The organism is Serratia sp. TSA_7 (genome assembly GCF_052692135.1).
The window spans coordinates 797,826-910,532 of the sequence record NZ_JBQZFU010000001.1; the positions used below are offsets into that span (position 1 = coordinate 797,826).

The 112,707-nt window shown below is 55.6% G+C and carries 111 protein-coding genes and 3 tRNA genes (2 of these 114 running past the window's edge); 49 read left to right on the forward strand and 65 right to left on the reverse strand.

What is annotated here, in order from left to right; translation table 11 throughout:
• Positions 1 to 1,297: the end of a D-2-hydroxyglutarate dehydrogenase YdiJ gene (gene ydiJ / locus ACUTQW_RS03905; protein WP_445654803.1), read on the forward strand. The gene continues 1,760 nt to the left of window position 1, outside the view; only the last 1,297 of its 3,057 coding nucleotides appear in the window; the start codon falls outside the window, past its left edge; its stop codon occupies positions 1,295 to 1,297.
• The gene (menI, locus tag ACUTQW_RS03910) at positions 1,294 to 1,710 is read left to right on the forward strand and encodes a 1,4-dihydroxy-2-naphthoyl-CoA hydrolase (protein WP_004943689.1); all 417 of its coding nucleotides are present in this window, start codon (positions 1,294 to 1,296) and stop codon (positions 1,708 to 1,710) included. Before ydiJ ends, menI begins: the two co-directional genes overlap by 4 nt.
• 57 nt (positions 1,711 to 1,767) lie before the next feature.
• Here menI and ACUTQW_RS03915 read toward each other — a convergent pair whose 3' ends face one another.
• The gene (locus ACUTQW_RS03915) at positions 1,768 to 2,172 is read right to left on the reverse strand and encodes a hypothetical protein (protein WP_004943694.1); all 405 of its coding nucleotides are present in this window, start codon (positions 2,170 to 2,172) and stop codon (positions 1,768 to 1,770) included.
• 555 nt (positions 2,173 to 2,727) lie between these two features.
• Here ACUTQW_RS03915 and sufA point away from each other — a divergent pair.
• The 7 genes from sufA to ACUTQW_RS03950 all read left to right on the forward strand — a co-directional run bounded on the left by sufA (position 2,728) and on the right by ACUTQW_RS03950 (position 9,709).
• Complete coding sequence (gene sufA, locus ACUTQW_RS03920) at positions 2,728 to 3,099, forward strand: Fe-S cluster assembly scaffold SufA (protein WP_004943698.1); 372 nt, start codon at positions 2,728 to 2,730, stop codon at positions 3,097 to 3,099.
• A gap of 14 nt (positions 3,100 to 3,113) precedes the next feature.
• Positions 3,114 to 4,610 carry a Fe-S cluster assembly protein SufB gene (gene sufB / locus ACUTQW_RS03925; protein WP_004943701.1) on the forward strand — a complete coding sequence of 499 codons (1,497 nt, stop codon included), beginning with the start codon at positions 3,114 to 3,116 and terminating at the stop codon, positions 4,608 to 4,610.
• 42 nt (positions 4,611 to 4,652) lie between these two features.
• Positions 4,653 to 5,399, forward strand: coding sequence for a Fe-S cluster assembly ATPase SufC (gene sufC / locus ACUTQW_RS03930; protein ID WP_004943704.1), 747 nt, complete (start codon positions 4,653 to 4,655; stop codon positions 5,397 to 5,399).
• The gene (gene sufD, locus ACUTQW_RS03935) at positions 5,374 to 6,660 is read left to right on the forward strand and encodes a Fe-S cluster assembly protein SufD (RefSeq protein ID WP_004943708.1); all 1,287 of its coding nucleotides are present in this window, start codon (positions 5,374 to 5,376) and stop codon (positions 6,658 to 6,660) included. The genes sufC and sufD overlap by 26 nt, the downstream gene beginning before the upstream one ends.
• On the forward strand, positions 6,657 to 7,877 hold the full coding sequence (sufS, locus tag ACUTQW_RS03940; RefSeq protein WP_006324931.1) for a cysteine desulfurase SufS: 1,221 nt from the start codon (positions 6,657 to 6,659) through the stop codon (positions 7,875 to 7,877). Before sufD ends, sufS begins: the two co-directional genes overlap by 4 nt.
• Before the next feature lie 98 nt (positions 7,878 to 7,975).
• A complete protein-coding gene (gene sufE / locus ACUTQW_RS03945; RefSeq protein WP_006324932.1) occupies positions 7,976 to 8,392 on the forward strand; it encodes a cysteine desulfuration protein SufE in 417 nt (138 codons plus the stop codon).
• A gap of 303 nt (positions 8,393 to 8,695) precedes the next feature.
• A complete protein-coding gene (locus ACUTQW_RS03950; RefSeq protein WP_004943715.1) occupies positions 8,696 to 9,709 on the forward strand; it encodes a L,D-transpeptidase family protein in 1,014 nt (337 codons plus the stop codon).
• Positions 9,710 to 9,845: 136 nt separating this feature from the next.
• On the opposite strand, the gene ACUTQW_RS03955 is transcribed toward ACUTQW_RS03950, so the two are convergent.
• The 8 genes from ACUTQW_RS03955 to ACUTQW_RS03990 form a co-directional block, all read right to left on the reverse strand.
• Positions 9,846 to 10,082: a major outer membrane lipoprotein gene (locus ACUTQW_RS03955; protein ID WP_004943717.1), complete on the reverse strand. Its 237-nt coding sequence runs from the start codon at positions 10,080 to 10,082 to the stop codon at positions 9,846 to 9,848.
• Positions 10,083 to 10,390: 308 nt separating this feature from the next.
• Positions 10,391 to 11,803 (reverse strand): pyruvate kinase PykF, encoded by a 1,413-nt coding sequence (pykF, locus tag ACUTQW_RS03960; RefSeq protein WP_004943718.1) that lies wholly within the window; start codon positions 11,801 to 11,803, stop codon positions 10,391 to 10,393.
• Positions 11,804 to 11,814: 11 nt separating this feature from the next.
• Positions 11,815 to 12,174 carry a hypothetical protein gene (locus ACUTQW_RS03965; RefSeq protein WP_139281225.1) on the reverse strand — a complete coding sequence of 120 codons (360 nt, stop codon included), beginning with the start codon at positions 12,172 to 12,174 and terminating at the stop codon, positions 11,815 to 11,817.
• Positions 12,175 to 12,207: 33 nt separating this feature from the next.
• Positions 12,208 to 12,513: a hypothetical protein gene (locus ACUTQW_RS03970; protein ID WP_004943720.1), complete on the reverse strand. Its 306-nt coding sequence runs from the start codon at positions 12,511 to 12,513 to the stop codon at positions 12,208 to 12,210.
• Positions 12,514 to 12,656: 143 nt separating this feature from the next.
• Positions 12,657 to 12,733, reverse strand: a tRNA-Val gene (locus ACUTQW_RS03975).
• Between the two features lie 20 nt (positions 12,734 to 12,753).
• Positions 12,754 to 12,830: transfer RNA gene (locus ACUTQW_RS03980), tRNA-Val, on the reverse strand.
• A gap of 20 nt (positions 12,831 to 12,850) precedes the next feature.
• A tRNA-Val gene (locus ACUTQW_RS03985) sits at positions 12,851 to 12,927 on the reverse strand.
• 192 nt (positions 12,928 to 13,119) lie between these two features.
• Positions 13,120 to 14,496 (reverse strand): MATE family efflux transporter, encoded by a 1,377-nt coding sequence (locus tag ACUTQW_RS03990; protein WP_004943723.1) that lies wholly within the window; start codon positions 14,494 to 14,496, stop codon positions 13,120 to 13,122.
• Between the two features lie 242 nt (positions 14,497 to 14,738).
• Here ACUTQW_RS03990 and ACUTQW_RS03995 point away from each other — a divergent pair, with 242 nt between their 5' ends.
• Positions 14,739 to 15,389 (forward strand): riboflavin synthase, encoded by a 651-nt coding sequence (locus tag ACUTQW_RS03995; protein ID WP_006324934.1) that lies wholly within the window; start codon positions 14,739 to 14,741, stop codon positions 15,387 to 15,389.
• 28 nt (positions 15,390 to 15,417) lie between these two features.
• Positions 15,418 to 15,714, forward strand: coding sequence for an I78 family peptidase inhibitor (locus ACUTQW_RS04000; RefSeq protein ID WP_193378404.1), 297 nt, complete (start codon positions 15,418 to 15,420; stop codon positions 15,712 to 15,714).
• Between the two features lie 75 nt (positions 15,715 to 15,789).
• On the opposite strand, the gene cfa is transcribed toward ACUTQW_RS04000, so the two are convergent.
• Positions 15,790 to 16,941: a cyclopropane fatty acyl phospholipid synthase gene (cfa, locus tag ACUTQW_RS04005; RefSeq protein WP_006324936.1), complete on the reverse strand. Its 1,152-nt coding sequence runs from the start codon at positions 16,939 to 16,941 to the stop codon at positions 15,790 to 15,792.
• 341 nt (positions 16,942 to 17,282) lie between these two features.
• Positions 17,283 to 18,491, reverse strand: coding sequence for a purine nucleoside transporter PunC (punC, locus tag ACUTQW_RS04010; protein ID WP_006324937.1), 1,209 nt, complete (start codon positions 18,489 to 18,491; stop codon positions 17,283 to 17,285).
• Between the two features lie 124 nt (positions 18,492 to 18,615).
• On the opposite strand from punC, the gene punR reads away from it, so the two are divergent.
• Positions 18,616 to 19,560, forward strand: coding sequence for a DNA-binding transcriptional activator PunR (gene punR / locus ACUTQW_RS04015; protein WP_020438922.1), 945 nt, complete (start codon positions 18,616 to 18,618; stop codon positions 19,558 to 19,560).
• On the opposite strand, the gene purR is transcribed toward punR, so the two are convergent.
• The gene (gene purR / locus ACUTQW_RS04020) at positions 19,557 to 20,582 is read right to left on the reverse strand and encodes an HTH-type transcriptional repressor PurR (protein WP_004943736.1); all 1,026 of its coding nucleotides are present in this window, start codon (positions 20,580 to 20,582) and stop codon (positions 19,557 to 19,559) included. The two genes, punR and purR, sit on opposite strands and share 4 nt — an antisense overlap.
• Positions 20,583 to 20,906: 324 nt before the next feature.
• Between purR and cydH the strand changes: the two genes are divergently transcribed.
• Positions 20,907 to 20,996 (forward strand): cytochrome bd-I oxidase subunit CydH, encoded by a 90-nt coding sequence (gene cydH, locus ACUTQW_RS04025; RefSeq protein WP_004943739.1) that lies wholly within the window; start codon positions 20,907 to 20,909, stop codon positions 20,994 to 20,996.
• A gap of 213 nt (positions 20,997 to 21,209) precedes the next feature.
• Here the strand turns inward: cydH and ACUTQW_RS04030 are convergent, their stop codons facing one another.
• On the reverse strand, positions 21,210 to 22,028 hold the full coding sequence (locus ACUTQW_RS04030) for a C40 family peptidase (RefSeq protein WP_006324939.1): 819 nt from the start codon (positions 22,026 to 22,028) through the stop codon (positions 21,210 to 21,212).
• Positions 22,029 to 22,442: 414 nt separating this feature from the next.
• Between ACUTQW_RS04030 and ACUTQW_RS04035 the strand changes: the two genes are divergently transcribed.
• The gene (locus ACUTQW_RS04035) at positions 22,443 to 22,787 is read left to right on the forward strand and encodes a Grx4 family monothiol glutaredoxin (protein WP_004943744.1); all 345 of its coding nucleotides are present in this window, start codon (positions 22,443 to 22,445) and stop codon (positions 22,785 to 22,787) included.
• A gap of 71 nt (positions 22,788 to 22,858) precedes the next feature.
• Here ACUTQW_RS04035 and rnt read toward each other — a convergent pair whose 3' ends face one another.
• Positions 22,859 to 23,539 carry a ribonuclease T gene (rnt, locus tag ACUTQW_RS04040; RefSeq protein ID WP_004943747.1) on the reverse strand — a complete coding sequence of 227 codons (681 nt, stop codon included), beginning with the start codon at positions 23,537 to 23,539 and terminating at the stop codon, positions 22,859 to 22,861.
• A 78-nt stretch (positions 23,540 to 23,617) separates the two neighbouring features.
• Positions 23,618 to 24,025, reverse strand: a complete 408-nt coding sequence (gene gloA, locus ACUTQW_RS04045; protein ID WP_004943750.1) for a lactoylglutathione lyase — start codon at positions 24,023 to 24,025, stop codon at positions 23,618 to 23,620.
• Positions 24,026 to 24,348: 323 nt separating this feature from the next.
• Here gloA and idi point away from each other — a divergent pair, with 323 nt between their 5' ends.
• Positions 24,349 to 24,888 (forward strand): isopentenyl-diphosphate Delta-isomerase, encoded by a 540-nt coding sequence (idi, locus tag ACUTQW_RS04050; protein WP_004943754.1) that lies wholly within the window; start codon positions 24,349 to 24,351, stop codon positions 24,886 to 24,888.
• A 118-nt stretch (positions 24,889 to 25,006) separates the two neighbouring features.
• Here idi and ACUTQW_RS04055 read toward each other — a convergent pair whose 3' ends face one another.
• The 4 genes from ACUTQW_RS04055 to ACUTQW_RS04070 form a co-directional block, all read right to left on the reverse strand.
• Positions 25,007 to 26,104: an alkene reductase gene (locus tag ACUTQW_RS04055; RefSeq protein WP_445654804.1), complete on the reverse strand. Its 1,098-nt coding sequence runs from the start codon at positions 26,102 to 26,104 to the stop codon at positions 25,007 to 25,009.
• 90 nt (positions 26,105 to 26,194) lie between these two features.
• The gene (locus ACUTQW_RS04060) at positions 26,195 to 26,815 is read right to left on the reverse strand and encodes a TetR/AcrR family transcriptional regulator (RefSeq protein ID WP_037430813.1); all 621 of its coding nucleotides are present in this window, start codon (positions 26,813 to 26,815) and stop codon (positions 26,195 to 26,197) included.
• A 103-nt stretch (positions 26,816 to 26,918) separates the two neighbouring features.
• A complete protein-coding gene (eptA, locus tag ACUTQW_RS04065; RefSeq protein ID WP_006324943.1) occupies positions 26,919 to 28,556 on the reverse strand; it encodes a phosphoethanolamine transferase EptA in 1,638 nt (545 codons plus the stop codon).
• A 152-nt stretch (positions 28,557 to 28,708) separates the two neighbouring features.
• Positions 28,709 to 29,350 (reverse strand): NAD(P)-dependent oxidoreductase, encoded by a 642-nt coding sequence (locus tag ACUTQW_RS04070; protein ID WP_006324944.1) that lies wholly within the window; start codon positions 29,348 to 29,350, stop codon positions 28,709 to 28,711.
• Between the two features lie 140 nt (positions 29,351 to 29,490).
• Here ACUTQW_RS04070 and ACUTQW_RS04075 point away from each other — a divergent pair, with 140 nt between their 5' ends.
• The 3 genes from ACUTQW_RS04075 to ACUTQW_RS04085 all read left to right on the forward strand — a co-directional run bounded on the left by ACUTQW_RS04075 (position 29,491) and on the right by ACUTQW_RS04085 (position 31,677).
• The gene (locus tag ACUTQW_RS04075) at positions 29,491 to 30,420 is read left to right on the forward strand and encodes a LysR substrate-binding domain-containing protein (RefSeq protein WP_020438924.1); all 930 of its coding nucleotides are present in this window, start codon (positions 29,491 to 29,493) and stop codon (positions 30,418 to 30,420) included.
• 21 nt (positions 30,421 to 30,441) lie between these two features.
• Positions 30,442 to 30,681, forward strand: coding sequence for a DUF1289 domain-containing protein (locus tag ACUTQW_RS04080; RefSeq protein WP_004943770.1), 240 nt, complete (start codon positions 30,442 to 30,444; stop codon positions 30,679 to 30,681).
• A 99-nt stretch (positions 30,682 to 30,780) separates the two neighbouring features.
• Entirely contained in the window at positions 30,781 to 31,677 is an 897-nt protein-coding gene (locus ACUTQW_RS04085; RefSeq protein ID WP_004943773.1) for an aldo/keto reductase, read from the forward strand.
• Between the two features lie 59 nt (positions 31,678 to 31,736).
• Here the strand turns inward: ACUTQW_RS04085 and ACUTQW_RS04090 are convergent, their stop codons facing one another.
• The gene (locus ACUTQW_RS04090) at positions 31,737 to 33,581 is read right to left on the reverse strand and encodes a polyurethane esterase (protein ID WP_006324946.1); all 1,845 of its coding nucleotides are present in this window, start codon (positions 33,579 to 33,581) and stop codon (positions 31,737 to 31,739) included.
• Between the two features lie 241 nt (positions 33,582 to 33,822).
• Here ACUTQW_RS04090 and sodC (ACUTQW_RS04095) point away from each other — a divergent pair, with 241 nt between their 5' ends.
• Positions 33,823 to 34,347 (forward strand): superoxide dismutase family protein, encoded by a 525-nt coding sequence (sodC, locus tag ACUTQW_RS04095; RefSeq protein WP_006324947.1) that lies wholly within the window; start codon positions 33,823 to 33,825, stop codon positions 34,345 to 34,347.
• Between the two features lie 6 nt (positions 34,348 to 34,353).
• Here the strand turns inward: sodC (ACUTQW_RS04095) and ACUTQW_RS04100 are convergent, their stop codons facing one another.
• Genes ACUTQW_RS04100 through ACUTQW_RS04110 form a run of 3 tightly spaced genes read right to left on the reverse strand, consistent with a single transcriptional unit; the run spans position 34,354 to position 37,494 of the window.
• A complete protein-coding gene (locus ACUTQW_RS04100; protein WP_006324948.1) occupies positions 34,354 to 36,387 on the reverse strand; it encodes an FUSC family protein in 2,034 nt (677 codons plus the stop codon).
• Between the two features lie 9 nt (positions 36,388 to 36,396).
• Positions 36,397 to 37,254 carry an efflux RND transporter periplasmic adaptor subunit gene (locus ACUTQW_RS04105; RefSeq protein ID WP_006324949.1) on the reverse strand — a complete coding sequence of 286 codons (858 nt, stop codon included), beginning with the start codon at positions 37,252 to 37,254 and terminating at the stop codon, positions 36,397 to 36,399.
• Between the two features lie 3 nt (positions 37,255 to 37,257).
• The gene (locus tag ACUTQW_RS04110) at positions 37,258 to 37,494 is read right to left on the reverse strand and encodes a DUF1656 domain-containing protein (RefSeq protein ID WP_004943785.1); all 237 of its coding nucleotides are present in this window, start codon (positions 37,492 to 37,494) and stop codon (positions 37,258 to 37,260) included.
• 180 nt (positions 37,495 to 37,674) lie between these two features.
• Between ACUTQW_RS04110 and slyA the strand changes: the two genes are divergently transcribed.
• The gene (gene slyA / locus ACUTQW_RS04115) at positions 37,675 to 38,109 is read left to right on the forward strand and encodes a transcriptional regulator SlyA (RefSeq protein WP_004943789.1); all 435 of its coding nucleotides are present in this window, start codon (positions 37,675 to 37,677) and stop codon (positions 38,107 to 38,109) included.
• 92 nt (positions 38,110 to 38,201) lie between these two features.
• On the opposite strand, the gene ACUTQW_RS04120 is transcribed toward slyA, so the two are convergent.
• Positions 38,202 to 38,666, reverse strand: coding sequence for an outer membrane lipoprotein (locus ACUTQW_RS04120; RefSeq protein ID WP_004943793.1), 465 nt, complete (start codon positions 38,664 to 38,666; stop codon positions 38,202 to 38,204).
• Between the two features lie 365 nt (positions 38,667 to 39,031).
• Between ACUTQW_RS04120 and anmK the strand changes: the two genes are divergently transcribed.
• The 5 genes from anmK (at position 39,032) to pdxY (ending at position 43,581) form a co-directional block, all read left to right on the forward strand.
• Positions 39,032 to 40,153 (forward strand): anhydro-N-acetylmuramic acid kinase, encoded by a 1,122-nt coding sequence (anmK, locus tag ACUTQW_RS04125; RefSeq protein ID WP_006324951.1) that lies wholly within the window; start codon positions 39,032 to 39,034, stop codon positions 40,151 to 40,153.
• 45 nt (positions 40,154 to 40,198) lie between these two features.
• Entirely contained in the window at positions 40,199 to 40,501 is a 303-nt protein-coding gene (locus ACUTQW_RS04130; protein ID WP_004943799.1) for an MliC family protein, read from the forward strand.
• Between the two features lie 86 nt (positions 40,502 to 40,587).
• The gene (gene pdxH / locus ACUTQW_RS04135; RefSeq protein WP_004943802.1) at positions 40,588 to 41,241 is read left to right on the forward strand and encodes a pyridoxamine 5'-phosphate oxidase; all 654 of its coding nucleotides are present in this window, start codon (positions 40,588 to 40,590) and stop codon (positions 41,239 to 41,241) included.
• Between the two features lie 138 nt (positions 41,242 to 41,379).
• Positions 41,380 to 42,654, forward strand: coding sequence for a tyrosine--tRNA ligase (gene tyrS, locus ACUTQW_RS04140; RefSeq protein WP_004943805.1), 1,275 nt, complete (start codon positions 41,380 to 41,382; stop codon positions 42,652 to 42,654).
• 66 nt (positions 42,655 to 42,720) lie between these two features.
• Complete coding sequence (gene pdxY / locus ACUTQW_RS04145; protein ID WP_006324953.1) at positions 42,721 to 43,581, forward strand: pyridoxal kinase PdxY; 861 nt, start codon at positions 42,721 to 42,723, stop codon at positions 43,579 to 43,581.
• Positions 43,582 to 43,617: 36 nt separating this feature from the next.
• Here the strand turns inward: pdxY and gstA are convergent, their stop codons facing one another.
• The 4 genes from gstA to ACUTQW_RS04165 form a co-directional block, all read right to left on the reverse strand.
• Positions 43,618 to 44,223, reverse strand: a complete 606-nt coding sequence (gene gstA, locus ACUTQW_RS04150) for a glutathione transferase GstA (protein ID WP_445654805.1) — start codon at positions 44,221 to 44,223, stop codon at positions 43,618 to 43,620.
• Positions 44,224 to 44,316: 93 nt separating this feature from the next.
• Positions 44,317 to 45,201 (reverse strand): 4-hydroxy-tetrahydrodipicolinate synthase, encoded by an 885-nt coding sequence (gene dapA / locus ACUTQW_RS04155; RefSeq protein WP_006324954.1) that lies wholly within the window; start codon positions 45,199 to 45,201, stop codon positions 44,317 to 44,319.
• Between the two features lie 203 nt (positions 45,202 to 45,404).
• Positions 45,405 to 45,668, reverse strand: a complete 264-nt coding sequence (locus ACUTQW_RS04160; protein WP_006324956.1) for a DUF3811 domain-containing protein — start codon at positions 45,666 to 45,668, stop codon at positions 45,405 to 45,407.
• A gap of 107 nt (positions 45,669 to 45,775) precedes the next feature.
• Positions 45,776 to 46,441, reverse strand: a complete 666-nt coding sequence (locus ACUTQW_RS04165; RefSeq protein WP_004943827.1) for an HD domain-containing protein — start codon at positions 46,439 to 46,441, stop codon at positions 45,776 to 45,778.
• Between the two features lie 236 nt (positions 46,442 to 46,677).
• Between ACUTQW_RS04165 and ACUTQW_RS04170 the strand changes: the two genes are divergently transcribed.
• Positions 46,678 to 47,073, forward strand: a complete 396-nt coding sequence (locus tag ACUTQW_RS04170) for a nuclear transport factor 2 family protein (RefSeq protein WP_004943831.1) — start codon at positions 46,678 to 46,680, stop codon at positions 47,071 to 47,073.
• Here ACUTQW_RS04170 and ACUTQW_RS04175 read toward each other — a convergent pair.
• Positions 47,070 to 47,339 (reverse strand): hypothetical protein, encoded by a 270-nt coding sequence (locus ACUTQW_RS04175; RefSeq protein WP_004943833.1) that lies wholly within the window; start codon positions 47,337 to 47,339, stop codon positions 47,070 to 47,072. The two genes, ACUTQW_RS04170 and ACUTQW_RS04175, sit on opposite strands and share 4 nt — an antisense overlap.
• Positions 47,340 to 47,540: 201 nt before the next feature.
• Here ACUTQW_RS04175 and ACUTQW_RS04180 point away from each other — a divergent pair, with 201 nt between their 5' ends.
• Both ACUTQW_RS04180 and ACUTQW_RS04185 read left to right on the forward strand, forming a co-directional pair.
• Positions 47,541 to 47,852, forward strand: coding sequence for a hypothetical protein (locus tag ACUTQW_RS04180; RefSeq protein ID WP_037430818.1), 312 nt, complete (start codon positions 47,541 to 47,543; stop codon positions 47,850 to 47,852).
• A gap of 30 nt (positions 47,853 to 47,882) precedes the next feature.
• Positions 47,883 to 48,263 carry a nuclear transport factor 2 family protein gene (locus tag ACUTQW_RS04185; RefSeq protein ID WP_006324958.1) on the forward strand — a complete coding sequence of 127 codons (381 nt, stop codon included), beginning with the start codon at positions 47,883 to 47,885 and terminating at the stop codon, positions 48,261 to 48,263.
• 9 nt (positions 48,264 to 48,272) lie between these two features.
• Here the strand turns inward: ACUTQW_RS04185 and ACUTQW_RS04190 are convergent, their stop codons facing one another.
• Entirely contained in the window at positions 48,273 to 48,650 is a 378-nt protein-coding gene (locus ACUTQW_RS04190; protein WP_004943839.1) for a RidA family protein, read from the reverse strand.
• 155 nt (positions 48,651 to 48,805) lie between these two features.
• On the opposite strand from ACUTQW_RS04190, the gene ACUTQW_RS04195 reads away from it, so the two are divergent.
• Positions 48,806 to 49,660 (forward strand): aminoglycoside phosphotransferase family protein, encoded by an 855-nt coding sequence (locus ACUTQW_RS04195; RefSeq protein WP_004943842.1) that lies wholly within the window; start codon positions 48,806 to 48,808, stop codon positions 49,658 to 49,660.
• Here ACUTQW_RS04195 and ACUTQW_RS04200 read toward each other — a convergent pair.
• The 3 genes from ACUTQW_RS04200 to ACUTQW_RS04210 form a co-directional block, all read right to left on the reverse strand.
• Positions 49,625 to 50,128 (reverse strand): cupin domain-containing protein, encoded by a 504-nt coding sequence (locus ACUTQW_RS04200; protein WP_004943844.1) that lies wholly within the window; start codon positions 50,126 to 50,128, stop codon positions 49,625 to 49,627. The genes ACUTQW_RS04195 and ACUTQW_RS04200 overlap by 36 nt on opposite strands.
• 83 nt (positions 50,129 to 50,211) lie before the next feature.
• Entirely contained in the window at positions 50,212 to 50,709 is a 498-nt protein-coding gene (locus tag ACUTQW_RS04205) for an MEKHLA domain-containing protein (protein WP_445654806.1), read from the reverse strand.
• 93 nt (positions 50,710 to 50,802) lie between these two features.
• On the reverse strand, positions 50,803 to 51,987 hold the full coding sequence (locus tag ACUTQW_RS04210) for a benzoate/H(+) symporter BenE family transporter (protein ID WP_006324961.1): 1,185 nt from the start codon (positions 51,985 to 51,987) through the stop codon (positions 50,803 to 50,805).
• 113 nt (positions 51,988 to 52,100) lie between these two features.
• On the opposite strand from ACUTQW_RS04210, the gene ACUTQW_RS04215 reads away from it, so the two are divergent.
• Both ACUTQW_RS04215 and ACUTQW_RS04220 read left to right on the forward strand, forming a co-directional pair.
• Positions 52,101 to 52,664, forward strand: a complete 564-nt coding sequence (locus ACUTQW_RS04215; protein ID WP_004943852.1) for a helix-turn-helix domain-containing protein — start codon at positions 52,101 to 52,103, stop codon at positions 52,662 to 52,664.
• Positions 52,665 to 52,823: 159 nt separating this feature from the next.
• Complete coding sequence (locus tag ACUTQW_RS04220; protein ID WP_445654807.1) at positions 52,824 to 54,914, forward strand: prolyl oligopeptidase family serine peptidase; 2,091 nt, start codon at positions 52,824 to 52,826, stop codon at positions 54,912 to 54,914.
• 78 nt (positions 54,915 to 54,992) lie between these two features.
• Here ACUTQW_RS04220 and dtpA read toward each other — a convergent pair whose 3' ends face one another.
• The 3 genes from dtpA to ACUTQW_RS04235 form a co-directional block, all read right to left on the reverse strand.
• Positions 54,993 to 56,513, reverse strand: coding sequence for a dipeptide/tripeptide permease DtpA (gene dtpA, locus ACUTQW_RS04225; RefSeq protein WP_325986464.1), 1,521 nt, complete (start codon positions 56,511 to 56,513; stop codon positions 54,993 to 54,995).
• Between the two features lie 923 nt (positions 56,514 to 57,436).
• Entirely contained in the window at positions 57,437 to 58,762 is a 1,326-nt protein-coding gene (locus ACUTQW_RS04230; protein WP_006324967.1) for a glycoside hydrolase family 30 protein, read from the reverse strand.
• Positions 58,759 to 60,147, reverse strand: coding sequence for a glycoside-pentoside-hexuronide (GPH):cation symporter (locus tag ACUTQW_RS04235; protein WP_064799963.1), 1,389 nt, complete (start codon positions 60,145 to 60,147; stop codon positions 58,759 to 58,761). Before ACUTQW_RS04235 ends, ACUTQW_RS04230 begins: the two co-directional genes overlap by 4 nt.
• A 142-nt stretch (positions 60,148 to 60,289) precedes the next feature.
• On the opposite strand from ACUTQW_RS04235, the gene ACUTQW_RS04240 reads away from it, so the two are divergent.
• The 4 genes from ACUTQW_RS04240 to ACUTQW_RS04255 all read left to right on the forward strand — a co-directional run bounded on the left by ACUTQW_RS04240 (position 60,290) and on the right by ACUTQW_RS04255 (position 65,450).
• Complete coding sequence (locus ACUTQW_RS04240) at positions 60,290 to 61,141, forward strand: helix-turn-helix transcriptional regulator (protein ID WP_064798800.1); 852 nt, start codon at positions 60,290 to 60,292, stop codon at positions 61,139 to 61,141.
• A 179-nt stretch (positions 61,142 to 61,320) separates the two neighbouring features.
• The gene (locus tag ACUTQW_RS04245; RefSeq protein ID WP_037432790.1) at positions 61,321 to 62,223 is read left to right on the forward strand and encodes a helix-turn-helix transcriptional regulator; all 903 of its coding nucleotides are present in this window, start codon (positions 61,321 to 61,323) and stop codon (positions 62,221 to 62,223) included.
• Positions 62,224 to 62,469: 246 nt separating this feature from the next.
• A complete protein-coding gene (locus tag ACUTQW_RS04250) occupies positions 62,470 to 63,846 on the forward strand; it encodes a glycoside-pentoside-hexuronide (GPH):cation symporter (protein ID WP_004943868.1) in 1,377 nt (458 codons plus the stop codon).
• Positions 63,843 to 65,450, forward strand: a complete 1,608-nt coding sequence (locus ACUTQW_RS04255) for a glycoside hydrolase family 43 protein (RefSeq protein ID WP_006324971.1) — start codon at positions 63,843 to 63,845, stop codon at positions 65,448 to 65,450. Before ACUTQW_RS04250 ends, ACUTQW_RS04255 begins: the two co-directional genes overlap by 4 nt.
• Positions 65,451 to 65,817: 367 nt before the next feature.
• Here ACUTQW_RS04255 and nth read toward each other — a convergent pair whose 3' ends face one another.
• From nth to rsxD, 4 genes are read right to left on the reverse strand one after another with little or no spacing between them, the layout of a single operon-like run.
• Positions 65,818 to 66,453 (reverse strand): endonuclease III, encoded by a 636-nt coding sequence (gene nth / locus ACUTQW_RS04260; RefSeq protein ID WP_004943873.1) that lies wholly within the window; start codon positions 66,451 to 66,453, stop codon positions 65,818 to 65,820.
• Positions 66,453 to 67,151, reverse strand: a complete 699-nt coding sequence (locus ACUTQW_RS04265) for an electron transport complex subunit E (protein WP_037432793.1) — start codon at positions 67,149 to 67,151, stop codon at positions 66,453 to 66,455. The genes nth and ACUTQW_RS04265 overlap by 1 nt, the downstream gene beginning before the upstream one ends.
• On the reverse strand, positions 67,148 to 67,777 hold the full coding sequence (gene rsxG, locus ACUTQW_RS04270; RefSeq protein WP_004943879.1) for an electron transport complex subunit RsxG: 630 nt from the start codon (positions 67,775 to 67,777) through the stop codon (positions 67,148 to 67,150). Before rsxG ends, ACUTQW_RS04265 begins: the two co-directional genes overlap by 4 nt.
• Positions 67,778 to 67,786: 9 nt before the next feature.
• Entirely contained in the window at positions 67,787 to 68,872 is a 1,086-nt protein-coding gene (gene rsxD, locus ACUTQW_RS04275) for an electron transport complex subunit RsxD (RefSeq protein WP_020438948.1), read from the reverse strand.
• Between the two features lie 379 nt (positions 68,873 to 69,251).
• Between rsxD and ACUTQW_RS04280 the strand changes: the two genes are divergently transcribed.
• A complete protein-coding gene (locus ACUTQW_RS04280) occupies positions 69,252 to 70,145 on the forward strand; it encodes a helix-turn-helix domain-containing protein (RefSeq protein ID WP_004943883.1) in 894 nt (297 codons plus the stop codon).
• 92 nt (positions 70,146 to 70,237) lie between these two features.
• Here the strand turns inward: ACUTQW_RS04280 and rsxC are convergent, their stop codons facing one another.
• From rsxC to ACUTQW_RS04310, 6 genes are all read right to left on the reverse strand, one after another.
• Positions 70,238 to 72,643, reverse strand: a complete 2,406-nt coding sequence (gene rsxC / locus ACUTQW_RS04285; RefSeq protein ID WP_064799962.1) for an electron transport complex subunit RsxC — start codon at positions 72,641 to 72,643, stop codon at positions 70,238 to 70,240.
• On the reverse strand, positions 72,636 to 73,208 hold the full coding sequence (gene rsxB, locus ACUTQW_RS04290; protein WP_004943888.1) for an electron transport complex subunit RsxB: 573 nt from the start codon (positions 73,206 to 73,208) through the stop codon (positions 72,636 to 72,638). The genes rsxC and rsxB overlap by 8 nt, the downstream gene beginning before the upstream one ends.
• Positions 73,208 to 73,789 (reverse strand): electron transport complex subunit RsxA, encoded by a 582-nt coding sequence (gene rsxA / locus ACUTQW_RS04295; RefSeq protein ID WP_004938443.1) that lies wholly within the window; start codon positions 73,787 to 73,789, stop codon positions 73,208 to 73,210. The genes rsxB and rsxA overlap by 1 nt, the downstream gene beginning before the upstream one ends.
• A 145-nt stretch (positions 73,790 to 73,934) precedes the next feature.
• Positions 73,935 to 74,375: a DUF2569 domain-containing protein gene (locus ACUTQW_RS04300; protein ID WP_004943890.1), complete on the reverse strand. Its 441-nt coding sequence runs from the start codon at positions 74,373 to 74,375 to the stop codon at positions 73,935 to 73,937.
• Positions 74,376 to 74,522: 147 nt separating this feature from the next.
• Entirely contained in the window at positions 74,523 to 76,028 is a 1,506-nt protein-coding gene (gene araA / locus ACUTQW_RS04305; RefSeq protein WP_020438950.1) for an L-arabinose isomerase, read from the reverse strand.
• A gap of 36 nt (positions 76,029 to 76,064) precedes the next feature.
• Positions 76,065 to 77,750 (reverse strand): ribulokinase, encoded by a 1,686-nt coding sequence (locus tag ACUTQW_RS04310; RefSeq protein WP_006324975.1) that lies wholly within the window; start codon positions 77,748 to 77,750, stop codon positions 76,065 to 76,067.
• A gap of 362 nt (positions 77,751 to 78,112) precedes the next feature.
• Here ACUTQW_RS04310 and ACUTQW_RS04315 point away from each other — a divergent pair, with 362 nt between their 5' ends.
• The 4 genes from ACUTQW_RS04315 to araC all read left to right on the forward strand — a co-directional run bounded on the left by ACUTQW_RS04315 (position 78,113) and on the right by araC (position 82,915).
• Positions 78,113 to 79,096, forward strand: coding sequence for an arabinose ABC transporter substrate-binding protein (locus tag ACUTQW_RS04315; RefSeq protein ID WP_037433948.1), 984 nt, complete (start codon positions 78,113 to 78,115; stop codon positions 79,094 to 79,096).
• 60 nt (positions 79,097 to 79,156) lie between these two features.
• Entirely contained in the window at positions 79,157 to 80,692 is a 1,536-nt protein-coding gene (araG, locus tag ACUTQW_RS04320) for an L-arabinose ABC transporter ATP-binding protein AraG (RefSeq protein ID WP_020438952.1), read from the forward strand.
• Positions 80,693 to 80,709: 17 nt separating this feature from the next.
• Positions 80,710 to 81,693 (forward strand): L-arabinose ABC transporter permease AraH, encoded by a 984-nt coding sequence (gene araH / locus ACUTQW_RS04325; RefSeq protein ID WP_004943906.1) that lies wholly within the window; start codon positions 80,710 to 80,712, stop codon positions 81,691 to 81,693.
• A gap of 304 nt (positions 81,694 to 81,997) precedes the next feature.
• A complete protein-coding gene (gene araC / locus ACUTQW_RS04330; protein ID WP_006324976.1) occupies positions 81,998 to 82,915 on the forward strand; it encodes an arabinose operon transcriptional regulator AraC in 918 nt (305 codons plus the stop codon).
• A 139-nt stretch (positions 82,916 to 83,054) separates the two neighbouring features.
• Here the strand turns inward: araC and sodD are convergent, their stop codons facing one another.
• Genes sodD through sodA form a run of 4 tightly spaced genes read right to left on the reverse strand, consistent with a single transcriptional unit; the run spans position 83,055 to position 87,629 of the window.
• Positions 83,055 to 84,209 carry a sodorifen biosynthesis terpene cyclase SodD gene (sodD, locus tag ACUTQW_RS04335; protein WP_445654808.1) on the reverse strand — a complete coding sequence of 385 codons (1,155 nt, stop codon included), beginning with the start codon at positions 84,207 to 84,209 and terminating at the stop codon, positions 83,055 to 83,057.
• A 41-nt stretch (positions 84,210 to 84,250) separates the two neighbouring features.
• A complete protein-coding gene (gene sodC, locus ACUTQW_RS04340; RefSeq protein ID WP_202292014.1) occupies positions 84,251 to 85,222 on the reverse strand; it encodes a sodorifen biosynthesis class I SAM-dependent methyltransferase SodC in 972 nt (323 codons plus the stop codon).
• Entirely contained in the window at positions 85,219 to 87,063 is a 1,845-nt protein-coding gene (gene sodB, locus ACUTQW_RS04345) for a sodorifen biosynthesis 1-deoxy-D-xylulose-5-phosphate synthase SodB (protein ID WP_202292015.1), read from the reverse strand. Before sodB ends, sodC (ACUTQW_RS04340) begins: the two co-directional genes overlap by 4 nt.
• A gap of 26 nt (positions 87,064 to 87,089) precedes the next feature.
• Positions 87,090 to 87,629 (reverse strand): sodorifen biosynthesis isopentenyl-diphosphate Delta-isomerase SodA, encoded by a 540-nt coding sequence (sodA, locus tag ACUTQW_RS04350; RefSeq protein ID WP_202292016.1) that lies wholly within the window; start codon positions 87,627 to 87,629, stop codon positions 87,090 to 87,092.
• 468 nt (positions 87,630 to 88,097) lie between these two features.
• Here sodA and ACUTQW_RS04355 point away from each other — a divergent pair, with 468 nt between their 5' ends.
• Both ACUTQW_RS04355 and ACUTQW_RS04360 read left to right on the forward strand, forming a co-directional pair.
• Positions 88,098 to 89,138, forward strand: coding sequence for an oxidoreductase (locus ACUTQW_RS04355; protein ID WP_004943923.1), 1,041 nt, complete (start codon positions 88,098 to 88,100; stop codon positions 89,136 to 89,138).
• A 75-nt stretch (positions 89,139 to 89,213) separates the two neighbouring features.
• Positions 89,214 to 90,209 (forward strand): bile acid:sodium symporter family protein, encoded by a 996-nt coding sequence (locus ACUTQW_RS04360; protein ID WP_006324982.1) that lies wholly within the window; start codon positions 89,214 to 89,216, stop codon positions 90,207 to 90,209.
• Positions 90,210 to 90,241: 32 nt separating this feature from the next.
• Here ACUTQW_RS04360 and add read toward each other — a convergent pair whose 3' ends face one another.
• Positions 90,242 to 91,240, reverse strand: coding sequence for an adenosine deaminase (add, locus tag ACUTQW_RS04365; RefSeq protein WP_004943928.1), 999 nt, complete (start codon positions 91,238 to 91,240; stop codon positions 90,242 to 90,244).
• Positions 91,241 to 91,297: 57 nt separating this feature from the next.
• On the opposite strand from add, the gene ACUTQW_RS04370 reads away from it, so the two are divergent.
• Positions 91,298 to 91,429 carry a hypothetical protein gene (locus tag ACUTQW_RS04370; RefSeq protein WP_272929582.1) on the forward strand — a complete coding sequence of 44 codons (132 nt, stop codon included), beginning with the start codon at positions 91,298 to 91,300 and terminating at the stop codon, positions 91,427 to 91,429.
• On the opposite strand, the gene ACUTQW_RS04375 is transcribed toward ACUTQW_RS04370, so the two are convergent.
• The 8 genes from ACUTQW_RS04375 to ACUTQW_RS04410 all read right to left on the reverse strand — a co-directional run bounded on the left by ACUTQW_RS04375 (position 91,426) and on the right by ACUTQW_RS04410 (position 97,738).
• Positions 91,426 to 92,004 (reverse strand): AAA family ATPase, encoded by a 579-nt coding sequence (locus ACUTQW_RS04375; protein ID WP_202290749.1) that lies wholly within the window; start codon positions 92,002 to 92,004, stop codon positions 91,426 to 91,428. The genes ACUTQW_RS04370 and ACUTQW_RS04375 overlap by 4 nt on opposite strands.
• A complete protein-coding gene (locus tag ACUTQW_RS04380) occupies positions 92,001 to 92,438 on the reverse strand; it encodes a PTS sugar transporter subunit IIA (RefSeq protein WP_063198603.1) in 438 nt (145 codons plus the stop codon). Before ACUTQW_RS04380 ends, ACUTQW_RS04375 begins: the two co-directional genes overlap by 4 nt.
• A gap of 9 nt (positions 92,439 to 92,447) precedes the next feature.
• Entirely contained in the window at positions 92,448 to 92,717 is a 270-nt protein-coding gene (locus ACUTQW_RS04385; protein ID WP_202290750.1) for a hypothetical protein, read from the reverse strand.
• 203 nt (positions 92,718 to 92,920) lie between these two features.
• On the reverse strand, positions 92,921 to 93,763 hold the full coding sequence (locus ACUTQW_RS04390; protein WP_006324985.1) for a class II fructose-bisphosphate aldolase: 843 nt from the start codon (positions 93,761 to 93,763) through the stop codon (positions 92,921 to 92,923).
• A complete protein-coding gene (locus ACUTQW_RS04395) occupies positions 93,750 to 95,117 on the reverse strand; it encodes a PTS sugar transporter subunit IIC (RefSeq protein WP_004943944.1) in 1,368 nt (455 codons plus the stop codon). Before ACUTQW_RS04395 ends, ACUTQW_RS04390 begins: the two co-directional genes overlap by 14 nt.
• On the reverse strand, positions 95,110 to 95,424 hold the full coding sequence (locus tag ACUTQW_RS04400) for a PTS sugar transporter subunit IIB (RefSeq protein WP_037432810.1): 315 nt from the start codon (positions 95,422 to 95,424) through the stop codon (positions 95,110 to 95,112). Before ACUTQW_RS04400 ends, ACUTQW_RS04395 begins: the two co-directional genes overlap by 8 nt.
• Before the next feature lie 10 nt (positions 95,425 to 95,434).
• Positions 95,435 to 96,415 carry a 6-phosphofructokinase gene (locus ACUTQW_RS04405; protein ID WP_006324988.1) on the reverse strand — a complete coding sequence of 327 codons (981 nt, stop codon included), beginning with the start codon at positions 96,413 to 96,415 and terminating at the stop codon, positions 95,435 to 95,437.
• A gap of 567 nt (positions 96,416 to 96,982) precedes the next feature.
• Entirely contained in the window at positions 96,983 to 97,738 is a 756-nt protein-coding gene (locus tag ACUTQW_RS04410; RefSeq protein WP_006324989.1) for a DeoR/GlpR family DNA-binding transcription regulator, read from the reverse strand.
• A gap of 102 nt (positions 97,739 to 97,840) precedes the next feature.
• Between ACUTQW_RS04410 and ACUTQW_RS04415 the strand changes: the two genes are divergently transcribed.
• Together ACUTQW_RS04415 and ACUTQW_RS04420 are read left to right on the forward strand one after the other, a co-directional pair.
• The gene (locus ACUTQW_RS04415) at positions 97,841 to 98,437 is read left to right on the forward strand and encodes an NUDIX domain-containing protein (protein WP_004943960.1); all 597 of its coding nucleotides are present in this window, start codon (positions 97,841 to 97,843) and stop codon (positions 98,435 to 98,437) included.
• A complete protein-coding gene (locus ACUTQW_RS04420; RefSeq protein ID WP_004943963.1) occupies positions 98,434 to 98,799 on the forward strand; it encodes a hypothetical protein in 366 nt (121 codons plus the stop codon). The genes ACUTQW_RS04415 and ACUTQW_RS04420 overlap by 4 nt, the downstream gene beginning before the upstream one ends.
• Before the next feature lie 95 nt (positions 98,800 to 98,894).
• Here ACUTQW_RS04420 and ACUTQW_RS04425 read toward each other — a convergent pair whose 3' ends face one another.
• Complete coding sequence (locus tag ACUTQW_RS04425) at positions 98,895 to 100,076, reverse strand: MalY/PatB family protein (RefSeq protein ID WP_445654809.1); 1,182 nt, start codon at positions 100,074 to 100,076, stop codon at positions 98,895 to 98,897.
• Entirely contained in the window at positions 100,069 to 101,688 is a 1,620-nt protein-coding gene (malX, locus tag ACUTQW_RS04430; protein WP_235196167.1) for a maltose/glucose-specific PTS transporter subunit IIBC, read from the reverse strand. The genes ACUTQW_RS04425 and malX overlap by 8 nt, the downstream gene beginning before the upstream one ends.
• Before the next feature lie 257 nt (positions 101,689 to 101,945).
• Here malX and ACUTQW_RS04435 point away from each other — a divergent pair, with 257 nt between their 5' ends.
• Positions 101,946 to 102,977, forward strand: coding sequence for a Mal regulon transcriptional regulator MalI (locus tag ACUTQW_RS04435; RefSeq protein ID WP_006324997.1), 1,032 nt, complete (start codon positions 101,946 to 101,948; stop codon positions 102,975 to 102,977).
• Here ACUTQW_RS04435 and ACUTQW_RS04440 read toward each other — a convergent pair.
• Positions 102,974 to 103,849 (reverse strand): LysR family transcriptional regulator, encoded by an 876-nt coding sequence (locus tag ACUTQW_RS04440; protein ID WP_006324998.1) that lies wholly within the window; start codon positions 103,847 to 103,849, stop codon positions 102,974 to 102,976. The genes ACUTQW_RS04435 and ACUTQW_RS04440 overlap by 4 nt on opposite strands.
• 257 nt (positions 103,850 to 104,106) lie before the next feature.
• Between ACUTQW_RS04440 and ampC the strand changes: the two genes are divergently transcribed.
• Complete coding sequence (gene ampC / locus ACUTQW_RS04445; protein ID WP_006324999.1) at positions 104,107 to 105,243, forward strand: class C beta-lactamase; 1,137 nt, start codon at positions 104,107 to 104,109, stop codon at positions 105,241 to 105,243.
• Positions 105,244 to 105,252: 9 nt separating this feature from the next.
• Here the strand turns inward: ampC and ACUTQW_RS04450 are convergent, their stop codons facing one another.
• Positions 105,253 to 106,182: a LysR family transcriptional regulator gene (locus ACUTQW_RS04450; protein WP_006325000.1), complete on the reverse strand. Its 930-nt coding sequence runs from the start codon at positions 106,180 to 106,182 to the stop codon at positions 105,253 to 105,255.
• A 102-nt stretch (positions 106,183 to 106,284) separates the two neighbouring features.
• On the opposite strand from ACUTQW_RS04450, the gene ACUTQW_RS04455 reads away from it, so the two are divergent.
• Positions 106,285 to 107,442, forward strand: a complete 1,158-nt coding sequence (locus tag ACUTQW_RS04455; RefSeq protein WP_020438963.1) for a serine hydrolase domain-containing protein — start codon at positions 106,285 to 106,287, stop codon at positions 107,440 to 107,442.
• A gap of 45 nt (positions 107,443 to 107,487) precedes the next feature.
• On the opposite strand, the gene ACUTQW_RS04460 is transcribed toward ACUTQW_RS04455, so the two are convergent.
• Both ACUTQW_RS04460 and manA read right to left on the reverse strand, forming a co-directional pair.
• Positions 107,488 to 109,011: a YdgA family protein gene (locus ACUTQW_RS04460; protein ID WP_006325002.1), complete on the reverse strand. Its 1,524-nt coding sequence runs from the start codon at positions 109,009 to 109,011 to the stop codon at positions 107,488 to 107,490.
• Between the two features lie 143 nt (positions 109,012 to 109,154).
• On the reverse strand, positions 109,155 to 110,333 hold the full coding sequence (manA, locus tag ACUTQW_RS04465) for a mannose-6-phosphate isomerase (protein WP_006325003.1): 1,179 nt from the start codon (positions 110,331 to 110,333) through the stop codon (positions 109,155 to 109,157).
• A gap of 1,008 nt (positions 110,334 to 111,341) precedes the next feature.
• On the opposite strand from manA, the gene fumC reads away from it, so the two are divergent.
• Positions 111,342 to 112,707 carry the 5' portion of a class II fumarate hydratase gene (gene fumC, locus ACUTQW_RS04470; RefSeq protein WP_198640353.1) on the forward strand. The gene runs 32 nt beyond the window's last position, so the window shows 1,366 of its 1,398 coding nt (coding positions 1-1,366); the start codon lies at positions 111,342 to 111,344; the stop codon falls past the right edge of the window.

Consider the following 112,707-nt stretch of genomic DNA (forward strand, 5'->3'; position numbering starts at 1 on the left):
TGATGTGCGCAGCCCGATGTGCCCGTCGATGAAGATCACCGGCAGCCGCATCCACTCGCCAAAAGGCCGTGCGGCGCTGGTGCGCGAATGGTTGCGCCTGCTGTCCGAACAGGGGGGAGACCCGCTGGTGTTGGAACAGCAACTGCCGCAGCAGCGTCTTAGCTTCCGTACCTTGATCGAGAAAACCCGCAACAGCTGGTACGCCGGCAAAGGCGAATATGATTTTTCGCACGAGGTGAAAGAGGCGATGTCCGGCTGCCTGGCCTGTAAAGCCTGTTCCACCCAATGCCCGATTAAAATTGACGTGCCGGGTTTCCGCTCGCGTTTCCTGCAGCTGTATCACACCCGCTATCTGCGGCCGGCGCGTGACTATATGGTCGCCGGGGTTGAAAGCTATACGCCGCTGATGGCGAAAGCGCCGAAGGTATTCAATTTCTTCTTCCGCCAGCCTTGGGTGCGTGAGCTGAGCCGCAGCACTATCGGCATGGTCGATTTGCCGATGCTCTCCAGCCCGACACTGCGTCAGCAGCTTTCCGGCCACGGCGCCTTGACCATGACGCTGGAGCAACTGGAAGCGTTGAGCGCCGAACAACGCGAGCAACACGTGCTGATCGTGCAGGATCCTTTCACCAGCTATTACGACGCCAAGGTGGTGGCGGACTTTGTGCGGCTGGTGGAAAAGCTCGGTTACCAGCCGGTGTTGCTGCCCTTCTCGCCGAACGGCAAGGCGCAGCATATCAAAGGCTTCTTGACGCGCTTTGCCCGCACCGCGCGCAAAACCGCCGATTTCCTCAACCGGGTGGCGAAACTCGGGATGCCGCTGGTAGGGGTCGATCCGGCGCTGGTGCTGTGCTATCGCGACGAATATAACGAGATCCTCGGCGAAACTCGCGGTGACTTCCAGGTGCAACTGGTGCATGAATGGCTGCAACAGCTGCTGGCGGAACGTGCCGAACAACCGGCGACCGGCGAGGCCTGGTACTTGTTTGGCCACTGTACCGAAACCACGGCGCTGCCGGCCAGCGGCCAGCATTGGGCGTCGATCTTCTCCCGTTTCGGGGCCAAGCTGGAAAATGTCAGCGTGGGTTGTTGCGGCATGGCGGGCACCTACGGACACGAAGTGAAGAACCTGGAGAATTCGCTCGGGATTTATGAGCTATCATGGCATCAGGCGTTGCAACGTTTGCCGCGGCAACGCTGTCTGGCGACCGGCTATTCCTGTCGCAGCCAGGTCAAACGCATTGAGGGTAACGGCGTGCGCCACCCGTTACAGGCACTTCTGGAGATGATTGCGTGAAATTGTGGAAACGAGAAACGACGTTGGAGCAGTTAAACCGCTCCGGTGAGGGATGCATGGTGAGCCATGTGGGGATTCATTTCACTCGGCTGGAAGACGATCTTCTTGAAGCTACGATGCCGGTGGACCACCGTACCCGGCAACCTTTCGGGCTGTTGCACGGCGGGGCGTCGGTGGTGCTGGCGGAGTCGATGGGCTCGATGGCCGGTTATCTGTGCAGCGAAGGGGAGCAGAAAGTGGTAGGGCTGGAAATCAACGCCAACCATTTGCGGGCGGTATTTGAAGGGCAGGTGCGTGGCGTATGCCGCGCGCTGCACGTTGGCCGACGGCATCAGGTGTGGCAGATCGAAATATTCGATTCGCGCGACCGGTTGTGCTGCACCTCACGCCTGACCACCGCAATCATCGACTGATCCTCCCACCCGCAGGCACCTTTGCCTGCGGGTACTCCGTTGCCGTTCCGCAGACATTTACAGTTGGAATGGCACCCGCTTGACGAAATCCTTCTGGAAGGCGTTAGCCTTCTCCCAGGTGCCTTCCATCGCATATTTCTGGCAGATTAAGGTCAGGGTATGCCGGGCAAAATGATAGCTCTGAACCCGAAACAGCTGGCAGCGCTGCGGGTTGTTGATTTCGACGATCAGCCGGTTATGCAGTTTGCTGAGCGCGTGCAGATAGCTTTCATCATCGCCGTTTTCCAGGCACAGATTGGCCATGTTCAGGCTGACGTTATTGTAGCGTTTCAGATGGTTGATATTGCACTCTGGCCGCCTAAGCGACGCCTCCGCCATGTAGAAATCTACCGTGGCATCGCGCACGCTGAATTTATAGTCATCAATTTTGCCCAGCAGCCACGCATTCATCGAGATATTCATTTACCCGCGCTCACCTGTATTTGAATGATAATCATTATCATATTTACGGATGCGTTCGCGATCAATCATTCTGTTGAAATTTTTATCGGACACCGGGGCTGCATTTGCTCTGCGCCGACCCAATATCAGTCAGTAGCGGCTAAACTTTAATCAATGACGGCGGTTTCGGCCAGTGTGGCCGGGCGGTGCAAACGACGGAAAACGCCGCTAATTGCCGATAAACGCATTTTTGAGACAGACAAAATGTTGAAATAGGTATTTTCTATGAATGTTTACATCGACAATAAAAGCCGGCGGTGTAAAGGGGATGAGCCAGCGGCTGGGCGGTGCGGTGATTCAGGATATACAGTAAATTCATAAGGATAAAATGAACGCGTCGCCGCCGGACTGCGCCAGGCACCCTGACTGTCCCCTCTGCTTGCCGTGTGCGGCAGCAAAAAAACGGGCTTTTGGCGGATACCCCCGCAAAACAAACGGTTGAAGTGATAATTGTTATCACTAACATATAAGCAACCCAGATTGGCTGTGGTAAAACACGAGTGTGAGGTAGGCCCTATGCAAACGGAAAATGTCGGCACCTTTTCTCTGGACGAAAATGTCTGGCAAGGCATTTTGCTCAGCGACAACGCCGTACAACAAATTACTAAATTGATGCAGCAGGATCCGCAAGTGAAGGGGCTGCAACTCGGAGTGAAGCAATCAGGCTGCGCCGGGTTTGCCTATGTGCTGGATCTCACCCGTGCCCCGGCGGAAGACGACCTGCTGTTTGAGCGCGATGGCGCCAAACTGTATGTGCCGCTGAAAGCCATGCCGTTCATCGATGGCACCACGGTAGATTTTGTCCGTGAAGGGCTGAATCAAATATTCAAATTCAATAACCCTAAAGCTCAGCATGCCTGCGGGTGCGGCGAGAGCTTTGGCGTTTGAGCGATGCAATCAACATGACACGAAGCAATGTAGAAATGCCTAATGAAGTGCAGGCTTGGGTCAGCGAAGGGCGCTACAAAGAAGGCTTTTTCACCCAGCTCGATACCGATGAATTGGCGACGGGCATCAACGAAGATGTGGTGCGCGCCATTTCGGCCAAGCGTAACGAACCTGAGTGGATGCTGGAATTCCGCCTGGAGGCCTACCGTGCCTGGCTGCAAATGGAAGAACCGCACTGGTTGAAAGCGAACTATGACCGGTTGAACTACCAGGATTACAGCTATTACTCGGCGCCATCCTGCGGCAGCTGCGACGACGCCTGCGGTTCCCAGCCCGGCGCCGAACAGCAACCTGGCGCGGCAACCGAAAACAGCTACCTGACCAGCGAGGTTGAGCTGGCGTTTAACCAGCTTGGTGTACCGGTGCGTGAAGGCAGCGAAGTGGCGGTAGACGCGATATTCGATTCGGTATCGGTCTCCACCACCTACCGCGAAAAACTGGCGGAAAGCGGGGTGATTTTCTGCTCGTTCGGCGAGGCGATTCAGGAATACCCGGATCTGGTGCGCAAGTACCTGGGCCGCGTAGTGCCGTCCAACGATAACTTCTTTGCCGCGCTGAACGCCGCAGTGGCCTCCGACGGCACTTTTGTCTACGTGCCGAAAGGCGTGCGCTGCCCGATGGAACTCTCGACCTATTTCCGCATTAACGCCGCCAAAACCGGCCAGTTCGAACGCACGATTCTGATCGCCGATGAAGGCAGCTACGTCAGTTACATCGAAGGTTGCTCAGCCCCGGTGCGTGACAGCTATCAGCTGCATGCGGCGGTAGTGGAAGTGATCCTGCACAAAGACGCCGAAGTGAAATATTCCACGGTGCAAAACTGGTTCTCCGGCGGTGACAGCAAGGGCGGCATTCTCAACTTCGTGACCAAGCGCGCGTTGTGCGAAGGCGCAGGCTCGAAAATGTCCTGGACCCAGTCGGAAACCGGTTCGGCGATCACCTGGAAATACCCGAGCGTGATCCTGCAGGGCGATAACTCAATCGGCGAGTTTTTCTCGGTGGCGCTGACCAGCGGCCATCAGCAGGCGGATACCGGCACCAAGATGATCCACATCGGCAAGAACACCCGATCGACCATCATTGCCAAAGGCATCTCCGCCGGGCACAGCGAGAACACTTACCGCGGCCTGGTGAAAATCCTGCCGGGGGCGGAAAACGCGCGTAACTTTACCCAATGCGACTCGATGCTGATTGGGCCGGACAGCGGAGCCCATACCTTCCCGTACGTGGAGGCCCGCAATAACAGCGCACAGCTGGAACACGAAGCGACCACGTCGAAAATCGGCGATGATCAACTGTTCTACTGTTTGCAGCGCGGCATCAGCGAAGACAATGCCATCTCTATGATCGTCAACGGATTCTGTAAGGACGTGTTCTCGGAACTGCCGCTGGAATTCGCCGTCGAGGCGCAAAAGTTATTGGCCATCAGCCTGGAACACAGCGTGGGCTAAACGCCGGATTTACAGCGCAGCAGCGCTACTTAAGGACACCGCATGTTAAGTATCAAGAATTTGAAAGTCAGCGCCGAAGGCAATGAGATCCTCAAGGGATTGAACCTGGAGATCAAGCCGGGTGAAGTGCATGCCATCATGGGGCCGAACGGCTCGGGCAAGAGTACGCTCTCCGCCACCCTGGCGGGGCGTGAAGAGTATGAGGTGACCGAGGGCGAGGTTACCTTCAAGGGTAAAGACCTGCTTGAGCTGGCCCCGGAAGATCGCGCCGGCGAAGGCGTATTCCTGGCGTTCCAGTATCCGGTGGAGATCCCCGGCGTCAGCAACCACTTCTTCCTGCAGACGTCGGTGAATGCGGTGCGCAAATACCGCCAGCAAGAACCGCTCGACCGCTTCGATTTTGCTGATTTCATCGAAGAAAAGATTGAGCTGCTGAATATGCCCCAGGATCTGTTGACCCGTTCGGTCAACGTCGGTTTCTCCGGCGGCGAGAAAAAGCGTAATGACATTCTGCAGATGGCGGCGCTGGAGCCGGATCTGTGCATCCTGGATGAAACTGACTCCGGCCTGGATATTGACGCGCTGAAGATCGTCGCCAACGGCGTTAATTCGCTGCGGGACGGCAAACGCGCCTTCATTATCGTCACGCACTACCAGCGTATTCTGGACTACATCAAACCGGATTATGTTCATGTTCTGTCCCAAGGGCGCATCGTGAAGTCCGGCGATTTCTCCCTGGTGAAACAGTTGGAGGAGCAGGGCTATGGCTGGCTTACCGACCAACAATAACTCGCGTGCGTTGCAACAGCTTTACAGCCTGTTCGAGGCCCGTGGCGGCGAACACTCCGCTCACGCCCTGGCGCACTGGCAGCAGGCTTTGCGTCTGGGCTGGCCGACGCGCAAACATGAAAACTGGAAATATACCCCGCTGGAGGGCTTGCTGGAGCAGCAGTTCCTTGAGCCGCAGGCCGAGCCGATCGCTGCCGCCCAACGTGATGCGCTGGCGCTGAATCTCGATGCTTATCGGCTGGTGTTTGTCGACGGGCGTTTCAACGCCGCGCTGAGCGACAGCGATCTGGGCGAATACCAGTTCGAGGTCACTCCCTACGGCACGCCGCAGGCATTGCCGGAGCCGATTCAGCCTGAAATTTTTCTGCACCTGACCGAAAGTCTGGCGCAGGAGACCAGCATGATCCGCGTGGCGGCCGGCAAGATCGCTGCGCGGCCGTTGTACCTGTTGCACATCAGCAGTGGACGCGGCGCTGAGGGCGAGGTGAATACTGTGCATCATCGCCATCACCTCGACGTCGGTCGCAATGCCCGGGCTGAGGTGATCGAGCATTATGTCAGCCTGAACGATGCCGCGCATTTCACCGGCGCGCGTCTGACAGCCAGTATCGGAGACAACGCGGAGCTGCGTCACTGCAAGCTGGCGTTCGAAAGCCAGGCGAGCTACCACTTTGCGCATAACGACTTGGTGATTGGCCGCGACGCGCGGGTGAAAAGCGACAGTTTCCTGTTGGGGGCCGGCCTTACGCGGCATAACACCAGCGCGCAGTTGAACGGCGAAGGCTCCAACCTGGTGATCAACAGCCTGGTGTTGCCGGTGGGCAAAGATGTGTGCGATACCCGTACCTATCTGGAGCACAACAAAGGTTACTGCGAGAGCCGTCAACTGCATAAAACGGTGGTCAGCGATCGCGCCAAGGCGGTATTCAACGGCATGATCAAAGTCGCCAAACATGCGATCAAGACCGACGGCCAGATGACCAACCACAACCTGCTGTTGGGTAAGGTGGCGGAGGTGGATACCAAGCCGCAGTTGGAAATCTACGCCGATGACGTGAAATGCAGCCACGGCGCCACCGTCGGGCGTATTGATGAAGAACAACTGTTCTATCTGCAATCGCGCGGTATTGATAAACACGCAGCGCAGCAGATGATCATCTTTGCCTTTGCCGCAGAACTGACCGAGGGCATCGGCAACGATGTTATCCGCGAATGGGTGCTGACGCGCATAGCGCAACGCCTGCCGGGGGAGGCAGCATGAGTTTTCCGATTGAACGGGTGCGCGGCGAATTCCCCCTCCTGGCGCGTGAAGTCAATGGCCGGCCACTGGCTTACCTTGACAGTGCCGCCAGCGCGCAGAAGCCGCAGGCGGTGATCGATCGCGAGCTGGATTTTTATCGCCATGGCTACGCTGCGGTACACCGTGGCATCCACACGCTGAGCGCGGAAGCGACGCAGGACATGGAAGCGGTGCGCGAAAAAGTGGCGGCGTTTATCAACGCCGCTTCTGCGGAAGAGATTGTTTTCGTCAAGGGCACCACCGAGGGCATTAATCTGGTGGCCAACAGCTTTGGCCGCCATGTCCTGCAGCCGGGCGACAGCATTATCATCACCGAGATGGAGCATCATGCCAATATTGTTCCCTGGCAGATGCTGGCGCAGGAGCGCGGGCTTCAACTGCGGGTATGGCCGCTGCAGCAGGACGGCACTCTGGATCTGGCGCAGTTGCCGGGTTTGATCGACTCGTCCACCAAATTGCTGGCGATGACCCAGGTCTCCAACGTGCTGGGCACGGTGAACCCGGTGCGTGAAATCATCGCTCAGGCGAAGGCTGCGGGCCTGAAGGTGCTGATAGACGGTGCACAGGCCGTTATGCATCAGCGCGTGGATGTGCAGGCGCTGGATTGCGATTTCTATGTGTTTTCCGGCCACAAGCTGTATGGCCCTTCCGGTATCGGCATTCTTTATGGCCGCCAGGCGCTGCTGCAGCAAATGCCGCCGTGGGAAGGCGGGGGGGCGATGATAAAGCAGGTCAGCCTGACTAACGGCACCACCTATGCCGAGCCGCCGTGGCGCTTTGAGGCCGGTTCGCCGAACACGGCCGGCATGATGGGGCTGGGCGCGGCGATTGATTATGTTAACGCGCTGGGGCTGGAGGCGATACACGACTACGAGCAGTCGCTGATGCACTATGCGCTCGAAGCGCTGAAACAGGTGCCGACGCTTAAAATCTATGGCCCGACAGAGCGCGCTGGGGTCATTGCCTTTAACCTGGGTGAGCATCACGCTTACGACGTCGGCAGTTTCCTGGATCAATACGGTATCGCCATTCGTACCGGGCACCATTGCGCGATGCCGTTGATGGCGTTCTATAATGTGCCGAGCATGTGTCGCGCTTCTCTGGCGTTATACAACACCCGCGATGAAGTTGATCGGCTGGTGGCCGGGTTGCAGCGTATCCAAAAACTCTTGGGGTAGGTCGAGGGTGCCTCTTGTGGCGCTCTCTGGCGAAACAATGCCTGCAGACAGTTACGCGGGGCCGGCATGCCGGCCCCTGAATTATTGAAAGGATCCTCATGGCGAACTTGCCGGATAAAGATAAGTTGGTGCGTAACTTTTCCCGTTGTCTTAATTGGGAAGATAAGTACCTGTATGTGATTGAACTGGGCGCGAGGCTGCCGGCACTTGCCGAGGACGAACGTCAGGCAAGCAATCTGATTTCCGGCTGCCAGAGCCAGGTGTGGATTGTCATGCGCACTGACGAGCAAGGGCGCGTCGAATTTCACGGCGACAGCGATGCGGCCATCGTCAAAGGGTTGCTGGCGGTAGTGTTTATTCTGTATCACCAAATGACGCCACAGCAGATTACCGAGCTTGATGTGCGGCCCTTTTTCGCCGAACTGGCGTTGAGCCAGCACCTGACGCCATCGCGTTCCCAGGGGTTGGAGGCGATGATCCGCGCTATCCGCAGTAAGGCCACCCAGTTGCTGTAAGCCTGCTTTGACATTCAGAAAGGCTTATTGATGCGTTGAATATATTTCTTGTGTCAGTGAGTCTTTACAAATCCCTTCCGATCCCCCCGTCTGTGCAACAAATCAGTGACATTTCAGCAGCTTGCTTATTGACGTTACATTGACAAACCTGCCGCGCAATTACGTTATAACATGTTGATTTTTAGAGGACTTATTGCCTTTAATGCCAGCGTTGCTAGTATTAATCAGGTATTGTCTGATTTACCTGCCGTCAGGTGCCCGCTAGCCTTGTGGCCGAACCGTAACAAGCATATAGGGATGATAATGAAACGTGCGTTGAGTTTAATGGGCATGCTATTCGCCACCGTACTGACAGGCACCCAAGCCGCCAGCGCGACCGAGTATCCGTTGCCGCCGCCGGACAGCCGCCTGATCGGCGAGAACACCACTTACACCGTACCTAACGATGGCCGCCCGTTGGAGGCAATTGCCGCCGACTATCAAATTGGTCTGCTGGGCATGTTGGAGGCCAATCCGGGTACGGATCCGTTCCTGCCCAAGCCGGGTTCGGTATTAACCATCCCGACTCAAATGCTGCTGCCGGACACCAAGCGTGAGGGGATAGTGGTCAATCTGGCCGAACTGCGCCTGTACTACTACCCGAAAGGCGAGAATAAAGTGATTGTTTATCCTATCGGTATTGGCCAGACCGGCATGCATACGCCGCTGCAGGTGACTTCAGTCAGCCAGAAGATCCCGAACCCGACCTGGACGCCGACGGCCAACATCCGTAAACGCTATCAGGCGAAAGGCGTGACGCTGCCGGCGGTCATACCGGCCGGCCCTGAAAACCCCATGGGGCTGTTTGCCATGCGCCTGGCTATGGGGCACGGTGAGTATCTGATCCACGGAACCAATGCCAATTTCGGTATTGGCATGCGCGTCAGCTCCGGCTGTATCCGCCTGCGTCCGAAGGATATCGAAGCGCTGTTTAACATGGTGCCGCGCGGCACCCGCGTACAGGTGATTAACGATCCGGTGAAAATTTCCGTGGAGCCGGACGGTAAGCGTTACGTCGAAGTCCATCAGCCGCTGTCGAGAGTCGAAAGCGACGATCCGCAGACCATGCCGATTTCACTGTCCAAAACCGAAAAAAGCTTTGTCGAGGATTCGCAGACCGATCGTGCGGTGTTCGACAGTGCGGTTGTACGCCGTTCTGGCATGCCGGTACTGGTTAATCTGGGGCAGAGTACCTCTGAGGTGACTTTAACGCCTGTAGCCCCGCAGGGAGCGAATAAGGGCCTATTCAAGGGGGCGCCTATCAGCTCGGTGAATTAAATACGGGTCATAACTGACGATTCAGAGGGGGTTCAGCGTGCTGAACCCTTTTTTTCGCCTGTGGCGAGGGGAAAGGGGAGCGCAAACAAAAAAAAACGGCGCACAATGTGCGCCGTTTTCAATAACCGAAGCTATCTTACTTTTTGTAAGCGTGAGCTTGGTTGTCCAGGCGCTGGTTAGCACGTGCTGCGTCGTCTTTAGCTGCTTGAACGTCAGAACGGATTGCGTTCACGTCGTTGCTCAGCTGGTCAACTTTAGCGTTCAGAGTCTGAACGTCAGAAGACAGTTGATCGATTTTAGCATTGCTAGAGCAGCCTGCCAGCAGAGTGGAACCCAGGATTACCGCGCCCAGTACCAGTTTAGTACGATTCATTATAACACCCTCTAGATTGAGTTAATCTCCATGTAGCGTTACAAGTATTACACAAACTTTTTTCGAAAGAGAATAATTTTTTTGTATTGGAGTGCTTTATTTTGATCGTTCGCTCAAACTTGCATCTTCTTTTGATGAATAGTTAAAAAATCTAGGGAAAACAGCTGGATTCCATGGGACAACTCCGATTTGTAATTAGCCAAATAATGAGCAATCGGCAGTTGCGTTTTTGGGAAAACAGTTTACTACTGCTAAAAAAAACGCCGCTAAGCGGCGTTTTGGTCAAGACAATTATGTCACGTTTTATATTACAGCACGTGAACCGAGGCAGTATTGGTGGTGCCGCTTGGTACCAAAGCACCAGAAACCATCACCACAACGTCGCCTTTTTGCGCCAGGCCACTGGCCAGTGCAGCTTCTTTGCCAATGCGATAGAAGTCGTCGGTAGAGGCGATTTCTTTGACCATTTGCGGCGTAACGCCTTTGGTCAGGATCAATTGGCGAGCGGTGACTTCGTTGGTGGTCAGCGCCAGGATCACGGCGTTAGGGAAGTATTTACGCACGGATTTGGCTGATTTACCGCCGCTGGTGGCAACCACAATCAATGGCGCGTCCAGTTTTTCTGCGGTTTCAACGGCGCCACGGCAGACGGCTTCGGTGATGCGCAGTTTGCGGTTGTCGTTCAGGCTGTCAATACGGCTTGGCATCACGCGATCGGTGCGCTCGCAGATGGTGGCCATAATGGTCACGGCTTCCAGCGGGTATTTGCCCTTGGCGCTCTCGCCTGACAACATAACGGCGTCGGTGCCGTCCAGAATGGCGTTTGCCACGTCGCCGGCTTCCGCACGGGTAGGGCGCGGGTTCTTGATCATCGAATCCAGCATTTGGGTGGCGGTGATCACCACTTTACGTGCGCGATTACATTTTTCGATCATCATCTTCTGAGCGAAGATCACTTCTTCTACCGGGATTTCTACGCCCAGATCGCCACGAGCTACCATGATGCCGTCAGAGGCTTCGAGGATCTCGTCGAAATTGTTCAGGCCTTCCTGGTTTTCAATTTTGGAGATGATCTGAATCTGCTCGCCGCCGTGGGCTTTCAGATGTTCGCGGATTTCCAGCACGTCGGAGCGTTTGCGGATAAAGGACGCGGCAACGAAGTCGACACCTTGTTCACAGCCGAAAATCAGGTCGCGTTTGTCTTTTTCTGCCAATGCAGGCAGTTGGATGGAAACGCCCGGCAGGTTAACGCCTTTGTTTTCGCCCAGATCGCCGCTGTTCAGTACCTTACAGATCACTTCGTTCTCGGTCACGTTAGTGACTTCCATGCCGATCAGGCCATCGTCGACCAGCACGGTATTGCCGATTTTCAGATCGGCGGAGAAGCCGGCGTAGGTAACGGCAACGCGTTCGTTATTGCCGATAACGCTCTGGTCGGTAGTGAAAGTGAAGGTCTGACCGGCAACCAGCGCCGCGTCTTTACCGCCTTCCAGCTTCATGGTGCGGATTTCCGGGCCTTTGGTATCCAGCAGGATGCCGGCGTTTTTACCGGTTTTCGCGATTACTGCGCGCATGTTCTTGATGCGGTTGCCGTGTTCTTCGTAATCGCCGTGGGAGAAGTTGAGACGCATTACGTTCATGCCTGCATTGAGCAGGTTGGTCAGCATTTCTTCCGATTCGGTTTTTGGACCGATGGTACAAACAATTTTGGTCTTTTTCATGACGGAGTTTTCTACAAGTTGTGATGGATAAAAAAACGAATAAAACCAGCGGCCAGGCCACCGGTATGGAATTTGAGTCGCGCCTGGTGGTGCAAAACACAGTTAAGGATAGGTGACCAGAGTTGAAATGGGGTGTAAAAATTCAGCCCGCGCCAGGGCGTAGGGATGCTGCGCAACATGATGAGATGAAAATGTGTTGTTATTGCGTTTTCGCAGATCAAGGGCTGAAACCATTCAACTGAAAGACGTTGCGCATTATAAAGGCTAAGCGACGGGAAACAAAATAAAAAACCGGTGATCGACGGCGGATCCGGCAAATCAGCAGCAAATGTGGCGCAAATGCAAATCATCAGCAGGTGTTTGTTGCGCAAATAACCTTGCTGTGAACGCCACAATTAACGCGATCAATCTGCCGTGATGATTTCCAGCAGGGTTCCGGCAGTCAGGCAGAAGCAGCCGCTGGCGGTATTGGCGGGAATGGCGATAGTTTCCCCGGCCACCACCACCTGAGTATCACTGCCAACGGTGAATTCAAACTCACCGGAAACGACCCGCGTTTGCAATGAATGCTCCCGCTTTTGCAGTTGCCCGAAGGTGCCGGCTCCGAATTTGACTTCCGTAGCACGGGCGCCATCGCTCATTACGCCTTGGCGGCGGATGAGGCCGTTGTCGAGTTTTTCAAACGGAGTTTCTGCGGTAAATGTCAGCATTAAACTTGTCCTGTAAAAGGTGTTCGCCATGATGATATTCGGATACGGCTAGCGGTTACAGAAGTAACGTTCGGGAATCGCATGGGCAGATTAGGGTAATGGAAGTATCGGATAGAAAGGTCAAGCCTGAGGGAATAACGATTTGGTGCGTCCGAGTGGACTCGAACCACCGACCCCCACCATGTCAAGGTGGTGCTCTAACCAACTGAGCTACGGACGCACTGCACTGCTTTAGAAATTTGGTGCGTCCGAGTGGACTCGAACCACCGACCCCCACCATGTCAAGGTGGTGCTCTAACCAACTGAGCTACGGACGCACTGTACTGCTTTAGGAATTTGGTGCGTCCGAGTGGACTCGAACCACCGACCCCCACCATGTCAAGGTGGTGCTCTAACCAACTGAGCTACGGACGCATCTTTTCCTGTCTGTCATGGCTGACAGCGGGGACGAATATTAACGAGCTACCTGCGCGCTGGCAAGGAGAAAAACGTAATTTTATCCGCTATTTCACACGATTGCTGAGCTTATGTGCAGTGCGGTTGTTTTTTCTGCAAACACGGACGAAGAAGCCACCGGCGGCGGAATAAACCGGCCGGTGGCGAAACTTAGCGGGTGGAGCGCTGCAAGATCAGGGCAGCAGGCTGTTTTTGCAGCCAGCGCATGCGCGTGGCCATCATGATGGCCGCAAAGGTCAGGCCGATGATAAAACCAATCCAGAAGCCGCTTGGCCCCATCGCCGGCACCAGGACATCGGTCAACGCCAGCAGGTAGCCGCTCGGCAGGCCCAGCACCCAATAAGCGATAAAGGTGATGAAGAAGATTGACCGGGTATCTTTATAACCGCGCAGAATACCGCTGCCGATCACCTGAATCGAATCGGAAATCTGATAAATGGCCGCCAGCAACATCAGGTGCGACGCCATCGCAACTACCGCCGGGCTGTCGTTATATAACAGCGCGATTTGTTCGCGGAAAGTGGCGGTAAACAGCGCGGTGCAGCAGGCCATCAGGATGCCGACGCCGATAGCGGCATAGGCGGCAATCCGCGCGCCTTCGACCGAACCTTCACCGAGCCGATAGCCGACGCGAATGGTGGCGCTGACGCCGAGCGACAGTGGCAACACGAACATCAACGCGCTGAAGTTCAGTGCAATCTGATGCCCGGCCACGGAAACGATGCCCAGCGGCGAGACCAGCAGGGCGACGATGGCGAACAGCGTCACCTCGAAAAACAGCGCCAACGCCACCGGCAGACCGATACCGATGAGGCGTTTCATCGCCGGCCAGTCCGGGCTGCGGTTGCTGCCTTCATGCGGCAGGATGTCACGTTGCGACGGTGCACGTTTTACATACCAGCGCATTGCCAGGAACATGAACCAGTAGACGCTGCCGGTTGCTACGCCGCAACCGACGCCGCCCAGCTCAGGCATACCGAACTTGCCGTAGATGAAGATATAGTTAATCGGGATATTGACCAGCAGGCCGAGAAAGCCAATCACCATGCCGGGTTTGGTTTTCGACAGTCCTTCACACTGGCCACGCAGCACCTGGAAGAACAGATAGCCCGGCGCGCCCCACATGATGGCATGCAGGTAGCCAACGGCTTTATCCGCCAGTTGCGGATCGATATTGTGCATCATGTCGATCACGAACTTGCTGTTATACAGCACGAAAATGATCAGGACAGAGACCGCACAAGCCAGCCAGAACCCCTGGCGTACCTGATGAGCGATACGGTCGCGGCGGCCGGCGCCGTTAAGCTGCGCGATCACCGGAGTTAGCGCTAGCAGCAGGCCGTGGCCGAACAGAATGGCCGGCAACCAGATAGAGGTGCCGACGGCGACGGCGGCCATATCCGTGGCGCTATAAGCGCCGGCCATAATGGTATCGACCACGCCCATTGCGGTTTGCGATATTTGCGCGATGATTACCGGAATTGCGAGGGCCAATAAACTACGCGCTTCAATGAAGTACTTCTGCACGCATACACCTTTTCTATTTATTTATGATTGAGGGGAGGGTCGTCGCGAAAGGACAACAATTAAAAATAGCGGAATTTTGTCCAAAAGATTGTACGCGCTCGGCGTCGTTAAGCAAATGTTGTGACGAAATAGTTATTAAATGCGCAGGCGCGGATTTTTTGTCTCCCCGGGTTTGGTTTTCCTCGCCAACTGGGGCAAACTGCCCCAAGCGCTTTAAACATTTTCAGAAAGAAGAGGCTCACATGTTCACCGGTATCGTACAAGGCACCGCGCCGCTGGTCGCCATTGATGAAAAATCCAACTTCCGTACCCACGTCATAGAGATGCCTGCGGAACTGCTGCCTGGGCTGGAGCTCGGCGCGTCGGTGTCCCATAACGGTTGCTGCCTGACCGTCACCGCGGTGGAAGGCAACCGCGTCAGTTTTGATCTGATCAAAGAAACGTTGCGCCTGACCAATCTCGGCGATCTGGCTTTGGGGGACGTGGTCAATATCGAAAGGGCGGCCAAGTTCAACGATGAAATTGGCGGCCACCTGATGTCCGGCCATATTATCTGCACGGCGGAAGTCGCCAAGATTTATACCTCCGAGAATAATCGTCAGATATGGCTGCGCATGCCGGATGCGGAACTGATGAAATACGTTCTGCATAAAGGTTTTATTGGCATTGACGGTATTAGCCTGACGATCGGAGAGGTGGTGAATAACCGTTTCTGCGTGCACCTGATCCCGGAGACGCTTGAACGCACCACGCTGGGCAAAAAACGCCTGGGCGACAAGGTGAATATTGAGATTGATCCACAAACGCAGGCGGTGGTAGATACCGTTGAGCGGGTGTTGGCGAGCCGCGAAGCGGCCATGGCGACGGCGAGCGCGCTGGCGCAGAAGATCTGACGGACAATAACCACAGAGGAGTAACCGCGTGAAGTTTTATGGGAAAACCTTGATGTTAACGGCGCTGCTGGCGCTGAGTGCCTGTAGCAGCTCACCTGAGCAGGGCGCGGCCAATCAGGCCGTTGATGCAGAAAGTGATACCTGCGGTGCCGCGCAATACCAGAGTTACGTCGGCAAGCCGATGTCAGCGCTGGAAGGCGTTCAGATTGAATCTCAGGTACGTGCGATTCCGTACAATTCGGCCGTTACTATGGACTTTAACCTGCGTCGTCTGAACTTCCTGGGCGACAGCGAGGATAAAATCATTCGGGTTTATTGCGGCTGATCAGCCATTGGTTAGCGCATAATATAAAACGCCCCCGGTAAAAACCGGGGGCGTTTCGTTGTGGCATGGCATTAATCAGCGCGGGACGCGGATACCGCCTTCAATGCCTTTAGGGCTGAATACCACCTGCCACAATTGAATGTCACGCGCGCGAAACGCCCCTGCACAGGCGTTCAGATAATAGCTGAACATACGTTCGAAACGCTCGGAATAACGCTGAGCCAATTGCGGCCATGCCTGCCTGAAACGCTCGTACCAGACCATCAGGGTACGATCGTAATCGGCACCAATATTATGCCAATCTTCCATCACGAAACGCCCCTCGCTGGCTTTGGCTATCTGCGTAACTGAAGGCAGGCAGCCATTCGGGAAGATATATTTGTTGATCCACGGGTCAACATTCATATCTGTCCGATTCGAGCCAATGGTGTGCAGCAGGAAAAGGCCATCCGGTTTTAAATTACGCTCCACCACCTTGAAGTAGGTGCGATAATTTTTGGGGCCAACGTGCTCAAACATGCCGACGGAGGCAATGCGATCAAACTGCTGGTGCAGATCGCGGTAGTCCTTCAGCAGAATTTCAACGTCCAGCCCGGCGCAGCGCTCCTGCGCCAACTTTTGCTGTTCGGCGGAAATGGTTACGCCCACGACGGAAACGCCATAGTTTTTCGCCGCAAAGGCGGAGAGGCCGCCCCAACCGCAGCCGATATCCAGTAATTTCATCCCCGGTTGCAACTGCAGTTTCTCGCAAATCATTCGCAGCTTGGCTTCCTGCGCTTCTTCTAGCGTGGTTGCCTCTTTCCAATAGGCGCAGGAATATTGCATATAGGGATCGAGCATCAGCGTAAACAGATCGTTTCCCAGATCGTAATGCTCTTTGCCGACAATCCAGGCACGTTTCTTCGATTGCAAATTGATTAATCGCGCGGCGGCAATTCGCAGGATATCTTTCACATGGTGGGGGAGTTTCTTTTCCAGGCCTGCGCCGACTACGTGTTGAAAGAATATATCCAGCCGTTCGCATTCCCACCAGCCATCCATATAGCTTTCGCCCAAGCCGAGAGAACCTTCCCGCAACACGCGTTTAAAAAAATCAGGATTTTTAATCTGAATATCGAAAGGACGTGAGCCGTTTATTTCTATACCGGCCATACTGAGCATTTCATGAGCGATACGGTACCATGGGTTGTCCTGAATGCTCACATCTTCTATACACGATGAACTCATAGCTTCTCCATCACCTTCTTCTGACTTATGACCCGCCAGAAAATAGCTTAGACAATTTCTGCGGGCGCATATGTATACCTACGGTGGAAAGTCACCGTGGCGTCTGATATCCGACTATGAACAGAGGAAAATTTTAAGAAGGCTCCAGCGCAATAGGCGCGGATAAACAAATCCTTAAAAAAGTGTGACGCCATACGCGTACACAACAGCTACTTGTGATAATAAGACTATAAAAGTGTTATTTTAAAAGGTCGTTTTGAGTATAGGCTTGCCGAGGCGCTTACTCAACCGTAAATCGCACTCGGCAAAAATATTCTTTAAGTGATTATTCGTGCAGGTAATTATGACGCAGAGTTAGCATGTTCCTGTCGCACTGCCTGCGAATTATCGATCACTTTTCCCCGTTGCAACATATACCCCAACGCGGCCAATACTACCGTTGAAACCATCACCGTTACCGTCGCCAACAGCGGTTGGGCTATAAAGGCCGAAACCAATAGGCTCGCGACAAAGCACAGGCCCAATTGCAGGGTATTTTGCAGCGCTGCGGCTTTGCCTGTGCCTTCCGGGAACGGCATCAACGCATTCGCCACTACGATCGGGTAGCAGGCTCCGTTGACCAGCGCCATCAGGCAGAATGGAATCAGCAACGTGGTGAGCGTGGGCTCGGTCAATGTCGCCACCAGATATAACGCCACCATGCTGATGCCATAACCTACCAGCAGCCAGGGCAGCAAGGTGTTGCCATTCATGCGGTTTAACGCCGTACGGCAACCGTAACCGCCCAATAAGAAAGCCAGCGTCTGCGGGACATAGCTCAGACCAATATCATTGGGGCTGTAACCCATATCGCCAAGAATAAACGGCGAACCGGTGAGCCAGGCAAAAAAACCGGCAGAGCAGGCGGCAAAAATGGTGACGTTACCGCTGAATACCGGCGATTTCAGCAGTTGGAAGAAACTCAGGGTGTTTTTGGTCTGGGCAGATGGCGCGCTTTTGGCGCTTTCCTTCAGTAACAGCGTCGGCAGCAGCAAAATGACGGTGATACCCAGCAGCACGGCGAAAATTGCCCGCCATCCCATGTGGTTCAACAGCCAGGCGCCGACCAACGGTGCCAGCGCAGGCGAAAGTGCTACCAGCGGCATAATGGTGGCGAATACGCGGTTGGCCTTGCCTTCACGGTAGCGGTCAATGACCAGTGCCTGCCAGGTGACGGCGGCTGAACACACACCGATCGCCTGGATAAAGCGCAGCGACCACAATTGGACGGCATTTTGCACCCACAGCATGCCGAGGCAGCCCAGAGCAAACAGCGCCAGGCCAATCAGCAGCACGGGTTTACGGCCCAAATTATCGGAGAGCGGTCCCCAGAGCAGTTGAGCAAAGGCAAATCCGGCCAGGAAAATGCTAAGGCTGGCGCTGATTGCGCCGGCGGAAATTTGCAGATCTTGCTGCATAGCGCCAAAGGCGGGCAGATACATGTCGGTGGCCAGGTAACCCAGCATGCTCAGGCCGGCAAGATAGAACATAAAACCAAAGGAATTTCGCATGGTATTTCTCATTAATATTTTATTGTCGCAGGTTTTTAGCGCCGGCAAGTGTATCCGGCTGGATCTCTGCTTGTGAAACGGTAATATTTGCGAAGTGCTGTTAAAAAAATTGAAGGCAAAAATCATGTGGTCTGAATATTCGCTTGATGTCGTGGACGCGGTCGCCCGCACCGGCAGCTTCAGCGCGGCGGCGCAGGAACTGCACCGGGTACCTTCGGCGGTTAGCTATACTGTGCGGCAACTGGAACAATGGTTGGCGGTACCGCTATTTGAACGGCGTCATCGCGATGTAGAACTGACGCCGGCCGGCACGCTGTTTATTCAGGAAGCGCGCGGTGTCATCAAAAAAATGCTCGACACTCGCAGGCAGTGCCAGCAGGTGGCCAATGGTTGGCGTGGCCAATTAAAAATTGCGGTGGATATCATCGTCAAACCGCAGCGCTGCCGTCAGCTGGTGCTGGATTTTTACCGTCAATTCCCCGATGTCGAGCTGTTGGTCCAACCCGAAGTGTTTAACGGCGTATGGGATGCGCTGGTGGACGGGCGTGCCGATATGGCGATCGGCGCTACGCGGGCGGTGCCGGTTGGCGGCGGTTTCGCCTTTCGCGACATGGGCGACATGCGTTGGTTGTGTGTCGCCAGCCCCCAGCATCCCTTGGCGGGGTTGGATGGCCTGCTGAAAGATGATCAGCTCCGGCCTTTCCCTTCGCTGTGTCTGGAGGATACGTCACGCAATCTGCCCAAGCGGGTCACCTGGACGCTGGACAATCAACGGCGGCTGGTGGTGCCGGATTGGGCCTCTGCGGTGGATTGCCTGTGCGCCGGATTGTGCGTCGGCATGATGCCTGCGCATCAGGTATTGCCGTTGGTACAGCGTGGTGAATTGGTGGCGCTGCAACTGCAACAGCCATTTCCCGCCAGCCCATGTTGCCTGACCTGGCAGCAGAATACCCCATCGCCGGCGATGGCCTGGCTGCTGGATTACCTGGGGGACAGCGAAACCTTGAATCAGGAATGGTTAAGCGAAGTGACGCCGGAAGCCGCTTTGGCTCCCGGCGCAGGCGACTAGCGGCGGTAATCGATGAAGGGGCCGTCGGCGACCGAGCGGCGTTCAACCAGCTTCGGATGTACTTCAATGACTTGCGATTCTTCACGCTTGCTGATGATGCGATCCAGCAGCATGGTGAACGCCATCTCGCCCAAACGCTCTTTGGGCTGATGGATGGTCGTCAGTGCCGGCGTGAAATAGCGGGCGTTGCGCACATTATCGTAACCAATAACGGAAATATCCTGCGGTACGCGCAACCCCAGCTCATCAGCGGCGCAAATAGCGCCCATTGCCATGATGTCGCCGCCGCAGAATACCGCCGTTGGGCGCTGTTTCTGCGATAATATCTGGTGCATGGCCTTGTAGCCGGATTCCGGTTCGAAGTCACCTTGTACAATCCACTCGTCGCGCACCTCGATATTGGCTTCTTCCATGGCTTTTAAAAAGCCCTGATGGCGGCCGCCGCCGGTGTTGCGCGCTAATTGGCCCGGAATGGCGCCAATCTCACGGTGGCCACGCTCGATCAGATAGCGGCCGGCCAGATAACCGCCTTCGAAGGCGTTGTCGATAATGGTATCGGTAAAATCACCGCGTGCTGCGCCCCAGTCCATGACCACCATTGGGATGTTACGGTAATCTTCCAACATCCCCAGCAATTGATCCGGGTATTCAGAGCACATCACCAGCAGGCCATCGACGCGTTTTTGCGCCAGCATCGCCAGATAAGCGCGTTGCTTGTCGAGGTTATTGTGCGAGTTACACAGGATCAGCGTATAGCCTTTGCTGTAGCAGCTGTTTTCCACCGCCTCGATCACTTCGGCGAAATAGGGCGCTTCGCTGGAGGTAGCCAGCAGACCGATAGATTTGGTGTGATTGACTTTCAGGCTGCGCGCCACGGCGCTGGGAGAATAGTGCAGCTCTTTGATCGCGGCCGCAACGGCCGCTTTAGTCTCTTCGGCGACGAAACGAGTCTTATTGATGACGTGCGAAACGGTGGTGGTGGAAACGCCAGCGCGTTTGGCCACATCTTTAATCGTTGCCATGTAAAGAATGACTCCTGAACTCACATGTTGCAGCATGTAAGTGTGATGTTAATCGTTTGCCTGCGTAGATCCTTCTTCCAAATAAGCGAAGCTGAGTTTTTAGTGTATTGAAGTCGTCAGCGTTTGGTCAGGAGGGGCATTTTTGCCGGTACGCAGTTGTGAACTGCGAATTTTGTCCCATATTGAGCCAAAGTGGAAGAGGTAATCAGTATTATAAACCGGGAAATGATAACAAGATTTTATTGTCTAACTGTGGGAAAATGGTTTGACGCATTAATTGTGTGCCTTTTATCCTTGGGATAACCCGTCTGAAAAGGAGTTGTAATGGATACCGATCTGAAAATGTCACTGTTCACCACTGTGTGTGCGCTGGCCGTTATTATTGCTTTTAGCTTCACCGCGGCGTTGAACTGATCCCCGGTTGTCACACAGGCGCAGTTCACTGCGCTTGTTCGCATTTTCCCACCGCTACGTCAGATTTTTCCACAAGTGCTCCGTTCACCCACTGCCGGATGTTTTCCATGCGGCTTCGCGAAACCGTGGTCTGAGAGCGACGAAAAGGCCTAAGATCAGAACGCTTGCGGTAGGCGGTGAGGCGTGCGGCTGGGGGGCCAGCCGCGGAGGCGATTATCGAATGGTTTTCGGTGTTACCACACGGCGGGCGCCAATGTAGTGGTTTTGCCAGTAGTCGTTGTCCAACTGGCTGATACGGATTTCCTCACCGGTACGCGGTGACTGAATGAATTTGCCGTTGCCCAGATAGACGCCGACGTGATCGGCCACGCCGCGGTTGTTGATGCGGAAGAACACCAGGTCACCGCTTTCCAGCTCGTTTTTCTTGATCGGCGCCGCGTCGCGCAGGTGATACATCTCGTTGGCAGTACGCGGCATCTTGATTTTCACTACGTCTTTATAGGCGTAATAAATCAGTCCGCTACAGTCAAAACCGGTTCTTGGCGAAGTGCCGCCCCAGCGATAAGGTTTGCCCATTTGATCCATCAGCTTGGCCATCGCGGTTTGCTTGGCGTGCTGATAGCGCTTTTTGTGCGCCGGGCTGAGTTTCAGCGGTTTTTCGTCGCGAGCCAATTTGGCGGTGGCCATGCCGGGTTCCCGGTGACGGCCATAGCCTTTTTTGTAACCCTTTTTCGGTGGGGTCACTTTGATTTTGGCTATTTTCTGGGTTTGGTGTTTCGATTTTGCGCTGACGATCTTTTTAGCGGTTTTTTCTGTTTTGGTTTTGGAAACCTTGGCTGTTTTTGGCGGAGCAGTGACTTTCACTTTTTTGCTGGCCTTTGCCGCTTTCTTTTTCTTGCGGTCATCCGGCCGGGCTTCATTAACGTGGCTTTTGCGCTGCTCGGCGGCAATACGCGCCTGTGGCGCAGCGTGCGCCAGATTTAAGAATAGCTGTGTAAACAACAGCACAAAAAGCGTAAGAATTAAACGCATGTCGACGTTACCAACCTTGGCCCCGGAACAGATATCGAAAGAATGACAGTATTCCCCAATTTCGCCATATAAAACAGCGAAGAACTCATAAATGATAATCCATATTGTGAGAAAACGTTAACAGCATTTTTTTTGTTGAAAAATCAATCCGTTGATGTATAAAAAATCACCTTTCTCCGCTGTCGGAATTATTAAAGGATACCGAGTGGCGGAAAAATATATTAGTGAAATGGTCGGATTAAAAATGTTATTCTGAGCGTATGTTTTAACCGGAACGGCCTTTGCCGGTGAGATGCGATTGGCAACGGGGAATACCCTTGCAAAAGATGGCGTTTTCTTGCGACTGTTCCAGCCGCTACAATAGCCAGTGTGATGCATGTTGTGGCCATGAGATGTGGCTTGAGGAAGCAATAAATGACGACGATTGAAAAAATTCAGCAGCAGATCGGTGAGAACCCAATTCTGCTGTACATGAAAGGTTCACCGAAATTGCCAAACTGCGGTTTCTCTGCGCAAGCAGTGCAGGCGCTGTCTGCTTGTGGCGAACGCTTTGCCTACGTTGATATTCTGCAGAATCCGGACATCCGCTCCGAGTTGCCGAAGTACGCCAACTGGCCGACTTTCCCGCAGCTGTGGGTAGACGGTGAGCTGGTAGGCGGCTGTGATATCATTATCGAAATGTATCAGCGCGGCGAACTGCAACAGCTGATCAAAGAAACGGCAGCGAAGTACAAAGAGCAAGAAGACCAGCAGCCATAACGGCTCGGGTTGATTGCAAGAAGACATCGGGCGGCGCCAGTGCAAACTGGGCCGCCCGATTTATTTGTGGCTTAGTCGTTATTACCGATGGCCAGCGGCCATCCGCCAAGGCGTTTCCAGCGGTTAACCAACTCGCAGAACAGTTGAGCGGTTTGTTCGGTGTCGTACAGGGCCGAATGCGCCTGGGTGCTGTCGAACGGAATATCGGCGGCAATGCAGGCTTTCGCCAGCACGGTTTGCCCCAACACCAGCCCGCTTAACGCGGCAGTGTCAAAGGTGGCGAACGGGTGGAAAGGGTTGCGCTTCAGGCTTGCGCGTTCTGCTGCGGCCATCAGGAAACTGTGATCAAAGTTGGCGTTGTGCGCCACGATAATCGCCCGGTTGCAGCCACGGTCCTTGATGCCTTTGCGTACCGCTTTAAAAATGGCGTGCAACGCATCGTATTCACTTACTGCACCGCGCAACGGGTTATGCGGGTCGATACCGTTGAATGCCAGCGCTTCCGGTTGCAGGTTGGCGCCTTCAAAAGGTTCAACGTGAAAGTGCAGGGTTTCATCCTGCTGCAACCAGCCTTCTTCATCCATTTTTAACGTAACGGCGGCAATCTCCAGCAGCGCGTCGGTTTTGGCATTAAATCCAGCGGTTTCTATATCTATCACTACGGGATAAAACCCACGAAAACGGCCACTCAGGGCGTTAAGATCACTTTTTTCGGCCATCAGTTTCTTATCTTCATCGAATGCAGCGCGCATTATGGCAAATTTTACGCCCGGTTGCAGGCGGTATCGCAGGCATAACAAGAAGGGCGCTGAAAGCGCCCCTCATCGGTATCAGTGGCCGAGGCCCTGACCGGCGTGTTTGTTCTCGATCAGTTCGATCTTATAACCGTCCGGATCTTCAACAAAAGCGATAATCGTGGTGCCGCCCTTGACCGGCCCGGCTTCACGGCTCACTTTGCCGCCGGCGTTGCGAATGCTGTCGCAGGTGGCGGCCACATCGTCGACGCCCAACGCCAGATGGCCGAATGCGGTGCCCATCTCGTAGCTGTCGGTGCCCCAGTTGTAGGTCAGCTCAATCACTGCGCCTTCGCTTTCGTCGGTATAACCGACAAATGCCAACGAGTATTTGTATTCTGGGTTCTCGCTGGTGCGCAGCAGGCGCATGCCTAATACCTTGGTATAGAAGTCGATGGAGCGTTGCAGGTCACCGACGCGGATCATGGTATGGAGTAAGCGCATAATTCCTCTGATTGGATGTGCCGTCGCCAACGGCGAATGGATCTTAGCGAAACTCAGTATAGCGTTGCCGTATAAGGGATTTCAATTTATCGACATGGCTAAGGCATGAGAATAAAGGTGACGATGTCACCTATGCATCGACTATGCTGATGATAACCGCACAGTATGCTGTCGTTCGAATCAGGGAAATAAGTACTATTACCCCCCTCAAGGGGAGCGAGGTCTGATAGCGGACCAGGGTTGGATCGCGTCAATTGATAAATTTGGGGCTGGTTAGTTTTTTGCCAGTACGAAGTCATCGCTCTTGCCGAAGGAGGCCATCAGTGGATGAAATGCTGATTCTGGTTGATGCCGATGATAATTCCATCGGCTCGCAAACAAAAACGCGGATACATCAGCAGGGGTTGTTGCACCGGGCGTTTTCAATTTTTATCTTCGATAGCCAGGGTCGTTTACTGCTGCAACAGCGAGCTTTCAGTAAATATCACTCGGCTGGGTTATGGACCAACAGTTGCTGTGGCCACCCGCGCTGGGGAGAGGCGACGGCAGCAGCGGCGCAGCGTCGGTTGCAGGAGGAGATGGGGTTCAGCAGCGAGTTGCAGCAGGTCTCCAGCTTCATTTATCGGTCAGAGGTGCCGGGCGACTTAATTGAGCACGAGTTCGATCATATTTACGTGGGATTATTTGATGGCGAACCTCAGGGGGATCCTGCCGAAGCCCATAGCTGGCTGTGGATGGATATTCAGCAATTAACTGACGAGATAAAACGGAGCCCAGATAAATTTACCGTTTGGTTTCGGGAAATAATGAATACTGTCGATGCCAACGAGATCGCGCGTTGGGCGACGTTGGCGACTCATTAATTGCATTAATTGCATTCGCGTTGTACGACAAGAGCCGCCTTTACCAGCCCCAGCGGCTTTGCCGATAAACAGCAAAAAGCCCGCCGGCATTCGCGCACCGGCGGGCTTTTTATCTTACTTACAGCGTCGGATAATCGGTGTAGCCTTCGGCGCCGCCGCCGTAGAAGGTTTCCGCCTGCGCCTCGTTCAGCGGTGCGTTCTGTTTGAAACGCTCGACCAGATCCGGGTTGGCGATGTAGCTGCGGCCAAAGGCCACCGCATCGATAAAGCCTTTGTTGATCAGCTCTTCGGCTTTCTCGGCGGTGTAGGCGCCTGCGCCGACAATTACCCCTTTAAAGCGGGCACGCACTGAATCGCGGAAGGCGTTGGAATAAGGTTTGCCGCCTGCCCAGTCCGGTTCGGAAATGTGCAGGAAAGCGATGTTGCGCTTATTCAACTCTTCGACCAGATACAGCGCCGCTTCTTCCTGATCTTCACCGTTATCCAGACCATTGAACGGGCCCAACGGCGAAATGCGGATGCCGATATGCTCCGAACCCCATTCGGCGATGGTCGCGTCGACCACTTCCAGCGTCAGACGTGTGCGGTTTTCGATGCTGCCGCCGTACTGATCGGTGCGTTGGTTGGAGGCTGGGGACATGAACTGGTGCAGAAGATAACCGTGGGCCGCGTGCAGCTCGATAAAGTCGAAACCGGCCTCACGCGCATTGGCGCTTGCCTGGCGAAAATCGTTAATGATGCCCGGGATCTCTTCGGTTTCCAGCGCACGTGGGGTCGAGGTTGGAACCCGTACCCAGGCACCGGTTTCGTCACGCACGGTGGTGCGGGTGTCGGCATTGATCGCGGAAGGAGCTACCGGTGCCTGTTGGCCCGGTTGCAGGCTGTTGTGGGAGATACGGCCCACATGCCACAACTGAACGGCGATATTGCCGTTTTTATCGTGTACGGCCTGGGTGATCTTTTTCCACGCGGCGATCTGCTCTGGGGTATGCAGCCCCGGAGCGCCGGCATAGCCTTTCGCCTGGAAAGAAATCTGGGTGGCTTCGGTCACGATCAGACCGGCGCTGGCGCGCTGGGCATAATATTCGGCCATCAACGGAGTAGGAATATCGCCAGGCTCAATGCTGCGAAGACGCGTCAGCGGGGCCATAAACACGCGGTTTGGCAAAGTTGCAGAGCCAACCTTCAGCGGGGAGAACAATTTTTCAATCTTCATAGTGCATCCTATATTAATAGACCGGTCGACTAGTAATGGCTAAATAACAGCCCAACAGAGTGATTTTTCGGTAAAGCTCGGGTGTTGCGTTTACGGCTGCGGCGGGCGCAACAGCAATTCAATACTTTCCAGCGCGCTGGTCAGCGGGGCGACCGAACGGCGGATTTTGGCGCGCAGCGAGGCACCAAGCCACAGTGAGTACAGCGTTTCTGCGGTGGCCGCCGGGCTCATGGTTATCGACAGCGATCCTTCGCGGATACCGCGCTCGATGGCATCCTGCAGGTGGCCAATCACCCGTGCGGTGCCGATTTCCAACGCGTGGCGCATGGGTTCCGACAGGTCGCTCACTTCGGCGGAGAGTTTCACCGCCAAACAGGCGTTATGGCATTCGCTGCGGCAATGGAAGCTGATCGCCTGGGCGTAATAGCTCAGCAACTGGTGGCGAGCGTCGCTTTTATCGTCGCTAAACAGCCGTTGCATTTCAGCATCGTAGTGTTCGAAATAACGCTGCAGCATGCCTTCGCCGAAGGCTTCCTTCGAGCGAAAATAGTGATAGAACGAACCTTTCGGCACACCCGCCGTGGCCAGCAGTTCGCTCAGCCCCATGCCGGTAAAACCCAGGCGCAAGCTAAGGGACTCGCCGGTAGCGAGCAGATGTTCACGTGTATCTACGGGGCAGTGCGCATGTTTCGTCATAATGAGGATTAGCATAATAGACCGATTGGTCTAGGTCAATAGCAATAAAAAAACCGGCGCAAAAACGCCGGTTACGAAGCAGGGCATTTTGCCCGATCAGGGGGCAGAAGTTAAGCCGTTATGCCCCGCTGCGGCAGCGTTGCAAAATATCCAACTGCGACTGATACTCGCGGGTTTGCACGTTCAGCATACCGAGCAGGGTATGGAACAGATTATCTTGCGAGATCTCATCCTGTTCGGCCATCTTGTTCAGGCACTGGCGATCAATCTTGAAGTTGCGCTCATAGTCGGCGGACATCCACATCAGGAAAGGAACGTGGGTCTGCTGGCTGGGAGCAAACACATAAGGCGTACCGTGCAGGTACATGCCATTTTCACCCAGGGATTCGCCGTGATCGGAGAGGTAAACCAGCGCGGTATTGAACTTGTCACTGTGCTGTTGCAGCAGCTTGATGGTGTCATCCAGCATGGTGTCGGTATAGAGCAATGAGTTGTCATAAGTATTTACCAGCTGCTCATGGGTGCAATCCTGGATCTGATTGCTGTCGCAGGTTGGCGAAAACTTCTGGAACTCCGGCGTGCTGCGGCGGAAATAGGCCGGCCCGTGGCTGCCCATTTGGTGCAACACTATCACGCTATCGTCTTTCAGGCCGTTGATGTAGTCGTTCAGCTTATACAGCAGCACGTTATCCATACAGACGTCGCCATCGCAATCCTGCGGCAGTTTCAGCTTGGTCATGTCGACGTGCGGCACGCGATCGCAAGCGCCTTTGCACCCACCGTCGTTTTCACGCCAAAGTACGTTGACGCCGGCATGCGCCAATACGTCGAGCATGCCTTCCTGGTGAGTCGCCAGGGTGGCGTCGTAGTCCTTGCGCGGCATATTGGAGAACATGCAGGGGACAGAGATCGCCGTTTCGGTACCGCAGGAGCTGGCGTTCTTAAAGTACACCACATTGTCTTGCTTCAGGCGCGGATTGGTTTCACGCCCGTAGCCGCCGAGCGAAAAATTCTCGGCGCGGGCAGTTTCACCCACAACCAGGATCACCAGGGATTTCTTTTGTTGCCCGGCGATCAGCGGCCCTTTACGTGCGTCTTCGCCGATTTTCACCAGCGGCAGATTACGGGTGAAATAGCGCTGCTGGGTAAATTTGATGGTGCCGGAAACGAAGTTCGACGGCGTCAGCATTTTCACCACGCTTTTATTATTGCGGATCAGCGAGGCGTAATCCTTATAAAACAGCGCGGCGATAATCAGGATCACCACCACGGAAAGCATCACGTTGGCGGCGCGCAGCCCGGCCATATACCACCACGGGCGGGTGATGCGGATTTCGGTAAAACAGACCAACACCGCAGGCAAGATGCCAAGCAGCACCAGCCACAATCCCATGCGTGGCGTCAACAGAGCGGTCGCCTCTTGCGGGTTGGTTTCGAAGGCGTTTTGCATCATGTTGCCGTCGATCACCACGCCGTAGCTGAACATAAAGTAGTTCGCGGCAGCGCTGCCAAGGAGGAAGAAAATCATCAGCGGTTTGCGCAGGAAAGGCACGGTCAGCAGGCTGAAGATAATGTTCAGCGCACAGAAAATCACTACCGGCATGGTGGCGGCGAAGATCAGGTTGTGGACGCTATCGAAATTGATATACGACCAGGCCTTATGCAGGAATAACGCGTTCTGGAACAGAGTGAAAAACAAGGCGCTGGCGAGGATAAACCCCAGGCTGTTGCACTGTAAGCGTTGACGTAACCACATTGCCAAATCTGAATCCTGATAGTGAGTAATGCGCTGAAATTTACAGGATGAAACTTAAGAAAACCTTAGAGATTCAGAATGGTGGCGGGTTTGTTTACTTTTGGTTTAGTTTACAGTCGCCAGACCGCGAGGATCGCGGCCTGGCGGGGTGATTAATAAGCAGCGGTAAACTGCGCTTTAATAAACTGCGGTTTTTCGATTTCATCGAGAATGGCAACCGACAAGTCTTCCACTGAGATGCTGGCCGGAGCCTGGCCATTCATCAGCAGCTGGGTGGTGCCGAGGCGGAACTGACCAGTCCGCTTGCCCGGTTCCAGCAGCGCAGCAGGGGAAAGATAGGTCCAGTCCAGCGAAGAGCCGTTACGCAGCTTGTTGCGTAAATCGCGCACCGCTTGTGCGCCTGGACGGATATTTTCCGGGAATTGCGGGGTGTCCACCAGTTCAACGCCCGGAGCCACTTCCAGGCTGCCGGCACCGCCGACCACCAGCAGGCGTTTAACGCCGGATTTTTCCACTGCGGTCAGGATCTGTTGTGCGCCGACAGTGGTTTTTTCGTACAGATTCTCTTCCGCCCAACCCGGGTTGTAGGCGCTGATCACCGCGTCTTGCCCGGCCAGCTGTTTCGTCAGCCATTCGGTGTCGGCGATATCGCCCAGCGCTACGGTCAGGTTGGCGTCATCCGGCAGATCTTTTTGCTGCCGTGCAATCGCCGTTACTTGCAATCCGCGCGCCAGCGCTTCGTCCACCACGCGGCGGCCGACAAAACCGGTTGCTCCAATAATGGCTACTTTCATCTGTTTGCTCCTGTCAGAAATGGGGTCGGTATCAGGGTCAGGTCGGATTGACCTGAGCGGTTGCATATACTCTAGTACTTAACAATAGATCTGATTAGTGCCATATTCATGCTTTCTTGATTAAGTAAAACTTCATAATCGTGGATAAACTGAATCGAATGGCGGTATTCGCCATCGTGGTGGCCGAAGGGTCGCTGGCCGGTGCCGCACGGCGGTTGGGCATGACACCGTCGGCGGTCAGCCAGCACATGCGTTCGCTGGAAAAAACGCTCGGCGTGCCGTTGTTGCACCGCTCCACGCGGCGATTGGCGCTCACCGAAGCGGGGGCGGCGTTCTATCCTGGCTGCGAGGCGATGTTGTCCCAAGCGCAGCAGGCGGAACAACGGCTGGCGGAATTGCGCGACACCCTGGTGGGTGAACTGCGTATCGCCACCACAGTCGGTATTGGCGGGCGCCCACTGGCGGAGGCGTTGGCGCCGCTGTTGCAGGCGCACCCCAAACTGACGCTGCGCGTACTGGCGGACGACCGGATCGTCGACATGATCGAGCAGCGGATCGATATCGCGCTGCGGGTCAACCGTCAGTTGGCAGATGCCAGTATGATCGCCCACCCGCTGGCCGAGTGGCCGATGGTGCTTTGCGCCGCGCCGCGTTATCTCAGCCAGCACGGGGTGCCGGAGACACCGCAGGATTTGGTGGCGCACCGTTGGATCTCCGGCATTCACAGCGGCGCGCATCTGGATTTGCACCATCAAAGTGGGCAGCAGCTCAAACTACGGCTGGCGGAGGGGCAGATCGTCAGCGACAGCATGACCGTCATGCGCGGCTTTACCCGCAGTGGCCTGGGGATCTCGGTGCAGCCGCTGTATGAAATTGAGGATGAATTGCAGCGCGGTGAACTTATCCTGCTGTTGCCCGAATGGCGGCCTGTGCCGCTACGGCTGCATGCGCTGACGCTGGAAAGGGCGATGCCGGAAAAAAATCGGCAGGCGTTGCGCTATTTACGCGACTATTTTCGCCGCCATACCGAAAAGTCACTTGCCAGCGGCGCCAATGGCGTCTTCAATTAGCAAGAGAATGCAGGAGGACGTGTGCCGCAGCAGCTTGAGTTTTTCGACATCCCCAGCCCGTGTCGCGGCATTTGCCAGGCCGATGAGCGCGGTTTCTGCCGTGGCTGCCTGCGCAGTCGCGAGGAGCGCTTTGGCTGGATGCAAATGAGCGACGCGCAAAAACGCGATGTGCTGCGCCTGTGTCACCAACGCTTCCTGCGCTTGCAACGGGCCAATAAACTGCCTGATGAGCCGCAACCGGAACAGCCGTCGCTGTTCTGAACCTTTCCTGATCTGCCGCACGTTAACGCAGCTTTCCGCTTCCCACGCTCTTATCCGCTTGTGTATGCTGGCATTAAACAATGTCATGAGGTTTTAACGATGGTAAACCGTATTCAACTCGCGCCGCAGGGGCCTGAATTTTCCCGCATGATTTGCGGATACTGGCGTTTGATGGAGTGGGGCATGACGCCGCAGCAACTGCTGGCGTTTGTCGAACAGCATATCGAGCTGGGTGTGACCACCGCTGACCACGCGGACATTTATGGCGGCTATGCCTGCGAGCAGGCGTTCGGTGAGGCAATACGCCTTAAACCCTCGCTGCGTCAGTCGATGGAACTGGTGTCTAAATGCGGGATCGCCACAACGGCCAAGCCTGGCAACCCGATCGGCCATTACAACACGGACCGCGATCATATTGTGCACAGCGCCGAACGTTCGCTGGAGCTGCTGCATACCGACTACCTTGATCTGCTGCTGATTCATCGTCCGGATCCGCTGATGGAGGCCGATGAAGTGGCGGAGGCCTTTGTCGCTCTGCACAAAAGCGGCAAGGTGCGTCATTTTGGCGTTTCCAACTTCACGCCGGCACAGTTTACGCTGCTGCAGTCGCGTCTGCCGTTCTCGCTGGTCACCAATCAGGTTGAAATTTCGCCGATCCACCAGCCGGCTATTTTGGATGGCACCTTGGATCAGTGTCAGCAATTGCGTATCAAGCCGATGGCCTGGTCTTGTCTGGGGGGCGGTCGCTTGTTTAGCGACGCGGAGTTCCAACCGCTACGTGATGAATTGCAGGCGGTGGCGCAGGAGATTGGCGCCGACACTATCGAGCAGGTGGTGTATGCCTGGGTCATGCGCCTGCCGTCGGCACCGCTGCCGATTATCGGTTCCGGCAAGATTGAGCGCGTGCGTTCGGCGCTGAAGGCGCAAGATCTGTCGATGAACCGCCAACAGTGGTTCCGCATCCGCAAGGCGGCACTGGGTTACGATGTGCCTTAAGCGTCAGACGAGTTAGCCCTCAGAAAAAGCCGGGCCCATAGGTGCCCGGCTTTTGTATTTTACGCCAGCACCACCTGGTTATCGTTGAGATGTTCGAGGTTCACGCCGATCAGCGTCACTTTGTTTTCGCCGAAGGCCAATGCCAGCCCGTCGTCCTGTTGCGAAACATAGTCGCGGAAATTGCCGCTGGCACCCTGGGTCCCGAGGAAAACCAGTTTGTCGCTGGAGCCAAAGTGGTACACCTTATCGTTGCCAAAATCGCCGCTGAACAGGAAGGTATTGTTGCTGCCGGCGCTCTGCAGGGTATCGTTGCCGTTACCGCCGACAAAGGTCAGGTTACCGCTGCTGTGGCCAAACAGCTGGTCATCGCCCCCTTTGCCAAACAACCAGCTGTCGCTGGCTCTGGCGTGCAGGATATCGGCGCCGTCACTGCCATTGGATGACGCGGCGTAGGCGTTCAGGCTGGAGCCTGATTTCAGCCCGGCATCGGTCACCTGATGGTCTACGTCTTTGGTAAAGATCAACAGCGTGGTTTCTTTACTGCGCAAGGTGCTGATATCGTTTGCCTGGGTAATTCCGCCGTTGGCGTCACGCAGATAAAGCGTATTGCCGTCGTAAGCCACCTCGTTTTTCTTCAATGCCTGTTGCAGGTCCAGCGTGTTATTTCCCTCACCGCCGACAATGATATTAAACCCACCGCCGTCGCGGAAAGTGTCGTTACCGGCGCGGCCCTCGAGGTAATCGTTGCCCGTGCCGCCTTTGATCAAGTCATTGCCCTCGCTGCCAATAATAAAGGTCGGGCCGCTGTGTTTCTCGGCGTTGCGGTTCAAATCCTCCACCCAGGTATTGCCGCGCGTCACCTCGGAGAGGTTGGACACAATCACCGTCGAGTCTTTATTGGTCAGAGAGTAAAACGTTGAATTCAGCACCCGCATTAAGCCGTCTTGATAAAAGAACGGTAAATGGGATAACCAGGTCGGAAGATTCAAAATGGAGAAGGGCAGGATATTCCAGGCGGCAGAGGCGTAATGATCGTTAAAATTAACGATATTATTGGTGGCGGACTCCTGTGGCGCATCATGGACGCCCAAGGATGCCGGCGTTAGCGTGGTGCCATCCAGTGCGCGAAATACCGGGTCGTTTTCGTAACCAATATTAATGACTTTGCCGCCTGTTTCATATTGCGTTGGCGAAGCGAACGCCACGTAGTTGGATTGCGAGTAGAACCCCTCCCAGTTATCGTCGCTGAGCGCTGCCATGCTGTTCACCGCCAACCCGCCCAGGCTGTGGCCGCTGACGGTGACATCATCGCCGGTCAGGCCATGCGCCTGGGCGAATTTAGCCACATCGCCCAGTAACGTGCCGAAAGCTTTCAGGCTGTAATTGTCGGCATAGCCTTCGGGCCCGAAGCCTGCCAGCAGGTCGTTGATCAGATCGCCGATACTGTCGGTAATTAATGACTCGCGTGGCCCGCTGGTACCGCGAAAGGCGATGCCAATCGAGATGAGGTGGCCTGTGCTGTCATATTTTCCCAGCACCTCAGCCTGCGCGGTGGTGTAACCCAGACTCTCGCCGTAATAGGTGCCGCGAGCATCCGTTTTGCCCTGGTAGCCTAATTGGTCAGCGCTAATCAAGGACCATCCGGCGTTATTAACCGCGTCTAACGCCGCTTTTTCCGAATCGGGATTCCAGGGAATGCCGGGCAGCCCGCCCTGTGATTGCGTGCTGCCAATCAGCGCGGTAACCAGCGTAAACGGCAAACCCAGACCAAAGCCATAGTGGTGGTAGCCTTCGTCAAAACCATTATCGATATTGTGATATGCGTACGTGGAGATCGCCAACGCATCAGAAAATAACGTTTTTGATTTCGCATCATCGAGACCTTGGTAATTAAATATGCCCATATCAGTTCCTTATGAGTTTGCTGCATTGGCTTGTTTAATCATCAAATAGCACTGGCAGCGAGTGTAGGTGAACAGAACAAACCGAACGACAACTGGTCGGATGACCACGGGCGGTAAAATTATTATTAGTGTGAATTATTAATAATGCGAATCTTATCGCCAGATTTATCCCCATTCTGAGCGGTGACATCACCCGTTACCCTATACTCAAGGTTCACAGATATTCCATGGAGAGCGATTAATGAAACATTATTGGTATGCGGCCTTCGGCCTGATGGCCTGTGGCGTCGCCCAGGCGGCAACGGTGGATGTTGACATGAATCTGGTGACCGGACAGGGAATTGGCCAGGAGATTGGCAAAGTCACGATCAGCGAAACGCCTTACGGCCTGCTGTTTACCCCTCAGTTAAAAGCGTTGCCGGCCGGAGTGCACGGCTTTCACGTGCATGAGAACGGCAGTTGCGAGCCGGGAATGAAAGAGGGTAAGGCGGTAGCGGCGCTGGCGGCGGGTGGGCATTTTGATCCGCAAAAAACCGGCAAGCACCTTGGCCCTTACGCAGACGGCCATTTGGGCGATCTGCCGGCCATTTACGTTACGGCAGACGGCATGTCCACGGATCCGGTGCTGGCGCCACGGCTGAAAAAAATCAGCGAAATCACCGGCAAAGCGCTCATGGTACATGCCGGCGGCGACAACCACTCCGATCATCCGAAACCCTTGGGTGGCGGAGGGGAACGTTTTGCCTGCGGTGTGATTAAAGGGTAATCGGGTTTAACGGGCGGCCGGTGTGGCCGCAACCTCGTCAGGCGGGTTGATCGCCTGCTGCAACTGTTGCAGCGAACAGTAAAGCCGCCAAATCAACCCGGCAAGATCGCGCGCCGCCTGTTCCGGGTGGTGCGCCAGCGCATTGCTCATGCGCAGCAGTTCCTGCAGGGTGGCATCCAACGAGCGATGCTGTACGCCTTTCTCGGTCATAATGTCCCGTAGACAGTGAATGCAGACGTCGCGCACCGCCGAGAGCGGATCGGAGCGGGTTTGCCAATCACGCAATTGCCAAACGATATGGCTGCAGTTGAGCAGTACCACGCCCCAGCGCAATAACCAGCTGCGCGCCTCCTGATCCTGACTTTGATTCAACTGACTGACGCGGTGATAAATCAGCGATTCGAACTGACTCTCGCTCTGCTGCGGTTTTTTGCTCAGTTGATCGCTAAAGTCGCGCCGCAGGGCGCGGATAATGCGCCGGCTTTTGCGCTTGTCAGAGCTGGGCCGCAGGATCTGGAAGGCCAAACCGGCAAACAATACCCCAACAATCTTGCCGATGTTGTCATTGAGGAACGACTGATAATCGTAACTGGGTGGGTTGGTGACGGTGAGAAAAGACCCCATGAATACGATCAGTTGCCCCCACAGCGCGGCGTAGGGCGGGTTTTGCAGTTTGATCATCTGCAGGGTGACCAGAATGGGGAACAGAAAAGCGCAGAACACCCAAAAATCATCGATTTGGATCATCAACCCGAATTTCACTACAAAACAGGCAACCGAAAGCAACAAGACCGCTTTCAACAAGGTGGTGATGCTGTTGATCGGCGAAGGGGTAGAAGAATAGAGCACGCAACTGATGGCGGTTAACGTCAGAGCCGAACTGCCTGCATCCCACTGGGTATTAATCCAATAAGCGCAGCCGATGATAATGCACAAAAAGGTGCGAAGGCCGTTATAGGCGGCTTCGTAACTGTCGGTATGGCGCGCCAGAGAGGTCACGCGAGGGGGCTGGATATCGCTGACCGGCGTGGCACCTTCCAATTTTTGCAACCAGCGACTGCAGCGCAGATACAGCCAACAGAAATGGCGCAGTCGCAGCCAGAAGGCTCGGTGGCGGTAATCTGTCGGATCCTGGGGCGCTATCTGCTGCAGGATACGCGCCAGCCGGTATTTGTCGGTGGCGGGAGCGCGTAACTCTGTCAGCAATTGATCCAGGACGGCCGCCAGATTGGCCGGATGGTCCGGCCAATTCAACAGCATGCGGCGCAGGCTGGAAATCACGCTGGTAAGGCGCAACTGCTGGTGCAGCATATAGTTAAGCACGTTATTCTGCCGCCGCAGCCGGTAGTGGCTCCAGAACGCCTGAATACGCAGCAGATTCATGGTCAGGATCTGACCTATGACGCCCTCATGCGATGTGCGCATTTGAGCGGTGATTTCCGGCTGCCACAGCATCGCGGCATGTTCCAACAGCCGCAACTGCATGCGCCGTAACGAGGTCAGCAGAGCCTCGCCGTCGGAGGTGCTTGGCAGAATCATCATCATCACGCCACCGCACAGAATACCGGTGATGACCTCGCAGACGCGCGCCTGAGCGATATCAAAGATTTGTTGGGTATCGGTGACGTTGACCGTGCCGAAGGCGATGATGGCGGCGGTATAGCCCGCCAGCGCGAAGGCATAGGAGACGTTGTTCTGGTAATGGTTGGAAATGTACGTGCACAGACCGATCCAGGCGGCGATAAACAAGGTAAACAGCCAAGGGTCGTTCAGGCAATGGCCGGCAATGGCCACAGAAGCGGCGGCACCGAGCAGGCTGCCGATAATGCGCCCGATGCTTTTGCTGATGACGCCGCCGACGGTGGGGAAACTGACCACTGCCGCGGAGGTCAACGCCCAATAAGGTTCGTCGAGATTGAGGACGAACGCCACCCACAATGACAGACACATGGCCAGCGAGTTGCGCAGCGCATACCGCCACTGGCCACCGTTGGCCTTACCCCAGGGGGTACGGCTCCATTCCAAAAAAGGCAGGTTCACTGGTTAGCCTTACTGATGAATGGCGATGGTGCAAGTAGTGCCGGCCACTAAAGGCAGATCGGCGGGCACGTTCAGCAGTTTTATCCGCACCGGCACACGCTGCGCCAGCCGTACCCAGGGAACGTTGGGCTTCACATCCATTAATAAATCACTGCTGTTGTCGACGCTTTGATCGTTAATGGCACGACCGATGCTCTCCACTTGGCCCTGCAGAGGAATGTTGCCATTATATAAAACGATGTCCGCTTTGTTGCCTTCGTTTATATGCTTCAGTTTGGTTTCTTCAAAATATCCGAGCACATAAAATGAGTGCGCGTCGACCAGCGCCACCAGAGGGGTACCGGCGCTGGCATAGTTTCCAACCCGGGCTTGCAAATTAGTGATATAGCCATCCGCAGGCGCGTACATTTTAGTTTTACTTAAATTCCATTTAGCCTGTTTCAGATTAGCGTCAGCGGCTTTATACGCGGCTTTCATTGCTTGTGCGGCTAAATTTGATTCGTCCATATCTTCAGCAGAAATAACGTTTTTCGGCAGGCCGCGGCGGCGCGCTGCCTCATGATCGGCCCTGGCCAGATCGGACTGCGCTTTTGCCAGCGCGGCCTCAGCATTGTCCAGCGCAATCTGGTATGGCACCGGGTCGAGAGTAAAAATCAGACTTCCCGCAGGTATGAACTGATTGTCATGTACGGTTATTTTCTCTAATCTCCCAGAAACTTCTGGTGTGATATTGACGAGCTCGGCGCGCACTTTTCCATCACGGGTCCACGGGGATTGCATATAATAATTCCACGACCACCAACCGGCGCACAGGGCAATGGCACAAACGATTACCGTAGAAAAATATTTTAACGTTTTATGCGTCATGAGTTACCAACTCGCTAAAATGCATAAGGAACCACTGACGGCGATGACGAAAATAGACAAATCCATCAACAGGGGATGCCAAATTTCGCCGGAATAAATCCAGTCCCGCAACAGGTGGTGTGCCAGTAGCCATAAAACTGACCCGAGCAAAAAAGCTTTAAATAGGGGCGGAAAATAGAGCGAGGCTCCGAGCACCAAATCGGGCAGAGGGGAGGCGACGTGAAGCCATGAACCATTCACATTAACAGTCCCTAAGAGTGAATATGTTAAATATTTGCGTAAAGGATAAACAATAATTGACCAAAACGGTGGCTATTTCTTCAACATACATTATATACATTTGTGTTTTTAATGTGAGTTACTCAGAATGGTCTAAGCTTTGGAAGGTTATATTAGCATGCTAATTATAAGGAGGGGGAAGTGGAGTCATCATTAGGTTCAGATTTAGCACGATTAGTTCGTGTTTGGCGCGCGCTTATCGATCATCGGCTCAAGCCGCTGGCGCTCACGCAAACACATTGGGTTACCCTGCACAATATCAATCGGCTACCGCCGGAGCAGTCGCAGATCCAACTGGCCAAGGCGATCGGCATTGAACAACCTTCGTTGGTTCGAACACTGGACCAGTTGGAAGAGAAAGGGCTTATTACCCGTCACACTTGCGCTAACGATCGGCGTGCCAAGCGTATCAAGTTGACTGAAGCGGCCGATCCCATCATCAGGGAAGTCGACAGCGTCATCAGCTCTACGCGCGGTGAAATTTTGAGCGGCATTACCACCGATGAAGTACAACAGTTGGTAGGTTTGATTGGCAAGCTGGAACAAAACATCACTGAATTACAAAATAAACAATAATAATGTTTTCTTTATTTGACTAGATTTCACAGCATCGGAAATGAAACCGGAGGCCTTGGCCTCCGGTTTTACCTTTCAGCTTCCGCTTACGTTTACAGCGGGGAGACGGTAATGGTGTCGCCGGTGCGCGCCATACGCACACGTTGGCCTACGCTGAACTTGGTTGCGCCAGCCTTCTGAACCACCACGATGTTCTCTTTCTGGTCGGTTTTGATTTCCAACTCATAACCCGAAGTGCGTCCTGCCAGCTCACCGACGCTGTTGCCGGCTACGCCGCCTGCCACTGCGCCCGCAGCGGTTGCCAGGGTACGGCCGGTGCCGCCACCTACGGTGTTACCCAGCAGGCCGCCAAGGACCGCACCGCCGATAGCGCCAATGGTATTCGAACTGTCGCTCCCCTGGATCTTGACTGGACGGACAGAAACCAGCGTACCGTAAGTCACGGTCTGAACCTGTTTAGCCTGCGAGGACGAATAGACGTCGCCGGACATAGATTCATTGGCGCATCCTGCCAGCGTAACTGCGGCGACGGCAACGACGAGAAGACGCTTGATCATATAAAACTCCTGTTGTAGTAGTCCATAACCTGGGAAATCTTGCCAGGCCAGATTCAGTGAAAATAATAGACAAAGTATGGCGTAAACACACGTACATCACCATGCCCCGTCACTGCACGAAGCTTAACTTTACTCTGTTCAACCAATAATAAACGGTGGTTTAGCTTTATAACAGGGCTGGAACAAATTCCGTTGCGGGTTGAGCCGGGGTTTAGCCGTCGTTATCTGCGTGGGCGACAGGTAAAAACAGGCGCATCGCTCACAGAGGTGAAAAAAGGCATCATAATTCATGGCGTTAATGGCCTAATTCTGGTTTATTTATCGGTTGAAAGTTTGTTTCCCCGTGCGGGTTAAAGGATGTTGCTATGAAGTCAGGCCGCTATATAGGTGTTATGTCTGGCACCAGTCTGGATGGCGTCGATGTGGTGCTTGCCGCAATCGACGGACGAATGGTCGCGCAGCAGGCCAGTTACAGCCACCCGATGCCGATCCAACTGAAGCAAGACATTCTGGGCATGTGCCAGGGCCAGCAGACCACGCTTTCTGCGGTGGGCCGACTGGATGCACAGCTTGGGATGCTGTTTGGCGAGGCGGTGCTCGGCTTGCTGAAAAAAACCGGCGTCTCGGCGCATGACATCACGGCTATCGGTTGTCATGGCCAGACGGTCTGGCATGAGCCTGGCGGCGACGCGAGTTTCTCGATGCAACTGGGCGATAACAACCGCATCGCCGCGTTGACCAATATCACCACCGTCGGCGATTTTCGCCGCCGCGATATGGCCTACGGCGGCCAGGGTGCCCCGCTGGTGCCGGCGTTTCATCAGGCGCTGTTGGCGCATCAAACAGAACGCCGTATGGTGCTGAATATTGGCGGCATCGCCAACCTGTCGCTGCTGCTGCCAGGCGTACCGGTGCGGGGGTTCGATACCGGGCCGGGCAATATGCTGATGGACTCCTGGGTATGGCGTCATCGCTCGCAGCCTTACGATAAAGACGGTGCATGGGCGATGGAAGGGCGCGTCTGCCTGCCGTTGTTGCAACAGATGTTGGCCGATCCTTACTTCGCGCTGCCTGCGCCGAAAAGCACTGGCCGTGAATATTTTAATGCCGCCTGGCTGGAGCGTCAGCTCTCGGGCTTGCAGGCTATCAGCCCCGTCGATGTGCAAACCACCCTGGCGGAACTGACGGCGGTCACCATTTGCGAACAGGTACAGTTGGCGGGCGGCTGCGAGCGTTTGCTGGTGTGCGGCGGCGGAGCGCGCAACCCGTTGTTGATGGCGCGAATGTCCGCGCTGTTGCCGGGCACCGAAGTGTGTCTGACCGATGATTTCGGCGTCAGTGGCGACGATATGGAGGCGCTGGCCTTTGCCTGGCTGGCGTTTCGTACCCTGTCCGGGCAGGCCGGCAACCTGCCGTCGGTCACCGGCGCCAGCCGTGAAACCCTGCTGGGTGGGATTTATCCGGTTTTGCCTTTAGGGTCCCGTTAGCTCTGTTAGGATAGAAATCGACAGATTTCCCTAAGGAGCAACAGCATGAAAAAAATGATTACTGCCGCGGGCGCACTGGCATTGGCGGGTTGCAGCTACGTGTTGCCGCAAAGCAGCCAGACTCTGCATTACCAGTGCGGCACCACGCCGTTGACGGTGTCGGTGGACGGTAAGGAAAGTACGGCCAGCTTTCTGATGGATGGCGAGCAACTGAAGCTGAAACAGGTGCTGGTCATGTCCGGTGCGAAATACAGCGACGGTAAGTACAGTTTCTGGTCGAAGGGCCAAAACGCCTATGTCGAACGTAATGACAAGGTGATTATGAGCGACTGCGTACTGGCTAACTGATCGGCCGGCGGCGTCAGAACGATTGAGATTCTGGCGCTGCAGGCGCAGAATGTAACGACGATTTTTTCGGTTGGTTGATAAACCAGATGATTGAAAATAATGAGTTTGATGTTGCGGACCTGCGCCGTGAATACACCCGTGGCGGCCTGCGCCGCAACGATCTGACCGCAAATCCGCTGGAATTGTTCGAACGCTGGCTGAAACAGGCCTGTGAGGCGCGTCTGGCCGATCCTACCGCCATGTGTGTGGCTACGGTGGATGAAAATGGGCAGCCCTATCAACGTATCGTGCTGCTCAAGCATTTTGACGACAAAGGGCTGGTCTTTTATACCAACCTCGGCAGCCGCAAGGCGCAGCAGTTGGCGCAAAACCCGCACATCAGCCTGCTGTTTCCGTGGCATATGCTCGATCGCCAGGTGATTTTCCTTGGCAAGGCAGAACGTCTGTCCACGCTGGAAGTCATGAAGTACTTCACCAGTCGGCCGAAAGACAGCCAAATCGGCGCCTGGGTATCGCAGCAGTCATCGCGTATTTCCGCACGCGGCGTACTGGAGAGCAAATTCCTCGAACTGAAGCAAAAATTCCAGCAGGGCGAAGTGCCGTTGCCGAGTTTCTGGGGCGGATTCCGCGTTAATTTCGATTCTGTCGAGTTCTGGCAGGGCGGCGAACACCGCCTGCATGACCGCTTTTTGTATCAGCGCGATGGGAATGACTGGAAAATTGACCGACTGGCGCCCTGAAGACTGAAAATCCCCCTTAAGCGCTGGCACTGATGCCGCCGGCGCTTTATTCTATGCGCTACCCCGATTTTATATTTCGCCAGTGGGCGGAAGGTCGTGTACCGACAAAGGTGCATTCGTTTATACATGGAGTCATTGATGGCAAGCAGCAACTTGATTAAACAACTGCAAGAGCGGGGCCTCGTTGCCCAGGTTACGGATGAGGAAGCGTTAGCAGAGCGACTGGCGCAAGGGCCAATTGCACTGTATTGCGGTTTCGATCCGACCGCTGACAGCTTGCATTTGGGCCATCTGGTTCCTCTGTTGTGCCTGAAGCGCTTCCAGTTGGCCGGCCACAAGCCGGTCGCGCTGGTAGGCGGCGCGACCGGTCTGATCGGCGATCCGAGCTTCAAAGCGGCTGAGCGCAAGCTGAATACCGCCGAGACGGTGAATGAGTGGGTGGAAAAGATCCGCAAACAGGTTTCCCCGTTCCTCGATTTCGACTGCGGCAGCAACAGCGCCATCGCCGCCAACAACTATGACTGGTTTGGCGGCATGAACGTGCTGACCTTCCTGCGTGACATCGGCAAGCATTTCTCCGTGAACCAGATGATCAACAAGGAAGCGGTGAAGCAACGTTTGAACCGCGACGACTCGGGCATTTCCTTCACCGAGTTTTCCTATAACCTGCTGCAGGGTTTCGACTTCTCCGAGTTGTACAACCGCCATCAGGTAGAGCTGCAGATTGGCGGTTCCGACCAGTGGGGCAACATCACGTCCGGTATCGATCTGACTCGCCGCATGCACCAGAAACAGGTGTTCGGCCTGACGGTTCCGTTGATCACCAAAGCGGACGGCACCAAATTCGGTAAAACCGAAGGCGGCGCCGTGTGGTTGGCACCGGAAAAAACCAGCCCGTACAAGTTCTACCAGTTCTGGATCAACACCGCCGACGCCGACGTTTACCGTTTCCTGAAGTTCTTCACCTTCATGAGCCTGGAAGACATCAACGCGCTGGAAGAAGAAGACAAGAACAGCGGCAAAGCGCCGCGTGCCCAGTATGTGCTGGCGGAAGAAGTGACCGGCATGGTACATGGCGCGGAAGGGCTGGCTGCGGCCAAGCGCATCACCCAGAGCCTGTTCTCCGGTGCGTTGCATGAGATGACCGAAGCGGACTTCGCCCAGTTGGCGCAAGACGGCATGCCAACCATCAAACTGGATGGCGATGCGGATCTGCAGCAGGCGTTGGTGAATGCTGAACTGGTACCGTCACGTGGCCAGGCGCGCACCATGATCGGTTCCAACGCGGTGACCATCAACGGTGAGAAACAGTCCAACGCCGAATACGCGTTCAGCGACAGCGATCGTCTGTTCGGCCGTTACACGCTGTTGCGCCGGGGTAAAAAACATTATTGCCTGATCGACTGGAAATAATTAAATATCAATGAGGGGCCTTTCGAGGCCCCTTTATTTTTTAAGGTGACAGGACCGTCAGTGTTGATGAAAAACATTCTTTCTATTCAATCGCATGTGGTGTTTGGGCATGCGGGCAACAGTGCGGCTGAATTCCCCATGCGCCGTATGGGCGTTAACGTCTGGCCGCTGAACACTGTGCAGTTTTCAAATCATACCCAGTACGGCAAATGGACGGGCTGCGTGATGCCGGCCAGCCACCTGACGGAGATCGCTCAGGGGATTGCGGCCATCGATCAACTGAAAAACTGCAATGCGGTGCTGAGTGGCTATATCGGTTCGCCGGAGCAGGGCAGCCATATTCTCGAGGTGGTTCGTCAGGTCAAACAGGCTAATCCGGGCGCCTGGTATTTCTGCGATCCGGTGATGGGGCATCCTGAGAAAGGCTGCATCGTTGCGCCGGGCGTGGCGGAGTTTTTTTGCCAACAGGCGCTGCAGTGCAGCGACATGATTGCGCCAAACCTGCTGGAACTGGAACTGCTGAGCCAGCGGGAAGTGACTGACGTCGGGCAGGCGGTAAGCGCAGCACGCGAACTGATCGCCAAAGGGCCGAAGCTGGTGCTGGTCAAACACCTGAGCCGCGCCGGCTATCATATCGACTGTTTCGAAATGCTGTTGGTCACGGCGGATGAAGCCTGGCATATCAGTCGTCCGCTGGTGGATTTTGGCGTTCGTCAGCCAGTAGGCGTGGGCGATCTGACCAGCGGTCTGTTGCTGGTCAATTTACTGAAAGCGGTGGCGCTGGATAAAGCATTGGAGCATGTGACCGCAGCGGTGTATGAGGTGATGCTGACAACCCAGGCAATGGGCGAGTACGAACTGCAGGTAGTGGCGGCGCAAGACCGCATCGCGCAACCGAACTGCGAATTCAAAGCGGTAAAACTGTAAGTTCTGTAGCCCCGGCCGTGCAGCCGGGGCTTGGAATTATTTCAAACCTTCGGCGTTCAACGCCGCATCCACCGCTGGCCGCGCCGCTACGCGATCAAAATACGCTGCCAACTGGGGGTGTTTTTTGAGATCGAACTGTTGGGAAATGGCCCAGCGCAAAACGGTAAACAGATAGGCGTCCGCCACGCTGAATCGGTTTCCCAACAGGAAATGCTGCTTCGCCAGCACGGAGTCCAAATAGCTGAACTGCTGCTCCAGTTTGGCGCGTGCGATGCTCTTGTATTCATCCTGCGTTTTTGGATTAAACAGCGGGCTAAATCCCTTGTGCAATTCGGTCGCAATATAGTTCAGCCACTCTATGGCATGATAGCGCGACAGCGTACCCGCCGCCGGGATCAGGTTACGATCAGGCACGCGGTCCGCCAAATATTGCACAATCGCCACGCCCTCGGTCAGCAGGCTGCCATCATCCAGCAGCAGCGCCGGTACCTGTCCTTTGGGGGTGATCGCCAGGTAGTCTGCGCCGCTTTCGGTCTTTTTCTGCGCCAGATCGACCTTTTCCGCCGTAAAATCCAGACCTGCCTCGCGCAACACAATATGTGGGGACAGAGAACAGGCGCCGGCTTTATAGAACAGTTTCATCGGAAGCTCCTTGATTGTGATGAATGACAGGCATGCTTAACCTCTGATCTTAGTTCCATAACGCTAAAATTACAGCGGGTTAGCTGACATAATTTAGCTAATCAGCGCCTCTTCCGGTTGTAACTGCGCCAGAGTCACGGCAATTTGCTGTTGCATCGGCTGTGGTACGATTTGCATCGGCGAACGCAGCTCGTTGCGGATCAGGCCCTGTTGAGCAAGAGCGGCTTTGACCGGCGCCGGGTTGGGGAAACTGAACATCTGGTGGATCATCGGCAACAGTGCATAGAAGTTCGCTCGCGCCGCAGCCAGATCGCCGTCGGCGACTTGCTGCACCAGTTGCACAAAGCGCTGCGGATAAATGTGCGCGGAGGCGGAAATCGCACCGGTACCGCCCAGGCACAGGGTGGTGAGGATCAGGTTATCTTCGCCGGTCATGACGTCGATCTCGCCGTCGTCAATCAGCGCCATGGTTGTGTCCGGGTTACCGCCGCAGTCCTTGATCGCTTTTACCTGCGGATGGCGTGCGATCTTCCTGATAGTTTGCAGTTCCATCACGATGCCGGTGCGTTGCGGGATATTGTACAGGATCACCGGCACGCTCGAGGCATCGGCAAGTTGGGTGAAGTAATCCACCAGGCCGCATTGCGATGGGCGGATGTAATAGGGCGCGGGGATCAGCACCCCGGCGATGTCGCGCAGTTGGATCTCCTGCTGCATCTGCAGGGTGTCCAGCATGTTATTGCCCGATAACCCCATCACCACCTGGCTGGCCGGCACGACGTCCAGCACCGCGTCGAGCACCGCCAACTGTTCTTCTTTGCTTAACGCCGCCGCTTCACCGGTGGTGCCGCAGACCACCAACCCGGAGACGCCGGAGGCGATCAGGTATTGCGCCAGCCGTTTAACCGCAGGCAGATCGACGGCGTTATTATTGAATGGGGTAACCAGCGCAACCCAAATACCGGAAAATGAAGCCATAATAAGTTCCTTCAGTGCAAACGACAGATAAGCCAGATGAGAAAATGCCAGAGGATATCCGCCGATAATGAATATTCTTCATTATGCTGTCAATTTACAACTTCTTGATAACATTGTTATTCATGATTTGAATGGGCTGATGAGTTTGGCTAATGAATCGGGGGCAATAAAAAACCCCGCATTGGCGGGGTTTTCGTACGGCATTAACGCGGTGGGCGGGTGCTGATTGAAGCGGACCAACTGAAGGTTTCGCCGCTGGGTTTGACCCGGTTGGCTTTACGTTCGGCACGCGTCGCTTTTTCAATTTTCTCGCGGGCGGCCATGATGCGTGCCACGACTTCATCCTTGGTCTTGTTGTTCTCGGCATTCGTCAGTTCCCGGCCGAGGTTTTTACGCGCCTTGTCCAGCTCGGTTTTTACTTCACGTTGCTCGCTTTCCGTCATGTCTTTCAGCGTCAGTTTTTTCATCGTTGCAGCCTGGTCAGTGAAGATGGTTGTCAGTGTACAGCAATTATTGCGGCGAAGATGCCGGTAGCGTAACGGAATCGATGCGTTTGGGGCATTAACAGCGATTTTCACATTTCTTCCAGCAACTCGCTGAGGAAGCGACGCATGCGCTCGGTGCGTTCCTGTGCCATTTGTCGACCGGCCGCGGTCTGAAAGCCTTCCTGCAGCTTAAACAGTTTGGTTTCGAAGTGATCCAGCGTGAAACGCTTATCGTCATATTGGCGCTGTTGCGCCAGCGGATCGGCGGCATCGTACAGCGCGCTGCGCATACGCCCGCCGATGTAGAAACAGCGCGCCACGCCAATCATGCCGATGGCGTCCAAACGGTCGGCATCCTGGATGATTTTCGCCTCCAGGGTTTCCGGCGTAATGGCGGCAGAAAAGCTGTGCGCTTCGATGGCATGGACCGTTTTGGCGATGTCCTGCGTTTCCCAATCCAGTTGCGCGAGCGTCAGAGCGGCTTTCTCCGCCGCCATGCGTGAGGCCAGGTGGCGCTGCGGCGAGTTCTTTTCTACCGCGACGCAGTCATGCAACAGCACTGCCGCACACAGAATGCGCCGGTCGCCGCCTTCCTGAATGCTGATCTGGCGGGCGTTTTTCCATACACGGTGCAAATGGGCAACGTCATGCGAGCCATCGTCGGAATCGAGGGTCAGCGGCAATAGCGCCTGCGCCAGTTCCTGATGGGGTGAGAAAGGCCGCAGCAATGCCTGTGGCAACAGTGGAAAATGCACGTTTTGCTCCTTGGTGGCGGTGATTGTTAATCATCATAGCAGCCGCAGATGAGGCGGTTATGACACCGCAGTAACAGAATTGTTTACTGTATTGCAATAGACTATTGCCGTAATTACGGTTTTTGTACCGGAATAAGCAACCTACAATAGCCCCATTCCGGTCATCCCCGCCTGGTGTTAGCCTGTGTCTGCGGGGCATGGCCGGAATATCCCGCTAATGCCACAGGAGAACAGACATGCCAACGAATCTGGAAATTGTACGCGCTACCTATGAGGGTGGCAGTGCCGAAGTGAACGGTCGTAACCTGCTGGCGGCGTTGGCGCCCGAGGCAGAATGGACCGAAGCGGCAGGCTTTCCTTATGCCGGTACCTACGTTGGGCCGCAGGCCATTTTTAAAAATGTTCATCAGCGTTTAGGGACAGAATGGCAGGGCTACCGCGCCGACGTCGAACACTTCTACGATGCCGGTGAAAACGTGATTGCCCAAGGGTTCTATCATGGCACCTATGGCGCGACCGGCAAATCATTCACTGCATCCTTTGCGCATATTTATCAGCTGCGCGAGGGGAAAATCGTCAAGTTCACGCAAATCGTGGACAGCGCAAAAGTGCTGGAAGCCATGCAGGACTAAAGGCCACTGTGCTTGCCGTATTTACGATCGTATTCCCGCCGGTAGCCGCGCGCCTTGTTGCGATCGCGGATCCACAAATAGCCGCACACCAGCGCGACTGCGCCTGAAAAGGTAATGTTGCGCATATCGCGGTCATAGCAAAACACCAATACAGCATCCATCGCCGCGACAAAGGCAATCCATTTGTACATATGGGATTGCCGCCGCGTGGCCGCGTTGAGGCGCTTTAACTGTCGGGCTTCGTGCATAACCGGTTTTTGCTGCATAACTTTCCGCGGGTGGTAATTCTCTTAGCGATAAATTACCAGAATATTCCTGATGGCGGCAAAGGTTAACGCACGCCGCGCCGCTGTTTTTCCCGCCGGCATTCCTCCGCTGAAAATCTGCGCACGGGGTAGTGAATAAACCCCAAAGCATGATACGTTATCTATTCACTATTTTCGTTTTTTTATTCATTCGGGGGCGCAATGATTGTCAGGACCTGGCACGGGTGCGTGCCGTTACGGCATCAGCAAGGATTTACCGATCATTTAACTGTCACAGGGCTGCAGCATGCTGAAGCTACGGCTGGAAATCTTGGTGCTTTTGTTCGCCAAGAGGTCCAGGGCCAGTATGCGCACTTCTTTCTGGCCACCTACTGGGAGTCTCTGGCGGCGATAAAACGTTTCGCCGGCGAGGATTATCAGGTAGCGGTCACTTATCCGGACGATGAAGCCTTCGCTTTAATTTCAGATCCTTATGTCTTTCATCATCGGGTTGATGAAATCGCCGCGCTGTAATTGTCAGGTTAACCATGAGCAGGGGATAGTATGAACAACAAAACGATACGCCCGGAAGATGTGGTTCAGCAGCAGCTGGATGCCTATAACGCCCGCGATATTGATGCCTTTATGGCGTACTGGGCGGAGGATGCGCAGTATTATGAACATCCGGATACGCTGCTGGCCAGCGGCAAGGCGGAGATCCGCGAACGCCATATTGCGCGTTTCAAGGAACCAAGCCTGTATGGTGAACGGGTCAAGCGCATGGTCTTGGGCAGCATGGTGATCGATCAGGAAGTGGTTACGCGCAATTTCCCGCAGGGGCGCGGCAAAATGGACGTGATCGCCATTTATGAAGTTGAACAGGGCAAGATCGTGAAGGCCTGGTTCAAAGTTGGCCCGTGCGAGCTGGATGAGGGCGCATTATAGCGCCCAATCTCACAGCGCCACGACGGCTTCGATCTCCACGCATGCCTGTGGCGAGAACAGTGCGTTGACCGCGACCAGTGAACAGGCCGGCAACGCACCATCGAAATAATCAAACAGCACGGGCCGAATTGCCTGCAGATCGCCAATGTCAGTTAAAAACACGGTGATTTTAATGAGCGCCTTGAGATTGGTGCCTTCGGCGGCGGTGATGGTCGCCAACTGCTCCAGAATGGCCTGCGTCTGTTGCTGCGCCGTTTGCCCCTGAGCTTCGGTGGCGAAGGCCGTTAGCCCGGAGACATACAGCGTATCGCCGTGGCGCACCGCGTGGACATAAGGCCCGCCCGGCGTAGGCAACTGCGGATAATTAATGCGCTTCAATGACGTCATGATAAAAACCCCGCAAGATTAATTAAAAAAACAGGCAAACTTGGTTAGGATACTGCAATTAACACCGGGAATACGCCGAGAACTGTTGATTTCTAATAGTATCACCGGTGCCAATTTTTCACCGTGATTGCCATCAATAAGGACGCCTGCTCGCAATGAATCCGGCCTTTATTCCCTATGTGCAACGCTGGCAGTTGGAACCTGACGGCAAAGCATTTGAAACTCACAGCAGCCTGCTGATGCCGGTGCGGTATCAGGGCGCTGCCGCCATGCTGAAAATCGCCCGCGAACAGGAAGAGAAGTTCGGCGGGTTGCTGATGTGCTGGTGGCAGGGCGAAGGCGCTGCGCGAGTGCTGGCCTGGCACGAGGACGGCATCCTGCTGGAGCGTGCTCAGGGCAACCGATCGCTGGCGCAAATGGTGCGAGACGGCGACGATCGGCAGGCGACGACCATTCTTTGCCAGGTGGTTGCCCGCCTGCATGCGCCACGTTCACAGCCCTTACCGGAGCTTATTCCGTTGCACCTGTGGTTCAACTCGTTGTGGCCGGCGGCGCAAGCCCACGGCGGCATGCTGCGGCTCAGCGCCACGGCGGCGGCGGAGCTGCTGACCAGCCCGCGAGAACAGAGCGTGCTGCACGGGGATATTCACCACGACAACGTGCTGGATTTCGGCGAGCGCGGTTGGCTGGTGATCGATCCCAAACGCCTCTACGGCGAACGCGCCTTCGACTATGCCAATATCTTCTGCAACCCCAATTACGGCATTGCCACCGATCCGGATATTTTCCAGCGCCGCGTGGAGCAGGTCTGCCAATTGGCTGGCTTGGAACGCCAGCGTTTGCTGCAATGGATCCTTGCCTGGGCGGGGCTGTCCGCAGCCTGGTTTATGGAAGACGGCGAAGCGGCGGATATCGATTTTCGGGTAGCGGAGCAGGCTGCGCGCGCGCTGGGCCTGCCGCTGCCGGAGGGGGACTCAGGGTTCACCCTCCCAATAATCGAGCGACGCTGAAGGGCGTTGCAAATAGCGCACCGGTTGGCCATTTTTGCGCTGGGCTATTGCCTGAAACTTGCCTGAGTCCGGATATTCCACCAGTTCAGGCTGCTCACGGGTGCTGACGGAAAGATATTTCAGCGGTACAGCCGAAGTGTTGATGATTTGGTGCGGGTATTCCGGGCCGGGTGGGATAAAAATAACGTCGCCGCTTTTGATCGGCAATTGCTCACCGGCGACCCGCAGCGTTCCGGTTCCCTCCAGCACGATAAACATTTCTTCCTGCGCATAGTGAAAATGATAAGGGCAGGAACGCATGCCTGGCGCCACCACGTCGATGGATGCTCCCAGCTTGTTGGCGGCTGTGCCGGTGCCTAAACGGGCGCCGACGCTGTCATATAACGGCGGACGGCGATCGTGAGTTTTTTCGACTTCTTCAAGATTGCGGATTAAACGCTGGGCTAACAGCGCGGCGTTATCATTCATAAGCCATATGCTCCATCGTGACAATGTCACTTAATAATTGACTGTGGTGGTAAAAGCCTCTAAGCCTGTCGAAGCTATACGCATCAACCGTTATCGTTTTGCACCCTGCACGTTCTCCGGTGGTTAAACCAGCCTGGGCGGCGTTTCGGCTGTGGCCAGAACAGTGCGCCCTGACCCCCGCCCGGGATCTGCCATACCGCGCAATCATAAATAGTGAAGGCGTTGCCAAATTTATCGACTCGCAGGCCTTGATATCCCTGCGCGATGCCTTGGCGGGTGGTCTTATCCAGCAATTGCTGGCGTTCCGCGCGATCTACCGGCGAGGCGCTCAATCGCGAAGGCAGCGCAATAAATTCATCGAAGGAATAACCGAAACACTGTTGCGCACAATGATTGGCGTAGATAAAAACCGGGTCCACGCCGCCTCCGTGAGCCAACAGGCTGTACGGCGCCTGTTGGTGCAGCCAGAGAAAATGCTGGTCGGCAGTAGCGGCCTGCGGCCCAGGCAGGCCGCCGCCCGTCCACTGGCGATAGGCGGAATCGATACGCTGAATCAGATCAATCAGCTCGGAAGATGGCATAGCGACTCCCTTAACGGATCCAAAGCGGGGCAATAATTGCCCCTTTGACAGTTAAGCAGAAGATCGCTGAAGCGGAAAAGAATTACGCCTGGATTAATCCATCGTGCGCCGTGGCAGAGACAAAATGAGATGCGCGATCGCCCCGCCAATAATTCCCCAAAATGCAGAGCCGACGCCGAGCAGCGTCACGCCGGAAGCGGTGATCAGAAAGGCGATCAGCGCGGCATCGCGCTGTTTTTCATCCTGCAACGCGCGTTGCAAACTGCCGGCGATAGTGCCGAGCAGCGCCAGCCCGGCAATGGTGTGGATCAGCGCCGGCGGCAACGCACTGAACAACATGCCGATAGCGCCGCCGAATAGCCCGGCGAGCAGATAAAACACCCCGGCGGCCACGGCGCCCATATAACGGCGCTGCGGGTCGGGGTGCACGTCCGGCCCCATGCAAATGGCGGCGGTAATGGCGGCGATGCAAACGGAGAACCCGCCGAACGGTGCCAGCAGCAGTGCGGTCAGCGCCGTCCAGCTGATCAGCGGCGAAGTAGGGACGCGATAGCCTGCGGCCTTCAGCGTAGCGATGCCGGGGGCGTTTTGCGATGCCATGGTCACCACAAAAAACGGCACGCCAATGCCAAGCAGCGTCGACCAGGTAAAATGCGGTGCGATAAATTCCGGCACCGCGAAAGCCAGCGGTTGCTGAGAAAGATGAATGGTCCCTTGCAACGCCGCAATAGCCAGCCCCACCAGCAGCGTCAGCACAATCGCATAACGCGCCAGATAGCGGCGGCTCACCAGATACACCAACCCCATCCCGGCGCTGAGCACGAAATTTACCTGTAACGAAGCAAAAGCGTCCAGGCCGAAGCGCAGCAGGATCCCCGCCAGCATTGCCGCCGAAATCGCCTGCGGAATGTAGTCCATCAGCCGGGCGAACAGCCCGGTGACGCCGCACAGCAGGATCAACCCAGAGGCAAAGATAAACACGCCAATCGCTTCGTTGATCGGCGTGCCGGGCAGGCTGGTGACCAGCAGCGCCGCGCCAGGGGTCGACCAGGCTGTCAGGATAGGTGTGCGGTAATACAACGAAAGCCCAAGCGAGGTAACGCCCATTCCCAGCCCCAGCATGCTCAGCCAGCCGCCGATCTGCACTGGCGCAGCACCGGCCGCCGCCGCGGCCTGAAAGATAATGGCCGCGGAACTGGTGTAACCCACCAATACCGCGACAAAGCCGGCCATAACGGCGGGCAGGGTCAAATGACGCAAAGAGATGGCTGGGCGCATGGCAGACTCCGGCTATAATTGTGCGTTATAACGCACGGCGATGAATGAGCATAGCATCGTGCGTTATAGCGCACAAGTGGCTATAATCAGCCGGAATTCAGAACGGGGGAATCATGCAGGAACTGTCCGGCCATCTGGCGCAAACATTGAAATCGCTGCGTGCGCAGCGCGGCTGGAGCCTGGCTCAGGCGGCTGAGAATACCGGCGTCAGCAAGGCGATGCTGGGGCAGATAGAACGCGGCGAATCCAGCCCAACGGTGGCGACGCTGTGGAAAATCGCCACCGGTTTTAACGTGGCATTTTCCGCTTTTTTGGAGATCTCGCCGCTGCAAGAGCAGGCCACCTTGCACCGTTATGGCGATGCGCCGGTGTTCAACCAGTACAACGCCGATATGCGGGTGGTGCCGCTGTTTCCGTTCGACAGGCAATTGGGTTTCGACATGTTCGTTATCGACCTGGCGCCGGGAGCGCTCAGCGAATCGTCGGCGCACGAACCGGGCGTCATCGAACATGTGATCGTCATCAGCGGCCAGTTGGAACTGGCGGTCGACGGTCAGTGGTACAGCCTGGCCAGCGGCGAGGCAATGCGCTTTCAGGCCGATCGGCCACATGCTTACCGCAACGCCAGCCAGGAGACGGTGCGCATTCACGATCTGATCCACTATCCTAAATTTTGACTCAACGGCACGGGCGCAGGCTTTGACTCCACTGCGTCAACGATCTACCTTGTTGAAAATGAGTCTTATTTATCCAGGAAGGAGAACTTGATTTTGCCGGTTAGCAATCGACGCCAGTTTATTAAACTCAGTGCACAAACTGCAGGAGCCGTATTCGCGATGACTTCATTACCGAACAGTGTCCGCCTGGCGATGGCGGCGGAGGGCGGCGCCAGCGCCACCGATGAGTTCCTGTGGCTGGAAGCGCTGCAGGGCAAGGCCGCGCAGGCATGGGTGAAGCAGGAAAACCAGCGTACCGCTGCGCGTTTTGCCCAAGGCAAAGGCTTCCAACAGGTGGAAAAACAGGTGCTGGATATCCTGAACAAGGACAGCCAAATTCCGTGGGTCGCCAAGCGCGGCGATTACTACTACAACTTCTGGCAGGATCAAACCAATCCGCGCGGGCTATGGCGGCGCACCACACTGCAGGAATACCGCAAGGCCAACCCGGTCTGGGAAACGGTGCTGGATATCGATGCACTCGGCAAGGCGGAAGGCAAAGACTGGGTGTTCCAGGGTTCCGTGCCGTTACCGCCGGAGTATCGTTATTGCCTGCTGGAGCTGTCGCCGGACGGCGGCGACGCCACAGAAATACGCGAATTCGATCTGGTCAGCAAAGCGTTTGTGAAAAACGGCTTTGTGCTGCCGGTGGCGAAAAGCCAGGCATCGTGGATTGATAAGGATACGCTGTTTGTCGCCACCGACTTTGGCGCAGGTTCGATGACCCAATCCGGTTATGCGCGCATCGCCAAACGTTGGCGGCGCGGCACGCCGCTGAGCGCCGCCCAGACGCTGTATGAGGCGCAACCGCAGGACATGGTGGTGTTCGCTTACCATGACCACACGCCGGGGTTTGAGCGTAGCTACGTGGGCCGCAGCCTGGATTTCTATCGTCGTGAAACCTTTGTGCTGGCCGAGCAGGATCGGCAAATCAAAATTGATATCCCCGCCGACGCCGAGTTCAGCACGCACCGTGAATGGCTATTGATCAAACCGAGCAGCGACTGGGACGTGGGGGGGACGCGCTATCCTTCAGGTTCGCTGCTGGCGGCGCATTTCGATGATTATCTGGCGGGAAAACGCGAACTGACGGTGTTATTCACGCCGACCGCGCAGGCGGCGCTAAGCGGTTATAGCGGTACGCGCGACCACCTGATCCTCAGCATCATGGACAACGTGGTAAACCGGCTGGAAGTGCTGACGCCGCAGGGGAAAAGCTGGCAGCGCAGGCCGCTCGGCAAGCCGGGTGCCATCAGCACGATTTCCGCCGGCGGGATTGACGATGAAACCAACGATTATTTTCTGACCATTGGCGGGTTCCTGCAGCCGACTTCGCTGTACCTGGGGAATCTCGACGGTGGCGAGGCCGAGCTGCTCAAGCAGGGGCCGCAGGACTTTGACGCCGGCGGTTATCAGGTCAGCCAGCATTTTGTCGCCTCCCGCGACGGCACCCGCGTGCCGTATTTCCAGATTTCGGCCAAAGATATCAAGCTGGACGGCAGCAACCCAACGCTGCTGTACGGCTATGGCGGTTTTGAAGTGTCGCTGCTGCCGGGTTACATGGGCAGCAAGGCTCCGGCCTGGCTGGAGCGCGGTGGGGTGTATGTAGTGGCGAATATTCGCGGCGGCGGGGAATATGGGCCGGCCTGGCACCAGGCGGCGCTTAAGCAGAACCGCCATCGCGCCTATGAGGATTTTGCCGCCGTGGCGCAGGATCTGATTGCGCGAAAAGTGACATTGTCACAGCATTTGGGCGCGCGTGGCGGCAGTAACGGCGGGCTGCTGGTGGGTAACATGCTGACGCTGTACCCGCAGCTGTTCGGCTGTATCGTTTGTGAGGTGCCGCTGCTGGACATGCTGCGTTATACCCAGCTTTCCGCCGGCGCTTCCTGGATTGCCGAATATGGCGATCCGGCCAAAGCGGAGGAATGGGCGTACATCAAAACCTTCTCGCCTTATCACAATATCAAAGCGGATGTGCCTTACCCGCCGGTGCTGTTTTACACCGCCACCAGCGACGATCGCGTCAATCCGTCGCACGCCCGCAAAATGGCGGCGCGCATGCAGCAAATGGGCTATCAGCAGGTCTATTTCTATGAGAATACCGAGGGCGGGCATAGCGCCGCCGCAGACAAGAAACAGGCTGCGTTCCACAGCGCGCTGGTCAGCGAGTTTATGTGGGCAACCCTGAGCGGCAAGTCGCCGGGCTGAGAAGGGAGAGAGAGTGGCTGAAATAAAAAACGGGGCGTTGTTGAGACGCCCCGTTTTTTTGTCTGTCCGAAACCGTTATCAGTTAACCGCTGCGGCGGCCTGAGCTTTCTTTTCGGTGTCTTCTGCGGTGTCGAGCGTCATGCGGTACAGCTTCGGTGCGGTCAGCATCATCAGAATGGCAATGACGGCGGTGACGATACCGATTTGCATAAACACGTGGCTATAGATAGCCAGTGACGCGTGCGCATCGTTGATGTCGCTTGGTACGGCGGTCAATCCTGCGACCTTGCCGGCAATCAGCGCGGCGGCGGCGGTGGTCAGGAACCAGGACCCCATGATAAAGCCCATCAGGCGTTGCGGCACCAGTTGCGCCACCATGGCCAGACCCAGGCCGGAGATCATCAGTTCGCCGATGCTTTGCAGCCCATAGCTCAGGATCAACCAGTTAACCGAAACGATGCCCTGTTCGTTGGCGAAGCTGGCGCCCCACGGCAGTACCAGGAAGGCGCCGGAGCACAGGATCATACCGAAGGCGAACTTGTGCGGCATCGGCAGACGGTCACCCATCTTGTTGTACAGTGCTGCCAGAATCGGGCTGGCCAGCATGATCCAGAATGGGTTCAGCGCCTGATACTGTTCAGGTTCAAATGCCACACCGAGGATACTGTGCTCAACGTTATGGATGGCGAAGAAGTTCAGCGAGGTCGGCATCTGGGCATACAGCACGAAGAACACCACCGCTTCCAGCATCAGCAGAAAGGCGACGATCATCTTGCGGCGCGCTGTGCCATGCAGCGTAAAGGCTTCCTTGGCGAACACGACAACAATGCCCAGGGAGATAATCGCCAGCGCCCAGCGGGCAATGACCTGGTTGTGCAGCAACCAGCTTGACAGGGCAACCAGCGCCACGATGCCAACCAGCACCATCAACAGCTTCTTGACCTGCAGCGGTTTAAAGTCCGGCTTGGAGCCGTGTTGTTTCACCCATTTGTGGCACACCATAAAGTTGACCAGGGTGATCAGCATGCCCACCACGCTCAGTGAGAACGCGACGCTCCAGCCATATTTCGCCGCCAGCCACGGGGTCGCCAGCATCGACAGGAAAGAACCGATATTGACGGACATATAGTACATGGTGAATGCACCGTCCAAACGCGGGTCGTCTTTCTCATAGCAGGTCGACAGCAGGGAGGATGGGTTCGCCTTGAACAGGCCGCTGCCCACGGCGATGGTCGCCATGCCCAGATAGACCCAGAAGATTTCATGGCCGGAGTACGCCACCATGGCATAACCGACGGCCAGTACCAGCGCACCCAGCACGATCACGCGCTTGGAGCCCAGCACTTTATCCCCCAGCCAGCCGCCGATGGCAACGAAGCCATACACCAGAGCGCTGAAGGACGAAAACAGGGTAATGGAGTCGGCTTCGCTCAGGCCAAGCATTTTGACCAGATAAACCGCCATGATGCCTTGCAGGCCGTAATAACCGAAACGTTCCCACAGTTCGATCGAGAAGATCAGGTAGAACGCCTTAGGTTGTTTGAAGGCGTTAAGACTGACGCCTTCAGGGTGTTTGCTGTTGTTGTTTGCAGTTGACACTGGTACCTCTGATTTTTCACTGCCCCGTCTCGTAGAGACGAGAAATTGCAAAAGGTGATGCAGGACTGCATCCTTCTGCGTTGTTATAGGATGGGATGACGGCGGTTAATGTTCACTATCTTTGTCAACGAGGCAAGCCGTTTGTCATACTCTGTTACATATAACGTTCGCGTTGTGAAACAACCATGTTGCAAATGTTATTCAGTATTAACTTTTGCCTTGATTTGTTTTGGCGAGTTTTTGTTTTGATTAAAAGCTATACGGAATTTAATTAGTGATATATTCTGCTGTATTGTATTTTTATGGTCGATATCAATGTTTACGATCTTCAACCCACTGGATTGTTGTGCGTAATGGGTGTTTTGTAAAATTATAGAAATTTAAGACAATGCGGCTGGCGGTTGTGACGACAATGTGATCGTGAAAGCGTGATTTATACCGCAATTTTTGACTAAATTTTCGCTTGAAAATAACATGAAAGTGAGTTTTTCGCTGAAATCCACGAAATTGCCAAGGTTACTGCTGCTCGGTATCACATTTCTGATAAAAAATAGGGCAGTGACAGGGGGAGTGGTGCATGCAGGGTAGCGTGTGCGGAATGTTATATCTGCAACAGGCTATAGCGCTAAAAGGCACTATCCAAGGTGAGCAAGCAGGTTCAGGTTCAAACGGCATAGGTTATGATTTTTTGCCTTCAAACCTTCAAACCTTCAAACCTTGGGAGCGGTACTCACGTGATGCGCTCGTTGTTGCCCCAATAGCTCCTACGGAACTATCACGCGATAGCGGATAGTGCCACGCATCGCATAAAGAGGGGCTGCCGCCCCGGCGGCCAGAAGATACCGGCTTCGCCGCAGCGCTCGGGGGAGGACAGGCGTACTGCAACAGGGGAGATAAGGCCCATTATCTCAGGGCCATTATTTTTAATGGTAATCTTTTACTATTAATGTATTTATTGAGTTTTCATGAAGGGTAAACTCAACGGTTCTTTCCCCAATGGCAAGCCTCAGTTCTCTTTTATGAAATGAAGGGTTATTTATCGTGATGATGACCGAGTTATCAGGGTTTTCGAACGCAACGGCATTACCACTCATTGCACCGGTTAATGGTATTAGCCGGGCACCAGGTACAACGTATCGAGAAAAGTGACGCATAACGCTATATTCTGGGTTATAACTTACTGATTTTGTTTCTTTATTTATGGAGATCATACTGTTTTGCTTCCAACCCCAGGTACTTTCCCCCCCTTCAGCCAACACCATGTTCCAGTAAAAGTAGCCGTTGGCACCATTGACTAAGTAATGTCGGAACAAACCAAAAATATAGTGCGCGTACTGCCAGCTATTATTTCCATCACCACATTCACTTTCTGTTTGGTAATAGCGTAATTCAGGGTAACTCATTACGGTTCGTTGAATGGCATTCTTACCGGCCCACTGATAACCCACGCCGCTAACATATTGGTAGGCTTCGGGGTCGGAAAGTACACAGTTGGCGTAGTCATCATAGTCTTGCCCCGGCTCTTTCAAAAACTCCGGAGCATTGATGGTTCCTAACCAGATCTCGCTGTCTATGGGTTCTTGCATAAAGAGTGGGCCAAGATACTCTTTTATAAACTCTTTCAACTGCTCCCCGCTCCAGACACAAGAGGGGAACTTTTGATCGGCGACAACTTCATTTTGAATATGTACCTGCGCTATGCGCACACCTTCTTTCTCATAGTGTTCGATAAATTTTTTAAAATATAGTGCGTAAGCTTTTTGCGCCCGTTCATCCCCGCGAAGACGGCCAAAATTACAGGCTTGGTGTGTTTTCAGCCAGGTGGGTGGGCTCCAGGGGGAGGCAAAAAGCGTCATGTTTGGCTGACGCGCAAGTGCCTCTTTTATATAAGGCAATAAATAACGTTTGTCACGCTCAATGGAAAAGTGTTCCATGGCGTAATCTTCCTCTTGTTCATTGAGGCTATACCAGGATAGGGCATAATCACTTGCGCCGATCGGTACGCGTCCCAGGGTAAGCCGACATTCACCCTCTGGCGAAAACAGGTTATCCAGGATGTCGTGCCGCTGTTTGTCGTCCAGCGCATTTAACGCCGTCATCCCCAGTTCATTGAAGCACCCGCCGAACCCTTCCACCTGACGACCACGGAGCTTGGACAGCTGCAGGTTAGCGGGTTTAATTGTTTCTAGAAGACGGTCGCATTTCTGCCATTGTTCCGTATCAGATGATGTGATCCATTCAATATTCATATGTCAGCTCTCCTGTGAGCATTATCAGACAGCGTGTTTTCGGGAAAAGGGGCAACAGAGTGGGTGAGTAACAAAGCCAACTTTTTATCGTTGAGAGAGTACCCATGCATAATCAGGATCAAACTGAATGTCAGAATACCGGGCAAGACCGTAAACAGCAGTGTAATCATGAGTAAGGCGTTATTTCCCTGAACTGCGGCACCACCAATATAATTCCCCCAGGCCAATAACCAACCAATCAGTGCGCCACCAATAGCAATACCCATTTTAATTGCAAATAAATTAGTGGAAAAAACGATGCCACTTAAATGGCGGCCGCTGACGCGTTCCTCTACATCTATCACATCTGAGAGCATGCTCCACTGCAATGGAGTGGCCGCAAGTTGAATGACGTTAATCAGAAAAATCATCGTGCAAACCAGCATGATCTGCGACGGTGAGATAAAGTAGAACAGGCATAATAAAATAGCCTCAGCAGCCATGGCCAGCTTGAACCCCAGTACTTGATCCGTGTTTTTGAAAATAACGGGAGATAATAGTGCGCCTACGATACCCGCAATGAGCGTGAGTGTGAGCAACGGCGTCGCCAAGTCCGATCTGTGCATGACGCTGTTGATATAATAAAGGGCGGAGCCACCTTTAAAAATAACGGCGATAAGATTAACTACGTTGAGCGTAAATAACAGACGCCAATCCCTGTTTGCACACAACACCTGAAAATCACTCCAAATGCTGTGGTGTTGAATATCTGCAGGTGGAATGTAGCGTTCCCGAGTATTTGCGAAACAGATGTAAAAGAAAATAATACTGAGCGATCCCATTACCATCATTGCGTAAAAATAACCTTGTTGCAGGTTGCCGTGACCGAGGTATTTCACCAACGGAAGCGCACTCAATGATACGATCAGCCCACCTAATGTACTCAGCGCAAAACGCCATGATTGCAAGGAGACGCGTTCTCGCGGATCTCTCGAAAGATTGTTGATCATTGCGCAATAAGGCACGTTGATGGCAGTGTAAACGAGAGAAAGTAACGTATAAGAAATGTAAGCATAAACAAGCTTGCCAGTATAACTGAAATCGGGCGTATAAAATGTCAAAGTACATAAAACGCCGAATGGAATGGCAAACCACAACAGGTAAGGGCGGAATTGACCGAATCTGCTGCGCGTACGATCGGCGATTGCACCCATAATAACATCGGTTACGGCATCGATAACGCGTACGGCGAGAAACATTGTTCCCATATGCAGGGGGGAAAGTCCAAAAACGTCAGTGTAAAAATAAGCCATAAATAACATCAGCGTTTGCCAAACCAGATTGCAACCGGTATCACCTAAGCCATAGCTTATTTTTTCTTTTATAGAAATAGATACTTCAGACATTAATGTCTCCTTCGGGCAAGTTGTGCTCCGAACGGGTGGTGGTTGATGAAAAATCAATAAGCCCGGGGTGAAGTAATAGTATTGCTTTTTTTGTGATTTATATGTATTAAACAGTGATATTTATATAATAAAAGTGAACTCCATGAGTGATGCCGGTCCCATTTATGAACATATTCCTGTCCCCACGGGGCGGGCATTCACGTTAAGGCGCGATGACAGCACCCACTTTGTTGGCCTGTCTATCGCAACGCATTTCCACTTAATGTATGAGGTTATGTGGTTTCCTGCGGCAAGGGGCAGTTTCACCATCGGCAATGAAACTTATTTGATTAAAAACAATACGTTGATATTTATTCCTGCCTTGTTGTGCCATGAGATGCAGTTGGAACCGCAACAAGACCATTTGCGGTACTTACTTCAGTTTGAAGTGCAGTGGCTGCAAAACTGCGCCATCAATCTGCAACCCGAACAACGCATTCAACCGATGATAGGCTATGTCACTCAGAGCGAAGCAGACAGGATCGAAAATTTGCTGGGCTGGGCTACGGAGCACCTGAAGCAGGACAACGCAGAAGAGTTGGTGTTGTCGCTGTTGAAAATATTTTTATTGTTTACACTGCAAAAAATAAACTGTCCCGCATCTACTATTGCAGCCGAGCATATCGACAGGCTTATCGAGCTCATTCGTTATATCGATATTAACCAAGAGTATACACTTGCAACATCTCTGGCGGCAAAACGCTGTGATTGGTCCGTGTCTTATTTCTCTCGCACTTTCAAATCCATTTTTGGGCAAACACTGCAAGATTTTTTATTAACGCGGAAACTTACGAAAGCTGTGCGACTGTTATCTTCTACCGAGCTAAAAATCAGTGAAATAGCGGAGCAAACTGATTTCACGGACAGCGCTTATTTCTGTGCCAAGTTCAAAAAAATAATGGGGTGCTCACCAAGAAACTTCAGGATAAGAATACGCAAGACAGGCGAGTTTTGAATCCTTAAGACGAGGCGGGACATTATGTAATGAGCATATTAGTGTAATGACCTGCCGGCCGTTATGCGGTGCGGCAAAAGGCGGGTCTTCAAACTCAGTCAAGCACGGTGTTGATTTTTAGCTTTAAAAGGCGTAACAAATGGCGTTATCGACGTCTTTTTATAAGAAATTTGCGTATTATGTGGAACGTAGATCACTTTTTCGAAAAAATTGAAACGACGCTGGGCACAGATTACATGTTGCGCGCACGGGAGGCTGTGCCTGAGAAAGGGGTATACATCAGGCCCCACGTACATTTGGAACATGAGATTATGTGGTTTCGCCACGCCGAAGGTTTTTACTCTATCGGCAGCGAAAAATTCAAACTGAGAGACAATACCTTAGTCTTTGTGGGGCCGATGAGACTCCATGACATGGAGTTGGCATTCACCGATAATCATGAGCGCTTCTTGCTGCAATACAATAATACGGTGCTGAATCGTTTGAAATATCAGTTCCCCGTGACGCCTCCGCACGCCGGGTTTGTATTGCAACTGAACGAGCGCGATGCCGAACGCATGCAATTTCTCTTCAGATGGTTTACCGATATGCATGACGCTCCCCATACTCTCTGTGAAGCGAATCCGTTGTTAATACTCTTACTCAATACGGTGTTTACCCATGCTCAATATGCTGAGCAAGTCACCGTCAGTGATGAAAAAAATAACATCTTCGACAAGATAATTGATTTGGTCGTACATGTTGAAAAAAACGCAACCTTCAACATGACGTTGAACGAAGCCGCTGCGCATTGCTCTCTCTCGACAAGCCATTTCTCCAGAACGTTCAAAAGAATCATGCAAGTCAGTTTTAAAGAGTACCTGGTCGGGAAAAAAATTTCTCAATCCACCGAACTCCTCAGAAACACCGAGTTAAGCATTACTGACATTGCTTATCAGTGCGAATTTACCGACAGTGCCTACTATTGTTTCAAATTCAGATCGCTAATGGGGGTAACGCCTAAAACATTCAGAACTAACAGTCGCTCCACGAAGCAACTGTCTACTAAGCACGATAATCTTGTCCGCCAGGAGAAACCCTAAAACCCCATTAGAAGCAGGTTATATAACCTGGCCGTCGTTCCCACACGGCGAAACGACCGTTCAAACCCATGTCTTCGGAATTCAGGCAATCATCACTTTCCAAAATGGTGATCTCCGTTACCCTGCAAACGCAAAAAAATTATATAAAATCCACTTTCCGTTACAGCCGCCTCCCAAGGTAAAGATTATTTTTGATACCAGGACGTCAGTGCTTTCTGACTCTATAAAAACTCAAAAGGTATCAACATGTCTAAACTCACGGTTAAAGAGAAAATAGGCTATGGATTGGGCGATGGCGCATCGAACATCATCTGGCAAACCATCATGTTGTTCATGGCGTATTTTTATACGGATATTTATGGCCTCAGCGCCTTTCATATGGGAATCATGTTTCTCGTCGTACGTATCCTGGATGCCTTTTTCGATGTGTACATCGGATTTTTAGCCGATCACACCTCAACAAAGCACGGACAGTTCAGACCCTACTTACTTTGGTTCTCATTGCCCTTCGGTATTCTCGGCTCTCTCACTTTTTTCACCCCAGAATTCGGTGAAACGGGCAAACTCATCTATGCCTATGTTTCTTATACTGCATTATCACTGCTTTATACGTTGGTAAACGTCCCTTATTGCGCCATGATTAATAACCTCTCCCAAAACCCGGACGAACGCGTTTCCATGCAATCGTACCGCTTTGCCTTCGCGGCGCTGGGCGGGATCATTGTCTCGGTTATTGCGCTGCCGCTGACTAAAACCCTGGGGGGCGGCAATCTGCAACACGGCTACTTTTACGCTATGGTGTTGATGGGGATAATCAGCACCGTTATGTTTTATCTTTGCTTCGCATTGACCAATGAAAAGTATGTTCGCCCTGTAGACAAATCACAGAAGTTCAGCACTGTTTTTAAAGAACTCCGCCATCTTTCATCCGATAGAAACTGGAGGAAGTTATTTTTACTCAATGTGGTGAACCTGACGGCCGGTATTTTAAAAACCGGTGGCGCAATGTATTTCGTTACTTATTATTTACATCGACCCGATCTGGTCAGTATTATTTTAACTATTATTCTTGGCGCCAAGTTTTTTGGATCAATGTTTACCACTGCTCTGTACTCGACATTAGATCGATTATTTGCTTATAAAATGGCAATGACGGTGCAGGCGGCCATCATGATCGGTCTGTTTTTCGTTCCGGCACAATATGTCGTTGTTATCTGTGTGATTATCGGATGCATCCATTTTATAAACTCTACGGCAACGCCGTTACAATGGAGTCTCCTCAGCGATATCATTGACCATATTGAAAGTAAAGCCGGGAAGTCATTCAGCGGGCTGGTTTTTTCAACGAACATTTTTGCCATCAAAGTCGGTATTGCGATAGGCGGAGCATTGATGGGGTGGTTACTGACGGTCGGTGGTTATATAGGAAACTCGGCTACTCAAGCGGATACCGCCACTCTTTGTATTCGTCTTATCTTCACGGTTATTCCTGCGATGTTAATTTTGAGTCTTATCCTGATTCTCAGAAAATATAATCTTGAACAGAAGAGGGATGGTGGCACGTATTCGCCAAAAAATGCCTCTGCCGACGATCTTTCAGAAGTAAAGGGAGAGTTAAGATGACAATCATTAAAAACCCTATTTTGCCAGGATTTAACCCGGATCCTTCTATTATCTATGCTAATCATGCCTATTATATCGTTACTTCAACATTCGAATGGTTTCCGGGTATCTGTCTCTATAAATCTTTTGATTTAAAAAACTGGAAATTAATCTCATACCCCCTTAGCAGGGCGAGCCAGTTGGATATGAAAGGCAATCCGGACTCTGGCGGGATCTACGCGCCTTGCCTGAGTGTCGATAAGGGGCAATTTTACTTGGTTTACACTGATGTAAAAAACCTGACGGGCAGGTTTTGGGATGCCAACAATTTTATCGTGACGACTTCTGACATTGAGGGGGAATGGTCTGAGCCAACCTATCTCAACAGCCGGGGAATTGATCCGTCGCTGTTTCATAAAAGCGACGGTACCAAGTGGCTGGTGAGTATGGAGATGAGTTACCGGGATGGGGGGAAGCCGGGTTTCCCCCATTGGAATGGCATCATCATTCAGCAATACGATGAGGAAAGCAGAAAACTCATCGGTGAGTGTCAAAAGATTTATAACGGAAGCGATCTGGGCACGACGGAAGGGCCACACATTTATGAGCGGAACGGTTGGTTCTATCTCTTAACGGCAGAAGGGGGGACGTTCTACAATCATGGCGTGACTATGGCACGTTCGCGCCATTTACTGGGGCCGTACGAAACCGATCCCTGTGGCCAGATGATGACTTCCCGTTATGATTGTCGGCTTCCCTTGCAGCGTACGGGTCATGCCGATCTGGTTGAAACCGAGATGGGCGAGTGTTTTATGGTTCACCTCTGTGGCCGGCCTTTGCCTTCACGCGGCAGAAGCCCAATGGGCAGGGAAACCGCCATCCAAAAAGTTTACTGGAGCCACGACGGTTGGTTAAGACTGTCCAATGAGAAAACGACTGCGGATCTTGTCGTCCACTGCCGGTTACCGGAAAAACCCTGGCCTGATGAGCCGCAACGGGATGATTTTGACTCGCCCACGTTGCCGCTACACTTTCAAAGCCTGCGCATTCCGCTGCCTGAGGAAATTTGCAGCTTGAAAGCCAAAAAAGGGTGGTTGCGGTTGCATGGCAAAGAGTCCCTCAGTTCCCGCCATTGCCAGAGTTTGGTGGCCAGAAGGCAAACGGACTTCGCTTTCAGGGCACAAACATGCGTTGATTTCACACCGACGTCTTTCCAGCAAATGGCAGGGCTGGTCTGTATTTACGATACCACTAATTACATTTATTTGTTTTTGACGGCTGACGGTGAGAGGAAGCGTACCCTTAACCTGATGATTAATGATCTGAACAGATTCAATCAACCGACGGAAAAGGGGATTGAACTGGAGCATGATGGTCCGGTTCACCTAAAAGTTGAGGTTAGCCATGATGCTGCCTTCTTCTTTTACTCCTGTGACGAGAAAGAGTGGCATCGCGTGGGGGGCTATGTTGAATACAGCAAGCTGTCCGATGAATACTTCAAAGAAAAAGGCCATGAGCGGTTTACTGGCGCGTTTGTCGGTATCTGTTGCCAGGACTTTACGGGGGAAAACGCGTATGCAGATTTTGATTATTTTTCTTATGTCCCGGTTATTGAAGATAAATAAGCAGGAAATACCTCGTCATGGAAAACTGACAGATTCAACTCCAATCATTCGCGGTGTCGCCGCGCTGCAGGGCGCTATCACTGACTAGTCGCACAATATGAAAACTGTCTGAACGTGCGGCCCCTGGGCAGATCAGCAACACAGCGCCTTGCTCAGGGCGATAGCTTCAGTCGGGAAGGCCAGGTTCACTCTCGGCGTGCTGGCGGCTCTCAACGGCATGGCACGCACAGTGGATGAAACCGGCTCTGAGACGTTGCCGTGACAATAAATAACCAGAGATTGCCCGATCCCCCATCTGATTGTGAGCCTTGACATAAAGCCATAACTTCACGATGGAAAGGTGCGCATGCGGGTTTTTATTTGTACTTTACACCTCGGTTTTATCAGCGAACTCGCATAAATCTTCAATGATGCAGGAGCCACAGCGGGGTTTGCGCGCAATGCAGGTATAGCGGCCGTGCAGGATAAACCAGTGATGGCAATCGACCTTGAACTCGCCCGGCACCACCTTCAGCAGCTTCTCTTCGACCTGATCGACGTTTTTGCCCGGCGCGAAGTTCGTGCGATTACAAACGCGGAAGATATGGGTATCTACCGCAATGGTCGGCCAGCCAAAGGCGGTGTTGAGCACCACGTTGGCGGTCTTGCGGCCTACGCCGGGCAATGCCTCCAGCGCGGCGCGATCTTCCGGCACTTCGCCGCCGTGCAGCTCAAGCAGCATGCGGCAGGTTTTGATGACGTTCTCGGCCTTGCTGTTAAACAGGCCTATGGTCTTGATGTAACTTTTGACGCCGTCGACGCCCAACGCCAGCAGCGCCGCCGGGGTATTGGCCACCGGATACAACTTGGCGGTGGCCTTGTTGACGCTGACGTCGGTGGCTTGCGCGGAAAGCAGCACTGAAATCAACAGCTCGAACGGCGTGGTATAGACCAGCTCGGTGGTGGGCTGCGGGTTGTTGTCACGCAGCCGGGTCAGAATTTCCAGGCGTTTGAGTTTATTCATTACGCTTTCTCTGCTTGTCCTGGTTCCAGCGCCGGTTCTGCCACCGACGCTCTGGCGGTGCGCGCCTTCATCCGTTCATCAATCAGGTATTTCACCGCCAACAGCAGGCCCAGGCCAATAAAGGCGCCTGGCGGCAGCATGGCCAACAGGAACGGGCTGTCGAAATGAACCACTTCAATGCGCAGCACCTTGGCCCAGCTTCCCAGCAGCATATCGGCGCCGTCGAACAGGGTGCCGTTGCCGAGCAGCTCGCGCATCGCTCCCAGAGTCACCATGACGCCGGTGGCGCCCAGACCGATAGCCATGCCGTCCAGGGCCGACAGGCCGATCGGTTTTTTAGCCGCCACCGCTTCGGCGCGGCCGACCACGATGCAGTTGGTGACGATCAGCGGAATAAAAATCCCCAGCGACTGGTAAAGGCCGAAGGCGTAGGCGTTGATCAGCATCTGCACGATACTCACTACGGCCGCGATGATCATGACGTAAATAGGGATACGGACTTCACTGGGCACCCAGCGACGCACCGCAGAAATGGATCCGTTGGTCAGCGTCAGCACCAGCGTGGTCGCCAGCCCCAGCCCCAGGGCGTTGGTAACGGTGGAGGTGACGGCCAACAACGGGCACATCCCCAATAACTGAACCAGGGCGGAGTTGTTCTTCCACAACCCCTGGACAATCAACTCTTTTGCTTCACTCATTCGCTGGCTCCGCAGGCAGGTAAGGTGTTGAGTTTAGGCGGCAGCGTTTCCATATACAATGCCGTGCGGCGAACGGCGTTGACGACCGCGCGCGGCGTGATGGTGGCGCCGGTGAATTGATCGAACATGCCGCCGTCTTTCTTCACCGCCCAACGCTTGTCGTCCGCGCCTTCAATTTTCTTGCCGCTGAAGAACGAAATCCAGTTCGAAATGCGCAGCTCAATCTTGTCTCCCAGCCCCGGTGTTTCGTGGTGTTCGATCACTCGGGTGCCGAGCACGGTGCCGTTGAAATCGGCGCCGACCAGCAGCTGAATGGCGCCGGAATAACCATCCGGTGCGGTGGTTTCCAGTGCCGCCGCCGTTGGTTGGCCGTTCTTGCGTGCCAGATACAGGCGGTGCGGGGCGCCGTTGCCCAGCGCCGGGTCACTGACCAGGAAGCATTCGGTCTGCATGTTGTTATCGTAGTTTTCCGGCGGCACCACTTGATCAAGCAGCGCTTTTTGCTGCAGTTCCGCCTGATGAGCGATGGTTTTCTGCGTCAGGCTATGCACCACGGCGGTCAAGCCGGTCGTCACTGCGGCGAACACCGCCAGCGTGGTGCCATGCTTTCTCATTGAATTTAGCATCATGGCTCCTTAGCGATGGCCGTACACGCGCGGTTGCGTGTAGTGGTCGATCAGCGGCACGGTAATATTGGCCAGCAACACGGCGAAGGCCACGCCATCTGGATAGCCGCCATAAACGCGGATCAGCCATACCAGCACGCCAATCAGCGCGCCGTAAATCAGGCGGCCTTTTGGCGTGGTGGAGGCGCTGACCGGGTCGGTGGCGATAAAGAACGCGCCCAGCATGCTGGCGCCGGAGAACAGGTGGATCAATGGCGATGCCTGATGCGCGGGATCAAACCACCAGGCCAGGCCGGAGCAGATAGCGATGGTCGCCAGCATGCTGAACGGGATCTGCCAGTGAATCAGGCGGCGCGCCAGCATAAACAAGCCGCCTGCCAGGAAGCCGAGGTTGATCCACTGCCAGCCGATGCCGGCAAGCGCGCCGCCGAACAGCGGCTGTTGCAGCATCTGCTCTACGCTATGACCGCTGCGCAGACCGGTTTTGAAACCGTCCAACGGGGTAGCCTGGCTGATGCCGTCAACGCCCATTTGCAGTTCATGAATAGTGGCGCCCTGCGAGGTATGGCCGCTGAAAATAGCCAGCAGGGTGTCCTGGAACGACAGGGCGGTGGCGCGCAGTTCATCCGGCGGCAGCCAACTGGTCATCTGCACCGGGAAGGCGATCAGAAGCACCACGTAACCGACCATGGCCGGATTGAACGGGTTTTGCCCCAGGCCGCCGTAAAGCTGTTTGGCGATAACGATGGCAAAGAAGGTGCCGATAACAATCATCCACCAGGGGGCCAGCGGCGGCAGGCTGATGCCGAGCAGCAGCGCGGTCAGCAGCGCCGAGTTGTCCGCCAGCCGGGCGCGTACCGGTAATTTGCGTAGGGCGAGGATAGCGCCTTCCGCCAACAGGGCGACGATCATCGCCAGCGCGGTTTGGATCAGGTTACCGTAGCCGAAAAACCACACCTGCGCCGCCATGCCCGGAATGCAAGCCAGCATCACCCACAGCATGATGCGGCTGGTGCTTTGCTGGTTATGGGTGAAAGGGGAACTGGCGATGTGCAAGCCTTTGGCGGCTGTTTGTTGTACCGGCCTGAACTTCATAGAATCACTACACCTATCTTTGCCGTGGATCGGCAGGTTCGACGCGCCTCACAGCGGAGACGCAGGGAAAATAATAGCGCTGCATTCTACCTCAATCACTGAAAGGGTAATACGTCTTAATTGTAGGGGTATTAGGCTTTTAGCACAGGTTGCGCTGTGGCTTAATCGCGCCGTGGCGCGATCGGATTTTTTTTCGCGGCAAAACTACGCTAGCTTGAGCATGCAGTAGTCAAACTGTTGGCATCGCGGGCCGGCGTCAGGCGATAACCGCTGGATTTGTATGTTATTTTTGGTACGTTTTTTCGCACAAAATAACAACTTTTACATAATCCATGTGGGTTATTATCCCGAGTATTATTAAGTTAGTGAATGCATAATAATGACTAATGAAGATGTATTTTTTATTGAAGAATTAATTGAGTGGGTTGAGATACATCTGGAGAAACGGCCTAATCTGGACGAAGTCGCACGCATTTCCGGCTACTCCAAGTGGCATTTGCAGCGCAAATTCAAGCGTATCACCGGCATTCAACTCGCCACCTACATCCGTTCACGCATCCTGACGCGTGCCGCAGTGGCGTTACGCATTACCCACCGTTCGATCATCGACATCTCAGACGAATTGGGCTTTGACTCCCAGCAGACCTTCACGCGCATGTTCAAACAGCGTTTCGACACCACCCCTAACCGTTACCGCTCGATGGACAAATGGGATGTGAAGAACCTGATGCCGCGTTTCAGTTTCGACGCCAGCTTCGCGGCCGATTACTATCCGGAGGTGAAACGTGTAACGCTGCCGGATATGCAACTGGTCGGCTTCTCGCGCCAGCTGGATTTTGCCGGTGAAACGGAAATCGAACATGCTTCTTGCATGGCGATGAAGGACGAGATTTTCACCGATTTCTTCCGTGGGTTGAACGTGGACTGCCGCCGGGTGTACAGCATCCACTCCCCCCGTAACCGTGATGACAAGCAGTGGTCATCCACCCACGTGATGGCGGTGGAGGCGGAGAACAAAAAGGATATTCTTTCGGGGCATCAGATCGACAATATTCATATTCCCGGCCGCGAGTATATCTCTATCAACCATCTGGGCACGGCGAAAGAGTGTTTACAGTTCTTCGCTTATCTGGTGACCCATGTGATGCCGGGGCTGCGCCATGAAGTGCAGGGCAGCGTAGAAATGGAAATTATTCAACCCAAAGAGTGGAATCAGGACTCGAAGATGCGTCAGATCGACGTTGATTACACCTATCTGATTTCTATTGATTAGGCTGCGTGCCCAAATGATCGCCAGCGGCACTCACGTATAATTGAGGGGCTCAGTCTGGTGCGCCTTGCGTTCGGCAAGGCGCTACCGTCGTTTTACTCTTTATCTGCCTCAGCCGTAGCCAGACTCTGCGCCGCCTTTTTGGCTTTGACGCGGGCAATAGCCGCTGCGACCGCCGCTTTGCGCGGATCTTCCTCCGTCACCGCCGCTGCCGGTTCGGCTGGCGCGGTGTCGACAGGCGTTTCAACTCCGGCCTGCTGCGCCGCCTTTTTGGCTTTGACGCGGGCAATAGCCGCTGCGACCGCCGCTTTGCGCGGATCTTCCTCTGTCACCGCCGCTGCCGGTTCGGCTGGCGCGGTATCGACAGGCGTTTCAACCCCGGCCTGCTGCGCCGCCTTTTTGGCTTTGGCGCGAGCGATGGCCGCTGCGACCGCCGCTTTGCGCGGATCTTCCTCTGTCACCGCCGCTGCCGGTTCGGCTGGCGCGGTATCGACAGGCGTTTCAACCCCGGCCTGCTGCGCCGCCTTTTTGGCTTTGGCACGAGCGATGGCCGCTGCGACCGCCGCTTTGCGCGGATCTTCCTCCGTCACCGCCGCTGCCGGTTCGGCTGGCGCGGTATCGACAGGGGTTTCAACCCCGGCCTGCTGCGCTGCCTTTTTGGCTTTGGCGCGGGCAATAGCCGCTGCGACCGCCGCTTTGCGCGGATCTTCCTCCGTCACCGCCGCTGCCGGTTCGGCTGGCGCGGTGTCGACAGGGGTTTCAACCCCGGCCTGCTGCGCGGCTTTCTTGGCTTTTACCCGTGCCAGCGCGGCGGCAACCGCCGCTTTACGCGGGTCTTCACCTTCGGCGGCCGTTGCCGCATCTGGAGCGGTTGTCGTCTCCTGTTGGGCGCGGCGTTCGCGAGCCTGAGCCTTGCGGGCTTCGCGGGCGGCAATCATCTCGCTGTTGTCTGGGGCATCACCGCTCACCGTGCCGGTCGCCGGCGCGGCATTTTTACTGCGCACGCGCGCCAGAGCGGCCTGAACGGCATCCTGATCGTCATCGGTCAGTTTGACCGCGGCTTTCTTGTGGCGTTCTTCACGCGCCAGTTTTTCGCGTTCCAGTCGCGCCAGCTTGGCTTCATAACGCGCCTTGGCTTCGGCGGTGCGTGCGGCTTCCTGATCGATGGCTTTAATCTCGGCCTTTTCCTGGCGGTAATACTGCACCAGCGGAATATTGCTTGGGCAGACAAAGGCGCAGGCGCCGCATTCAATGCAGTCGAACAGGTTATGATTGCGGGCTTTTTCGTGTTCTTCGCCGCGGCTGAACCAGTAAAGCTGTTGCGGCAACAGGCCCGCCGGGCAGGCGTCGACGCACAGACCGCAGCGGATACAGGACTGTTCAGGCTCCTGCGGCGCCATTTCGTTAACCGACGGGGCCAGAATGCAGTTGCTGATTTTAACGATTGGCACGTTAAGGGCGGGCAGGGTAAAGCCCATCAGCGGGCCGCCCATCACCACCATTTGCTGTGCCTGCGGCTGGAAGCCGGCAAAATTCAACAGATGCTGCACCGGCGTGCCGATGCGCGCCCACAGATTACCCGGCTGGCTGAGTGCATCGCCGGTCAGGGTCACTACGCGCTCGATCAGCGGTTCGCCGTCGACAATGGCACGCTTGATGGCGAAAGCGGTGCCGACGTTTTGCATCAGCACGCCGATGGCGGAAGAGTGCTTGCCGTGCGGCACTTCCTTGCCGAGCAGGATCTTGGTGAGCTGCTTGGCGCCGCCGGAAGGGTATTTGGTCGGGATCACCCGCAGGGCGATGCCCGGTTGATCGCGCAACGCCAGCTTCAGGGCTTCGATCGCTTCCGGTTTGTTGTCTTCGATGCCGATCAGCGTGACTTTAGGTTGCAGCAAGTGACGCAAAATCTGCGTGCCTTCGATAATCTGGTCGGCGTGTTCGCGCATCAGACGGTCATCGGCGGTGATATAAGGCTCGCATTCAGCGGCGTTGAGGATCAGCGTTTCCACGCCGTTCATGCCGCCCTGCAGCTTGCTGGCGGTCGGGAAACCGGCGCCACCCAGCCCGGCGATGCCGGCCTGATGAATGCGTTGCAATAGATCCTGCGCCGCCAGTTGGCGGTAGTCCGCCACAGGTACGCGTTCGCACCAGCGGTCTTCGCCGTCCGCCTGGATTATCACGCATAACTCCGCCAGCCCGGAAGGGTGAGCGGTGATATGCGGTTTGATGGCACTGACGGTGCCGGAGGTTGGCGCATGTACCGGCACCGTGCGGCCGCGGCCCACGGTCAGCGGTTGGCCCTTCAATACCCGGTCGCCGACGTTGACGCACAGCTCGCCTTCCGGTCCAAGATGCTGTTGCAGGGGAATAATAAAACTGTCGGCCAACGGAGCGGTGCGCAGTGGCACTCCGCTGGATTGAGTCTTCATTTCCGGTGGATGGATCCCGCCGTCGAAATCCCAAATCCGGTCTTTTTTGAAGGCGGCGAACAGATTAAGCATGTTGCTCCACGTGGATCACTTGCACCGGAATCGTCTTCATATCCCACTTCCAGTTGGCAGTGGTGGTGGCGACCGGTTTCATTTCAATACAATCGGTAGGGCACGGCGCAACGCACAGGTCACAGCCGGTACAGAGATCGGTAATTACGGTGTGCATGGCGCGCGTGGCGCCGACGATGGCATCCACCGGGCAGGCCTGAATGCACTTGGTACAGCCGATGCAGTTGGCTTCATCGATATAGGCCACCTGGCGCACCGGCTCGGCGGCGGCTTCGCTGCCCAACGGCTGCGGCTCGACGTTAAGCAGTTCTGCCAGTTTCAGCATCACCTGCTCGCCGCCCGGCGCGCATTTGTTGATCATCTCGCCGTTGGCGACGGCTTCGGCATAAGGGCGACAGCCGGGGTAACCGCACTGGCCGCACTGGCTCTGCGGCAGGATCTCGTCGACCTGCTCGGCCACCGGATCTTCTTCCACTTCAAAGCGGCGCGCGGCAAAGCCCAGCACCAGGCCGAACAACAGGCCGAGGGCGCTAAGCGCGGCAATAGCAATCCATAACGCCGTCATTAGAATTTCACCAGCCCGGTAAAGCCCATAAAGGCCAGCGACATCAGCCCGGCGGTGATCAGCGCGATGGAAGAACCGCGAAATGGCGCCGGTACGTCGGCGACTGCCAAGCGTTCACGAATGGCGGCGAACAGCACCATCACCAGCGAGAAACCGGCGGCGGCGCTAAAGCCGTACACCGCCGATTGCAGGAAGTTGTAGCCGAGATTGACGTTAAGCAGCGCCACGCCGAGCACCGCGCAGTTGGTGGTGATCAGCGGCAGGAAGATCCCCAGCAGGCGATACAGCGCCGGGCTGGTTTTGCGCACTACCATCTCGGTAAATTGCACCACAACGGCGATCACCAGAATGAATGACAGCGTGCGCAGGTACACCAGATCCAGCGGAACCAGAATAAAGGTGTTGATCACCCAGGCGCTGACGGAGGCCAGCGTCATGACAAAGGTGGTCGCCATCCCCATGCCGATGGCGCTTTCCAGCTTCTTGGATACGCCAAGGAACGGACACAGGCCAAGAAACTTCACCAAAACGAAGTTATTCACCAGGACGGTGCCAACAAACAGGAGCAGGTATTCGGTCATTGCGATGCCTAAAAAAATAAAAGCCGCCTATTATCGGGAATTGGCGGCATAACGACAACATATGGATAGCAAGGTTATTGCTCTTTTTGCCCTTTTTTGGCGAAAATTTACACAATTATCCGCACAAAACGTGCCACAGCGGCACTCAGCGTTCGGTAAAGGTGCCTTTTACCCGTTGGGAACGCTTCATGTAGGGCACCAATAGCGCCGCCATCAACAGGGGCCAACCCAAACTGCGCACCGCCAACTCGTCAGGTACCGGCGAAAAGGCGAAGGCTTTTATCGCCAGCAGCACGGTGATCAACAACCACACCAGGAACAGTTTGGGGAAACGCTGCGAGCGCTGGCAAAACAGCCACAGCAGCCACAGGGTAAAGCACCACATCGCCAGCGTGGTCAGGACGGACAAATACCATTGCAGGGTAAATGCCTGGGCGTTGGTCAGCAGGTATTCGCGCGATTCCGGCATGAAAATCGCCATGCCATACAGGAGCATCATCAGGCTGGCGCTAAGCAGGGTGACAATCATATAGGCCATCGGGGCCAGCAACCAACCGCCAATACGGGTGTATTCAGCTTGAGACATAAACGGCTTCCTGGGTAAGACATGAAGCCGCATAGCTTAGCGGGTAATAGGGGGTTAGTCATCAATATCAAGCGGATGGTCGGGACAATGGGGCAAGGGCAGCACGTTTGGCTACCGGCAGCCGGTTTTGCCCCGGCTGCCGACAGATTAACGGCGGTTGAGCTGGTAGTAGGCTTCGTTCCAGCGGATTTCGTTTTTGAACGCCGGCAGAGCGGTGGCGTTATCGATCAACAAGAACTCGATGTTGTGCATCTCGGCGTACAGCCGCAGTTGGTCTGCGTCCAGCGCCTGGGAGAACACGGTGTGGTGCGCGCCGCCGGCCAGGATCCAGGCTTCTGCGGCGGTGGCCAGCGTCGGTTGAGCCCGCCAGATGGCGCGCGCTACCGGCAGCTTGGGCAGCGGGTGCGGCTGTTCCACGGTATCCACCTGATTGACCAGCAGACGGAAACGGTCGCCCATGTCGATCAGGCTGGCGTTAACCGCCGGGCCGGCCGGGGTGGAGAAAATCAATCGCGCCGGATCCGCCTTGCCGCCGATGCCGAGCGGTTGAATGTCCAGCAGCGGCTTGCTTTCTTTGGCGATTGAGGGGCACACCTCCAGCATGTGCGAACCGACCACCAGATCGTTGCCCGGCTGGAAGTGATAGGTGTAATCCTCCATAAACGAGGTGCCGCCGTTCAGGCCATCGGCCATCACTTTCAGGATGCGCAGCAGCGCGGCGGTCTTCCAGTCGCCTTCGCCGCCAAAGCCGTAACCCTGTTGCATCAGGCGTTGCACCGCCAGCCCCGGCAATTGCTTCATGCCGTGCAGATCTTCAAAGTTGGTGGTAAAGGCCTGGAAGTTGCCCTGTTCCAGAAAACGCTTCATCCCCAGTTCGATGCGTGCCGCGTCGATCAGGTTCTCGCGCTTTTCACCGTTGATTTTCGCCGCATCGCTCAGCACATAGCTGGCTTCGTATTCTTCAATCAACGTGTCCACATCGCCACGGCTGACCTCATTGATCACGCTGACTAAATCGCCGATGCCATAGGCATTGACCGAGTAGCCGAACTGGATCTGCGCGCCGACCTTATCGCCTTCGGTCACCGCCACTTCACGCATGTTGTCGCCAAAACGCGCCACTTTCAATTGCCGGCTCGCCTGTTTGGCGGCGGCGGCACGCATCCACTGGGCGATGCGGCGGTGTGCTTCAGGATCCTGCCAGTGGCCGGCAACCACGCTGTGCTGCTGGCGCATGCGGGCGCCGATAAAGCCGAACTCACGGCCGCCGTGGGCGGTCTGGTTCAGGTTCATAAAGTCCATATCCATGCTGTCCCAAGGCACCTGGGCATTGAACTGGGTATGGAATTGCAGCAGCGGCTTGTTGAGGATAGACAGCCCGGCGATCCACATCTTGGCCGGCGAAAAGGTGTGCAACCAGGTCAGGATGCCGATGCACTCCTGGCGATAGTTGGCGTCGCGGCACAGGGCGGTAATTTCATCCGGTGTGGTAACCAGCGGCTTCAGCACCAGTTTTACCGGCAACCCCGCCTCACGGTTGAGACTTTCCACGACCTGTTCGGCGTGCGCCTTGACCTGTTGCAGGGTTTGCGGGCCGTACAGGTGCTGGCTGCCGATGGCGAACCAGACTTCATGCTGCTTAAATGCATCCATCAGAGACTCCTGGGGGTTAGCGTTGGGTATCGGGATTCAGCATGGCGAATCTGCGCCAGGGGCGTAGCGCGGCTCGGCGGCCAGGCACCATTGCTGATAGCGTTGATAAAGCTGTTGATAGCGCGTGACACGCTGCGGATCCGGCTGCAGCGTGCGTTCGATGCCGCAGGCCATCTGGCGCTGCGCCTCGGGCACGTTACTGAAACGGCCGGCGGCTACGGCGGCGAAGATCGCCGCACCCAGCGCGCAGCATTGATCGGAGGCGACAATCTGCAGCGGGCGGTTCATCACGTCGGCGCAGGCTTGCATGATCGTCGGTGATTTCCGCGCGATGCCGCCCATGGCCAGCACGTTGTCGACCGGGATGTCCTGCCGTTCGAAGCATTCCATGATGGCGCGGGCGCCAAAGGCGGTGGCGGCAATAAATCCGCCAAACAGCGTCGGCGCGTCGGTTCCGAGGTTCAAATCGGTAATCACGCCTTTCAGACGCTGGTTGGCATAGGGAGTGCGGCGGCCGTTAAACCAGTCCAGCACCACCGGCAGGTGATCCAGCGACGGATTGTTGGCCCAGGATTCGGTCAGCGCGGCCAGCAGGCCGGCTTCAATCTGTTTCAACTGCGGTTGCAGTTCGGGGTGGTTTTTCGCCGCCTCATGCAGCGGCCAGCTCAGCAAACGGCTGAACCAGGCATACATATCGCCAAAGGCCGATTGCCCGGCCTCCAGGCCTATCAGTTCCGGCACTACGCTGCCGTCGACCTGGCCGCAGATCCCTTCGATCGCGCGCCCGTCGACCCGCTGACGATCGGCGATCAGGATATCGCAGGTGGAGGTGCCAATCACCTTCACCAGGGTATAGGGTTGCGCCCCGGCACCCACCGCGCCCATATGGCAATCGAACGCGCCACCGGATAACACCACGCTCTGCGGCAGCCCGAGGCGTGCGGCCCACTCGGCGGTGAGCGTGCCGACCGGCAAATCGGCGGTGTGGGAGTCTTCAAACAAAGGCCAGGGCAAGTCTTCGACCAACAGCGGATCGAGCGCGGCGAAAAACGCTTTCGGCGGCAGGCCGCCCCAGTCGGGGTGCCACAGCGTTTTATGCCCGACGCTACAGCGCCCGCGTTTCAAACTCTGCGGGGCGGTGGTGCCGGACAGCAGCGCCGGCACCCAGTCGCACAGTTCCACCCAAGAGGCGGCGGCCTGGCGGACCTCTGCGTCCTGGCGCGAAACGTGCAGGATCTTGGCCCAGAACCATTCGGATGAATAGACGCCGCCGATATAGCGAGAATAGTCGGGGAAATCGCCGCTGCGGCAAAGGCGGTTGATGGCGTCGGCTTCCTCGATGGCGGTGTGATCTTTCCACAACACAAACATGGCGTTCGGGTTGTCGGCAAACTCTGGCCGCAGCGCCAGCACCTTGCCTTGCTCGTCAATCGGCGCAGGCGTGGATCCGGTGGAATCGACCCCGATGCCGATCACCTGCAGCCGTTGCTGCGGAGACATGCGCTGCACCAGGCTGACGATCGCCTGTTCCATGGCTTCTATATAGTCGAGCGGGTGGTGGCGGAACCGGTTTTCTGCGGCGTTGCAGAAATCGCCGCGCTGCCAGCGAGGGTAGTAAACCACTTCGGTATCCAGCTCCTGGCCGTTATGGCAGTCAACCGCCAATACCCGCACCGAATCGCTGCCGAAGTCCAATCCCAGGGCAATAGCGTCTGCCGTCATGATGTTGACTCCTGATGTGTAAATACGCTGTGACAACCATAGGAGCGGGAGCGGTGGGCAGGTGAGGAGCCATTAGCTGGAAGTATGCACTTTTCTGCTTCGCACAGTGATTTTGTGACGCTTGTCATAAGTTAATGCTTGGCGGAATTCGCTAAATATATGCACATATCTGCTGTAATCCACGGATGTGATAGCGCTCTACATTTCGGCAACAAATACCCGCTAAAACTTAATCCGTCTTACAGCTGGTGTTGGGAGATGCCGCGTAAACAAGCGACGCACCGACAACAGGCACCCTAATGATAACGTTTTCACGGCGAGCGAATTTATTCGCCGAAGAGAACAAAACTGCGGAGAGCATCATGCATAAATTCACTAAGGCGTTGGCGGCACTGGGGCTGGCGGCCGTTATGTCACATTCGGCTGTCGCCGAGACCATGAAGCTGGGTTTTTTGGTCAAGCAGCCCGAGGAACCCTGGTTCCAGACCGAATGGAAATTTGCCGACAAGGCCGGTAAGGATCTCGGTTTCGACGTGATCAAAATCGCCGTGCCGGACGGGGAAAAAACCCTTAACGCCATCGACAGCCTGGCGGCCAGCGGAGCCAAGGGCTTTGTCATCTGCACGCCGGATCCGAAACTCGGCTCGGCGATCATGGCCAAAGCGCGCAGTTACAACCTGAAAGTGATCGCCGTGGACGATCAGTTTGTCACCGCCAAGGGCAAACCTATGGACAGCGTGCCGCTGGTGATGATGGCGGCCACCAAAATCGGTGAACGCCAGGGTCAGGAGCTGTGGAAAGAGATGAACAAACGCGGCTGGAAACCGGCGGACACCGCCGTGATGGCGATCACCGCCGATGAACTGGACACCGCCCGTCGCCGCACCGGCGGTTCGATTGCCGCGCTGAAAGCGGCCGGCTTCCCGGAAAAACAAATCTACTCGGTACCGACCAAGTCCAACGATATCCCGGGGGCGTTCGATGCCGCCAACTCGATGCTGGTGCAGCATCCTGAAGTGAAAAACTGGCTGATTGTCGGCATGAACGACAACACCGTGCTGGGCGGCGTGCGCGCCACCGAAGGCCAGGGCTTCAAGGCGCCTAACGTGATCGGCATCGGCATCAACGGCGTGGATGCGGTCAGCGAACTGTCCAAGGCGCAGGCCACCGGTTTCTACGGGTCGCTGCTGCCAAGCCCGGACATCCACGGCTACAAGAGCATTCAGATGCTGCATGACTGGGTAGAGAAGGGTGTAGAGCCGCAGAAATTTACCGAAGTGACCGACGTGGTGCTGATCACCCGCGACAACTTTAAAACCGAACTGCAGAAAAAAGGCCTGATGTAATCACCGAGCCGCCCGCAGCGTAACGCCGGGCGGCATTTTTGACCGCAGGAGGATCGCATTATGACCGCCGCATTGCCGTATCTGACGTTTAAAGGCATCGGTAAAACCTTCCCGGGCGTGAAGGCGCTGGACGATATCAGTTTCAGCTGCCAGGCCGGGCAGATCCACGCGTTGATGGGGGAAAACGGCGCCGGGAAATCCACGCTGCTGAAAATTCTCAGCGGCAACTACGCGCCGACCCAGGGCGAAATTCAGCTGAAAGGCCAGCCGGTTCAGTTCACCAACACCACCGATGCCTTGAACGCCGGGGTCGCGATTATCTACCAGGAGCTGCATCTGGTGCCGGAAATGACGGTGGCTGAGAACATTTACCTCGGCCAATTGCCGACCAAACTCGGGCTGGTGGATCGCAAGCTGTTGCGTTACGAATCCCGCTTGCAACTGGAACATCTCGGGCTGGATATCGACCCGGATACACCGCTGAAATACCTGTCGATCGGCCAGTGGCAGATGGTGGAAATCGCCAAGGCGCTGGCGCGCAACGCCAAGGTGATCGCGTTTGACGAGCCGACCAGTTCGCTGTCCGCCAGAGAGATTGAGCAATTGTTCCGGGTGATCCGTGAACTGCGCGCCGAAGGGCGAGTGATCCTCTACGTTTCGCACCGTATGGAGGAGATCTTTGCCCTCAGCGATGCCATCACGGTATTCAAAGACGGCCGCTATGTGCGCACCTTTGACGACATGAGCCAGGTCAACAACGCGCAACTGGTGCAGGCGATGGTGGGCCGCGATCTCGGTGACGTCTACGGTTATCAGCCGCGTGAATTGGGGCCGGTAAGGCTGGCGCTGCAGGGATTGCAGGCACCGGGCGTCAAAACCCCTATCGATCTGAGCGTGCGCGCCGGGGAGATTGTCGGGCTGTTCGGCCTGGTGGGCGCCGGGCGCAGCGAGCTGATGAAGGGCATTTTCGGCGCTACGCGGGTCAGTAGCGGGCAACTGACGCTGGATGGCCAGCGGCTGGACATCCGTTCGCCGATAGACGCCATCCGCGCCGGCATCATGCTGTGCCCGGAGGACCGCAAGGCGGACGGCATCATTCCGGTGCATTCGGTGCGCGACAACATCAACATCAGCGCGCGGCGCAAAAGCATTCGCGCAGGCTGCCTGATCAATAACGGCTGGGAAGTCAGCAATGCCGACCATCACATCCGTGCGCTGAATATCAAAACCCCAAGTGCCGGTCAGCTGATTATGAATTTATCCGGCGGTAACCAACAGAAGGCGATTCTGGGCCGCTGGCTGTCGGAAGAAATGAAAGTGATCCTGCTGGATGAGCCGACGCGCGGTATCGACGTCGGCGCCAAGCATGAAATTTACCATGTGATTTACCAACTGGCGCAACAGGGCATCGCGGTGCTGTTCGCTTCCAGCGATTTGCCCGAAGTGCTGGGGCTGGCGGACCGCATCATCGTGATGCGCGAAGGCGCCATTTCCGGCGAATTATTGCATGACGATGCCAGCGAGGAAAAAGCCCTCAGCCTGGCGATGCTGCGCACCCCCGATATTGCCCCTGATGCCGCTGTGGCGGTGGCTTGATTGTGAAGGAGAAAGAGATGTCGACCATAACGACCCATTCTGTGAAAAACCGCAGCGGCCGGGGGCTGGCGCGTATCTGGGACAGCTACGGCATGCTGGTGGTGTTCGCGGTGCTGTTTATCGCCTGCGTAGTGTTTGTGCCTAACTTCGGTTCTTTCATCAACATGAAAGGGCTGGGGCTGGCGATATCCATGTCCGGCATGGTGGCCTGCGGCATGCTGTTTTGCCTGGCCTCCGGCGACTTCGATCTGTCCGTCGCCTCGGTCATCGCCTGTGCCGGGGTTACCACGGCGGTGGTGATCAACCTGACCGAAAGCCTGTGGATCGGCGTAGGCGCCGGCCTGCTGTTGGGCGTGGCGTCGGGGTTGATTAACGGTTTTGTCATCGCCCGGCTGAAAATCAACGCCCTGATCACCACGCTGGCCACCATGCAGATCTTGCGCGGCCTGGCCTACATCATTTCCGACGGCAAAGCGGTGGGCATTGAAGACGAGCGCTTCTTCACCCTGGGCTACGCCAACTGGCTGGGGCTGCCTGCGCCGATCTGGATCACCGTCGCCTGCCTGATCCTGTTCGGTTTCCTGCTCAACAAAACCACCTTTGGCCGCAATACGCTGGCGATCGGCGGCAACGAAGAGGCGGCGCGGCTGGCTGGGGTGCCGGTGGTGCGCACTAAAATCATCATCTTTGTGCTGTCCGGGCTGGTTTCGGCCGCCGCCGGCATCATTCTGGCTTCGCGCATGACCAGCGGCCAGCCGATGACCTCGATCGGTTATGAGCTGATCGTGATCTCGGCCTGCGTGCTGGGCGGGGTGTCGCTGAAGGGCGGTATCGGCAAGATTTCCTACGTTATCGCCGGCATCCTGATCCTCGGCACGGTAGAGAACGCGATGAATTTGCTGAATATCTCGCCGTTCTCGCAATATGTGGTGCGCGGCGTGATCCTGCTGGCGGCGGTAATTTTCGACCGCTACAAACAGCAGGCCAAACGCACGCTGTAGAAAATCGTTAACCCTGCTCACAGTTCTGCCATCGGCTCAGGCAGTAATCTGCCGGGCCGATACACTACGTATACCAGACTGCTGACAAAGCCCGTTATTAGGGAGAGCGTGCCGAAGGGGTCGTAACGGCCTTGGCCGTCGACCAATTTGCCGGGAGCAAATTGGAACGACTTCATGTCGGCCCGAAGGGTGGGACACAGGGATGTGTCCCATAATGGCCCCTCGGTGCGCTAGGCCCGGGTATCTCGGACTCAAAGACAACTTTGTCATCAACCTCACAATACAAGCCGTTTGAGGAGGACCGATGTATCATCGCATGGCACAGGAACCGCAACCGAACCCGCTGTTACCGGGTTACACCTTCAATGCCTATCTGGTGGCCGGGCTGACGCCGATCATGGCGGACGGCCCGCTGGATTTCTTTATCGATCGCCCCGGTGGCATGAAGGGTTATATTCTCAACCTGACCATCAAGGGCCAGGGCAAGGTGTTTGACGGCGAGGACACCTTTTACTGCAACCCCGGCGACCTGCTGCTGTTTCCTCCCAAGGCATCCCATTACTACGGCCGTTCGCCGGACAGCGACTGTTGGTATCACCGCTGGGTCTATTTCCGCCCGCGCGCCTACTGGGCCGACTGGCTGGAATGGCACAGCAAAACCCATGAAGTGGGGCGCCTGACGCTGCCAAACAACAACCTGCTGCTGGAATTCGACCGGTTGTTCGCCAATATCGAACAGACCCAGCGCTCCGGCCGCCGCTTTGCGGAAGAGCTGGGCATGAACCTGCTGGAACGCCTGTTGCTGCGCGCGATGGAAGAAGATCCGCTCAGCCCGCAGAAAATCATGGATCCACGCGTCATCGAGGCCTGTCAGTTTATCACCGGCAACCTGGCGGGCGAGTTGCGCATCGACGAGGTGGCGCGTCATGTCTGCCTGTCGCCGTCGCGGCTGGCGCACCTGTTCCGTGAGCAGGTGGGCATCAATATCTTACGCTGGCGCGAGGATCAGCGGGTGATCCGCGCCAAGCTGTTGTTGCAGACCACGCAGGAGTCGATCGCCACCATCGGCCGAGTGGTGGGCTATGACGATCAACTCTATTTTTCCCGCGTATTCCGCAAGCGGGTCGGGGTCAGCCCGAGCGATTTCCGCCGCCGCAGCCTGGAGATTAACTACCCGGCGAAAAGCGAGCGCCAATCGCCTTACGCGGCGGTTACCGGTTAACCGTAGGGGGCGTTGAGGACATGCGCGGTAACCGGGCTGCCAGGGGGAGAGGAAACCCGGTTACCGCGCATACGACTATTCCCCCATCATGCTCGTCGCCGAACATGCGTCCATAGCCAAAATCTGTGTTGAAAGCCGCTTAGCGCCGACTGTGCTGATCTGCTCTTTCCCCCACCTGCCACCACCAGGCGATGGTCGGGATGTCGATCGGCTCTGACAGCTCGCTTCCCCGTGCTTGCCGGGTGAACCCTGAAGCGGTATAAGCCAACCTGCCTGATGTCGTCCCATCGATAAATCGATAACGTTGGGTTTCCTGACACCACAAGATCCCGCCAATGGTATATTCTTCCAGCGCATCAATATAAATTTCGGCTCCTTTGTCATGCGGTCCATTTAATACTTCATCACGCAGCTCGACAAAACGCATTAGCATGCGGTCCTGCATATTGAAGGCCATTGCCATTGCGGTTTCGACAGAAAGGTTATGGGTGTCCATCAGAACATCGATGATGTTATACCCATCGGCAGTACGTTCCGCCTCCTTGAAGTAGGAATAGCAATCACTTGACCAGTTGACCACGGTACGGGCCAGTTCCATCAACGCATTGACACGTCTGTCGAACAGCAAACCCGGCCCCAATTCCAACCCGTTGGCGATCTGCGTATTGAGCATAAATGTGGGGGTAGCGCCAGTATGCATGCGGGTCACCACATAATCACTCAGGTTAGGGCGTATCCCGCGTGCCACATTCGATGCTTTCTGGATTTCGATGAAAAACCAATGTCGGACCGAATCCACCCACTGGTTGGCAAGATAGTCAGGTGACAATTGGCGAACGCGTTGCAGAATATCCCGCATGGCCACCGCATAGCGGTCATTTTTATCGACTATGATGTCGTGGCATTCCAGTGCGCGAATAGTTCTGAAAGCGCTGTCCGCCATTTCCATCGGCTTGTCACGAGTTGGGCCTTCATCGCAAAATTCATCGTCCCAGGTAAAAGCAATCATCGCCAGATCGGCTCCCAATTGCAGTTGCTCGGCATTGGGGGCCAAGGTATAGACATAGCCTGCAATCCCCCCGCAATCCTGTCCGTACAGACGCTGGCGCTGTTCTTCAGTCCAGTAAAGACGGTAACGTTCCATGAAATCGAGCGCTTTCTTTTCAACTTCGGCTTTCAGGGGATGCACTTTGTACTGCCGGTTGAAGGGATTATAGTCAGGCACAATATGCATGACGGGTTGGGACGTCAGCGTCGGCTGGGCCTCGGGAGACAAAAAATCATTTGTGTTCATACTGTTCCCCATCATTGAATAGATATGACGTTAACGGATGATTATTTTTTGCAAGCAATCACGCTGTAAGTAGAAACCTTGTTCTTCAGCAGCGCCACCGACCAGTTTTCCGCCAGCACCCGCAGCTCCTCCAGCGCGCCGTCAACCCCCGCGGGGAAATGACGCTCGATATTGGCTTTGGAGTCCATCAGCCAGTGCGCTACGTCAACGTTTGACGGCAATACGCGAAAATCTTTTATGGTGAAACCGCTGTCTTCCAGCACCTGGCTAAAGTAAACCGGCGTTTTTTGATGGCGGCAGGCCAGGCGATCAACAATATCCGGCGTATCGGACTGGTAGCGATCCGGTTCGACGTTGTACAGATTGTCGGAAATGATCACCTTGCCACCGGGCCGCACCCGGTTGAATAACGCGCGCATGGCTTTCTCATACAGCTCGTTGGGGAAGTGAGAGATGACGCCGCGGATGATCACCAGATCATAAAGATCATCAGGATCCGGCAACAGTCCGATGTCCTGCGCGTTGCACAAAAACAGATTGATGCGGCCGCTCAACCCTTGCTCGGCATGGAAGCGGGCGCAGTAGTTGAGCTGCTGGGCGCTGACGTTAACGCCGTCCAGCCGCTGGCATTCCGGATAGCGCTCCGCCAGATGCTTGAGGATGTAACCCCAGCCGCAGCCGATATCCAGGATACGGCGCATCGCCGGCCGATCGCTGCCGGTTACCCCGGCCAGAAACAGCTGCTGCTCGAAATAACGGACACTGGACTCATCCAGCCCAGCGGTGGGTTTCAGTTTCGACGTCGGCGTCAGGGCAGGAGCCGTATCCTCATACACCCCAAATTGAAACAGCAGCGTATCGCCGATGGCCTTGCGCCAATGGTCCGGTTCTTCGCAGTAGGTCTGTACCACCTTCTCCTCATAGCTGTCGGTCTGGCTATCTCGGATCACCTGATACGGCAGATTTTGTAAATATACCGGATCGGGTGACTTTACTTCGGACAGATTGCTCATGGTCGCTCTCCTCGATAAACGCGCGTGTTTTCGTGTAAAAAAGCTTCACTTTCATCGGTAAAACTCCCCACGTCGGCAACAAACTTCGCCACCGGCGGTGTAACAAAGCTGACAATGGCGTTTTCGATGCCATCGGCGTCCAGACCGCAGGTCGCCAGCAGCTCAGCCGGCTCGCCGTGCTCGACAAAATTATCCGGAAAGCCCAGCAACAAGCTGTTTACCGCGATCCCGGCGGCGGACAGGCATTCCAGGCAGGCACTCCCCGCGCCGCCGGCGATACAGCCTTCTTCTACCGTAACCAGGGTCTCATGGGTACGCGCCAGGCGCTGCAGCAGCCCAACGTCGAGCGGCTTGACGAAGCGCATATTGACCACGGTCGCATCCAGTCGGACACCGGCTTCCAGCGCCGGCGTGACCATCGAGCCGAAGGCCAGAATGGCGATCCGTCGTCCAATGCGGCGAACCTGCGCCTTTCCCAACGGTAAGGTCGCCATCTCGCGCTGCGGCAGCACGCCGGGGCCACTGCCGCGCGGATAACGCACCGCCGCCGGGCCATGATGATTCAGCGCGGTATGCAGCATTTGCCGGCACTCATTTTCATCCGCCGGGCACATCAGCAGCAGATTGGGAATGCAGCGCAGATAAGCCAGATCGAACATGCCCATATGGGTCGCGCCATCGGCTCCTACCACGCCGGCACGATCGATGGCGAAGGTTACCGGCAGTTTCTGGATGGCGACGTCGTGGATAAGTTGGTCATAACCGCGCTGCAGGAAGGTGGAGTAAATCGCCACTACCGGCCGCATGCCTTCGGCGGCCAGGCCGCCGGCAAAGGTCACCGCATGCTGTTCGGCGATGCCGACGTCGAAATAGCGATCGGGAAAGCGCTGCTGAAAGGCCACCAGGCCGGAACCTTCACGCATCGCCGGGGTAATGCCGACCACGCGCACGTCGCGCTCTGCCTCGTCGCACAACCAGTCGCTGAATACCCGCGTATAGCTCAGCTTACCGGCGGGGGTGGGCAATATTCCGGCCTGCGGACAAAATTTGGCCGGCGCATGGTAGTTCACGGGATCGGCCTCGGCGTGCGAAAAGCCTTGGCCCTTACGGGTGATGACATGCAGCAACTGCACCCCGTGTCGATCGCGCACTCGCTCCAGAGCCGGGATCAGCGTCGCCAGATCGTGGCCGTCAACCGGCCCTGAGTAGTCAAAGCCCAAGGTGCTGAACAGTGACGCCGATTCGCCGCTTTGCAGAGCGACGAGATGCTGTTTCAGCGCGCCGACCGATGGCGAGATCGACATATCGTTATCGTTGAGGATCACCAGTAAGGGCAGGTCCGGATCGAGCGTGGCGTTGTTCATCGCCTCAAAGGCCAGACCGGCACTGAGCGCTCCGTCACCGATGACCGCGATGCAACGCCGGGCCTGCCGCTGCAGCCTGGCGGCGTGCGCCATCCCCAACGCGGCGGAGATTGACGTGCTGGAATGGGCGGTGCCGAAGCTGTCATAGGGGGATTCATCCCGTCTTGGAAAGCCGGAAATGCCGCCCTTTTGGCGCAGGTTGCTCATCTGTCCGCGTCTGCCGGTAATCGCTTTGTGCGGATAACATTGATGACCGACGTCCCAGACAATGCGATCGTTTGGCGTATCAAAGACATAATGTAGCGCCAGGGTTAATTCCACCACGCCGAGATTAGAGGCTAAATGACCACCGCTTTTTGCAATGCTGGATAATAAAAATGCCCGGAGTTCATGTGCAGCCTGTGCTAATTGCTTACGGGTTAATTTCCGCAAATCAATCGGAAAATTAATTAATTCCAATAAGGTGTCCATAGCCATTCACCAGTCATTTAATGTGGATAGCATTAACGGGATGCAAGCTTTTCCCATCGTGTTATTTCATTGGTATCAAAACTTTTTATTATTAACCTGAACCAGGTGGTGAATTTTTCCGGATGCAATTCAACCTCATGCAATAACGGGATAACATCAATCCATCGCGAATTTTCCACTTCGTCAGGATTAATATCAGGCTCACCTTCAAACAACCCAACATAAATATGGTCGAACTCGTGTTCAGTCAAATTTCCAGGTACTTCAGCATGATAGGTAAAGCTGGAGACCTTTTTCAATGGGGTGAAAACCCCCATTTCTTCCTGTAAACGCCGCTGGGCGGCAGCATCGGTATCCTCACCCCAGCGCGGATGGCCGCAGCAACTGTTGGTCCACAATCCGGCCGAATGGTATTTGCTGAACGCTCTTTGTTGCAGCAGCCATCTTCCTTTGTTATCAAATATAAAGATCGAAAATGCACGATGTAATAGCCCTTGCTGATGAACAGAGAGTTTTCCCTCCGAACGGATAGGATTATCTTTGTCATCAACGAGGATCAGCATTTCTTCCACGGGTGACCCCCGAAATAAATTCGATTGAGAATTGGGTGTTTTTTGATCAATGAAATTTAATTAAAGACACATTTCTTTCATTGTCAAATTTTATTTAATGATGGTTTTTAATAAAAATAAATTAATCATGATGATGACTATTTTATGATGAAGTATCAGCTAGTGATATATTTTTAACTTATGGTTTAACTTAATGTTAATTCAACGATGTGGGAGTTTTGCTAGGGGGCAACTATTTTTTGTTAAAGCCAGGCGATGGATGTTTTCGGCTACAGAAACAAAAGGGTCGGCTAGCCCAATGATGCTAAACCCTGTGTCCCTGGCTGTAATGAAGCGCCTCGGTCATGTTGATTGCAGAGTGGGGGTATTGTGCGTCGCTGCAGTTAACATCACATTTACTTCTTGTTCCCGCCTGCGTCATGGTGTCAAATCTGATCGGTCTATAGCGAGCCAGCAAGAGGAAATACCATGGCAGAAAAAATTCGGGTTGGGCTGGTAGGTTACGGCTATGCCAGCAAAACCTTTCATGCGCCGCTGATTGTCGGCACCCCTGGCGTAGAACTGGCCGCCGTGTCCAGCAGCGATGCCGGCAAAGTGCACGCCGACTGGCCTGCGATGACGGTAGTGAGCGATCCGCAGGCGTTGTTCAACGACCCGTCTATCGATCTGATCGTCATTCCCACCCCCAACGATACCCACTTCCCGCTGGCGCAGCAGGCGATGGCCGCCGGCAAGCACGTGGTGGTAGATAAACCCTTTACCGTGACATTGTCACAAGCGCAGGAACTGAAACAGCAGGCGGAACAGAGCGGCACACTGCTGTCGGTGTTCCACAACCGCCGCTGGGACAGCGATTTCCTCACGCTCAAGGCGCTGCTGAAAGAAGGCGCGCTCGGCGAAGTGGTTTACTTTGAGTCGCATTTCGATCGCTTCCGGCCGGAAGTGCGCCAGCGCTGGCGCGAGCAGGCTGGCGCCGGCACCGGCATCTGGTACGATTTGGGGCCGCACCTGATCGATCAGGCGCTGCAACTGTTCGGCAAGCCGCAAACGCTGTTTGTCGATCTGGGCGAACTGCGCCCTGGCTCGCAATCGGTGGATTATTTCCATGCGGTGTTGAACTACGGCAATCGCCGGGTGGTGCTGCATGGCACGGTGCTGGCGGCGGCGGAAACCGCGCGTTATATCGTGCACGGCACCCAGGGCAGCTTTATCAAGTTCGGGCTGGATCCGCAGGAAGATCGCCTGAAAGCCGGTGAGCGCCTGCCGCAGGCCGACTGGGGCTACGATATGCGCGACGGCGTAGTGACATTGTCACGCGATGGCATACTGGCGGAGAAGCCGTTGCTGAGCATTCCCGGCAACTACCCGGCCTATTACGCGGCAATTCGCGATGCGATTAACGGCGAGGGCGAAAACCCGGTGCCGGCCGGCGACGCCATCAAAGTGATGGAAATGATCGAGCTGGGCATTGAGTCTGCAAAACAGCAAAAGGCGTTGCCGGTGGTTTGAACGCCGTAGCTTCTGTCATCCACGGTTCCGGGTTCGCTTGCCGAACCCGTTTTACTCTTCGAGGGATCCCGATTCATGTCCTGGTTACAGCGTCTGCGCATTGATAAGTTTTTGTTGGTCCTGATTTTTGTGGTGATCGTCGCCTCGATCTTCCCCTGCGAAGGGGTATGGAAAACCTTCTTCGAACGCCTGACTACCGCCGCCATTGCGCTGTTGTTCTTTATGCATGGCGCCAAGCTGTCGCGCGAGGCGATTATCGCCGGCATGAGCCACTGGAAACTGCATCTGGTGGTGTTTCTCAGCACTTTCGCGCTGTTCCCGCTATTGGGGCTGGCGATGAATTGGATGGTGCCGGGGCTGATGACGCCGACGGTTTATCTGGGCTTCCTTTATCTGTGCGCGTTGCCGGCAACGGTTCAGTCGGCCATCGCATTCACTTCTGCGGCGGGCGGTAACGTGGCCGCGGCGATTTGCAGCGCCTCGGCGTCCAGTATCCTCGGTGTTTTCCTGTCGCCGCTGCTGGTGGGGGCCTTGATGCATACTCAGGGCGGGAACACCGACGTAGTGCACGCCATTGGTTCGATAATTCTGCAACTGATGGTGCCGTTTGTGGTGGGGCATTTGGCGCGGCCGTTGATTGGCAAATGGGTCGATCGCCACCGTAAACTGATCAACATCACTGACCGTTCATCGATATTGCTGGTGGTGTATACCGCGTTCAGCGCGGCGGTGGTGGAAGGCATCTGGCACCGCATTGATGGCTGGTCGTTGCTGACCATTCTGGTGATGTCGCTGGTGCTGCTGACGGTGGTGCTGATTATCAACACTTACACTGCACGCTGGCTGGGGTTCGATACCGCCGATGAGATCACTATTGTGTTCTGCGGCTCGAAAAAGAGCCTGGCGAACGGCATTCCGATGGCAAACGTGCTGTTTCCGGCCGCTGCGGTGGGGGCCATGGTGCTGCCGCTGATGATTTTCCATCAGGTGCAATTGATGGTGTGCGCCGTACTGGCGCAGCGCTATGCGCGCAAAACCGCCAAACAGCGGGAGGCGGTGGCGGTGAAATAAACCGGGGCGCGTTATACGCGCCCCTTGCTTAATCAGCCCTGCACTTTATCGCGCAGAGCCTGCTTTTCCTGCTCGCTGAGGAACGCCATTTTCAGGCCGTTTTCCTGTGCGGTGCGGATTTCAGCCGGCGTCAGCCCGGCTTGTGGCGCCGCTACCCGATATTCGTGTTCGATCTCGATGCCCTGAACCGCCGGATCATCGGTGTTGATCGAGGCCAGCACGCCGTGGCGCAGGAATTTCGCCAGCGGATGCTGGGCCAGAGAAGAGACGGTGCTGGTCTGAATATTGGAGGTCAGGCAGGATTCGATGCCGATGCCGTGTTCAGCCAGGAAGTCCATCAGCGCCGGATCTTCAATCGCTTTCACTCCGTGGCCGATACGTTCGGCACCCAGCTCGCGGATTGCCTGCCAGATGCTTTCCGGGCCTGCGGCTTCGCCCGCGTGCACGGTAATGCGCAAGCCGGCGTCGCGGGCGCGGTTGAAGTGGCTGAGGAACAGGCTGCCCGGGAAGCCCAGCTCGTCACCGGCCAGATCCAGCGCGGTAATGCCGTCGCGGTGCGCCAGCAAGCCTTCCAGCTCTTGCAAACAGGCGGCTTCGCCAAAGGTACGGCTCATGATGCCGATCAGGCGGACATCGATGCCCCGATCGCGAACGCCGGAACGAATGCCGTCAATCACCGCTTCGACTACCCCAGCCACCGGCAGTTGGTGTTTCATCGCCATGTAATACGGCGAGAAGCGCAGCTCGGCGTAGTGCAGGCCGGCATTGGCCGCGTCCTCTACGTTTTCATAGGCTACCCGGCGGCAGGCATCCAGGTCGCCCAGCACCGCCACGCCCCAGTCCAGCTTTTGCAGAAAGCTGATCAGATCCGGTTCGGCATGGGTGATTTGCACATGCGGGCGCAGCGCTTCCAGCTCGTCAGCGGGCAGGGCCAGATTGAACTGACGGCCCAGATCGAGAATGGTTTGCGCACGGATGTTGCCGTCGAGGTGACGGTGAATGTCGGTAAGCGGTAGGCGGGAGTCAATCATGATCTGCACTCGTTATTTTGTTGTAGGTAAAGTGCATATCAGTATAAAAACAAAAGAATGAAAATTGCCATTGCGTTGCATAAAAAAGTGATGAAAATCACATTAATTGCGGGTGGCGTCGCATTTTTGGCTAATGGCGGGCAAGAAGTCCCCGTGTTTGCTCTGACCCGCAATCGCGGAAAACATTAACCTGCCATCCGCTTACCGATGTTAGCGCCACCGATGCCGTACTCCGCCAGCCAATCGACAATCCTGCCTATCTCCACCGGCTGGGCCTGCTCAACCCGGAACACCGGGCCGAGGGCCATCGGGGTGGCGCGTTCGGCCAGCGCCCGCAATTCAGGCAAATACTCTGCGCCGGGATGGCCTTTGGGCCGTTGGCCGATGCGCGAACCATAGCGTTCGGCCGCCAACTCGCCGGAAATCTGGTTCCACACTTCGAGGGGCTGCACCACCCCGGCTTCTCGCAGGTAATGGCGCAACGGCTCCCTGGGCTGAAAGCCGAACCAGGCGTCGATAACGTAAGTACAGCATTCCGGTGCCTGCGCCACGATTGACCAAATGGCGTCATAAGCGGCGCAGCCAAGCCGCCGATTCAGTGCCCGATCCACGTTGTCCAGCCGCGACATAAACGGCTCCTTGATGCCGTCGAGGGTCAGATACGGCAGGCCGAAATGGTGTGCCAAGGCCTGCGCGACGGTGCTTTTGCCCGAGGCAGGAATGCCATTGACCAGAATGACGGTTTTTATGCTCGCCAGAGTCATAATATTTCCACCACTTCTTGCCATATTTTCGCGGCGCGGAGTTTGTCGAGCCGCTCTTTATTGTCCAGCAAATCGACAATGGCACGAATACCGTCTTCGATATGCCGGTTACTGTCGGTCGCGCCGAACAGGATAACGATATCGGCCTTTTCGCTGTCGCGAAAGGCGATAGGCTCCTCCAGCAACACCATGCTGAAGCAGTTTTTAATGACCCCGCACTCCGGCCGCGCGTGGGGGATGGCGATGCCTTCGTCAAACACGTAATAAGCGCCATGGGCCAGCGTATTGCTGATCACCGCCTGATAATAAGAAGCGTGAATATAGCCGTTATCCACCAGGGGCTGAGCCGCTAGCGTAATGACCTTTTTCCAGTCCGTTTCCTTGACGCCGACCTGAATGGCGCCGGCCTCAATCAGCAGTTGTTTAATTGTCATCATGATCCCTCAGAGATTTTTCCTGATAATATTGCGCAGCTCGTCCATCTTGATAAAAACGGCATCGATATGTTGGCGATGGTTCTGGCTTTTGGCATAAATCTTTACTGCCCGATTATAGGCCAGCATTAATGCCTTATGGATTTCGCCGTCCGTCGGCGTTGCCGCCAACCGCCGTTCCAGTGCGTTAATTTCGGCTGCAATTTCATTGGCTTCATCATCGTAATTCGTGGCGGGCAGCGTTTCTTTTTCCCGCTGACGTTTCATAAAATTAAACATATATTCTCCAGTCTATCCCTGCGCCTTTCTCGTCGCGGCATGGTGTATCAATCGGCCCCTGTAAGGGCGAATATATTCGGCCCCGACTCAGGCAGGCGCAGCATGCCGCGCCCCTACAATAGCGGGGATCCGGGACTGATGAGTTAACCGCTTGACCGCGACTTGAAATGCACAGGGTATATATTAAGAACTAATGACAACCGTTATTTAAACAGACCGATCTTTTCCGTTAATACCTCGGTGACGGCATTGTTAGCCGGGATCAGGAATTTCCGCACGCTGTCGTTCACTTTGCCTTTTTCAAACGTCTGCTTGCAGCGCCCAACCCACTGCACGTTCATCTCGGTGCCCACGTTGACCTTTTCAATGCCGCCGGCCACCGCGCGCCGCATGTCTTCATCGCTGACCCCGGTGCCGCCGTGCAACACCAGCGGGGTATGGGTGGCCGCGGTGATTTCCGCCAGGCGCTGGTGCTGGATATGCGCCTTGCCGGTGTACAGCCCGTGGACGGTGCCGACCGACACGGCCAGCATATCGACCCCGGTTTCGTCTACAAAGCGCTTGGCGTCTTCCACGGCAGTAAAACAGATGTCCTCTTCCGCGACCGCCTTGCCGTCCTCCGAACCGCCGATCGCGCCCAGTTCAGCCTCCACCGAGACGTTACGCTGGCGGGCAATGTCGATCACCTTGCGGGTATTGGCGATATTCTCGTCCATATCAAGGTGCGAACCGTCATACATCACCGAACTGAAACCGGCATCAATCGCCGTCTCGATCGAGGCGATGTCCGAGCAGTGATCCAGGTGCAGACAGGTGGGCACGTCTTCGCTTGCCGCCAGCGAGCGCACCGAATCAACCAGCAGCCGGTAGCCCAGGTACTCGGCGGTGCCGGTGGAGATCTGGATCATCAGCGGGCTGTGGGTGGCCTTGGCCGCCTTGAAAAAGGCCGGCAGCATCTCCAGGCAATGAAGATTGAATGAGCCTATCGCCTTGAAGTCGCGGGCCTTGGCAACGGATAACAGTTCGTTGAAATTATAGAGTTTCATGGACTTTCCCCTCAGGGTGTTTGGTTGATTTACCGTTAACGAACCACGCAATCAGCGTGACGAAGACAATAAACAGGGCGATGAACAGCCAGTTGCCCTGGAAGGCATGCCCCATCACCAGGCCGCTGCTGATGACGTCGGAATCGCTGAAGGTCACACCGACAAAACCGTAACTTTCCAGCATCGGCACCAGAATGGCCGGCAGGAAGGTGATGAACAGGCCGTGAACCACGCCACCGATCATCGCGCCGCGTCGTCCGCCAAGAGCGTTACCGAAAATGCCTGCGGTGCCGCCGGCGAAGAAGTTGGTGAGCAGGCCGGGCAGGATCATCGCCAGACCGAACATCGGGAAAACGATCATGCCGATGATGGAACCCAGGGTCGTGGCCAGGAAACCGACAATCACCGCATTGGGCGCATAGGGGAACAACACCGGGCAATCCAGCGCCGGGCGGGCATCCGGCACGATGCGCATGGCAATGCCGCGAAACGCCGGCACCAGCTCATTCAGCAACAGACGCACGCCGCTGTAGAGGATAAACACGCCGGCGACGAACTGAATGGCCTGCATAAAGGAGTACATCAGGTAATTCATACCACCGGCGTATTGGGCGATGAACTGCGGCCCGGCCGCCAGTGCGGGGATCAGGTACATCGGGATCATCACCACCGCCATCGACAGATAGGTGTCTTGCAGAAACTTGAAGTTGTCGGGTAATTCCAGATCCTCGGTGGAACGCGACCCTTTGCCGACCACCTTGGCGACCGCCGCCTGCACCAGATAACCGATGGTGCAGAAGTGCCCCAGCGCCACCTCGTCTGAACCGGTGATTTTGCGCACTACCGGCTGCGCCAGTGCCGGCATCAACACCGCCATCACGCCGCCAAAGATCCCGCCGGTCAAAATCAGCGGCATCCCGGTCAACCCGGCTTTATAGCCGATCACCGCGCCGATGGTAGCCATCCACAACAACGCCTGCCCGGTCAGGAAAATGTATTTGAACGGGGTGATGCGGGCGATGATGATATTCACGGCGAAAATCACCAGCAGCGTCATCGCCACTTCAGAACCCAGCTCGCGGTTGGCCAGGCCGGCAATGGCGGCGACGTCGGTGATGTAACCGGTCATGCCGAAGCCGTGGGTGAAGATACTGTTCAGGTAGGTCAGGGCGCCGACAATGATGTTGATGCCCGCCATCATGATCAGAAAGCCCAACAGCGTTTTGAACGTGCCTTCGGCGACCTTGCCGATGGATTTTTTCTGCAGCAACAACCCCAGCATGGCGATAAAGGCAATCAGGATCGACGCCTGACCCAGCAGATCTTTGACGATAAAATCGATCAGGCTACTCATGATGGGGGCCCTTCATGTCGCGCTCTTTCAAAAAGGCCACAATCTTTTGCTCGATTTCCGCTTTATCGGTGAGCCGGTGGAGAACAATGACCCGTTTTTTTTCTTCTTCGCTGGCGTCGGCATTTAAAATATCGGCGAAGGTTTTTTGGGTAAGAATAATATCTGATTTAAAGGCGCTGGCTTCAGAGATTGTGGTGTGATCAATATCGGCTTCAATCTCTAATTTTTTAAGCACCGCTTTTGCGCTCATTTCGATGGCAAAGCTGGAGCCGAGGCCGCAGCCGCAAACACACAGTATTTTAAGCATGGACATCTCCTCAGATTATATTTAACTGCCTGGCGAGTTTGTAATGGTGTCCTTCGGTGTCGACCAAACGTTTTTGCATGCTGATTAAATCAATCGGAATAGGTTGGTTGCCGGCATTAATAATGATTGCCTTGTTTTTCATTCCGGAATGAATACAGCGCACGACTTCGCTGGCCATAAGGGTTCCCTGATAAATTTCTTCGCAGGTGGGATCGCCATTGCGCAGACCGTACCCCACGATGGTTTTGCGAATACGCACGCCAATCTTGGGTTCCAGCTGTTTAATCATGGTGTCGATCGCCCCCTGGAAGCCTGGCGAATACTCTTTTGTATATCCTTCAGAACATAAAATGATAACGCTGTTTTGCCGCTCCAGCCGGTGGGTTATTTTTTCCGCCAATGCGTTCAAGGGATGTTGGCATTCTGGAATCAGGGCAAAGTCCGCATTGGATTTTATCGCCGATTGCAGCGTCAGTTCCCCGCAGTAACCGCCCAGCAGCTCAATCATAAATACGCGGCCCGGCAGGGCGCGCCCGGTATTTCTCAGCTTGGAGACTTCTTTTATCACCTGCTCGCAGGCGGTGGAAAAGCCGATGGTGTAGTAGCTGCCAAAAACGTCATTGTCGATGGTCATGCCCACGCCAAAACAGTTAACGCCAAACTCGCTGAGCGTATTTAAAAACTGCAGCGAGCCGTCGCCGCCGGCCATAATAAGCACGTCAATGTGCAGAGCTTTAAGTTGCTTGCCGATAGTTTCATATTCACTGGCGACCAGTTTCTTTGCCGTTCGGCCAGAAGAGATAATGGGCATCGATGAAATAGAGAAATCGACCAGATCGCGTCTGGCGATGGAATGATGCTGATTAGCCAGTAAGCCCGGTATTCCGCCGTTAAAAAGAACGATATCTGCCTGCGCCAGCCTGGCGACCTGGAAAATAAAGTTGTTGATACCGGTGACATCGCCACCGCTTATTACCACGCCGATTTTCATATGCCTGCTCCCAGCCCGTTCCGTTGCAGTCATTGTTATTTTTGGCATCGGTAAAATTTGCAAGCGATATCACAAAACAATCACAAATATTTCCTTGGAACACATTGACAGCACTATTGAGAGTGATTTTTCTGTGAGGCTTGTCTCGTTTTTGTTTTTGATAGATAAAAGAGAAAAGGTGACTATTTATTGATAATCAATATGTTGCCATTCGATTGCTGCGGTTTTTTTATAAAGCGGGAAAAATAGCAGGTTGGGCCGGGATCAGTTTAATGAAATGTGATTACTCTCGCATTTTTTGTGGCAGTGAGACGAATACGTAAAATTAATATCCCTCAATATGGGGGCAGGATTAAATAGCTGCGCCTAATAGTACTGCTGGTGAGGAGCATGCAGAGCGCCGACACGCCGTGAATGCATCCATGGAGGCTCGTATCGCGCGTCCATGCGCTCAACGGTCGGCTAACCTGCATGCTCTCCACCCGTCCCAAGCTTGGGGTGTTGCGGTATTAAACGCAGCCATTTAATAACCGCGCATTGATTAAGTCTTTTATTTGGCCGTGCCACTCAGGCCCTCACCACGGTGACCCCGGCCTGTTCCAGCGGGGCGATCAACGCGGCGTCGGTCGCACGTTCGACAATAATGGTCTGCGCCAGCGTGATGTCGCCAATCGCAAATTGTGAGGCGGCGTTCAGCTTGGCGGCGGAGGCCAGCACCACGGTTTCTGCCGCCCGTGCCGCCAGCGCGCGCTTGATATAGGCCTCTTCGAGATCGCCGGTGCTGAGCCCGGCGGTCGGGTGCACGCCCGTCACGCCCATAAAGTAAATGTCGGCGCGGATATGCGACATGGCTTCCACCGCAGCGGCACCCACGCTGACGATCGAGTGTTTATACAATCGCCCGCCGATCAGGATCACCTCCACTTTGGGGTGTTCAACCAACCCGACCGCCACGCTGGGGCTGTGGGTGACGATAGTCGCCTCCAGCGTGGGCGGCAGCTGTTTCACCAGCTCGGCGGAGGTGGTGCCGCCATCGATGATCACCACTTGCCCTGGAATGATCATCGCCGCTGCGGCTTTGGCGATGGCACGCTTGGCGGCCGATTCCTGCCCGTTTCTTTCGGCAAAGGTGCCGATGGCGGGGGAGACCGGCAACGCGCCGCCGTGCACCCTTTGCAGCAGCCCTTCGCTGTCCAGCTCACGCAGATCGCGGCGGAGGGTGTCTTCGGACAGCCCGAACATTTCGCTGAGTTGTTTGGCCAGCACCTGTCCGTCCTGTGCCAGTTTTTCCAGAATGATTTTTTTGCGCTGACTGGTGAGCATCGCGTTGTCCCGTTAAATTTTGCACTGCACGAAATATCTTGATCATACACGAAACTGCACGATAGTATCCAGTTCCTTTCCTGAGTTGTGGAGTTGACCAACATGATTGCGACCAAAGATCGGGTTCGAATCGTTGAAACCCGGGTGTTGTCCGACGACTGGTATCTGCTGAAAAAAACCACCTTTGATTTTTTGCGCCGTGATGGCGTATGGCAACGGCAAAACCGCGAAACTTACGATCGCGGCGACGGTGCGACCATTTTGCTGTTTAACCGGCAGGTGCAAAAGGTGGTGCTGACGCGCCAGTTCCGCTTCCCGGTGTTCGTCAACGGCCACGACGGCATGCTGATAGAGGCCGCCGCCGGCTTGCTGGACAATGCCTCGCCGGAGGAGCGCATTCGCGCCGAAGCTGAGGAGGAAACCGGCTATCGGGTGCAAAACGTGCAAAAGGTGTTCGAGGCCTATATGAGCCCCGGTTCGGTGACCGAAAAACTGCATTTCTTTGTCGGGGAATACGCTGCCGACAGCCGGGTGAGCGACGGCGGCGGGGTGGAGGCGGAAGGCGAAGACCTCGAGGTGATCGAGATGCCGCTGGCGGACGCTCTGCACGCCATCCGGCAAGGAATTATCGTAGATGCCAAAACCATTATGCTGCTGCAGTTTGTGGCGCTTAACCGTACCCTGGAGAATAACCGATGAGTGCTCAATTGATTCTGATAGCCGGCCCGTACCGCAGCGGCACCGATGGCGATCCGCAGCGCATTGCCGCTAACCTGCACCATTTGGAACAGGCGGCGCTCGAGGTGTATCAGCGCGGACATGTGCCGGTGATTGGCGAATGGTTGGCGCTGCCGTTGGCGGCGGCGGCCGGTTCAACCCAATTGGGGGACGCGGTAAGCGAGGCGTTTCTCTATCCGGTGGCTCATCGGTTGATTGCCCAATGCCAGGCTATTTACCGCATTGAAGGCGCATCGGCGGGGGCGGACAACGACGTGCGGCTGGCTAATGAACGTGGGTTGAGCGTGTATTACCGCCTGGACGATATCCCGCAGGTGAAATGAACAGAGGGCGAACAGGTTCGCCCTGAATGGCCCAATAGCGGGCGCGGCCTGTAACCGGTGACGGCTTGGCCAATACTCGGTGCCAGGCCGGTCGACTAAACCTCGCCCAGAACAAACCTCAGCCCGCTAATCAGCTTATCCATGCCGGCTTCCACCTTGCTGCGTGGGCAACCGACGTTCAGCCGCAGGAAGCCGCGGCCCTCTTCGCCGTAAGTGAAACCCGGCATAATCGCGACCTTTTCGCGGTCGATCAGTACCTGTTGCAGTTGGCTGTCATCAACGCCCAGCGGGCGCAGATCGATCCAGGCCAGATAGGTGGCCTGCGGCGGTTGCCAGCCGAGCGCCGGGAACGCCTGGTTCAGCCGTTCGGCGACGTAGGTCAGGTTGTCTTGCAGGTAATCGCGCAGTGCATCCAGCCAGGGTTCGCCGTGGCGATAGGCGGCAATGTGCGCCACCACCGCCAACACCGCCGGTGAAGACAGCCCGTCGCGGCTTTTCAGCAGTTGAGTGTAGGCGTCGCGAGCGGCATCGTCGCTGATAAACCCGTAGGCGCCGGTCAGCGCCGGAATATTGAAGGTTTTGGAGCCGGAAGTCAGCAGGGCCCAGGGCGTGGTCGCCACCTGGCTCCATGGCGTGTGGCGCCTCTCGCCCCACACCATGTCCATATGGATCTCATCGCTGATCACCCGTACATCATGGCGTTCGCACAGCTCGGCCATCTGCTGCAACTCCGCCACGCTCCACACCTTGCCGGTCGGGTTGTGAGGGCTGCACAACAGCAGGATCTTGGTTTGCGGCCGCGCCAGCAGCGCTTCCAGGTGCGCCATATCGCACAGCCATTGGTCGCCGTCCTTGTGCAACGGGCAGGCCAACAGTTGACGCTGATTACCGAGGATCACCTTATAAAAAGCGTCATAGGCCGGCGTGTGAGTGACCACGAACTCCCCCGGCGCCGACCACAGGCGGATCATCTGCGCTGCCATGTAGATCACCGACGGACCGTAAACCGCCATCCCGGTGTCGATCGGCGTATTGAAACGCTGCTGATACCAGTGGCGCACCGCGCCGAGAAATTCCTCATGCTGCCAGCGGCTGTAGCCCAGCACGCCGTGCTGCAGGCGCTGTTGCAGCGCCTCGATAATGCAGGGGGCGGTAGCGAAATCCATATCGGAGATGGTGAACGGCAGCAGATCATCGCTGCCAAAGCGATCGGCAATGTAGTCCCACTGCGTGCACCAGGTGCCGTGCCGATCGATCGGAGTAGAAAAATCAAACATGTGACGCTCCCTGCAGGGCGGCAGCAGGTTGCGATGCCGCTATCAGTGAGTCTAATTCATCTTTCACCGATTGTACCTGCGGGCCGATCACCACTTGCAGATTATGGTCATTGAGGTGCACTACGCCAATGGCGCGGTTGGCCTTCAGCGCCGCGTCATCCACCTGGCTCATGTCGCTGACCGACAGGCGCAGGCGGGTGATGCAGTTATCCAGCGAAACGATATTTTCGCTGCCGCCCAGTGCCGCCAAAATGGCCGGCACGTTATAACCGGATTTACCGACCGCGCCCGCCGGCGCGCTTTGGCTGGCGGCGGTGTCGCTCTCGCGGCCCGGCGTTTTGATGTTAAAGCGCTGGATGGAGAAGCGGAAAATGGCGTAGTAGGCGGCAAACCAGATGGCGGCGACAATCGGCACCAGATACCACTTGGTGGCGGTGCCGTGCAGGATGCCGAACACCACGAAATCGATGATATTGCCGTCGGTGTTCCCGATGGTCACGCCCAGCAGCGCCATCAGGGTGAAGCCCAGCCCGGTCAGAATGGCGTGGATGAAGTACAGGAACGGCGCTACGAACAGGAACAAGAACTCGATCGGCTCGGTGGTGCCGCCGACCACGCAGGCTACCACGCCGGAGATCAGCAGACCCTTGATTTTATGTCGGTTTTCCGGCTTGGCGCAGTGATACATCGCCAACGCCGCACCCGGCAGGCCGCCGAGGAACGCCGGCATTTTACCCTGCGACAGGAAGCGGGTAGCGCTTTCGGCAAAGCCGGTGGTGGTTGGGCAGGAGAGTTGCGCCTGGAAAATGGTCAGGGCGCCGCTGACGCTGTGGCCGCAAACGTCCAGCGTGCCGCCCGCCTCGGTAAAGCGGATCAGCGCCACCAGAATATGGTGCAAACCGAAGGGTAACAGCAGGCGTTCGCCGGTGCCGAAAATCATCGGGCCAAAAGCGCCCGCGCCGTTGATCACCCAGCCGAGGCCGTTGATGCCGGCGGCGAACCAGGGCCAGATCAACGGAATAACCAGCCCGCACAGACCCAGCACCAGGGTGGTGACGATCGGCACAAAGCGGGTGCCGCCGAAGAATGCCAGCGCATCCGGCAGACGGATGGTATTGAAACGCTCATGCAGCAGATAAACGATAATGCCGACGATCACCGCGCCCAAAATGCCGGTGTCGATTGATTGGATTCCGAGGATGTTCTGGATGTTATTGGCTTTTAACACCAGCGGATCTGTGGTGGGCAGGATGCCGGTAGTGGTCAGATAAAAATTGGTAGCCAGGTTCAGCACGGCAAAGCCGACAAAGCCGGAGAACGCGGCGACGCCTTTGTTTTCGCGCGCCATGCCCAGCGGAATGGCGATGGCGAACATCACCGGCAGGAAGCTAAAGGCAAAAGAACCCACCTTGCTCATCCAGGTGAACAGCAACTGGAAGGCGGGGTGGCCGATAAAAGGCAGCAAAGTGATGACATCGCGGCTGCTCAGCGAACTGCCGATCCCCAGCATGATGCCGCAAAAAGACAGCAAGGCGACGGGCAGCATGAATGTCTTGCCCAGGCTCTGGAAAAACTCCCAGAGCGTTATTTTTTGTTTTTTAGATGCTGGCATGACCGGCGGCTCCTGGCGAAAAAACGTGCAAAAGTGATGTGTGCCCCTGTTAGGTAAAAATAAGATAAAACGTTTTACCTAGCAAAAATGCGCCGCTAATCACAATTATGGCAGGTGCTTTACGGTGACAATGGTTATGCCAGTAAAACGTTTTACCGAACAAAGAGATTCGGTATACCATGGCTTCAAAGACAGGCCCTATGGCTTTCAGGCTGCAGCGTTTGCACACTATGCCCAGGATCGGGCTTGCAGGGGTTATGACCATCAAAAAGATCACCATCACCGATGTCGCACAGCAGGCTGGCGTCTCCGTCACCACCGTGTCACTGGTGCTGAGCGGCAAGGGGCGTATTTCGGGCACCACAGTGACGCGGGTCAATGAGGCGATCGAACGGCTGGGTTATGTGCGCAACCGCCAGGCGGCGACGTTGCGTGGCGGTGAATCCGGCGTGATAGGGCTGATCCTGCGCGATATCTGCGACCCTTTTTATGCCGAAATGACCGCGGGCCTGAGCGAGGTGCTGGAGGCGCACGGCAAAGTGCTGTTCCTCACCCAGAGCGGTCGCGACGGCAAAGGGCTGATGCGCTGTTTTGACACGCTGCTGGAACATGGCGTCGACGGTATGGTGCTGGCGGGCGGTATGCGTTCGGCGGCGGGTCTGAAGGAAAAGGCCGCAGAGCAGGGCGTTCCCCTGGTGTGCGCCGCGCGTTCGAACGGGCTGGAAGGCGTCGACGTGGTGCGCCCGGACAACATGCAGGCCGCCAAGATGGCCACGGAATTCCTGATCAAACGCGGCCACAGCCAAATTGCCTATCTGGGCGGCCAGAGCAGTTCACTGACCCGCGCGGAACGGCTGGGGGGCTTTTGCGCCACGCTGGTGCAGTATGGCCTGCCTTTTCGCTCCGAATGGATTGTCGAATGCGATGGCCATCAACGGGCGGCGGCGGAGGCGGCGGAAAACCTGCTGCGCCAATACCCGAACATCAGCGCGCTGGTGTGTCACAAGGCTTCGGTGGCGTTGGGCGCTTATTTCGGCATTGTGCGCAGCGGGCGCAGCATAGGTTCGGAAGGTGTGGACACCTATTATGGCCAGCAGGTCGCGTTGATTGGTTTTGGCGACGTGCCCGAAGCCGAACTGACCGAACCGCCGCTGACCCTGGTGTCCAGCTCTGCGTTGGAGGTTGGGCGCAGCGCGGCTTCACGCTTGTTGCAGCGGATTGGCGACGCCGGGTTGCCGGCGCAAAACGTCATGCTGCCGCCGCGACTGATCGAGCGCGGTTCTGCCTAAGCCTGTTCTTGCCGGGCCTGCTGTTGCAGCCAGCCTTCGAAGGTTTTCATCGCCGGGGTCATTGCGCGGGATTTCAGGCGGGTCAGCCAATAACCGCCCAGATTCGCTTCGGCGGCAAAGGGGCGCACCAGCAGCCCGCCCTGCAATTCCCGGTCGAACATACTGGCGGGAGCCAGCGCCACACCGCCGCAGTTTATCGCCCCCTCGACCATCAATCGCGACGCATCGAACACCGGGCCGTTAATGCGCCAGGGGGCGATCTGCGCGGCGGCAAACCAGCGTTCCCATTCATCCTTGCGGTAACTGCGCATCAGCAGCTCGTTTTTAAGATCCTCCGGTGAACGCAGCCGCACGGCGACCTCCGGCGGGCACAACACCGTCAACGGCGCGTCAAACAGTTTGATATTGCAGGTTGCGGGCCACAGCCCCTCGCCGAAGCGAATGGCGAAATCCATGCCGTCCGCCGACAGGTTAACCAGATTGTTGTTGGTCAAGATACGCAGATCGATAAACGGATGGGCCTCCCTGAACGACGCCAGCCGCGGCATCAGCCAGCCGACCGCAAAGGTACCGACCACCGCAATCGTCAGTACCTCATGAAAATGGCCGCCTTCAAACTGCTGCAGTACCGACTCGATGCGGTCAAAGGATTCGGTTAGCACCGGCAGCAGCGCCTGGCCTTCTTCGGTAAGATCCAGACCGCGCGGCAGGCGCTTGAACAGCACAATGCCCAGCTGTTCTTCCAGCATGCGCACCTGCTGGCTGACGGCGGCCTGGGTCACGCTCAGTTCCAGCCCGGCGCGGGTAAAGTTAAGGTGGCGGGCGGAGGATTCAAAAGCACGCAGTGCATTCAGCGGCAGTCGGTTACGCATAACAACCTATAAGTTTTTCTTTTGGCTAGGTGAAATTATTATCGCTTGTCAGGTGAAGGATAAACACCGATATTTTGCGCACTCGTTGCAGTTATTCTGCGGCGAGCCAAGGAATAATCGATACCCATGCCTTTCAGGCCGCAACGTTGTTGGCTGCAACCTGAAATTCGCCGGGTATAATCACTCAAGGACAGGGTCACGCCGACTGACAAAAAAATCTATTGGCGGCAACCCTTCAATACAATGAGCTTGTTATCATGAAGAGAATTCATAAGCTGGCGGTGGCGTTGCTGACCGCACTGGCGATACCGGCAGGCCATGCCGCAGACAAAGTCGACATCGATGCCATCGTTCAACCGCTGATGCAGAAATATGGCGTGCCGGGTATGGCGATCGCGGTATCGGTGGAGGGGAAACAGCAGTTTTATCATTATGGCGTGGCGTCCAAACAGACCGGCAAACCCATCACCAACCAGACGCTGTTTGAAATCGGCTCGCTGAGCAAAACCTTCACCGCCACGTTGGCGGCCTATGCCAACGATGAGGGCAAACTGTCGTTCGCCGAGCCGGCCAGCCGGTACCTGCCGGAGCTGCGCGGCAGCGCGTTTGACCATGTCAGCCTGCTGAATCTGGCGACTCACACTTCCGGGCTGCCGCTGTTTGTGCCGGACGAGGTGACCAACGACGCGCAGTTGATGGCCTATTACAAGCAATGGCAGCCATCTCAACCGGCGGGCAGCACCCGCGTTTATTCCAATCTGGGCATCGGCATGCTGGGGATGATCACGGCCAAAAGCCTGAACCAACCCTTTGCTCAGGCGATGGAGCAACGCTTGTTCCCGGCGCTGGGGCTGACGCACAGCTACATTAACGTGCCGACAGGCCAAATGGCGAATTATGCCCAGGGTTACAACAAAAAAGATCAGCCGGTGCGGGTCACTCCGGGGCCGCTGGATGCCGAATCCTACGGCGTCAAATCCAATGCGCAGGATTTGATCCGCTACCTCGAGGCCAATATGCAGGTCGCGAAGGTGGGGGATAAATGGCGCAAGGCGTTGGACGAAACCCATACCGGCTATTACCGGGCAGGGGTATTCACCCAGGATCTGATGTGGGAAAGCTACCCTTATCCGGTGGCGCTGGCGCGCCTGACGGAGGGCAACAATGCCGGGATGATCATGAACGGCACCTCGGCCACCGCCATTACGCCGCCGCAACGGGAACAGGGCGCGGCCTGGTTCAATAAAACCGGCTCGACCGGCGGCTTTTCTACCTATGCGGTGTTTTTGCCCAAGCAAAAAATTGCCGTGGTAATGCTGGCCAACAAATGGTTCCCGAATGACGATCGGGTGGCGGCCACTTACCGCATCGTGCAGGCGCTGGAAAAACCTTAAGTCGCAGCCTCAGGGCGCCGCAATGGCGCTCTGAGGCATATCCTGCAACGCCTGTTTCTCGCGCATAAAATCAACGAATACCCGCAGCTTGAGCGGCATATGACGGCTGGCAGGGAAATAGATGAAAAAACCGGGCGAATCGCCGGCGTAATCCGCCAATACCTCCACCAGTTGCCCGTTTTCCAGCTCGCGCTGCACCGTACCGCGAAAGCGCTGGGTCATGCCTAGCCCCGCCAGCGCGGCGTCTTTTATCAGCCGATCCTCATTGAAAATCAGGCTCCCGCCGACCTCCAGCGACAGGTGCTCGTCATTCTGCCTGAAATACCAGGGTTCAAATTTTCCGCTGCCGGGGAAACGGTAGCGCAGGCAATTATGCTCGCTCAGTGCCGCCGGCGTTAGCGGTATGCCGCGTTGCGCCAGATAGCCCGGAGAGGCGATCACCACCCGCCGTTGGCCGTTATCGATCGGTACCGCAACCATGTCTTTCTGCAACATGGCGCGCATACGGATGCCGGCATCGAAGCTGCCGAGCACCAGATCGGAAAAATGGTCGTCGGTAAACAGCTCAAGCTGTACTTCGGGGTAACGTGCCTGAAACTCCTCCAGATAAGGCATCACCAGCAGGGACGTGGCCAGTTGCGGCAAGGTAATGCGCAGCAGGCCGGAAGGTTGCCCGCGCAGGATGCGGAGATCGTCCGCCGCCACGTCGATTTGGCTCATGGCCGGCGCCACCCGCCGGTAAAAAATCTTTCCTTCATCGCTCAGCCGTACTGAACGACTGGTGCGGTTGAACAGCCTGACGCCCAGCCGCGTTTCCAGCGCCTGAATGTTTTGCGACACCGCCGGTGGCGTAACACCCAACTGGTTGGCCGCCTGGGTAAAGCTGCCCAGCCGGGCGACGGCCTCGAAGAACGGCAGCAACTGTAACAGTGAACTCATCGATTGCTAATTCCTGCTTAATGATTCGTTAAGTAATCCGACATTTAATTTTATAATAGACGCGTTAGACTGATTTTATTTCCTCTGAGAGAACAACAAAACATGTCGACAGTGAATCAGTCATTAGCAGAAAGAGTGCAGGCGGTCAGCCAGCGGGCGATCGACGAAGGGCGCATCGTGGGTAGCGTGGTGCTGGTGGCGCAACGGGGCGAACTGGTTTATGCCGGGGCCGCCGGCTATGCCGATCGCGAGTTGCAGCGGCCAATGCGGCGTGAAACGCAGTTTCGCCTGTCGTCGGTGTCCAAGCCTTACATCACACTGGCGGCGATGCGCATGATCGAACGACAAAAGTTGAGCCTGGACGATGCAGTAAGCCGCTGGTTGCCGTGGTTCACCCCAGCGTTGGCCGACGGTCACCGCCCGGAGATTAAAATCCGCCACCTGCTGAGCCACACCGCCGGGCTGGATTACCGCATGAATCAGCCTGCGGACGGCCCGTATCATCGGTTGGACATTAAAGACGGCATGGAGCTGTCGTCACTGACGCTGGAGCAAAATTTGCAGTTGCTGGCGCAGGCGGAACTGTTGGCAGCACCCGGCAGCCTGTTCAATTATTCACTGGCGATCGATGTGTTGGGCGCAGTACTGGAGCAGGCGGCGGGCGAACCTTTGCCGCAGCTGTTCACCGAATGGGTTGCGCAGCCGCTGGGGTTGGGCAACACCGGTTTTTACGCCGCCGATGCCGACAATCTGGCGACGGCCTATTACAACAGTGCCGCACGCCCGGAACCGATGCACGACGGCCTGCTGTTGACGCTGCCGGAAGGCTTTGGTTTTGACGTCGAGTTTGCCCCTTCGCGCGCTTTCGAACGGCAGGCGTATCCGTCCGCCGGTGCCGGCATGGTCGGTGACGCCGACGACGTACTGCGGCTGGTGGAGACGCTGCGCACTGGCGGTGACGGCATTTTGCAGCCCGCGACCGTGGCGCTGATGCGCCAGCCGCACGTGGGGGCTGAAGCCGAGGTTCAGGGGCCGGGCTGGGGGTTTGGTTTCGGCGGCGCGGTTCTTGCGGATGCGCAACTGGCGGCCACGCCGCAGCATAACGGCACCCTGCAATGGGGCGGCGTGTATGGTCATAGCTGGTTTTACGATCCGCAGGCGGCGTTAAGCGTGGTGGCGTTGACCAACACGGCGTTCGAAGGAATGTGTGGGCCGTATCCGCAGCAGATCCGGGATGCGGTGTACGGGATAGGGGAATAAAACCGGGGCTCCGTACAGGAGCCCCGGGAAACAACGATTTATTGCTTACTGTGCCGGTGCAGGAACTGCGTCCTGAGCCGGTGCTTCATCTTCTGCCGGTGCACCCAGCAGGCCGAACATGCCGATGAACTCTTGCAGAGTCATTTTATTGCCGTTCAGATCAACCTGGTTGTCGGCGTAGTGGAAGCTGCTGCCAATCACGTCGTCTTTCAGGGTGGTCAGTTTGAACATCTGGCCCATCGCCGCCAGCCCTTGAACCTGTTGCTGTGCCAGCTTTTGCGCTTCTTCCGCGCTATAGCCTTGCAGCAATGCCGTCTGTGAGGTGGTTTCGGTGGCCATCGCGACCGGAATGCTCAGGCTGGCGTCCAGTTTTTTCACCGAACGGGCAATCAGCTGGTCCGGCGATTGTGCCGGGGAGCCGGCCTGCGTCGGATCGGACAGGTCCAGATTCAGGGTAAAGGTGCTTTCACCCTTGCTGTTTTTCCAGCTCAGCGGCGCAATGCTGATGCTTGGATTGCCTTTCAGCAACAGCGGCAGGTTTTGCAGCAAGATATCGGTGGTTTGCTGCTGGTAAGCGACCGGATCGACGGGTTGGCCCTGTTGCAGCATCGCCAGCGCCTGCTGGTTGTAACGGTCGGCAAACTCTTTCAGCGACTTGGCGTCCAGTTTGTCGATTTTCAGCGACAGCTTGCCGGAACCGAAGTCGCTGTTCTGGATCTTCAGCGCATCCATGGTGTAATCGATCTGGCCGTTCAGGTTGCTGTCTTTCTCGCCGAACTTGCTCGCCAGGTTAAAGCCGTCCAGCGTCAGGGTATCTTTACCGTCAACGGCAACCTTGACCTGCTTCACCGCCATGTTCTGATCGCCGAGGCTGAGATCGAACTGGCCGGCATGGGTCTGGCTCTTCAGCGTAGCGCCTTGCAAGGTCACCTGTTCGATCTGGCCGAACTGGTTAGGGCCGCTGATCACGGCGCTGTCGCTGTTGGCGTCCAGGGTGAAGGCTTTCATATCGCGCGAGACATCGGCATTGATGGTGGCACCGCTGAACTTCAGCGCCGATTTGTCTTTGGTGTATTCCAGCGGGATCACGTCAATGGCCGACGAGGTGTCGCCGCTGTATGAAATGCGCGAGTCGGCGGTGAACAGCGACTTGCCTTTGGTAATGTCAAACAGGCCTTTGGTCGCCGGGGTGTTTTCCAGCTCGGTATGCACCGAGGCCATGCTTGGCAACAGATTGAATTTTTTCAGTTGGGCGAACGGGAAAGGGCCGTGATCGATGGTTTCCAGGAACGCCACTTCGTCGCCGGGTTTCAGTGCGGCATCGTCGGTGGTGACGCTGCCGTCGGCACGCAGCACATAACGGATTTTACTGCTGAAAATGCCGCGCTGGTAATTTTCATACCCCAGTTTGACACCGGCTTTCGGCAGGTAGGCTTTCAGTTGGCTGTTGGCGTTATCAACCACTTCACCCATCCGTTGCTCGATCAGTTTGCCGGTGTACCAGGAAGCCCCGGTCCATGCCGCGCCAAGAACCACAATGACGCTGACAGCGACTAACGATTTTTTCATAGTTCTGTTCATCCTTTATTAAGCCATCTGTTGCAAACAGATGGATGGGCAAGTTTGGGCCAACAAAAAAACGCCCGCAGGCGTTTAATTGTGAAGGTAACCCACTCTTTTTAGCAACTAATTTGCTGAAATTTACCGAGTGACTACGGCAACAGATTATAAACGCGCGCGATTCGGCCTGAACCGCTAACGCTGACCGGGGACTCGAAAGCGCCGATAAAGCAGGACTCACCCGGCTTCAGCGCCAGTTGCTGCCCCTGTTTTTCCAGCACCGCTTCGCCTTCGACGCAGAACACGATGGCCGCGCTGTTTTGCGCCAGCGTCTGCGATGCCGCGGAAAGATCGTGCAGCGAGAAGGCAAAATCCTCGACCGGGATCGGGAAGAACAGCTCATCGCCGCGTTTTTCCGGTTGGGTCAGCAGGCCGGAAACCGGCTGCGGACGGAACTGCAGATTAGCCAGCAATTCAGGAATATCGATAAACTTGGGCGTCAGACCGGCGCGCAGCACGTTGTCCGAGTTGGCCATGACTTCCAGCGCCACGCCTTTCAGGTACGCATGCGGTGTTTCGGCATACAGGAACATCGCTTCGCCCGGTTTGAGCTGCACCACATTCAACAGCAGCGGCGAGAACAGGCCGCTGTCGTCCGGGTAGAAACCGGCGATAAAGCGCAGGGTATTCCAGGGTTCGCCTTGTTGGTTGTTCAGCGCGGCTTTCAGCACCCCGAGCGCCAGCGACTTCTGCTCACCGCTCATCGCCAGCAGGCTGGCAAACAGCGTTGACAGGTGAGCGACGTCCGGTTGTTGCAGGAAGGCGGCGATATCATGGTGCGCACCGGCAATCGGCTGCAGCAGAGAAACGATGTCGGACAGCTCGCGGAAGCCGTTCATCGCCAGGAACGGGGTCAGCGCAAACACCAGCTCCGGTTTGTGGTTTGGGTCTTTATAATTGCGCTCGGCCGCATCCAGCGGAACGCCGGCGGCGTTTTCTTTGGCAAAACCGACAACGGCGGCGGACTTGCTGGGGTGTACCTGGATCGACAGCGGCTGATCGGCGCACAGTACTTTGAACAGGAACGGCAGTTCGCCAAAGCGGCGGGCAACGTCGGCGCCCAGCTGTTTGGGTTGGTCTTCATCAATGAGGTCGCGCAGCGAGCGCAAATTGCCCTTGGCATCCGCCACGCGGGAGCTGCTCTTCGGGTGAGCGCCCATCCACAGCTCCGCCATCGGTTGCCCCTGCGGGTTGGCGATGCCATACAGCCGGGTTAAGGCGTCGTGACTGCCCCATGCATAGTTTTGCACCGCGTTGGTCATTTTTTGCATCTTGATAAACATCCTTTGCGTTCGCCGCCAAAGTGGCGGGGAGTAGCTGACTGATTATAAGGCTAAAACAAGCAGACTCTGCGCACCCATCATACGCTCATCCGATGGCGCTCAATCAGGTGCGCGATCAAACAAGGGGTGCACTTGCGTCCTTCCGGGGGTAAATAACATTTGCAACGCGCTGCTGTTCGGTATTGGCGAAGTATAACGTGATAACAATAAGCGTCACAAATGCCTCTGGCGGTTCGACGGGGTTGCGGGCGGGTAAAAAAACGCCGGTAGAAAGGGATTGTGAAGAGGGTGTTGCATCGGCAGTTTTTGCTCTGGCTATTAATGGAAACGCCAAAGGCCATTTTGACGTTATTTCACACCGTTATATTTCAATGTGTGAATGTTGACGTGAATTATTACTCACTGAATATTTATATCATCATTATGTGGTTTTTTTATTGGCAACCACACATGGGGCTTAAATCGGAAAACAGTGCCGCTATACAGCGCGCGCAATTAAATGGATTCTTTTGATTATGGCTATTTAAACGCTGAGGCACTGATGAAAATTATTATTGGTTATGGGCGCAGGCGCCGGTTGCGGTCACCGCGGCACCGAGGGTAACTCACCCCGTCGCGGCGGTCGGCGTAGGGATATATCGTCATAACGAACGGCAGGATGCTTATGATGAAATCAATCATCTGCAAGATGAAAGGATTAATGCCTACAATCAGCATCATCACTAAATAGTGACAGATTAGCGAAAATACCTGAACCGAGCGTCCGATGGTGATTTTTATTGTATTGGCGCGTTAATGAAGCGCAGGCAGGGCACAGGAGGGAAACGGCAACGAAATAATAGCCATGCAATAAAAAAGACAATGGAGAAAAAATGCTGTGAGGCAACTCTCTTAATGCGAATAGTTATTATGTCACTATACTGAATGGGCGTGCCGACGGGCTTGAGCGCGTTGGCGTAATCGTACATTTTTAGGAATTGTACTAAGGAGACAGTGATGGCAGCCGTTCGTATTGAAAAAGACTCCATGGGGCCCATCGAAGTGCCGGCCGATCGGCTATGGGGCGCACAAACGCAGCGTTCTCTGGCGCATTTTCGCATTTCTTCCGAAAAGATGCCGACGGCATTGATTCATGCACTGGCGCTGACCAAACGCGCCGCCGCCGGGGTAAATCGGGATCTGGGGCTGTTGCCTGCGGAACGCGCTGAAGCCATCATCAACGCCGCCGATGAGGTGTTGGCGGACAAACACCCGGACGAATTCCCTCTGTCGATCTGGCAAACCGGTTCCGGTACCCAGACCAACATGAACATGAACGAAGTGCTGGCCAACCGCGCCAGCGAGCTGTTGGGCGGGGTACGCGGCGAAGAGCGGCGCGTGCACCCGAACGATGACGTCAACAAGAGCCAGAGCTCCAACGACGTGTTCCCGACCGCGATGCATGTGGCGGCGGTGATAGCGGTGCGCGAACATCTGATCCCCGAACTGAAAGTGCTGCACAAAACGCTGAGCGACAAAGCGGAAGCCTTCCGCGATATCGTCAAAATCGGCCGCACCCATCTGCAGGACGCCACGCCGTTGACGCTAGGCCAGGAAATTTCCGGCTGGGCGGCGATGCTGCAACATAATTTGCAGCACATTGAAGCCAGCATTCCGCACATTTGCGAGCTGGCGTTGGGCGGCACGGCGGTGGGTACCGGGCTGAACACCCATCCTGAATATGCGGTGCGCGTCGCCAGGGCGCTGGCCGACTTGACCCGCCAGCCGTTCCTTACCGCACCCAACAAATTTGAAGCCTTGGCGACCTGCGATGCGTTGGTGCATGGGCACGGCGCGCTGAAAGGGCTGGCGGCCTCATTAATGAAAATCGCCAACGATGTGCGTTGGTTGTCCTCCGGCCCGCGCTGCGGCATCGGCGAAATTTCCATCCCGGAAAACGAACCGGGCAGCTCCATCATGCCGGGCAAGGTCAACCCGACCCAGTGCGAGGCGATGACCATGCTGTGCGCTCAGGTGCTGGGCAACGACGTGGCGGTGAATATCGGCGGCGCCTCCGGTAACTTTGAGCTGAACGTGTTCCGTCCGATGGTGATCCACAACTATCTGCAGTCTATCCGGCTGCTGGCCGACGGCATGCAGGGCTTTAATGAGCACTGCGCGGTGGGCATCGAACCCAACCGCGATCGTATTAGCCAGTTGTTGAACGAATCTTTGATGCTGGTTACCGCTTTGAATACCCATATCGGCTATGACAAAGCGGCGGAAATCGCCAAGAAAGCGCATAAAGAAGGGCTGACGCTAAAAGCCGCAGCGCTGAAACTCGGTTACCTGACCGAGCAGCAATTCGATCAATGGGTGCGCC

Bases quoted from the DNA above. Each gene is read 5' to 3' on its own strand.
- ACUTQW_RS04130 (WP_004943799.1), top strand. From the start codon at position 40,199: ATGAAAAAAATGATTACTGCCGCGGGCGCACTGGCATTGGCGGGTTGC.
- ACUTQW_RS03995 (WP_006324934.1), top strand. From the start codon at position 14,739: ATGTTCACCGGTATCGTACAAGGCACCGCGCCGCTGGTCGCCATTGAT.
- ACUTQW_RS04230 (WP_006324967.1), bottom strand. From the start codon at position 58,762: ATGAATATTGAATGGATCACATCATCTGATACGGAACAATGGCAGAAA.
- pdxH (WP_004943802.1), top strand. From the start codon at position 40,588: ATGATTGAAAATAATGAGTTTGATGTTGCGGACCTGCGCCGTGAATAC.
- ACUTQW_RS03970 (WP_004943720.1), bottom strand. From the start codon at position 12,513: ATGCTGACATTTACCGCAGAAACTCCGTTTGAAAAACTCGACAACGGC.
- ACUTQW_RS04280 (WP_004943883.1), top strand. From the start codon at position 69,252: ATGACTAATGAAGATGTATTTTTTATTGAAGAATTAATTGAGTGGGTT.
- sufS (WP_006324931.1), top strand. From the start codon at position 6,657: ATGAGTTTTCCGATTGAACGGGTGCGCGGCGAATTCCCCCTCCTGGCG.
- ACUTQW_RS04055 (WP_445654804.1), bottom strand. From the start codon at position 26,104: ATGAAGATTGAAAAATTGTTCTCCCCGCTGAAGGTTGGCTCTGCAACT.
- sufE (WP_006324932.1), top strand. From the start codon at position 7,976: ATGGCGAACTTGCCGGATAAAGATAAGTTGGTGCGTAACTTTTCCCGT.
- ACUTQW_RS04190 (WP_004943839.1), bottom strand. From the start codon at position 48,650: ATGACGTCATTGAAGCGCATTAATTATCCGCAGTTGCCTACGCCGGGC.
- ACUTQW_RS04205 (WP_445654806.1), bottom strand. From the start codon at position 50,709: ATGCCATCTTCCGAGCTGATTGATCTGATTCAGCGTATCGATTCCGCC.
- add (WP_004943928.1), bottom strand. From the start codon at position 91,240: ATGATTGACTCCCGCCTACCGCTTACCGACATTCACCGTCACCTCGAC.
- ACUTQW_RS04200 (WP_004943844.1), bottom strand. From the start codon at position 50,128: ATGAATGATAACGCCGCGCTGTTAGCCCAGCGTTTAATCCGCAATCTT.
- ACUTQW_RS04300 (WP_004943890.1), bottom strand. From the start codon at position 74,375: ATGTCTCAAGCTGAATACACCCGTATTGGCGGTTGGTTGCTGGCCCCG.
- ACUTQW_RS04440 (WP_006324998.1), bottom strand. From the start codon at position 103,849: ATGCGTAACCGACTGCCGCTGAATGCACTGCGTGCTTTTGAATCCTCC.
- pykF (WP_004943718.1), bottom strand. From the start codon at position 11,803: ATGAAAAAGACCAAAATTGTTTGTACCATCGGTCCAAAAACCGAATCG.
- ACUTQW_RS04160 (WP_006324956.1), bottom strand. From the start codon at position 45,668: ATGAAAAAACTGACGCTGAAAGACATGACGGAAAGCGAGCAACGTGAA.
- ACUTQW_RS04370 (WP_272929582.1), top strand. From the start codon at position 91,298: ATGAAAATTGCCATTGCGTTGCATAAAAAAGTGATGAAAATCACATTA.
- ACUTQW_RS04185 (WP_006324958.1), top strand. From the start codon at position 47,883: ATGAACAACAAAACGATACGCCCGGAAGATGTGGTTCAGCAGCAGCTG.
- ACUTQW_RS04425 (WP_445654809.1), bottom strand. From the start codon at position 100,076: ATGTTTGATTTTTCTACTCCGATCGATCGGCACGGCACCTGGTGCACG.
- ACUTQW_RS04120 (WP_004943793.1), bottom strand. From the start codon at position 38,666: ATGATCAAGCGTCTTCTCGTCGTTGCCGTCGCCGCAGTTACGCTGGCA.
- ACUTQW_RS04460 (WP_006325002.1), bottom strand. From the start codon at position 109,011: ATGAAAAAATCGTTAGTCGCTGTCAGCGTCATTGTGGTTCTTGGCGCG.
- ACUTQW_RS04310 (WP_006324975.1), bottom strand. From the start codon at position 77,750: ATGACGGCAGACGCTATTGCCCTGGGATTGGACTTCGGCAGCGATTCG.
- ACUTQW_RS04390 (WP_006324985.1), bottom strand. From the start codon at position 93,763: ATGAAACTCTATAATTTCAACGAACTGTTATCCGTTGCCAAGGCCCGC.
- nth (WP_004943873.1), bottom strand. From the start codon at position 66,453: ATGAATAAACTCAAACGCCTGGAAATTCTGACCCGGCTGCGTGACAAC.
- sufC (WP_004943704.1), top strand. From the start codon at position 4,653: ATGTTAAGTATCAAGAATTTGAAAGTCAGCGCCGAAGGCAATGAGATC.
- punC (WP_006324937.1), bottom strand. From the start codon at position 18,491: ATGCGAAATTCCTTTGGTTTTATGTTCTATCTTGCCGGCCTGAGCATG.
- ACUTQW_RS04085 (WP_004943773.1), top strand. From the start codon at position 30,781: ATGGTAAACCGTATTCAACTCGCGCCGCAGGGGCCTGAATTTTCCCGC.
- ACUTQW_RS04415 (WP_004943960.1), top strand. From the start codon at position 97,841: ATGATTGCGACCAAAGATCGGGTTCGAATCGTTGAAACCCGGGTGTTG.
- sodD (WP_445654808.1), bottom strand. From the start codon at position 84,209: ATGAACACAAATGATTTTTTGTCTCCCGAGGCCCAGCCGACGCTGACG.
- anmK (WP_006324951.1), top strand. From the start codon at position 39,032: ATGAAGTCAGGCCGCTATATAGGTGTTATGTCTGGCACCAGTCTGGAT.
- ACUTQW_RS04315 (WP_037433948.1), top strand. From the start codon at position 78,113: ATGCATAAATTCACTAAGGCGTTGGCGGCACTGGGGCTGGCGGCCGTT.
- ACUTQW_RS04380 (WP_063198603.1), bottom strand. From the start codon at position 92,438: ATGACAATTAAACAACTGCTGATTGAGGCCGGCGCCATTCAGGTCGGC.
- ACUTQW_RS04195 (WP_004943842.1), top strand. From the start codon at position 48,806: ATGAATCCGGCCTTTATTCCCTATGTGCAACGCTGGCAGTTGGAACCT.
- ACUTQW_RS04090 (WP_006324946.1), bottom strand. From the start codon at position 33,581: ATGGGCATATTTAATTACCAAGGTCTCGATGATGCGAAATCAAAAACG.
- dapA (WP_006324954.1), bottom strand. From the start codon at position 45,201: ATGGCTTCATTTTCCGGTATTTGGGTTGCGCTGGTTACCCCATTCAAT.
- manA (WP_006325003.1), bottom strand. From the start codon at position 110,333: ATGCAAAAAATGACCAACGCGGTGCAAAACTATGCATGGGGCAGTCAC.
- ACUTQW_RS04360 (WP_006324982.1), top strand. From the start codon at position 89,214: ATGTCCTGGTTACAGCGTCTGCGCATTGATAAGTTTTTGTTGGTCCTG.
- sufD (WP_004943708.1), top strand. From the start codon at position 5,374: ATGGCTGGCTTACCGACCAACAATAACTCGCGTGCGTTGCAACAGCTT.
- ACUTQW_RS03950 (WP_004943715.1), top strand. From the start codon at position 8,696: ATGAAACGTGCGTTGAGTTTAATGGGCATGCTATTCGCCACCGTACTG.
- ACUTQW_RS04405 (WP_006324988.1), bottom strand. From the start codon at position 96,415: ATGAAAATCGGCGTGGTAATAAGCGGTGGCGATGTCACCGGTATCAAC.
- ACUTQW_RS04035 (WP_004943744.1), top strand. From the start codon at position 22,443: ATGACGACGATTGAAAAAATTCAGCAGCAGATCGGTGAGAACCCAATT.
- ampC (WP_006324999.1), top strand. From the start codon at position 104,107: ATGAAGAGAATTCATAAGCTGGCGGTGGCGTTGCTGACCGCACTGGCG.
- ACUTQW_RS04265 (WP_037432793.1), bottom strand. From the start codon at position 67,151: ATGAGTGAAGCAAAAGAGTTGATTGTCCAGGGGTTGTGGAAGAACAAC.
- ACUTQW_RS04355 (WP_004943923.1), top strand. From the start codon at position 88,098: ATGGCAGAAAAAATTCGGGTTGGGCTGGTAGGTTACGGCTATGCCAGC.
- ACUTQW_RS04400 (WP_037432810.1), bottom strand. From the start codon at position 95,424: ATGCTTAAAATACTGTGTGTTTGCGGCTGCGGCCTCGGCTCCAGCTTT.
- ACUTQW_RS04375 (WP_202290749.1), bottom strand. From the start codon at position 92,004: ATGACTCTGGCGAGCATAAAAACCGTCATTCTGGTCAATGGCATTCCT.
- eptA (WP_006324943.1), bottom strand. From the start codon at position 28,556: ATGTGGTTACGTCAACGCTTACAGTGCAACAGCCTGGGGTTTATCCTC.
- araC (WP_006324976.1), top strand. From the start codon at position 81,998: ATGTATCATCGCATGGCACAGGAACCGCAACCGAACCCGCTGTTACCG.
- purR (WP_004943736.1), bottom strand. From the start codon at position 20,582: ATGGCAACGATTAAAGATGTGGCCAAACGCGCTGGCGTTTCCACCACC.
- rsxG (WP_004943879.1), bottom strand. From the start codon at position 67,777: ATGCTAAATTCAATGAGAAAGCATGGCACCACGCTGGCGGTGTTCGCC.
- cfa (WP_006324936.1), bottom strand. From the start codon at position 16,941: ATGAGTTCATCGTGTATAGAAGATGTGAGCATTCAGGACAACCCATGG.
- malX (WP_235196167.1), bottom strand. From the start codon at position 101,688: ATGCCAGCATCTAAAAAACAAAAAATAACGCTCTGGGAGTTTTTCCAG.
- sufA (WP_004943698.1), top strand. From the start codon at position 2,728: ATGCAAACGGAAAATGTCGGCACCTTTTCTCTGGACGAAAATGTCTGG.
- pdxY (WP_006324953.1), top strand. From the start codon at position 42,721: ATGAAAAACATTCTTTCTATTCAATCGCATGTGGTGTTTGGGCATGCG.
- gstA (WP_445654805.1), bottom strand. From the start codon at position 44,223: ATGAAACTGTTCTATAAAGCCGGCGCCTGTTCTCTGTCCCCACATATT.
- ACUTQW_RS04450 (WP_006325000.1), bottom strand. From the start codon at position 106,182: ATGAGTTCACTGTTACAGTTGCTGCCGTTCTTCGAGGCCGTCGCCCGG.
- sodC (WP_202292014.1), bottom strand. From the start codon at position 85,222: ATGAGCAATCTGTCCGAAGTAAAGTCACCCGATCCGGTATATTTACAA.
- rnt (WP_004943747.1), bottom strand. From the start codon at position 23,539: ATGCGCGCTGCATTCGATGAAGATAAGAAACTGATGGCCGAAAAAAGT.
- araG (WP_020438952.1), top strand. From the start codon at position 79,157: ATGACCGCCGCATTGCCGTATCTGACGTTTAAAGGCATCGGTAAAACC.
- ACUTQW_RS04060 (WP_037430813.1), bottom strand. From the start codon at position 26,815: ATGCTAATCCTCATTATGACGAAACATGCGCACTGCCCCGTAGATACA.
- ACUTQW_RS04395 (WP_004943944.1), bottom strand. From the start codon at position 95,117: ATGAGTAGCCTGATCGATTTTATCGTCAAAGATCTGCTGGGTCAGGCG.
- ACUTQW_RS04210 (WP_006324961.1), bottom strand. From the start codon at position 51,987: ATGCGCCCAGCCATCTCTTTGCGTCATTTGACCCTGCCCGCCGTTATG.
- sodB (WP_202292015.1), bottom strand. From the start codon at position 87,063: ATGGCTATGGACACCTTATTGGAATTAATTAATTTTCCGATTGATTTG.
- rsxB (WP_004943888.1), bottom strand. From the start codon at position 73,208: ATGACGGCGTTATGGATTGCTATTGCCGCGCTTAGCGCCCTCGGCCTG.
- sodC (WP_006324947.1), top strand. From the start codon at position 33,823: ATGAAACATTATTGGTATGCGGCCTTCGGCCTGATGGCCTGTGGCGTC.
- ACUTQW_RS04455 (WP_020438963.1), top strand. From the start codon at position 106,285: ATGTCGACAGTGAATCAGTCATTAGCAGAAAGAGTGCAGGCGGTCAGC.
- ACUTQW_RS04255 (WP_006324971.1), top strand. From the start codon at position 63,843: ATGACAATCATTAAAAACCCTATTTTGCCAGGATTTAACCCGGATCCT.
- araA (WP_020438950.1), bottom strand. From the start codon at position 76,028: ATGGATGCATTTAAGCAGCATGAAGTCTGGTTCGCCATCGGCAGCCAG.
- ACUTQW_RS03955 (WP_004943717.1), bottom strand. From the start codon at position 10,082: ATGAATCGTACTAAACTGGTACTGGGCGCGGTAATCCTGGGTTCCACT.
- ACUTQW_RS04105 (WP_006324949.1), bottom strand. From the start codon at position 37,254: ATGACGCATAAAACGTTAAAATATTTTTCTACGGTAATCGTTTGTGCC.
- ACUTQW_RS04435 (WP_006324997.1), top strand. From the start codon at position 101,946: ATGACCATCAAAAAGATCACCATCACCGATGTCGCACAGCAGGCTGGC.
- araH (WP_004943906.1), top strand. From the start codon at position 80,710: ATGTCGACCATAACGACCCATTCTGTGAAAAACCGCAGCGGCCGGGGG.
- cydH (WP_004943739.1), top strand. From the start codon at position 20,907: ATGGATACCGATCTGAAAATGTCACTGTTCACCACTGTGTGTGCGCTG.
- ACUTQW_RS04235 (WP_064799963.1), bottom strand. From the start codon at position 60,147: ATGTCTGAAGTATCTATTTCTATAAAAGAAAAAATAAGCTATGGCTTA.
- ACUTQW_RS04250 (WP_004943868.1), top strand. From the start codon at position 62,470: ATGTCTAAACTCACGGTTAAAGAGAAAATAGGCTATGGATTGGGCGAT.
- ACUTQW_RS04030 (WP_006324939.1), bottom strand. From the start codon at position 22,028: ATGCGTTTAATTCTTACGCTTTTTGTGCTGTTGTTTACACAGCTATTC.
- ACUTQW_RS04245 (WP_037432790.1), top strand. From the start codon at position 61,321: ATGTGGAACGTAGATCACTTTTTCGAAAAAATTGAAACGACGCTGGGC.
- ACUTQW_RS04385 (WP_202290750.1), bottom strand. From the start codon at position 92,717: ATGTTTAATTTTATGAAACGTCAGCGGGAAAAAGAAACGCTGCCCGCC.
- tyrS (WP_004943805.1), top strand. From the start codon at position 41,380: ATGGCAAGCAGCAACTTGATTAAACAACTGCAAGAGCGGGGCCTCGTT.
- punR (WP_020438922.1), top strand. From the start codon at position 18,616: ATGTGGTCTGAATATTCGCTTGATGTCGTGGACGCGGTCGCCCGCACC.
- ACUTQW_RS04070 (WP_006324944.1), bottom strand. From the start codon at position 29,350: ATGAAAGTAGCCATTATTGGAGCAACCGGTTTTGTCGGCCGCCGCGTG.
- ACUTQW_RS04170 (WP_004943831.1), top strand. From the start codon at position 46,678: ATGCCAACGAATCTGGAAATTGTACGCGCTACCTATGAGGGTGGCAGT.
- ACUTQW_RS04410 (WP_006324989.1), bottom strand. From the start codon at position 97,738: ATGCTCACCAGTCAGCGCAAAAAAATCATTCTGGAAAAACTGGCACAG.
- ACUTQW_RS04175 (WP_004943833.1), bottom strand. From the start codon at position 47,339: ATGCAGCAAAAACCGGTTATGCACGAAGCCCGACAGTTAAAGCGCCTC.
- ACUTQW_RS03915 (WP_004943694.1), bottom strand. From the start codon at position 2,172: ATGAATATCTCGATGAATGCGTGGCTGCTGGGCAAAATTGATGACTAT.
- rsxD (WP_020438948.1), bottom strand. From the start codon at position 68,872: ATGAAGTTCAGGCCGGTACAACAAACAGCCGCCAAAGGCTTGCACATC.
- sufB (WP_004943701.1), top strand. From the start codon at position 3,114: ATGACACGAAGCAATGTAGAAATGCCTAATGAAGTGCAGGCTTGGGTC.
- ACUTQW_RS04220 (WP_445654807.1), top strand. From the start codon at position 52,824: ATGACTTCATTACCGAACAGTGTCCGCCTGGCGATGGCGGCGGAGGGC.
- ACUTQW_RS04420 (WP_004943963.1), top strand. From the start codon at position 98,434: ATGAGTGCTCAATTGATTCTGATAGCCGGCCCGTACCGCAGCGGCACC.
- ACUTQW_RS04215 (WP_004943852.1), top strand. From the start codon at position 52,101: ATGCAGGAACTGTCCGGCCATCTGGCGCAAACATTGAAATCGCTGCGT.
- ACUTQW_RS04180 (WP_037430818.1), top strand. From the start codon at position 47,541: ATGATTGTCAGGACCTGGCACGGGTGCGTGCCGTTACGGCATCAGCAA.
- rsxC (WP_064799962.1), bottom strand. From the start codon at position 72,643: ATGCTTAATCTGTTCGCCGCCTTCAAAAAAGACCGGATTTGGGATTTC.
- rsxA (WP_004938443.1), bottom strand. From the start codon at position 73,789: ATGACCGAATACCTGCTCCTGTTTGTTGGCACCGTCCTGGTGAATAAC.
- gloA (WP_004943750.1), bottom strand. From the start codon at position 24,025: ATGCGCTTACTCCATACCATGATCCGCGTCGGTGACCTGCAACGCTCC.
- ACUTQW_RS04240 (WP_064798800.1), top strand. From the start codon at position 60,290: ATGAGTGATGCCGGTCCCATTTATGAACATATTCCTGTCCCCACGGGG.